Below are 115,343 nucleotides of genomic sequence, written 5' to 3' on the forward strand. Positions count from 1 at the left end.
CGGAGCGCGGCCACAAAAAGTCCCGTGCAGCCCGGGTCTGGGACTGGATTTACCGCAAGCGGATTACGGATTTCACGGAGATGTCCGATCTGAATAAGGATTGTGTGCAGCTGCTGTCCGAGCATTATGTATTTCAAACGATGGATGAGCATGTGAAGCAGGAATCGGCTGACGGTACGATCAAGTTCCTGTTCCGTCTAAAGGACGGCAATCTGATTGAAACGGTACTGATGCGGCAGAAATACGGCTTGTCCGTCTGCGTCACCACTCAGGTCGGCTGCAATATCGGCTGCAGCTTCTGTGCGAGCGGACTGCTGGCGAAGAGCCGTGATCTGTCCAGCGGCGAGATTGTGGAGCAGATTATGAAGGTGCAGCAGCATCTCGATCAGGCCGGACTGGGGCAGAGGGTTAGCCATGTAGTAGTGATGGGGATCGGCGAGCCGTTCGATAACTTCGAACATTTGCTGAATTTCCTGACAATCATCAAGGACCACAAAGGGCTGGCGATTGCCGGCAAGGGCATTACCGTCTCGACAAGCGGTCTGGCCGACAAGATCAGAGAATTTGCCGATGCCAATATGCAGGTCAACCTGGCGATTTCTTTACATGCGCCAAATAACGAGCTGCGGACACGGATTATGAAGATCAACCGTGCGATTCCTATAGAGAAATTAATGCCGGCGATTGATTATTATCTGGAGAAGACGAACCGGAGAATTACACTGGAGTACATTCTGCTGAAGGACATCAATGACCGCGAGGAGCATGCGCTGGAGCTGGCAGAACTGATCGGCGACCGGCGTCAGCTGGCCAATGTCAACCTGATCCCATACAACCCTGTGGATGAACACAGTCAGTACCAGCGGAGCGAGCGGGAGTCGGTACGGGCCTTTTTTGACACGCTGAAGAAGCAGGGAGTCAGCGTCAGCACCCGGCTGGAGCATGGCACGGATATTGATGCCGCCTGCGGCCAGCTGCGCAGCAAGCAGATTAAGAAGACCAAGGACAGCAGCGCGGATAAGAACGGGGTAGTAGCCGGGTAAGACTGGAGACCATTTTCAGCAGGTTGCGGACGGTCTGGTTAGCAGGACATAATCCCTTCCATCACCTGCTAAGGATTTTTGTGATACAATAGCTTGGCAGTGATTAGGAAAGAAGGTATGCGTTGTGCTGACATTTACAAGCTACACCGTGGAAAATTTAAGAGACCCATTCGGTATTTTAAGCGGCAAGCGATATGAGTTCATGATTAACCTGGATGTGCCGGAAGAAGATGAACTGTACGAAGAGAACGGGGTATCGGCCCGCGTGATTTTCAAAGTTGAGGAAGAGAAGAGCGCCATCGTCAGTTACGATCTGCTGGAAACGACGACAGGCCGCGTTTTGGATTTCGATATGGAAGAGGACGAGGAAGCAGCACTGGCCTTGTTCTGTACAGAACATCTGCCGGAGTAAGGAAGTATGCAAGGGAAACCCTGTGGCTATCTGAGGAAGTAAGACGGGTTCTGCATAGGAAAGGGGGGCTGCCACTATGGCAGCTCCCTTTTTGCAACATATAACGACTATAGGCAGCTGCCGACATAATAATGAATCTGTTTATTCCACCAAGGCCAGTCATGGTTCACATCGTGGCCCCAATAGTCAAACCGGGCAGGGATCTCCTTGCGCTGCAGCAGTTCCTGCAACAGGCGGGTTTCATGAAGCATTTCGTCCTCATAATCGCCCTGGCCGACGCAAATGATGATGTTGCTGTCACGGTATTGCTGCAGATAATAATCATCCTGAAGTCCCGGCAAATAGTGGAGCGGAGAGTTGAGGTAGACGTTGTCGCTCATATAGTCGCCAAAGAAATAATAGGTGGAATAGACGCCGCTTAGGGCGATCAAGGTATCGAAATATTGCGGATAACGGAAAAAGAAGCTGGCACTGTAGTATGCGCCCATGGAGCAGCCGGAGATGAGAATGCGCTGGTCACTGCCGCCATTGTTCCATTTGCTCTGGTCGAGAATGCCGGGGATCAGCTCCTGCGTGATGTATTTGTCATACTGCTCATGCCGTTGCACTTTGTCCTCGTGATTCCAGTGGGCAGAGAAGAAGGTCTCCTCATCAATGCTGTCGCAGGCCCAAATCTGCAGCTTGCCGGCCTCAATGAATTCCGAGAGCGTCTGGATCATGCCCGAATCCTCGTATTGATAGAATCTGCCGAGTGACGTAGGGAAGACCAGCATCGGTTTGCCGGCGTGGCCGTATATTTTATACTCCATTTCCCTGTGCAAGTTATGGCTGTACTCCTTATGGTAGCTTGTCCTCATCCGTTAACACATCCTATCCCTCTTCTTGTTGAATATAGTTCACGATGTCTCTGACATCCTCTAATGCGGCGGAACGGAATTGATAGGCGCTGTTCCCCATAGCTCTGCTGAATACCTCTTCGATCTCGGCATAATTCACGATCTTATCGCCATAGGTGAGGTAGATGTCTTCATGGCTGTGGGTGTAATGCTTATGTTTCTTGCGGCTGGCGTAGCCGGTATAATATTTGCCTTCATAGGGTCCGTCAACCTCGTTATGTGCGATCATGCTGGCCCATTCCTTATAGATGTCCACGTCGTACGAGAAGTTTATGGCATCGGTCATCCAGGCGCCGGGCGGACGCATATTTACTTCTAGAGCGATAATCCGGCCATCTTTATTCGACTTGAACAGCTCGATGTGGAAGAAACGCTCTTTGATGTCAAAAGCCTTCAGAATGCTTCTGCCCGCCGCCTCAACCTCCGGACTAATCTCCCGCAGACAGAAATAATACAGATGGTTATCGGTGTTGACGACCTCCATCACGCTGTTCTCGAACAGATGGCTTACGGCAAAGCGCACTTCACCATGGATATCGACCAGTCCGTCATAGGTCAGAATGACCCCGTCAATGAACTCTTCGATAATAAAGGGGACCTCAGCGGGTTTGGTGTCAAAAAATTGCTTCAGCTCATCCTCATTATTGATCTTGTAAGTCATGCTGGCCCCGGAGCCGAGATCGGGCTTTACAACAAGCGGAAAGCCGGCTTCACGGATGAACGCATCGACGCTCTCCCGGGTGGTTCCGGTGGAGAACTGCACGGTGTTGACGCCGCTTTTGCGGAAAAATTCCTTCATCTTGGACTTCTGCTTCAGATTGTAGACGAAATCGGTCTTGGTGCCGTAAATGTTGAAGTCACTGCGGATGGCGGCATCCTGCTCCAGCCAATATTCGTTCAGCGACTCGAACCGGTCAATCTTGCCGTATTTATGTGTGAAATAACCTACCGCCCGCAAGATCTCCTCGTAATTTTCCAGATCACTCACTTTGTAATACTCCGTCAGCGCGAGCTGCAGCTTGTCCTCCAAGTGTGCATATTCGGCATCACCAATCCCCAGCACCAGCACACCCTGACGCTGCAGCTGAGTACAGAAATCGGCGCTGTTCCTCGGGAAATGAGGGGAAAAGAAAATAAAGTTCACGGCGATCAACCCCTTTGGCTGGAATATAATTCCGAGTTAAATTGTATGATTAATTTAATTTAATTTATCAGGTCCATCCCTATCCGTCAATGTTTTTGGAGAGTTAAGAGGGATTCACTCCTCTTCGGCCTTGGCATCTTCGCATTTGTGCCGGGTAAAGGAGGAGGAGGTAATTTTCTTTTCTTCTTCGCATGTTTGCGCAATATGGGGTAAAATACAATAAAGCAGGCAAAAATAGGAGTTGTAGAACATGTCTAAGTCCAATGAAGAAGTATTCTTAACTAAAGAAGGATTGGCTAAGTTAGAGGAAGAGCTTAGGGATCTGAAGACGGTGAAACGCAAGGAACTGGCAGCCCGCCTTAAGCTGGCAATCAGCTACGGAGACTTGAAGGAGAACAGTGAGTACCACTCGGCCAAGGAAGATCAATCGTTCATGGAAACCCGGATTATGATCCTGGAGAAAATGCTGACGAAAGCCCAGATCGTTGATTCGAGCAAGATGGATTTGAGTGCAGTCAGTGTAGGTTGCATCGTCATCCTGAATGATGTGGAATACTCCGAAAAAATCGAATATAGAGTGGTGGGCCCGGCTGAGGCTGATGTACTGGACAACAAGATTTCTTATGAAAGTCCGCTGGGCAAAGAGCTGATCGGCAAAAAAGTGGGCGACATCATCAGCGTCAATGCCCCGATGGGCATCATAAAATATGAACTGCTTGAAATCAAAATGCTGTAACAAACGGAAATCCTCATCCCCTTGTCATTTCTCTGGGGATGAGGATTTTTGTTGTAGACAGGTGAGCGCATCTCCGGAATAACGGCATTACGGCGTAACGGCGGCCCGGGGGAATGACGGAACGCAGCTTCCAGGCCTGCGGCTCTGCCGCTTTCAGATCAGGCTATGGCCGCCGTCGATATGAAGTACCGTGCCTGTGGTGAATCCGTTATGGATCAGATAGAGAACGCCCTTAGCCACGTCCGCCGCGGTGCCTACACGCTGGGCCGGCAGCTTGGCAGCTGTGCTGCTGTAAAAGGCATTCCGGGATTCCTCCGCCATCCCTGCCCGGGAAGGCGTGTCAATAATGCCCGGAGAGACGACGTTCACCCGCAGCGGGGCCAGCTCCAGGGCCAAGGTCCGGCCAAGATTTGCGACAGCAGCATTCACTGCGCCCAGCATGGAGGAGCCGATCATGGATTTGAACGCTACAACCCCTGAGAAGAGGGTAATGGACCCATTGGGGTTCAGCATCGGAGCCGCATATTTTGCGGCATAATATTGGCCCCAGAATTTGTTCTCGAACAGCGAGCGGGCAGTGCTTGTCGGCGTTGCCAGGAAAGGCCCGCCGCTTGTTTCGGCCGCACTGACAACCAGATGATCAAAAGTCCCGGTCTGCTCGAAGAACAGCCGCACCTGCTCCTCATCTGTTACATCCAGTATGTGCGAAGTTACTTTCACCCCTTTACCGATGGCAGCCTTGGCCTGTTCCAGCTTATGCCGGGAACGGCTGGCAATTACAATCTCCGCACCTTCCGCGGCGGCCCGTCTGGCCGTTTCCAAACCGATTCCCGAGCTTCCGCCGACAATAACTACTTTTTGTCCTGTTAACATCTCATTTCCTCCTCAAAGGTTTATGGAGCATTACTTTCAGACATCCGCCGCAATTGCTTCGGAAGCATCGCTAAGCATGTTGTGCTTTGTGAGGAAAGTATATGTCTATAACTTCCTTTTGGGAAGTAGTTACCTAATTGTTATACAGTTTCCAAAAGTATAGTTTTGTGCAGTGGAAGGGTTGCCGGATTAAAGTTTTTTAGAGCGTGAGTCCGTATCGTTTTAGCTCGATAAAAATTCCTTCCAGCTGTTCCCCCTTCGCGGTCAGGGTATATTCTACACGCGGCGGTACCTCCGGATATACTGTACGCTCCAGAATGCCATGGTTCTCCAGCTCACGGAGCCGCAGCGAGAGCGTCTTCGGGCTGATTCCCTCCAGGGATTTCAGCAGATCGCTGAAGCGCATCGTGCCTTCGATCAGCAGATCGCGGATAATGAGAAAGGTCCATTTGGTTCCAATAATATCGAGTGTTTTGGCAATGGGACAGGGTTCGCCGGGAGTGCCCTTGGTTATAATAACAGGCTCTGAATGGTTCATATTCAACTAGCCTCCTGAGGAATAGCGATTTTTCTTAATCATATCACAATACTATCCTTTGGGAAGTTATGTGCAGCCATAGGCAGTTTCTATTAAGCATATTGTTTCCATATCTTAGACGGGCCTTACTTCAGCAGGTATAGTAGGGAGTAACTATAGAACAGAGGAGTCCTGGCCCGTGATTGAGACTGTGTTGTCGACGTTATTTAAGGTCATATTGCCGCTGTCCATTCCGGTCATCGCCGGAGCGCTGCTGGGCCGGTTCAAGAACCTCGATACGAAACCGTTGTTAACGCTCTATTTGTACTTTTTGAGTCCGGCGATCATTCTCGATACGCTGGCTACTGCAGAAATTTCCTTCGACGACGTCTATAAGACACTGTCGTTCTCCTTGCTGAATCTGTTTCTCTTATGGGGCCTGGCCAATGTGCTCGGGCGAGTACTGAAGCTGGCTCCGGCAGAAGCCGCCGGACTGACACTGGTCTCCACGTTTACGAACAGCGTCAATTACGGGCTTCCGCTGGTGCTGCTGGCCTTCGGCCAGCTTGGCCTCGATAAAGCCTCGGTCTATGTCATTGGCCAGATGGTAATCGTCAATACCATCGGCGTTTATTTCGCTGCAAGATCACAGTTCTCAGTGCGCAGCGCCGTTAAATCCGTGTTCTCGCTGCCGGCCATCTATGCGGCGATTCTGGCTTTGATGCTGCGGGCGCTCGGCCTGCATATGCCGGATGAACTGGCATCCGGAGTCGCGATGGTGGCCGGGGCGTATTCGCCCGTGGTGCTCGCGATTTTGGGCGCGCAGATGGTCAAGGTCAAAGCGGCCCAGACAGAGCGCAATGTGCAGCTTGCCTTCTGGACCGGGATCACGGTCCGCCTTCTGCTGGCTCCTCTGCTTGCCGCACTCGTTTTGCTCCTGCTGAATATTACCGGCACCTTATTTTCGGTGCTGCTCATTCTGGCGTCCATGCCTGTCGCCGTCAATTCTGTCGTACTGGCCGAACGGTTCAGCAGTTCTCCCTCCCTGGTATCCCGCTGCATTGTATGGACAACGCTGGCTTCTTTCCTGGTACTGCCGGTGCTCATTGTGGTGGTTGGCAGCGTGTAACGAGCTTTGCAGCGGACCTTGGGTTTATGCCGTTCCTTCACAGAACCTGCGCCCATAAATAAGGGAAGGTCTTCATCCAAGATTGACTTACCGGCAGAAGTAATGATAATTTGCACACCGCGATCTGTATCTATATAAATTGAACTTATAATTCTTCTATTTTGGGGCTGGCCGTGACTACAGAGAATATTTGGACTTCCGGCCGCTGTTAGGTTTGGATTTCCTGAATTTAACCGCGAATCGCGGTAGAAATCCAAACCTAAAGGCGGACGCTATCGCTCCTCCAATTCCAAAATTCCCCTCCGCCACTTTTCCCTAAATATAATTCTCAAGTTCAATCTATATAGTGGTTTTCTCAGAACAAGACCGCGTTTTTCCATCCGCGTCAGATGACAGGATAGCCGACTCTTATCCCAGTCCATTGGGTCAGCTAACTCCTGTTGGCAAAGCTTTGGACACGGTTGATTTCCATGGAAAATTAACCGGGGAATTTCGCGCACAAATTGCACTTGCAAGCATTTTATAGAGTAGATAAGGCAAGGAGTAGAAAAGAAGGGGGAAATGGATTGGGACTTGCATTATGTGCGCAAATTGCTAAGAAGCATCATGCAGAGTTATCTTGCTTCAAAGCCTAATAATAAATATGGATAGGCAAAGTCGTCCGTGCGGAACAGGGGCCACCAGCCTTATGTCCCGCTCTTATTCACATTTACTCATTCTCCTGTGCTCTCATATTCAACCTCAACCAGCTTGAAAAAGTCGGACGGTCTGATCTTTAGCCCTTTGCAGAGGTCGAAAATTTTTGTGACGGAAGGTTCGTTTCTGCCACGGTTTTACCGATAATTTGCTTTATGATTTTGGACGAATCGCTTAAGGAAACTCACCCCGTTTAAGTCCACTATTAATCTGATGTTTTGCGGCATGGACTTGCGCTCAATAGCTCTGGCTATCATATATCAATTCCTCACATAGATTTTCTACATTATTCAGCAGATCAGGTATCCAAGCTTCTGATCCTGGGATTATCTCTATGCCACCGTATACAAGCCAACGTAATGTTTTAATCAGCCAACATAAACCGCCAATTCGCACTTGCCAGTTCAAATGATTAATATGTAAATTAGTTCCCTCTAAGTAAGCTGAAATCATATCTTCTTTTGAGAGATTGCAGAAGGTGTGTGCTTCCGTAATTAAGCAATACAAGTCACCAAGATGAGGACTTAAATAAGCACTGGACCAATCAATCGGCATAATGCCATCTTCTTGAATCAAAAGGTTTTTTGCATGATAATCATGATGAACTAGAGAAGTGGGGACCATCTGATATAGTTTTTCTAAATGAAGAGGTAACACTTTTTCGACTTTTAGTAACACTCTGTTTTCTTCTAACGTATTCGATTTCAATAAATCATCCAACAGTTGAAGAAATCCGCTCATTGAAACTGAATATGCTTCAATGGTCTTTCTTGGTAGCATCCTTAAGTTGGCTGTTGCTCTCACTCTAAGCCTTGCTAATTCCCTCGAAGCCTCAAGAAAATACTCAGGTTCTGGTTGCTGTTCCAAATTTCTTTTTCCGGCATCTTCCATGATGAATACTCCACTGCCCTTCAGTTGAGTAAGTTCAAAGATCTGCGGAGCTTTGATTTGCAGTGGATGAACTAACTCCTGGTAAATTTCAGCTTCCCCTGCCATCTCACTTCCTCCCCATTTAATAATACGTGATTCACCTGTTCTCAATGTTGCTCTGTAAACTTCTGAAAGAGACCATTTCCTTAAAAGAGACCATTCAGAAATTTCATTTAATAAGGGGATCAATGTGTAATAAGCTGAAAAGCATGTTGGAATCATATTTTCATTCCCTCCCATACATTTGTTAACGAACATATTTTTACATATATGATCAAAAAAGTATAGACTTATAATTCACCGTTTGATATGATGTTGGATAAGGTCTTGGAAAATTTCGGGACTCTTTTTTGCAAGAATTGGTGTTTATAAGTTTGATCTGTTCAAGGTGAAAATATCTTATAAAATGTAGGCCATCCCGCAAAGGATGGCCTTTTTAAACATGCCTGCGATGTGTTTGGAGAGCAGAATAATCAATTTTGCTAGGGCGTGTCTACAAACAGAAGAACTCCGGGGAAGCAGGAATTTAGTATTGAAAGTGGGGTTCCTAAAAGCCCGCAGCGGGTTGATTTACTCGTACCGGACTCAGGAGACGCTAAGGAGGGTAAAACCCCTGTTTATTCTCTTTTGCGGACCCAGCGGACCTTATCTGCTCTGCATTCTATCTAAAAACGGCCAGCAGGGAGAAATAACTGCGCTGGAGTCCGTTTCCTTACTGTAACAGGCAAAAAGCCCCGAATAAGAGCAGCTAGGTCCGTCTATGCCCAGAGCCAGGAATGGAGTAGATAGGGGTCCCCAAAAACCTTTAGTTTAACCTATATATCTTTAATAATTCTGATTGATGGAAAATCCATTAATAAATATAATAGTAGCAAATATAGGTTAGCCAGGAAGGGGAAGCTTAAATGATTCCATTAGATGACGTAGACAAATGCTACCCATTAATAAATGAGCGGGCACAACGTTTTTTGAGTGAGCAAGAACTGAAGCAATATCTCTCCCTCCCGCAAAACGAGGTTGAACACCAGCTTAAACTGTTGCTGGAAAGTCCGATTGCCCAATTTACCATTGTAAATGAAGTCTACTTCAGAGCGCGTTGGGCGGAGGTTTTTGAAGCACTGCAGTTGGGAGATGAACTGACATTATTGGAGGTGGCTTCCGGCGATGCAGATATGGTTCCCCAGGTCATGGCACGAACCCATCCGAACAGTACATACATAACGGCGAATATGAATAAAAGCCTCACCACCAGTTTGCTGCAGAAAACGCGGGGCCTTCCCCTGCATATGAAAGTCATAGAGGACGATGCAGCTTATCTCGAAAAACATCTGCCTTCCGGGTCAGTGGATCTTATCGTTTTTCAGCATGCGGTCAATGATATCATCCAGGCGATTTTGTGCGGACAGGCTGGAATCGACACCATCCATACAGATTGGATGGAAACTTTGCCGGCCATGATCAAACTTCTTCAGCAGGAGGTTGCCTCGGGTACACTCGAAGTTCATGCCATGCAGCCTTTTATCACCTTGATCCACACTTTATTGATATTTTTGCGAACAGATGGCATTATCGCTATGAATCATTATATGTTCCAATTGGACCTTGACTGGGGCTACCCGGTAGATTTGTTTGAGAATATCATCCCCCTGACCAGACGCTGGCTGAACGGGATTGAGGGGTGCGAAGAGATTTTTATTCCCGGTTTTGACCGGCAATGGTGGATCTTTTTGCAAAAAAGATAAGGATGCTTCACAATCGCGGTGAACCTCAACTACCAGGCCAAGTCTTGTAGCCCTCGCGGTTCACTTGGTTGGTGATTCTTCTCAGCCCCCGGCCCACCGTTCCACCTTCCGTCCCTTACGCGTTGTTTCATCCCCATCTTGATTTTCTCCACGATAATGTTCCATTGGTACTCAGCCCCATCATCTGCATCATCATCCCGCCTGAAGAGGTCGCCATATCGAAATCCTTCTCGTACATACTGATCCACAGTCTTTTCATTAAATTAGGAAAACCAAAAATATTGAACATATGACAAAGAAGTTAGAATTTAAAGCGTTTTCAATCCCTTTTATAATCAAGTTATGATAAAAGAAAGGGGTTACAAAAATTGACTAACTTATTTTACAAGCCGAACGGGGCTTGGGTGGGGGACCTGATCCCCTTTTACAAAGACGGCAGCTTCCGTTTGTTCTATCTTCATGATTGGAGGGAGAACAAGAGTATTCATGGGGAGGGAACTTCCTGGTTCGAGCTCCGCACAAGCGATTTCGTGCACTACGAAGAAATGGGCGAAATGCTGAAGCATGGAAGTGTGAGCGAGCAGGATCTTAACTGTTATACCGGCTCGATCATCGAAGCCCATGGAGAATATCATCTGTTCTACACTGGCCTCAATCCGAATCCGGAATTCATAGAGAACGGAGTGCCACTCCAATGCGTCATGCACGCCGTGAGCACGGATATGGAGCAGTGGCGGAAAATTCCCGAGGATACCTTCTATTCCGACGGAATTCAATATGAAAGGCATGACTGGCGCGATCCCTTTGTATTCTGGAACGAAGAGGCGGGGGAATACTGGATGCTTCTCGCCGCAAGGAACAAAGAGGGCCCTTCCCGGCGCCGGGGAAGCATCGGGCTCTGTGCTTCGAAGGATCTCAAGCAATGGGAAATCCGCGAACCGTTCTGGAATCCGAAAATGTACGTGACGCACGAATGCCCGGACTTATTTCAAATCGGGGAATGGTGGTATCTGGTTTACTCCACGTTCTCGGAGCGATTTGTCACCCATTATCGTATGAGTAAATCTTTAAGCGGACCTTGGACGGCGCCGAGAAACGATGCGTTTGACGCTAGGGCGTTCTATGCCGCCAAAACATGGAGTGACGGAAACAAGCGATATGCTTTTGGCTGGGACCCTAGCAAGGAAAACGAGGATGATTACGGTGATTGGCAATGGGCCGGGAATTTGGTCGTGCACGAACTCGTTCAGGAACAGGATGGAACATTAACGGTTCGTATCCCGGAGACAGTCTCACATCATTTTTCAAATGAACAGGCTGCCGTGTGGGGTTCCCGGCTTGGGGATTGGAAGGAGTCAGAGGGAGGCATAGCGGCGGTGGCAGACGAGACCTTCTCTTGCATATCTGCGGGTTCCATGCCGGAAACTTGCAAAATTTCGGCCCGGTTGTCCTTCTCCGAAGGAACCAGAAGCTGCGGTATTATGCTTCGTGTTAGCGAGGACAACAATGATGCCTATTATATTCGCCTTGAACCTATTCATAACCGCCTGGTGTTCGACATGTGGCCCCGCCGGATAGAGGGTGAGATGCAGTGGCATATCAAAGGAGACCAACCGCATGCGGTAGAGCTGGAAGTACCAATAGAATTGCATGCCGATACGAATTATAATATCGAGATCGTTATGGAGAATTCTGTTTGCGTCGTATACTTGGCCGACCAGGTCGCCATGACTACACGTTTGTATAATTTAAAAACCGGCAACTGGGGCTGCTTTGTTCAGGAAGGCCGGGCGAATTTCGAACAGGCATCCATTTCGGTTCCCAACTAACAGGAGGTCTTATAAATGAAACGTTATGTCAAATGGCTGACTCTCTCGTTATCACTGGTTGTCCTGGTGGCGATGGTGAGCGCATGCGGAGGCAAAAATACTAATAACGGCGCTTCAGAAACCGGATCGGCAAATCCGCCGAAGGTGGACAAGAAAACATACAAGTGGTTCGTGGCCCGCGGTGTAGACAGCCCTCCAGCCGTTACCGTAAAGGAAATTGCGGACGAGTTTTCCCGAACACATCCGGAATTCGAGCTGGTTCTGGAAGGTACGGGTGATCGCCCGTCCTATCTGCAGAAGCTGCGCACATTGATTGCAAGCAATGAGATGCCCGCCATGTTTGATACAGATCCGGATGCCTATGCTTCCAAGCTGGTGGAGCAAGGCAAACTGGTCGATATGAAAAAACTGCTGGAGGAGCTGGGGAAATATGAAGATTTCCGTCCGGTGGCCTTGCAATATCAGCAGTTCGCAGACGGCAGCATGTATACTTTCCCGTTAGAATATGGAATCGAGGTATTCTGGTACAACATCAAGATGTTCAAGGATCTTGGCCTGGAGCCGCCGAAGACGTTCGATGAGTTCATGGAGGTTGCCGAGACGCTGAAGCAAAGCGGGGTTACGGCGATTGCCGTCGACGGCAAGGATAAATGGCCGGTTCTCCGGTACCTGGCGTACAAACCGTTCCGCATGACAGGCAATGATTTTATTGAAAATATAAAGCAAGGGAAGGCATCTTTCAAGGACCCTGCCGGCATGGAAGGTATTAAGTTCGTGCACGATCTGGGCACCAAAGGGTACTTTCAGGAAGGATTCACTGCAACGGATTACACCGCAGCGCGTGACTTGTTCCTGGGCGGCAAAGCCGGCATGTATTACATGGGTTCATGGGAAACTATGAACTTCGTAAATGATAAAGTAAGCACAGAAATGAAGGACAATATCGGGTTTTTCCGGCTTCCCATGATGGAAGGTGCCAAAACGGCTGAAAATGATTATTTCATCAACTCGGGCATCGGCGTTGCCTTCAACCAGGAGACCTTCGATGATAAGATGAAAGAATTCGTCAAATTCCTTCTGGAACAATATCCGAAGGCCTATACGGAAAAAGGCCAATTCTCGCCTTTCAATTATTCTCTTGATCAAGAGCAAGGGATGCCGGAGCTCTTCTATAAAATTCAAGACGAAATCGCGAAATCCGGCAACGTCTTTGCGGTCCCGTGGGATACGCGCCTTGACCCGGCCACGAATGAACTGCTCGGCAACGAATTGAATGCCTTGGCTCTGGGAGCCCATACTCCGGATGATTTTGCAGAATTAATGGATCAGGCGATTAAAGAAAATGCGCCGAAATATTTCAAATAGCGATGCTAAACAGCGGCCAATCGAAAGCCGGTTGGCCGCCTGTAAGTAAAATAAAACTAAAATTAGGGAATGAGCAAGCATATGGATAAAGTCCTACGCAATCGCAAAGCCGCTCTTGTCTTCCTGTTGCCTGCATTATTAGTGTATTTGCTTACCGTCCTGGCTCCCATCCTTTGGTCGATGTATTTCAGTTTCTTCTCCTGGGACGGAGTTTCAGATATGCTCTATATCGGCTTTGACAATTACGCCAAGATGTTCGGCGGCGACAAGACATTCTGGAAGGCATTCAGCAACAATCTGATCTATGTTTTCATTATTGTAGCCATGCAGGTATTTCTTGGTTTGTTGGTTGCTATCTTGCTGACCAGCATCACCAAGGGGAGAGAATTGTTCAAAACATTATATTTTGCCCCTGCTATCATCACGTCAGTAGCCATAGCACAGTTGTTCCAAAATGTGTACTCGTTTGAACCTGTCGGAATCCTGAACTTTTGTCTGCAGCAGATTGGTCTTGGAGACTGGAGCAGGCCTTGGCTTTCCGACTTGAAGTGGGCTCTGAGTGCCGTATCGGTACCCGAAGGTTGGCGTTATATCGGTCTTTATATGATTATCTTGTATAGTGCGTTAATTTCCATTCCTTCCGATATCGAGGAAGCTGCCAGAATTGACGGAGCTTCTTCCTGGAACCTGTTTCGTTCGATTAAAATGCCGCTGATTAAGCCAGTTCTGATGGTTTCTATCATTATGGCTACTACGGGAGCGCTAAAAGGGTTCGACATCCCGTATCTCATGACGAACGGGGGACCGGGCCGCGTAACGGAATTGTTGCCGACTTATATGTACAAAACTGCATTCTCCAGTCTGGACTTTGGTTATGGCAGCGCGATGGCCGTATTTATCGTCGTTGAAAGCCTCATTGCAGTCGCCTTTATCAGACGGATGATGGACAGTAAGGAGACCTGATGATGAAATTTTCTGGCTATACTAAAGCGGTTCTTGTGGTAGTTTCCTTTGCTCTGCTTGTCATTCAAGTGTATCCGCTTGTCTGGGTGTTCATCTCCAGTTTTAAGGCGCCTACCGATTTTTCCGGTGATAACCCGCTCAGCCTGCCAAGCCAATTCACTTTCGATAATTATTTCAATGTGTGGAACAAAGGGAATTTGGGGACTTATTTTTCCAATAGTCTCATCGTCGCCGTGACGACCATCGTGCTTGTGATCCTATTCAGCGCGATGGCTGCTTTCGTTATTGAGAAGATGTCTTTTAAATGGAGTCAAAGCGTGTTGTTTCTATTTCTGTGCGGCATTATGATTCCGATCCAGGTCGTGCTCATACCGCTGTTCATTCTTTATAACAAAATAGGAATTATCAATACGCTCACTTCTCTCATTTTGCCCCAAGTAGGTTTTGCACTGCCGATCTCGATCTATCTTTTCGTGAGCTTCTATAAATACATTTCGAATGAGATCATGGAGGCTGCTGTCATGGATGGCTGCGGTGTGTATCAGGTTTTCTGGCGGATGATTTTCCCTCTATCCCGGAATACGATAGTCACGGTTGTCGTTATGAATCTGATATTTGTCTGGAATGAGTTTATTTTCGCGAATACGTTTATTCATGACCTTAAATCACGGACCATTCCAGTTGGCTTGATGGATTATATCGGGCAGTACGGTTTGACGGATTGGGGAGCCACCTTTGCTGCAATTAGCATTACGACCATCCCGACTATGGTGGTTTACTTCATTTTCAACAAGAGCGTTATTTCCGGTATGACCGCAGGTGCGACTAAAGGTTAATCTCCCATATGCATATGACTGAAGGTATACTGATAGTATCAGGTTGCCACTCTTCTTGGTCAGGGGGATTTCATGAGCATAAAACGGCTGTTCCTGTCGATAAGTATCCGAAGCAAGATTATTATTTTGTCCATAGCCTGTTCCTTGCTTCCGCTGGTCCTGATTGCTTCCTTAACCTTTGTCTATTTAAGCAAAGTGATCGAGAACAAGATGTCCGACACCACCTCGAATTTGCTAGGCTCCATCAATTGGAATATCCAGACTTTCGTGAATGATGTTGAATCGATTTCGAAGCTGATGTTGTCTTCCCGAGATGTTCAGAACTTCCTTTCCTATACTAAGAATGATTTCAAGGAGATCTATGACCTTCAAAATGCGACCCGCAGTCTGATCGTCAATATTACCAACAACAAATCCTATATTCGTTACGTTTACGTTGGCAGCGGGCAAAGGGAACTGATTACCACAAACCAATGGGACAGATTGACTTATGACAATATCTATCAGGCGGTCTCACGGACAACATGGTATCAACAGGTGGGGGGGATGGGCGGCCGGGGCTTGTGGCTGAACAGCGATGAAGTCCGGCTTCTCAAGGACAGCCCGAACCTGCTGCTGTACGGCAAACGGTTAAACAATCTTGAAACGCTCGAGCCGATCGGCATGTTGATTATTTCCATCGATAGACGGGTCTTCGATGAAATGTTCAAGAACATTTCCAATGCGGAAAAAGGGGATTTGATGATCCTGGAGCAAAACAAAATCATCTATTCTAATTCCCATAACAATGATTTAAAAAAAATTCCTCAAAAGGATTTGGATCAGATCTATGATTTGCCTGAGCGAGGGAACCGCATCGAAACGATGGATGGAGAACGGTATGTCATCACCTTCGAAACGAATCCGGTAACCCAGTGGAAAGTGGTCAGCATGATCCCTTATTCAAGCATTAACTCGGAAATCATCCTGATTCGTAATGTTACGCTCTCATTGACGCTGGTAGCTTTCCTGCTTGCCGCCTACGGCGCTTATCTCATCTCGAAGCGGATCACCAAACAGTTGACTTTGCTCACTTCTGTAGCAAGAAAAGCGGCAAAACGCGATAAAATCGAAGGAATCCTTTTTATAGAAGAAGATGAAATCGGTAAAATCGGAAATCAATTCCTGCGAATCTTCCGCACCAACACGGAATTGTCGGACAAATTGATCGAAGCCAAGCTTAAGGAGAAGGAAGCTGAGCTTCATGCGCTGCAGAGTCAAATCAACCCTCATTTCCTATACAATACGTTAAATTCCATATATCTAATGGCGGAACGAATCAGTGCCAAAAACATTTCCAAAATGGTCATGTCCCTTTCGAATATTTTTAAATTAAGCTTGAACAACGGGGACTATATTACAACTGTCGGGAATGAAATCGAACAAGTGAAAAATTATTTAGAGATTCAGAACATCCGCTATAAGGGGAAGTTTGAGGTGATAATCGACCTCGAACCTGGAATCGAGCACATTCGCATGCTGAAGCTACTTATTCAGCCGTTGGTGGAAAATGCGATCTTTCATGGAATCGAGTTGAAGGAGGACAAAGGGAACATTGCCATCCGGGGACGTATAGAAGGAGAAACGCTTATATTCGAAGTCGAAGATGACGGAGTAGGTTTTGATTCTGATGCCATGAGGCCAAGGGGATATGCCCTGAGGAACATACAGGAACGGATTCAACTGCATTACGGCCAAGACCGCGGGATCCGCATAGACAGTGTTCCAGGCGCCGGAACCAAAGTAACCCTAGAGATCGGAATAATGGATTGAGGCCGGGCTGCGAAGGTGGGATAACATCATGTATAAACTTTTTATAGCGGATGACGAACAGCTTGTGGTGGAGACATTGTCGGCCATGATCGATTGGAATGCATCTGGGATACGGATTGTGGGCACTGCAAATAATGGCAAACAAGCCTTGGAACGGATTCTTCAGTCGGACCCGGACATTGTTCTGACAGATATTAGGATGCCTGGCTTGAACGGACTTGAGCTGATCCGTACCCTGAAGGAGAATGGCTGCAAAGCGGAATGCATCATCGTGAGCGGCTATTCCGAGTTTGAATACGCCAAAGAGGCCATTGAACTGGAGGCGGTGGATTATCTGATCAAGCCTGCAGAGCTAGATGAAGTGGCAAGGACCGTCTCAAGGGCAATTCAACGTCTGGGGCGCAAAGCGGATCAAACGGGGAATAACCCTGAGCATCGAATTGCAAAAGCATTAGACCGGGCGATATTTACGGATCTAATCGTCAATGGAAAACGTCCATCATTCGATCAAACGCCATACGGACAATATGACCAGTTTGCAGTGATCCTGATTGGAAGCCCGGCGACGCTTTTGCTCGAACGAATGAAGGATAAGGGCATTACCGATGCTCTCCTGAGCTTTTTGACGAACCGCGGAATCGTCGTGGATCTGCTCTATGAGCAGCAAAAAGTCATCTTATTATGCATGGCGAGTCTGGAGAAAGACGCGTCATTAACGGAAATTCTGATGGCTGCAGCCGCAACATTTTCAAATGACGGCTCATGGGACGATACTTTATTGTCGTTTGGAATCGGTCCGGTTGTAACCGAAATAATGCATATGCATGTCTCGTATTTGGCAGCCTGCAAGGCATGTCAAATGGGTTTGTTCTTCGGCGCTCCGGTAATGGACGTGAGCAGCTGGACGGAGATTTCCCGTGTTTCAGAAAGAGTGGTCTCCGATTGGTCTAATCAAATACAATCCTTTATCCGTTACGAACAAAAAGAGTTCGAAGCGATGCTAGAACGTTGGACAGAATGGGGGACAAAGCAATTAATCGCTCCCGATACCCTGAAGAAGACAGGCGCCCAGTGGGCTAACCGGTTGCACGATCTGATCGGGCAGGACTATGGAATCAAGATCGAGAGAGTGACCGGAGACCGCACGCGGCTGATTGAAGAGATACATGAAGCGCCGGATTGGGCATCTTTGAAGAAAATATGTATGGATTTGGCGCAGAGTGTGCAATTTTATTTGAACGTAACGAAGACTACCCTGAAGGAAAAGGTGGTTCATGAAATCAAAGCTTATCTTGAATCCCATTATCATGAGAATATCCAGCTCGATCAATTGGCAGAGCGGTTTGATCTCAACGCTTCCTATGTAAGCAACTTATATTCTAAATCAACCGGGCAAACGATTCTGGAATATGTCACTTTGCTGCGCATCCGGCAAGCAAAAAAGATGCTGAGGGAAAGCAGCTTCAAAATCTCTAAAATATCCACTAATGTCGGATATGATAACCAGCGGTATTTCTGTCAAGTGTTCAAGAAGCATGTAGGCGTTAGTCCCGGCCAGTATAGAGAAGAGCATATGATAAAAAGCGAAGGAGATCATCACTAGCGTTCGGCATTTTGATTGATGCGCTCGTGGTCCGAATGATGCTTGTGCTACAGAGTGATGGCTGGTATCTGTTAGAACAGTACAATTTTATCCCTGGAGAGTGGGCTTACCCCGCTCCTTTTTTTTGGAGAAGGATTATAGTAAATGAATAACTCCGTGTGACGGGAAATGAAAGCGATTACTATTCTCGATAAGGTTTATCACCAAAAAGAGGAAAAGGGAGGGGGTTGATCAGCCGTAAAAATGGGACTTGTTATATATTATTAGCGTTTACACAGAACAAGCAAGTATACAGGTTCGGCAAACGGAGCTGCGCTGCTTTTCATCGATGGCCGGTATAGGTTTGAATAAACCGGGTTACCTGGGCTACCACTCCACGGCGTTTTACGGCCAGCCATCAAACCGTTTTTTTCGTGTCATCGGCATATCCTATCGGTTTTCCCATGCTTAAGGAGCAGAATATTGATCTTGAGGAGGTATTTATGCTTACGAGAAAAGTAATGAGACTTCTATTAGCGACCCATCAGAAGCAGGTATGGGACGGAACGTCCTGGACCGATACCGCCATAACGGATACCCGGACTGTGGACATTACTGTAAGTCTGGCACCTGCAGCCAGTGCGACAATAACACGCTTACGCTGAATGCATCAAACATAACAGCAGGAGGCACTGTAACCATCATGGCAGCGGGCGGCAGAATGCGATCGGGACCATTTTGGAAGAGGAGCGGTATTATCCGGTGTAAAAGTTGAAGTGAAAGATTGTTGCCCTTATCGTATAAACGTATAATTATGAGTGATTAAATGAGCACCCGTCAGGCGGAAGCTTGATCTACAAAAGAAAGGGTCATCCTGTGAAGGGTGGCCCTTTTTAAAACTGCCTTGCATACAGGAACTGTTGTACCTTACGGATATAAATTATATACATACTATCGTTGTGGCAAACAAAGAAAACCTGGCTATCGTCAACAGGAGGGTTCAAATATGTGGTTTGGGAAGAAAGAAACGCAACTGGATCGAATAAAAAACAAATTGAATCTAGCCATGTGTAAAGACACGGCTTTCTCGGAGTTTGGATCATCCTCACATCAATACAGGGTTAATGGGAAGCTTGCAGCAAAAGAGCTGGCGGACTGGCAAGCCCACAATCAGGTCACACTTCCTGAGCCTTTCGCGCAGTTTTTAACGAAAGTCGGCAACGGAGGCGCCGGACCCTATTATGGAATTTATTCGATCGAAAAGGCAGCTTCCTATACCGAGCGCCAGGCACTCCTTGCAGAAGCTGTTCTGCATCCCGGGATGACCAAAGAGGAATGGAACCATCTGACGGAGCCCTTGACCAACGACGAGGACATCCCCGATGAGGAATACGACGACGCCCGTAATAAGGTGCTGGGCGGCATGTTGTGCATAGGCACCCAAGGCTGCGAATACGATATGTATCTTGTGCTTGAAGGGAAACACAGGGGGAGAATTGTGTACACCTCCGATTTTCATCCCGATCATCCCTTTTTCTTTGTCTATGAAGACAACTTTCTGGACTGGTATGAGCGCTGGCTGGATGAAATTATTCTGGATTATGATAACGGGTGGTTTGGCAGTCGAATGCCGGGTGATGAGAATGCGCTGATCCAGATTTATCAGAGCGCTCCAAACGAAGAAATCCAGGCAAAAGCGCTAGATGGAATGTTCAAGTTTAAGAAAATCTCTCAGCCAACCCTTGGTTTTTTGAAAAATATAGCGAAGCAAAGCCCAAAAAATCGGACGACAGCAATTTGGCTAATCTGCAAAACTTCTTTTGATGCGGGTAGAAAATATCTTCTGGAGCTGTTGCAATCGGATGGGCATGAGGGTTTTCTGCAAGCTTTAGAGATTCTGCAGGCTTCCAGTAAAACTGTGAATTTAACGGAGTTCATTCCAGTGATCTTGCAAAGGCTTGACAGGATTCACGACCCGGAAACGTTGCGTTATGCAGCGTATATCCTGGAGGATTACGGTGCGATTACTCTCCAGAACTTTGCACCTTTCTTGTGCCACGCCGACCCGAAGATGCAAACTACTGCCATCTATGCCGCGCGCAGTTGTGAGAACAAGCAGGGAAGCTGGGAGATCATTGAACAGATGTTGATGGGGGGCGGCCCGCAGGTTCTGAATAACTCGATTTTATACTGGGGCCTTATTCCACATGAGAAGTTGCTGCCTTACTATAAGGCGGTATGGCCGGAGTATAAAGGCAATCCGAATTTCAGAGAGAAATTTATCGGTTGTTTGCGGGAACTGCATTTGACCGATGACTATTTTGACAAAGATGAATCGTGAGTATAGTAATCCATATCGAAATAGAGAGGCTTGGCGCGAAGAGAACATTGGTTCAATCTCTCAAGGAAAAGGTCGTCCTGAAAGGGAGGGGCCTTTCTTGCTGTTTGGATGAGAATAAGGAATAATAAAAAAACATTTTTGAACAAGGGCGTGTGCGTCCGGAAAGTGTATTCCTGGCTCTGAGCACAAACGGACCGAGTTGCACCTATTTGGGGCTTTTAGCCTGTTACAGTAAGGAAACGGACTCCAGCGCAGTTATTTCTCCCTGAAGACCGTTTTTAGATAGAATCCAGAGCAGATAAGTGCATCTGGGTCCGCAAAAGAGAATAAACAGGGGTTTTACTCTCGATAGCGTCTCCTGAGTCCGAGTGAACGAATCCGCTGTGTGCTTTTAGGGACCCTATCTTCATTCAATACTAAACCCTGCTTCCCCAGAGCTCTTCCAGTTTGAGGACACGCTCTAATTAATAGGAAAGAGTCGAGAAAAGTGCAACCAATCCTAAGAACTTTCTACTATATAGATAAGAGGGATAAGATTTGTAAAGGAGAATACCGGATGGAAGATCAGGGAATAGTTCGCCTGTACTTACAGCGTTCGCAGCAAGCCATTATAGAGACTAAGCATAAATATGGGGCATACTGCAGAGTGATTGCAAGAAACACACTTTCCAGTTATTCGGATATTGAAGAGTGTGAGAACGATACATACTTAGGAGCATGGAATGCAATACCCCCTAATATGCCTAGGAAGTTCCCTGTATTTCTAGGGAGGATCACACGTAATATTGCGCTTGATAAACATGGTTATAATTCAGCGAAAAAGCGTAATCGTGAGTTTGAAGTTATTTTAACTGAATTAGAAGAATGTTTAGCTTCCCCTGAGACTGTAGAAACAGAGTATGAAGCAGGTGAGATAGCCAATTTAATCAATCAATTTTTATATGCCTTAGATGAGCAAGCAAGAAATTTATTTATTGGGAGGTACTGGTACTCCTATTCAATAAAGGATCTTTCTAAGAGTTTTAATATGAGTAGCAGTAAAGTGAAGTCCATATTATTTAGATTAAGAAATAAACTTAAAGTTCATCTGGAGAAAGAGGGGGTTAACCTATGAAAAGAGAAGAGTTATATAGAGAGATCGGATTCATTGATGAGAACTTAATTGAAGCGGCAGAGCACAGTGGAATCGGGAAAAGGAAAAAAAGTATTTCTAAAAAGTGGGTTGTTTTGGTTGCCTGCCTTATCCTTTATAGTTCAACCGCTTCAGCTTTATTAGCAACAGAATATTATAAAAATAATCAAAATGCAGAGCCTTATATACGTTATTTAAGAGCTGAAGACATGGAGCTAGCGCCTGTTACTCAATATGATGCGGATAAATTTCTGCACGCTTTAAAAAGTGATAATGAAGAATATGTATATATTGCTATTAATAGGCTAGTAGAATGCTTTAATGATCAAAAGCTGAGAGAAAAAGCGTTAAAAGAACTCCAGCCATTTTTAGAAAATGATAATCAAAAAATCGCCGATTCGGCTGCTTTCGCTATAGATATTCTGTCAAAAAGTTACCGGAGCCCTTATGTTTTTAAGTTGGCAGACGGAAGTATATTGTTTGCGTTATTTAATAATTATTCGGATTATGGGAGTCAAAATGTCCTCTGGAGGATAAAAGACAATGTGCTTAAAGAATATTCAAGTTTTTCTCCACCATCTATGTATATTACAGATATTATTCCTTCACCCAATAAGAAGTTAGTTGCGATAGTGACATGCTCTAATAAAAGTGAATTCGTTCAAATTATTAATATTGAAGAGGGAATGACAAGTCCAGAGTTAGTAGAATCTGCAAGAGTCAAATATGGTGCACAAAAAGAATTAGATACATGGATTCGCACAGATTATGAGAATTATAGCTATGCAGATAAAATAGTGTGGAAAGACAATGATACTTTAGAGTTTGAGGGTTCTCTTGCCTATCAGGATACTGCGGTTATAGAAAATGTTACTGTAACGTATCAGTTTAGTAAAAAGGTAATAGAAGTGAAAGGACTTAGTGAGTCTAGATGAGAAGTTAACGGTTAATTCCGGCAAACAGAAGCGGGAATAGGGTCGGATAATATCCGCTTCTGTCTGCCGTTTGGTTACCATGCTTTTGACCACATTTCCCGGTGGCAGGCGGTTTCAAAACCAATTTTGGGATAAAAGTCGGGAGCGCCTCCGAAACAATAAGTAGCTCCTAATGGTTCAGTGCGCTTCATTAGCTCGGTTACGGCTACAGTTGCCAGCCCTAAACTGCGATATCGCGGATCTGTAGCAAGGGGTTCAAGATATGCAAAATCGTTCACACCATCAACCCACATTCCGGCAAAACAGGCGTACTCTCCATTGGGGGCTTTTATTATTGCGGTAAGGTCCTTTCTGAAATGTGGACCACTCTGCATGAGCAATCTGGAATCAAGGTCATCGTCAGGCTTGTCTCCATGGTTGAATCCCCGCCACAATACATCGTTAATTTTACGCAGGTCATTTTCATTTTCTAAATTTATGAAAGTGAATCCCTCGGGTAATGTGCGCGTGGAAAAACCCGAAACGTAATTGTAAACTCGGATTGGCTCACTGTATACCTTGTGATATCCTTTTTGGATAAGCAATTTTATAAGATGTTCTTCATAATCGTATACCCTAATATCGAGGCTGTATTGGTCAGCTGATCTCTTAGACAGCTCTGTCTCTGCATATTCAACCATTTCATGTTTTAAAAAATCATATCCTTCTTTGGTTGAAAAGTAGCATTCGCCAACGTCCATTTCATAGCAAGCTACACCTACAACTTCTTCGTTCTCCTCCCAAATACCGAATCGATGTGTTAGAGAATGATTAAAATAAGGGTGTGTATGCGCATACTCCCAAAAAGGCTGCGGGACATTACCACCCAACTGATACTTCTTGAAGTTTAATCTCATGAACTGAGAGACTCTTTCGAAATCGGAAAGTAATCTATACCTTCTTAACGTAATCTTCATGTTATGACCTCCTCCGTCGTTATATGAAATAAGGTATCATGAGATTTTTTTATAATCTATGCAGAGAACATATTAAACAAAACTTGCCGCTTGAAATCGTAAAGTTTTTCAAGGAGAAGGAGATACAAATGAATAACAACGACTTTTTAGAGAAGATAGAACAGTCAGGGATAGCACGCCATAAAGAGTATCTACGCCAAGTTGTGAGACCAGCAATTGATATAGTTAAGAATAACGATGTTGAACCACGATTGGGCTGTAGCCGTTTTGGAGGAGCGCCTGATTTACCAGCCGGTAGCGAATGGCCTACATATGCGGGCAATCCATATCGATTCCTGGGCCAAATCAATTTTGCGGAAATCTCATTAACTGGAGCAGACTTGCCATCTACAGGACTCCTAAGTCTTTTTGTAGCGGATGACCCCGAGGGTGAGGGTTGCCTGGAGGCTTTTGAGGACGGATATGTTCATGCTATATATATTCCTGAATCCATAGATCTGGAGGAGATATCGCCGCCGCCCAATTCCGATAATGGCAAGACCACTGTGATTGAATTTATCCCGGCGATGGATATTCCTTATGACGAATACCAGGTGAAGGACTGGCCTTTCGGGGAAGAAGAGAACGACATATACACTGAAATACGAGATTCTTTGCATAAAAGCTCAGACTACCTTCTAGGTTATCCTTCTCATTGTACACTTGCATATGATCCATCGCCTGGAGCGGGGTGGATCTCTCTGTTAACCATTGCCTCCGATGATGATCTTGAATGGTGTTGGCATGATGGCGACAATTTGATGATATTTATTGAAACAGAACGGCTTAAGAATTTGGACTTTAGTGCGCTTAAGTCTGATGCCGGTTAATGTTCTGGAGAAGAGGGCACAAAAAGAGCCATCCACAAAGGATGGCTCACTATGGGGAATTGACCTACAGATTCGCCACAAGAACAGCCAGAATAGCCACAAAGGCCGGGAGGCCCTGAACCCATAAAATCGACTTCTTGGCAGTGACGCTGCCATAAATCGCTGCCACACCGACACAGATCAGAAAAAATAGCTGAAGCTGAAACCCCGTCGTTTCATTCGGATGGAACAATCCCCATAATAAACCAGCGGCCAGAAAGCCATTATACAGTCCTTGGTTAGCGGCTAGTGACTTTGTTTCCTGCGCAAACTGCCTGCTGATTCCAAACGCCTTCTGCGCTCTTGGAGTAGTCCACATAAACATTTCCAAAACCAAAATATATACATGCTCAAGCGCAACCAGTGCTACGAGTATCGTACTCAAAATCATCATTACAATCTCCTCCATTCCATCCTAATTAGTAGTTATCTAAATTATATTTTGCAAAATATAATATTACAAAACTAAATATATCTAATTTCCGAATTTTTGTCAATTGTTTATAAAAGGGAGCACTCCTAAAGGTATCTGAAGGAGAAATATAAAACGACGGCAGTCTAGGACGTTATTCTTGTCCATGGCTGCCGTCGTTTCTTTTATTGTATGATTCTAGCGTGGTGTCCGCTTAGAAATCAAAGTTATCGGGATCCGGACCGACCCGCTCATCGCGGTTCAGCCCGTCAATCCGGCTCATGTCTTCATCGCTGAGCTGGAAGTCGAACAAAGCAGCATTCTCGATAATCCGCTGTTCCTTCGTTGACTTCGGAATCGTGATAATGCCATGCTGCAAGTCCCAGCGCAGGATAACCTGTGCTACGGATTTGCCGTATGCGGCGGCGATTTCCTGCAGTACAGGCTGCTCCAGCAGCTGTCCCTGCATGAGTGGCGACCAGGCTTCGATCTGGATGCCCTGCTCCTTGCTGAAGCTTCTCAGGGGCTGCTGGGACAAGTAAGGATGCAGCTCCACCTGATTGACCATCGGCTTGATTACGGCATCCTGCATCACATCCTCCAGATGATGAATCTGGAAGTTGCTGACACCGATCGCTTTGACCCGGCCCGCTGTGTACAACGTTTCCAGCGCCCGCCAGGACTCTTTGTATTTGCCCTCTACCGGCCAATGAATGAGATACAAATCCAGATATTCCAGGCCCAGCTTCTCCAGACTGGCCTCATAGGCGGCAAGTGTTGCATCGTAGCCGAGATCAGCGTTCCAGACCTTGGAGGTGACGAACAGATCTTCACGGTTCAGTCCGTTATCCTTCATAGCCTCGGCTATCGCCTGGCCAACGCCCCGTTCGTTCTGATAAGCAGCAGCGGTATCAATGCTGCGGTAGCCATGGGCAATGGCCTGTTTCACGGACAGTACCAGCTCCTCCCCGTCGGCGATCTTAAAGACGCCCAATCCTAGCCAGGGCATCTTCACGCCGTTCTGCAGTGTAGTCGTATCCTGTAAATGCTGTGCCATCTATAATAACCTCCAGAATGTAATGTGATTAGTGATTTGCAGTTAGTACTTTGAGTATTTGAAACGGATTGAATGGAGCGGCAGGTGATCAGGCGGCTTCAGTCTGAAGTGTAAGCTCATCTTTTCGTTCCAGCGCACGGCTCCAGGCGGTAAGGATTACAGCGCCGAATACCATGATTGATCCTACCCATGTGGTATGAATCAGTCCCATGTGATCGGTGACAAGCCCTCCAAGGTATGCTCCGATGGCAATGCCGGCGTTAAAGGCGGCAATATTGACAGCAGAGGCGATATCTCTGGCGCTTGGCGCATACCGGTCGGCGAGCATTACGACAAAAACCTGCAGGCCCGGTACGTTCATGAATGCGAGCAGCCCCATGAAGAAGATGGTGATCAGTGCTGCGGCCTTAAAGGGTGCCGTGAAAGCCAAAACCAGCAGAACGACAGCCTGCAGGGCGAACATATAGAACAAGGCGTTCATCGGCTTGCGGTTCGCCGCCTTGCCGCCGATCACATTGCCGATGGCAATGGCGATGCCGTATACCAGCAGAATGACGGCAACCGTCTTTTCCTTGAAGCCGCTGATATCATGTAACAGAGGCGATAAATAGGTGAAGACGACAAAGGTGCCGCCGTATCCCAAAGCTGTAATTGCAAAAGCGAGCAGCAAGCGGCCATTCGTCACCAGCTTGACCTGGTCGCGCAAAGGCGTCTTCGTGCCTTTGCGCAGACCGGAGGGAACGAGAACCAGGTTCCCGATCAGTGCGGCGATACCGGTAATGACTATGGCGATAAAGGCAGCCCGCCAGCCAAGCTGCTGCCCGAGGAATGTACCCAGCGGCACTCCGGTTACGGTAGCAACCGTAAGTCCGGTGAACATCACCGAAATGGCGCTGGCCCTGCGGTCCTCGGGCACGAGATCGGCAGCAATGGTTGAGGCAATGGACATAAACAGGCCATGTGAGAGAGCCGAAATGACCCGTGCGGTTAGCAGCACGGCAATTCCGTCAGCGGCAGCGGCCAGACTGTTGCCGGCAATGAACAGAAGCATCAGCGCCAGCAGCAGGGTTTTGCGTGAGACCGCCGTGGTCAGTGACGTTAACACGGGTGCGCCGAAGGTAACGCCCAGCGCATATAGAGTGACGGTCAATCCCGCTGTAGTTACGGATATATGCAGGTCATCAGCAATGAGCGGCAGCAGGCCGACACTGACAAACTCGGTTGTTCCTATCGCAAAGGCGCTGATTGCCAAAGCCAGCAGCGCCAGGGTGCTTCTTCTTTTATCTAAGGACATGTTTTCCACTCCTACAGTATGGTAATCACCGGCCGGTAAGTGCTATTATGGATTACCAGGACGTTAAAGGATAGTACGTACTTTTTAGTGCTATAGGTACTAAAAAGTACCCGCAGGTGTATTTGAAGACAAAGCTCACCAAACTTTTCAGGAGGAATCCTCATGGCTAAAAAATATAATATTTCCGTGGAAGCAACGCTGGAGGTGATCGGCGGCAAGTGGAAATGCGTTATTCTTTGCCACCTGACCCACGGCAAGATGCGGACAAGTGATTTGAAGCGCCATATGCCGAATATTACACAGAAAATGCTTACCCAGCAGCTCCGGGAGCTGGAGCAGGACGGCATCGTCAACCGGATCAGCTACAACCAGGTGCCGCCAAAAGTGGAATATGAGCTCAGCGAATACGGCTTATCGCTGCGGTCGATTCTGGATTCCCTCTGCGCTTGGGGGGAACAGCATATCATCAGGGAATATGGCGATAAATTTGCCGTTCTGGAGGACAATGTGCTGAACCACAAAAAGGCAGACTGAACAGCCCCGGCTCTGTGCGGAAATGACGCATTGAGCCGGGGCTGTCCTACGTTCCAATAGCAGCAGATGAACTGCAACTTTTGATAATCGGCTCCGTCTGGTAGAAAGAAGGCACAATTAAGCAAGTAAACCTACCGTGAGGTGAGTAGACATGAATAATCATACATTCAAACAGCTTGTGCTGTCCGCAGCGGCAGTACTGACATTGACTTTTGCCGGGCAGAGCTTTGCCGCCGCTGCTTCTTTTCAGGATCTGGCCGGTATCCCGGCTAAAGCAAAAATTGAAGAGCTGCAGCAAAAGGGGATTATTCACGGGGTCACTGATAGTAAATTCCTGCCGAATGCTCCGGTTACCACTGCCCAAGGCATTCAACTATTCGTCAATGCCCTGGATCTGAATATCGACATGGTTCGCTTCATCAAAGCCCCGCAGGCGACGGACTATTTCCCGAATGCCAGCAATACGGCCTGGTATGCGGATGCGCTGATTATCGCTGCCAATAACAATATTGGCCTGCCGGCAGATTTGGACCCTGCGGAGAACTGGACGCGGGAAGAGTTCACCCATCAGCTGATGCTGGCGATTGAGAAGCACAGCAACCTTCCGATGATCAAGCTCATGCCGGTGGATATTGCCGACGAAGCTGATTTCACGGGCGGCTACGACGGCTCCCTTCAGCGGGCACTTGCCCTTGGAATCGCCAGTCTGGACACCGCAGGCAAATTCCATCCGGCCAAGGAGATTACCCGCGCAGAAGCAGCGGAACAGATCTACAATGCCCTGGAATATATCGCTGCCCATCCGGCTCCTGCCGGTGGATACGCTGAATAAGTAAGCGCCGGATAACGGGATCGCACTCTCTTTTACAATCATAGAGCCTGCCAGACTGACAAAAAACCGCAAGCCTCCAAGGAATGGAGTGATTGCGGTTTTTCTGTGTTCCCATAAGCGGACTAATCCGGCTGGCCTTCGGTAACCTGAATGGTGAAAATGAATACGGCGCCCTGTTCGATGCCTTGTTTGGCATAGATGGTGCCGCCCATGAGTTCAACCAGCATTTTGCAGATGGACAACCCAAGGCCGGTTCCGCCGAACTTGCGGTTGATGGTCGCGCCGATCTGTGTGAAGGGCTGAAATAAATAACCCATTTTATCCGCCGGAATGCCGATGCCCGTATCTTCAACCACAAACTCCAGCTGCAGGACCCCATCCAGCGATTGTCTGAGACGGGTATGTACCTTTACACCGCCGCTTGCCGTGAACTTGATGGCATTGCCAATCAGATTGTTCAGGACCTGTCTAAGACGGTTCGGATCGCCAACCAGCAGTGCGGGAATCGCCGGGTCGATATCCATTTCCATACTTAAGTTGCGTTCTTTGGCGAGTGCCCTGAACAGATCCATCGTTTCTTTCAGGCAGGCATGCAGGTTGAACAGCTCGTAGTCCAGCTCCATTTTGCCAGATTCAATCTTTGTGAAGTCGAGAATGTGATTAATTACGGATAGAAGTGCGTGACCGCTGGTATGAATAATTTCTGCCATTTCCAGATCGTCTGTCTCCAGCTCTGATGTTCTGAGCACATCCGACATTGCAATAATTCCATTCAAGGGGGTGCGGATTTCATGGCTCATCATGGCCAGAAACCCGCTCTTGATCCTTAGGGCAACCTCAGCAGTCTCCTTCAATTCTGTAAGGACGACATTTGCCGCTTCCAGCTCCTGTGATTTGATCTGCAGTTCCTTATGGGTCTTATATAGGCGGACAAAGCCGTCTATTTTGCTTTTCAGGACAATGGGATGGAAGGGCTTGGTCAGAAAATCAATCGCTCCCGCCGTGTACGCCATCATATAATTCTCCAGTTCGGAGGTTAGTGCGGTTAGAAATATAATGGGGATATCCCGCGATTTCTGGCGCATTTTAATCCGCTTGGCCGTTTCGAAGCCATCCATGTCCGGCATCAGCACATCCATAATAATCAGGGCGAATTCCTGCTCCAGCAGGCATTTCAAGGCATCCATACCGGAGCTGGCACCAACTAGACGATAAGGAGTGTCTGCAAGCAGCGCCTGAACGGACAGAAATTCATCCGGGCGGTCATCAACAAGTAAAATATTCACAGGATAATCCATATTTCCTCCCACAGCCAGCTAAAATTTCTAAAATGTGAAGTTTGTCTGGTAATTATTGAATTAACCACACCTTCAGTACAGTAACCAGCTGGGTGGTATTAATCGGTTTGGAGATATAATCGGAAGCGCCGGCCTGCAGACATTTAACCCTGTCTTCTTCCAGAGCCCGGGCGGTCAGGGCAATAATCACAAGCTGGTCATACTCCGGCATGGCACGGATATGCTTCATCGTCTCGTACCCGTCCATCTCCGGCATCATAATATCCATAAATACAAGCTGGGTCTCGGGATGCTGCTCCAGATGCCGTAACGCCTCTTTGCCGTTCTGGGCAAAACTGATATCCATATTATAACCTTCCAGGACACTTGATAACGCAAAGATATTGCGCATATCATCATCCACGAGCAGGATGCTCTTCCCGGCAAAAGCCGCCTCCGGATTATGCAGCTTCTCGATCAGGCGCTGCTTGTCCGGCGGCAGATCAGCATGCTTGCGGTGCAGGTACAGCGCGGTTTCATCGTACAGCCGCTCCATGGAGCGCACGTTCTTGATGACAATGCTCTCGGCATAATGCTTCAGACGTTGTTCATCGCCCTTGCTGAGGTCCTTGCCCGTATAGATGATGACCGGCAGGGTTTGCAGTTTGCGGTTGGTTTTGACCTGCTCCAGCAAATCGAAGCCGCTGATATCCGACAGGCCCAGATCAAGGACCATGCAGTCAAAATGATGGCTTACCAGCTGCTCCAATGCTTCCCGTCCTGTCCCCACTGCGACAATGCGTACATCGGGATGCCCGATGAACTCTACAAGGCTGCTGCGCAGATCCTTGTTATCCTCAACAATTAGCAGGCTTTTAACCGGCCTTCTGATATAGGTTTCAATCTGCAGGAAGGCAGCTTCCAGCTCGGCCTGATCGCTGGGTTTCTTCCAGAAGGAGAGTGCGCCCATGGCCAGGCTCTGCTGATTCTCTTCTGCGGTTGAGATCACATGCACCGGAATATGACGCAGCTCCGGCCGGCTCTTCAGGCGGCTGATGATTGACCAGCCGTCAAGGACGGGAAGATGCAGGTCGAGCAGGATGGCATCCGGCTTGTAGGCATGTGCCAGAGCGAGGCCCTGATCGCCCTGAAAGGCGACGATCGCTTTAAAGCCTCTGCTGCGGGCCAGCTGCAGCAGAATGGCCGCGAACTCGGCATCTTCTTCAATGATCAGGAGGAGCGTGTCATCGCTGAGCAGATTTCCCCGGTCATCCTCCATTTCTGCGAATTGCAGCAGCTTCGGATTGGATATGGAGATATCGGGCACGAAGGATTCCCGGAAGGCGGTATTCTCCCGGCTGCTGGTGTCCGGATTGAGAAGCTCACTGCTGGCGGCAGCTGCGAACGTCGCAGCTGCCTGGGCAAGAGCGTTACCCTCCGGCTCAACAGCGGGAATAGCCAGGGAGAAGGTGCTGCCTTTGCCTTCTGTGGATTCAACTTCAATTCTTCCACCTAGCATGGTGGAAAGCTCGCGGCAGATGGTCAGGCCAAGACCGGTTCCCCCATATTTGCGGCTGGTTGTGCCGTCCGCCTGCTGGAAGGCCTCAAAGATGCTCTCCAGCTTGGATTCGGGAATCCCGATACCGGTATCGCTGACGGAGAAGACCGCCTCATTTCCGCTCATGCGGATAGATAGAGAGACGGAGCCCTGCTCCGGAGTGAATTTAACAGCATTCGATAACAGATTGTTGATGATTTGCTGCAGCCTGTGGCCGTCGGTCATAAGATGGTCAGGCAGCCTGCTGTCACAATGGACATCAAAGCGGATATTCTTTTTCTTGGCCTGCTGCTCAAAGTGGCGGAACAGGTGGTTGCTTAGATCATGCAAGGAGACCGGTTCAAGGACAGCGGTCATCTTACCTACCTCAAGCTTGGCCAAATCGAGAATCTCGTCGATCAGCTGCAGCAGATCTTTGCCTGCGGAGAAAATGGTATGCACATATTCAAGCTGCTTAGGGCCAAGATTGCCTTCTTTGTTCTCGGCAAGAATCTGCGACAGAATCAGCAGGCTGTTCAGCGGAGTGCGCAGCTCATGCGATACATTGGCTAGAAATTCTGATTTGTACTGGGCGGCCATGAAGATTTCTTCCGCCTGGGTTTTGATCTCTTCTTTTTGCTGCTCGGTAAGTTCGATTTGCTGCTGCAGGTGAATATTTGCTGCCGAGATCTCTTCAGTCTGCGCTTGAAGTTCTTCGGTTTGCGCCAGCAGCTCGTCGGCTTGTGCCTGTATTTCTTCCTTTTGCCGTTCGGAAATCTCCATCTGCTTATGCAAATCCTGGTTGGAGGCAAAAAGTTCTTCCGTCTGCAGCTTTAATTCATCGGCCTGGGCCTCAATTTCGGCTTTTTGCTCTTCCGTCAATTCCATCTGCCGCTGCAGCTGCTCATTCGAGGTCAGCAGGCTGTCTGCCTGCATCTGCAGTTCTTCTCCCTGCGCCTGCAATTGCTCGGTCTGTGAATGCAACTCACCGGTCTGTGCCAGCAGCTCTTCGGTTTGCGCTTCGAGCTCCTGCGTCTGGGCCTGCAGTTCCTCCGTCTGGGCCTCCAGCTCTTCCTTCTGCAGCTGGGTTTCACCCAGCAGCTCCTCGATTCTGGCCACGTCTGCCAAAGTATTGATCAGCACGCCCATGTTCCGGCCGGTCCGTTTAATCAATTCGTAGTCTTTGTCAGCCAATGTGTTCAGGGTAGCCAGCTCGACCACGGCGACAACATCCTGCTCATAAATAACAGGAACCAGGATCAGCGTAGTCGGGGCAGCTTCACCCAGTCCGGAATGCACGCGGATGTAATGCTCCGGCAGATCATGCAGCACGACCATCTTCTGATCCAGTGCGCATTGTCCAACCAGTCCGCTGCCAAGCGCAAAGGGTTCGCGGCGGCTGGCGGCTTCATCGAAGGCATAACCGGCGGTGAAGTGCAGCTTGTCCCCTTGCTTCAAATAGACCGCTCCGTAGGCTCCGCTGACAGCGGCACTCAGCTTGCCGATAAAAACCCGGGCTGCGGTCTCTAAATGTACCGATCCCTGAAGCATCAGGGCCATTTCTGTAACTTGGGTATTGATCCAGGCCTGTTCTTCGGCTTGAAGGCGCAGGCTGCGTTCTTCTGTGGTCTTGTGCTCCAGATTAACGGCTAAAGCGTGAAAGGAATGCGCTAACTCCCCGAAATCATCTCCAGTTTCGGGACTGATTGCGGAGGAATCGAGGGTGCCTTGCGCAATATCTACGGATATCTTCATAATCCTATCCAGACCCCGGCGGATGTTCCGCTGGATACTCATCATGAGTCCACTTCCAAGAATAATGCCGGCTGCACCAAATGCTAAAGACAGGAGTAGAGGAACCCCTTCAAGATAAATTATAGATACAGCAATCATGCTGCTGAGAAAAAGGATAAAGGCAGATGATGCTAACCAAACCCGTTGTTTTATTGTCATGCTCGCCCGTCCTTTGTCTAGTTAGTATCACGAATCACCTTTAATTATACTTTTAATAGAGAGGAGGCGATAGGGGAAGGCGAGAGAAAACGCCGGCTAATCCGCAAAAAGAACAGGATTTACTGGCGTTATTCTCAGATTTCTCTATGAATTGCGGACAAAAGTTAACGGGACCGTCTTCTTCTCTGGCGGTGCTTGGCTGAACCCCTGTTCAGGGCATGGCCTCCAGCGCCCCCGCCGACCGCCTGCTGCTGGCGTGTATAGGGGCTGTCGATGGCAGAGTTGGTTCCGCCCGTACTGTATGTTCCGCCGCCGCTGCCTACCTGTGTGGCCGATGAACTCATGCTGCCTTTAGGGAGCTTGACCGTCTGGTTGTTGATGACAACGACGATCTCCTTGCCGCGGGGACAGATCAAAGGGAGAGGATGTTTGCCTCCGTTTCGTCCTTTGCTCCCCAGGTTAGCGGCATCTCCCCCAGCGCCGACGCTCTGCTGCTGGCGTGTATAAGGGGAAGCAATGGCCGCATTGCTTCCGGCTGCGCTGCTTCTTCCCGCACCGCTGGCAATTTGGGTGGTATTGGCTGCGTTGGTGTACTGATTATTGATGACAAATACGAGCCGGTCTACTCCCGCCAGCGGCGTCCGTGTAACAATCCGCCGTTTTCCTTTTTGAATGATAACGACAATCCGGTCCTTTTGTTTGGCCACCCGTATCGTTCCTCTCTGAGTAGTTTTCCTTATCATAAATGCATGGGGGCGGAAATCGTGAGCAATACGGGCGGAGTGTGCTTAGAAACAAACGCTTGCCTAATAGGACGATTGAAAACATGTGTATTTCATGAAAACATGTCATAAATGGATGAAATAATGCTTAAAATTTTGCTTGTAAGGTTCAGACAGAGCGTGTAAGATATACAAGGTATTTACTATGACATTTCATAAACAACTCATATAATCTTGGGAATATGGCCCATAAGTTTCTACCGGATAACCACTGTAATTATCCGACTATGAGTGAAATAGCGCGTCTAGGGTTCCGTTTCTTGTGCCGCGGCAGAAGAAGGGCTGGTCCAAGCGATGCGGACACTGCTTATGTGTTACACCACTTAGGGACAAAAACCCAGAGGGACAGATTCACTTGAGAAACACTCAAGGGGATCTGTCTTTTTTATGTCACGATTCAAAGAATTCATCAAATCATATCAAAGGAGCGATCACCCGCAGTAATGAAAATATTAGAGGAACGCATCAGAGAAGAGGGCTTGATTCTGTCGGATACGGTGCTGAAAGTGGACTCGTTTCTGAACCATCAGGTGGATACGGAGCTTGCGCTGCAGATCGGGCAGGAATTCAAGACGATCTTCGGGCATCTGCCAGTTACGAAGGTGTTGACGGTTGAGGCCAGCGGAATTCAGTTTGCGATGGCGGCAGGCATTGCCTTGAAGGTGCCATTCATCTATGCCAAGAAGAAGAAAGCCATCACACAGTCGGAGGACGTCTATTCGGCCCCGGTGCATTCCTTTACCCGTCAAGAGCACTACCGGATCAGCATCTCGCAGAAATATCTGGGCCCGGGCGACAAAGTGCTGATCATCGATGATTTCCTGGCTACGGGCGCTGCTTTGGTGGGACTGGCTGATATCGTGGAGGAATCCGGTGCAGAGCTGCTTGGCGTAGGCTGCGTGATCGAGAAGAGCTTTCAGGAAGGACGCAGTTTGCTGGAGAAAAGAGGAATCCCCGTGCATGCCTTGGCACGAATCGCTTCCATGGCGCCGGGAGAAATTCATTTTATAGACAATACTGCTGATATTAAAGAAATGATCAAGGAGAGTGCAGGATGTTAAGCAAACAAAAAGTCTTCGCATTAGGACTCCAGCATGTGCTGGCCATGTATGCCGGCGCGGTCATTGTGCCGCTTGTTGTCGGAGGGGCGCTGAACCTGAATGGAACACAGATGGCCTACCTCATCGCTGCGGATTTGTTCACTTGCGGACTGGCTACGCTGCTGCAGGTCATGGGCAGCAAATATTTCGGCAGCGGCCTGCCGGTGGTGCTGGGCTGCACCTTCACTGCGGTTAGCCCCATTATTGCTATCGCCTTGGATTCCAATCTGGCAACAGCCTATGGTGCGATTATTATATCGGGATTATTCGTTGTGTTTGCCGCCCCGATCTACGGGAAGCTGCTGAAGTTCTTTCCGACCGTGGTAACCGGCTCTGTAGTGACCATTATCGGGCTGTCGCTCATTCCGGTTGCTATGAATAATGTGGCCGGCGGGCAGGGACAACCTGATTTCGGAGAACCCCGTAATTTGCTGCTGGCCTTAATTACGCTGCTGGTGATTCTTGCTGTGAACCGGCTGACAACCGGGTTCTTGCGTTCCGTTTCTGTACTGGTAGGTCTGGTTGTCGGGACAGCTATCGGCTATTTTATGGGCATTGTACATTTTTCAACTGTCGGTTCTGCCTCTTGGATCAGCGTGGCCCAGCCGTTCTACTTTGGCTGGCCCGAGTTTAACGTTACGGCCATTTTCACGATGATTATCGTAAATATCGTATCCATGGTAGAATCAACCGGCGTATACTTTGCCGTAGGCAAGGCTACAGACCAGAAGGTTGAGCAGAAGCAGATTGTCAACGGCCTCCGCTCGGAAGGTCTCGCGATAATGCTTGGAGGGCTGTTTAATGCCTTCCCGTATACTGCATTCTCCCAGAACGTCGGACTGCTGTCATTGACCCGTGTCAAGACGCGGAATGTGATTTTTGCCGCCGGCGGTATCATGGTTGTGTTGGGGTTGCTGCCTAAATTGGCCGCTTTAACCACAATCGTGCCGAATGCGGTACTCGGCGGGGCAATGATCGTAATGTTCGGTTCGGTCGCGGCTTCCGGGATGTCGATCCTCTCCGAGGTCGATCTGCGCAAGGATGGCAACCTGTTGATTGCCGCCTGCAGCATCGCTGTCGGCCTGGGCTCGGCGGTATTGCCCTCCATGTTCGACCAACTGCCGGAGTTTGCCAGAATGCTGCTGCAGAATGGTATTGTTTCCGGGTCGCTTACTGCGATCATTCTGAATCTGTTCTTATCCAAAACACAGGATAATACAGCTCCTGCCGCCGTGCAGGATGCACAGTAATTCCAATATGCACCTCTAATAAGAATTACAGCCGGTTCCGAAATAAATGGAATCGGCTTTTTTTAGAGAGGGGGAGGAGGTATGCTAAAATGTTGGCAGCGTATTCCCGGGAGTCTGCTGCTGGTATCCCTATTTGCCGCTGCTTTCGCGGCTGCTCAAAATATACGGAACCGGTCAGACTTCCATTAACATATTTTCGATTGCCAATATTATTCCAATACCCTAGAATTTACTTGGACCCAAACAGATAAAATAGATAGGGATGGACTGCGGGCTCATGAAACGAAATTGTGCTTACAGCGTATCAGAAGCATAAACAGCTATCAGGAAAGAAGGGTAATAAGTGGATAATGGAATGAAAGTCATCCTGTTTGAAAAAATGCCGGAAGGCGACCTGCGTGTCATCGAGGAACGTACCTGGAGCATGAATATGATTACTGCCCTGGAGCATGTCAATTATATTGTAGTGGGCAGCCGGGAGTATGAGGCAGTGGAAGGACGGCTGAACGTGGACGAGGGAAAGCTGGAGCTTTTGCTGGTTCCGATGCGTGCTGAAGGATAAATTGTCAGGAAAGGAGGGGCCCATGTTGGGAAAAGATGAAAATGCTAAAGAACCCGCCGTGTCTAAACTATTCAATGCTGAAGGCAAGCCGCTGCGTGTATTGTCCACCTCGCTAGGGATTGCGCTGCTGGCCAATGCACTGTTCGTACCGGGCGGGGCGGGTGCCAGCGGCAGCTCAGGCGAAGAGCCGAAGCTTGTCTCCTGGTCCACCGAAGAGGTCAAGGCTTATTTTGATAAAAATGTAGACTGGAATATTCCGTACCCGGAAGGGAATGTGGAAGAGACCGTGCAGGAGGGCAGCGGGGTGGTAACCTCCGGCGGGACAACCGTCATTAACAATTATGGCGGTTACAGCTCGGGTTTCGGCTGGGATGATATGCTGCTGTATCACATGCTGTTCAACAGCGGCTCATTCTACTCCTCCAGAGGCTGGTACAATGACCGGCCGACCTATTACGGAGGTACCCGGACTACCTACAAGCCGCCAACCTACAACAGCGGCAGCTTCCAGAACAAGAAGGTAGCCGGATCAGTGGCAAAGCCGAAAACCTCTACTTCCTCCACCGGCTCCATTACGAGAAGAGGGACATCCTCGAAGAAAGGCGGCATTGGGGGCACATCCAGCGGTTTAGGTTCCAGCGGTTCAAGCTCCAGCAGCAAATCAAGCTCCTCGAAATCAAGCGCCGGCAGAAGCTCCAGCAGCAAGAGCGGTTTCGGCGGATGAGTTCTGCAGAGAGTGTCTTTCAATTTGTAGATCAATCCGGTCTGGAACGGGCGCCAAGAGTGGAGAAGCTGCATGAGCTTGGCTTCACCTGGGCAGACCTGGAGGATGAAGAATACTGGCTTGATGCCGTTGCGGTGATGCGCGGCGAGACTTACCGGGAACTTGAAGAAGCCTCGGTCAAGCTGTGGGCTATACTGGACAAAACAGTCCGCTATGTCCACCGTAGACATGACCTATATGATTTGCTCGGCATTCCCCCCGTCCTGTGGCAGATGCTTGATGAATGCCCGCTGCCGGAGCCGGGCCGCATCAGCCTTTATGCCCGGTTCGATTTCGCCGTGGCGGACAACGGGACGATTAAGCTGCTGGAGTTGAATGCCGATACGCCTACCGGTTATGTGGAGGCCTCCATCGCTACGCCCTGGATCTGCGAGCAGGCGGGAATCGCCAGCCCCAATGGAGCGATGAAGGGACTTCTTGCGTCAGCTTGGGGCACAGAACGGCCGGACACGGCGGCTTGTGTCGCCTACGGTTCCCATCAGGAAGACTCCGGCACGATTGAGGCGCTTGTGAAGCACAGCGGTCTGGATATCAAGTGCGTGGATTGTCTCGATCTATGGATTGATGAAGGGACTGTACGGGATGGAGAGGACCGGGTTATTCAGCGGATGTTCGCGCTCTATCCCAAGGAATGGATGGCGGTAGACGAAGGCGGCGATGCGCTCGCTTATGCCGTGGAGAGTGGACAGCTGGAGTTGTTCAATGGACCGCACAGCATCCTGCTGCAGTCCAAGGGATTGATTGCAGCGGCATGGGGGATGTATGAGCTGGGGCTGCTGTTTAGTGAGGAAGAGCGCGAGGCGGTTTCCCGCTATATTTTGCCGACCTACAATAAGCCGGTGTTCTCCGGGAGCTTTGTCTCGAAGTCTGTATTCGGCCGTGAAGGCGGTTCTGTACGTCTCTTCGATGACAACGGCACACTTGAGCTGCAGGACGAGGAAGGCTTTGACAGCAGTACAATATTCCCTACCGTCTATCAAAAAAGAGCCGAAATGGCCCGGATTCAGACAGCCGAGGGGGAGTTTCATCTGCTCACCGGCATGTTCGTCATTAACGGGAAACCTTGTGGCCTGCTCGGGCGGGCAGGCGGACCGATTACAGGCAATGCCAGTCATTTTATCGCGCTAGGAGTGAGGGAACTTGGAGATGAGTAAAAGTAGAATGGTGCGGACCGGGCGCTTCGGGGTAATTCGGCTGGGCGCGGTCCTTGGAATACTACTGTTGTCGGTGCTGCTGAGCGCATGCTCAAGCAATGAGGACAGTGTGTTTCATACAGGTACTCCTGCAGCGGAAACAACGGACAGTGTATCCCGTGTGCCGTGGGATTACCGGGTAGTGGAGAGCACAGTGGGTGATTTGATCGGCAGCGACATGACAGTTTTGCCGGATAATGAGCTGCTCCCGAACGATGGCAACTATGCCACTGGAGACAAGATCTGGACGCTGCAGTTCATGGATGCCGAGTTGATTACAGATGCTGACCAGAAGAATGAGATCCGCCTGTCCGCCTGGTCCACGCTTAAATCGTATGGAGACCAGAAGACGGCTGCAGAGGATCTGAAGAATCTTAAAGTATCTATTACCACCGATGTGGATCTTGTCGGGGTCTATAAGACCAAGTTCAAGGAGAAGACAAGAAACTTCGCCGTGCTTGAGCTGCCTTCCGGCAACCGGATCAAGCAGCCGATTGACGACAAGCGTTATACAGCGCTGGAGAAAGAGAAGACAGCTTCCGTGGTACTGGAGGAAGTGCATGATTTTGCCGACTATGATTCGGCTTATGCGAAATTTCGGGGGTGGGCCAATTGACGATTGTTATTAATTTGATAGTCAGCGTTCTGACTATTATTCTGCTTCAGGTGCTTGGCATGGTTGTATTCGGCTTGATGACTCCGTTCAAGGATATGGAGGAATTGAAGAAAGGCAATGTGGCTGTAGCTTTGGCGCTGGGAGGCAAATTTCTGGCCACAGCGATCGTACTGGGCGTAGCGGCATATACGAATACTTCTATCTGGCACATGATGTTATGGTTTGCGGTAGGTTACGTCTGCCTGATCGCCGCTTATTGGATCTTTGAACTGCTTACTCCCAATTTCAGGATTTCCGAACAGCTAGAGCAGGGGAATGTGGCCGTAGGCACCATGCTCTGCCTGGTATTCATCGGAACTGCCTTTGCCGTCAGCAGTCTGATTATTTAATTCAGCGGGCTCCCTGTAGGAGCCGGCAGACTAAGGCTGCGCGTGCCGGGTCACGGTGCGGCAGCCCTATTTAACAGCGGAAGCGGGGCGGAATGGTGCATTTTTTACTCAGAGTATCCGGAAAGCTGATGCGTCTAAAGAAGAAGTCAATTGGGCTGATAATCCTTTTTTTTATTGTTCTGAGCGCAACCATCGCGTTTATTCTGGAGCCGGGTACATTTCATAACTGGTTCAACGCCTTCTATTGGGTCATGACTACGATGGCCACTGTTGGATACGGTGACTTTTTTGCGACTTCGGTAATGGGAAAGCTGTTCACCATATTTTTGTACGTGTTCGGCATCGGCCTGCTCAGCTTGGTCATCGGAAAGATTGTTGAGGCCATGGGAGAGGTGCAGAGAAGGAGAGGAGCGGGAACCTTGAGCTTTCACGCCGCAGATCATATTGTATTGATTAATTGGAGCCGCAAAACGCAGGCAGCCGTCGAAGAGATTCTATGCTACACACCGAAATGCAAGATCGTCATTATTGACGAATCAGGGCGTCATCCGCTGGAGCATATGGAACAGGTTCATTTTATCAGCGGTGATGCCTCCAGTGATGAAATTCTGCAGAAGGCCAATATTCATGGAGCCAAGGCAGCTATTGTGTTCGGTGACAACCGGATCGACGAAGCTTCGCTGATTGACGGCAAGTCGCTGCTGATCGCTTCGAGCATTGAGCGGCTCGCCCCGCAGGTACATACTACTGTAGAGATTATGCAGGAGAAGAACATTCGGAATTTCCGGCATGTTCAGGTGAATGAGTTCGTGCTGTCGCATGATGCCATCTCCAGATTGGCTGTGCGTTCCGCACTGCAGGAGGGGAATTCGGAAGTCATCACTCAGCTGCTCAGCCGCCAGCATGGCGACGACATTTATGAGATTCCGCGGAATGCCGCTTGGCAAACCTATGGAGATGCCTTTCAGGATCTGCTTTCGCGGGGAGCAACCCTGCTGTCTGACCACGGCGACCTGAGCATCAACCGCAAGCTTAATCAGCCCATTCCGCATGATGCCAGATTATATATTGTGTCGGATGAGGAGACGTACCGGAGAATTAAAGGATAGAGCCATTATATGCATAAAAATGAAGCTGCCCGGGCCGGTAAATGACCTGTAGGGCGGCTTTTGTCTATTCGGCGCATAAAATGTAAATATTTAGATATTTTTTATTGGTTTGACACATAATGATCAACATTAATCTACATTTAGTGACTTATATTACCGTTATAATAGTATCGAAACCTTAATGCTATCTCTAAAGGAAGTGATAGATTGGGAAATAAAAGCGTTCAAGCCGCGGCTATTATGCTGTCTCTATGTGTATTGGCCTCCTGCAAAAGCAATGGGGAGCAGCCGATATCTTCCCCGGAGATCAGCACGGGTTCTCTGCCTTCATCCCCTACTCCGTTAAGGACCCAACCAGCCGTCCATATAGATAAAGAAGAACAGGAGTTGTACACATTTATTGCTAAACAGCTTACGGGTCCTTATGGCGTCTATACAAATTTGCAGGACACCGGCCAGACGGCAGAAGTTGCCACTGGCCACGAAGTGCTGAGCGAGTCGGCTTCACTCATGATGAGGATCGCCGTACTGAACGGTAATAAGGAGCTGTTCTCCTCAGAATGGGCAAAGGCGAAGCAAACGTTCAGTATAGAGGGCGGTTTCAGCTATCGCTATAGTCCGAAACTCCAAAAACAATACCCCCTTAATGCCGCCGTTGATGATTTACGCTTAATCGGTGCGCTATATGCAGCAGGAGACACCTTTGACAACAAGGAATACACGAATGAAGCAGCCGAATATTCTAAGACTTTTTACCGGAATAATGTAAAAGATGGATATATGTACGATTTCTATGACAATGATCTCCGGGTAACCAATGACTTTGTTACTTTATGTTATATTAATCTGGATGTCTTGCAAAATTTGTCGATAGATGACGAAATTCGCGGAATTTTATTACACAACATGAACACAATTCTCGAGGACGGGTATTTGTCAGATGAGTTCCCGTTCTATGAAACGAGATTTAATTATAAGACAGGAAACTATAGCTCGGAAAAAATCAATACGGTGGAATCGCTGCTGAGTATTCTGAATTTGGCTGAGGTGGACCGGCAGAAACCACAGAGTATCCGCTATATCAAGGAGCAGGTAGAGGCGGGAACGCTGTACGGGCAATACACCAGGGACGGCCAGCCGGCCAATGATATCCGCTCCACGGCAATTTATGCCCTTACGGCAATAATTGGCGCGGAGATCGGCGACGACTCTCTTTATAGCAGAAGTATAGAAAGAATGAACGAATTTAGAGTTACGGATACAGGGAGTGTCCTATACGGCGGGTTCGGAAATCCTGAGACGGGACAAGCCTATTCTTTTGACAATCTTATGGCCTTACTCGCTTATTCCTACTAATTTAATCTAATAGTAACGAAGGTGAACCCGCATGGATGACAACACAATGAAAATACCTTTGCGCAGAGGTTTAATCCCTGTTGATTTAACGGTAACCCCTGCTTTGACAGCGGCCATTGGCGTACTGATCATTACAGTTATCGCCTTGTTTACGGCTCCCTATGTGGGGATGGCCGATAACGGCGACTTTTTCCGCATCATTTACAGCAACGGCCTCTATTTCAACTTGCCGGATTATGACAGCCAGTATTTTGGCTATTTTGTTAAACAGTTCGGAATCTATCAATATTATAATGAGAACAGCTCTATGCTGGTCTCCTCCCAATCCCTCTTTATTAAGCTGGCGATCGGCGTCAATAAGCTGTTCTTCAGCAAAGAGGTCTTTGATATCCGCTTTCAGGCGGCCATTTATCTGGTTCTTTATGTCGCAGCTGTTTATCTGTTAATAGATGCTGTTACTTGCCGCATGTCCCGCAGACGGGGGATGGTTACCGCGGTCATTGCGATTGTTATCTTCGGAGATACCGGCTATACGGCGTATTTCAATTCCTTCTTTGGCGAGAGCATTGTGATGATTACTATGCTGTTCATGTTCGCCTCATGGCTGCTTCTCTACCGCGGAAGATACAATGATTATGCCATGCTGGCGGTGTTTCTGATCAGTACGCTGATCCTGACGACCTCCAAGCAGCAGAATGCTCCGGTGGGCATGGTGATTTCCCTGTTCGCGCTTTCGCTTATCTGGATTCGCAGGGAACGTCTCTTCCGCTGGCTTACTATTGCTGCTGCGGTGCTGATGATGATCACGGGTGTGGCAACCTATTTGAACATCTCCAAGGAGTTCGTGAATATTAACCAATATCATGCGATGACCCGCGGGGTGATGATGCAATCCGACAATCCGGAAACGGCGCTGAAATCCTTCGGTATCAACGAGCAATACGCGATTCTGAGGGAAAATACGTATTACGACCAATACGGCACAGTTGATGTGAAATCGGACATTCTGGAGAAGGACTTCTACAGCCAGTACGGCTTTGTCTCGGTCCTGAAATATTATCTGGCCAATCCTGCCCAGATGGGCTCTATACTGGATACTGCCGCGAAAAGTGCCTATACCATCAAGCCTGCGGCGATGGGCAACTACGAGAAATCAGCAGGTAAGGAATTCCGCGCGCAAAGTCATTTCTTCACTCTTTACAGTATGCTTAAAGAAAAGCTGGCCCCGCGAACCTTCGCCTTTATCCTCTTATGGATGGCGGTTATTATAGGGATTTTTACGCCGTCCTTTGTGACGGCAGCGAAAGCCGGGAATTTCAGAGGCCTGCAGAGATTGCTGCTGATAATAGCGACGATGCTGGTGGGGCTGTCCGGTATCTTTGTATCTATTATCGGAGCGGGCGATGCCGACATTGCCAAGCATGAATTCCTGTTCACGTTGTCGTTTGACTTAGTGACCTTCTTTACCGTATCAAGTGTCATTGGACGGGGGCTCTTCTTGAAAAAGAAAATCTCAACCGCGACTCCCGCGAGCCCTGCCCTCCCTGCAGGCGAATATCCCGTAGCCGAAAAGGGCGTGAGTGCTTGAACCGCAAGAGAATCATAGGCTTGCTGCTGGTTATATTAGCACTGCTGCTTCCGGCTCCGGTTCCCGTACATTCCGCTCCCGCACCGCAGCAGACCCTGCTGCTGTTCGACAGCTTGGCGAAAGGAACGCCCCGGGAAGGCAATATCACGGAGCTTCAGCGGCTGCTGGCCGCCTACAGCACCAAAGTTACACTAATGAGCCTAGATGAATACGAGCAAGGCACCTTGGCATCGTACTCCAGCGTGATAACAGTCATAAACAGTGAAGATCTTGCCATTACGAATAAGGCGTACCTAGAGGACGCGGACAATTATCGGGGGGAAGTTCTGCATGTTGGCTACAACATCCCAGTCAAGATGAAGCAGTCGCTGCAGCTATCCACGGCTGTATTTCGCGGACAATACGCCAGCCTTTCTATTGGAGAGTTCTCCGGAGTCAGCCTGAATGTGCCAGACATGCCCTATATTGCGGCGAGCAAGGCAACGCACGCCTACGGAAGGTTTTCATTTCAGGGCGGCAGTCTGCAGGCGCCGTATGCCGTGAGCCGGGGACAATACACTTATGTACCCTATTTGGAGAAAGGGAATTTCAGCACTGTCGCAATGGCTTATGTACTGAAGGATTGGCTTCCGTCTTCTGCGGCACCTCAAACCTATCTGGTGCTGAAGGAGATTTACCCGTTCTCGGATTTTGAGCTGCTGGAGAAGACAGCAGACCGGCTCTATCAGAACGGAATTCCGTTCATTGCCAGTGTCCGGCCGGTGTTCGGCAACACCGGCTTCCCGGCGATGAAGCGTTATTTGGAGGCGCTGAGAATTGTGCAATCCCGCAACGGGAGCATTGTGGTGAACGCCCCTGCGGTAAGGCCGCCTATCAGCTTGAGTGACCGCTCGCTAAAGGGCAAGATGAACGGGTTCATCAATGTGCTGGTGGCGGGCGGTATAGCACCGCTGGGCATTGGAGCGGAAGGATACTGGATCTACGACAAAGAGTATGCGGGGGCAGGAATGGGCTTTTTCGACTCAGCTGTGCTGTATCCGGATGAAGAAGCCCGGTATATGGAGCAGACCGACACTTCGGCGGTTTTTGCCTCCAGCCTGTACAGTGTAACGCCGGAGTTCCTCCAGGGTTTGCGGCATACCGGAAAGGCTATGCCCCAGTTACCGCTGGATACTGCGGTTGTTGTCGATCTTCCGGAGGACGAAGAAGGACTGGAATCCATGCTGCGCTGGGTGGAACAGAGCTGGATCTCTTTTGCCGATTATAAGCAGGGAGCCCATAAGGTAGTTACCGATACGAACACTATTGCCTCTGCTGACGGGGTCATCAGAATGGGCGGCAAGGCACTTAATGTCGGGTATGCCCCGGAAGTGGTGGACAGCGATTACCAGTATCAGAAGGAGCAGGTCAAAAGCTTCACCCGGCTGTTCAGTGCGCAAAATCAGTTTTTTATTGTGGTCATCATCATCTCTCTGCTAGTGTTCGGCAGCCTGTTGATTATCGGTTACAGGATGTACCGGAGAAAATATTTGAAATAAAGAAAATTTATCAATAGTAGGAGAAGAATATGACGATATCGGATGTGCTGATGGTGATCGCGGTGATCTGTATCTGGTCGCTGCTGCTTGTGAATGTGGCTTTAATCATCGCGGGATATTTATATTACATCACAACGGAAAACGAAGATGTCCCCGAGATTAAGGGCGAGTATCCCTTTGTCAGCATCATGGTTCCCGCACACAATGAGGGAGTGGTCATCAGTAAGACCGTAGAGTCGCTCCTGGCCCTCGATTACCCGCATGACCGTTATGAGATTATTGTCATTAATGATAACTCCTCGGATAATAGTGCATTGCTGCTGGGTGGCATTCAGAAAAGACATCCGCAGCGCAATCTGATGATCATTAACACGGATGCGGTCACGGGCGGCAAAGGCAAATCCAATGCGCTAAATATAGGCTTTGCCCGCAGCAAGGGCGAATTGATCGCCATTTATGATGCTGACAATACACCGGAAAGAACGGCGCTGCGCTATCTGGTAGCGGAGATTATTAACGACTCCACACTTGGCGCGGTAATCGGAAAATTCAGAACCCGCAACCGTGATGCGAGCCTGCTCACCCGGTTTATTAATATTGAGACGTTGTCCTTTCAGTGGATGGCCCAGGCGGGACGGTGGAAGCTGTTCAAGCTTTGCACCATTCCCGGCACCAACTTTATTATGCGCAGGTCTATTGTGGAGAGCATCGGCGGCTGGGATGTCAAAGCAATCGCTGAGGATACCGAGATCAGCTTCCGGATTTACATGATGGGCTACCGGATCAAGTTTCAGCCGAAATCGGTGACCTGGGAGCAGGAGCCGCAGACGGTGAAGGTCTGGTTCAAGCAGCGGACACGCTGGGCGAAAGGCAATATCTATGTAATCGTCAAGAACATTCCGCTGCTCTTCAATAAGTCGGCTGCCAAAATACGCTTTGATATCCTGTATTACTTGTCGATCTACTTCCTGCTCCTGATCTCGCTTGTGACTTCGGATATCTTGTTAATTCTTCATGCGATGGGTTATGTCCATACTACGATTGCCGGACTCAGCAGCTTCTTGTGGCTGCTTGCCATCATCCTGTTTGTGGTCGGAATCTTCGTCACGCTGACGACGGAGAAGGGCGAGATGAGCCTGTCTAATCTATGGATCATTCTGCTGATGTATGTTTCATACTGCCAGCTCTGGATGGTTGTCGCCGCTTACGGTTTATACAACTATCTTAAGGACGTCATTTTCAAACGGGAAGCCAAATGGTACAAAACCGAACGCTATTAAAGCGGCCGGAGCAAGAGAAATAAGATGCACAGGAGATACGGAATATGATAAAAAAACAGATGTTGTTATGGGTGCTCTGCTTCTCCCTGCTCCTGATCCAGCTCCCTGCGGCTTCTGCCGCGCCGGCACTTCCCGGAGATGGCAGGCTGACTTATGAGACATCCTTTACCGCAACGGATACTGCCCTTTCGGGATCAAGCTCCATGCAGCAGAACTTCACAATAATGGATTATTGGAATGTTGATGAGCTTAAAATCAATCTGCATTTTCAAGTTTCGCAAATTACAGAGGAGCAGATTTCAAGTGTCACCCTGTCGCTTAACGGGAGTCCATTCTACTCGTTCAGGCCGTCACTGCAGAATAACGGGGAGCAGAGCTTAAGTGTTAGTGCACCTAAAGGGTTTCTGAGAGAAGGTAGCAATACGCTGAGCATTCAGGGGTATCTGCGGACCACGACAGCAGATGACCAAATATGTTATGTTGACAACAAGCAGGGCAGCTGGCTGCATCTGTTCAACACCTCCAGCATTGCAGTGATGTACACCCCGAAGGCACTAACCGGAGGCATTAGTGACTTCACGGAAAGGTTCTCCGGGATTGATACGTTAAACAGCAATAAGAGTCTTATTGCCATACCGGAGAATGCCAGCGGTTCTGAGCTGGAGTCTGCCACCTATGCTTTGTCGGGATTGGTAAAGGGGAACACGCTGGAAGACCGGACGATTCCGCTGCTGCCCTACCGGGAGGATACGATCAAGGACAAGAGCTTCGTGGTCGTGGTGGCGATGTATGACCATGTTCCCGCCGGACTGAAGAAGCTCTTAAGCTCCACTGAGGATCTTAGTACCCATGCCCTGGTTCAGCTGGTCCAGACGGATACCCGGCCAACGCTGGTAGTAACCTCGAAGGACGAAAGCCTGCTGATCAAAGCCGGACGGCTGCTCGCAAGCCAGGAGCTGCTCAGCCAGATCAGCAGTGAGGTGAAGGCAGTTGATGCTGCCACCGAAGTTGCCGATCCGGCCTATTCCATCAGTTCGAATGTAACCTTTGCCGAGACGGGCGACAAGCTGACCGGACCCAATCATCAGGAACGGACTTATTTTGTTTCCTTGCCCTCTAACCGTTCCATTGCCGATTCCGGTAAAATCAGTCTGGATTTCCGCTATGCCCAGAATCTTGATTTTGAGCGGTCCCTGGTTACAGTGAGCATTAATAATACGCCAATTGGCAGCAAGAAGCTGACGAAGGAGCTGGCTAACGGCGATACCCTGAATGTATCGGTGCCGCAAAGCCTGAATATTTCCGGAAACTTCTCTGTTACGGTCGCTTTTGATCTGGAAATGGCAAGTGCCGTCTGCACGCCGAATACGGAGCAAATGCCTTGGGCCTATATCGGCAAAGAGTCAGCGATGCATTTGAATACAAAAGACCGCACGGAACTGCTGTTCAATAACTATCCGTATCCATTCCTGCGCGATGAAATTTATAACCATGTTGCTGTTGTACTGCCTGCTGAGATGGATGATTACTCCTATCAAAGTCTGGGCAATGTCTTCAATCTGCTTGGGCGGTATGCTGGCGGCAATACAGGAGATATCCACTACTATACGGATGATGTAGGTGCGGATAATCTGAAGAATAACAATATCATTGCCATAGGGTCCTACAAGAATAATAAGGTAATCCGGGACAATAACGACAAGCTCTATTTCCGCTACAATACGGACGGTTCAACGCTCCTCTCGAATGAGAAGATGAGTATTGAAGAGAAGTATGGTGCGGAAATCGGAACCTTGCAGCTTGTCAATTCCCCGTATGAGAATGGACGCGGGCTGCTGGCAGTAACAGGGGTCAACCCGGAGGATTATTACTTGGCCTCCAAGCTGATTTCTACCGAGAAGGATAAGTGGAAGGTGTATGGCGACGGGGTCATCCTTGATAAGGACGGCAACGTCGGCGCTTACCGGTTCAAGACGATTACCGGTGCGGCCAAGGATTCGGTGTTAAAGCAAATTACAGCCCGCAGCGATGTGCTGGGCTTTGTGGTTGCAGTCGTACTTGTGGTCACATTGGTGCTTGTGGCGCTGCTTCTGCTGCTTCGCAAACATTTCAGGAAACGTGGTGATCAGCGTGAGACGTAACCGCAGCGGTCTGGTATCCGATCTGGGCTTTCTGGCCTTTCTGGTGCTGGTATTCATATGTATTGTATTTATCTCCGGTTCGCCGGATCACTATATCCAGAATATCATCATTCTGAATCTTGCGTTTCTGCTGGCGCTGGTCACCTATTTCACCACGGTAACCGCCGGGCTCACGCTGAATCTCGCCTTCATCTTCGGCTATGGGTTCTTTATCGTCTACCAGACGGTATCACAGGGGGAAACGATCGGTCTGGACACCTATTTCTGGCTGATCATGACACCGCTGCTTACCGTAGTGTTATGGGTCTTCACTACAAGCAGCCGCGAGCTGCAGGCAGAGAACGAGCGGCTGATGAAGAAAAGCGCCAATTTGGCCACGGTAGACGAGAATACCGATTTGCGGAACAGCGTATCTTTCCAGAAGGATGCCAGCCTCTTTACAGGCATAGCAACCCGATACAAGATCCCGCTTACGCTGCTTGTGATTAAGGTGAAATATTGGAGTGAGATCCGCCGGCTGATTCCGGATGACCAACTGTCCGAGGCTATCTATGATGTATCCCAGCTCAGCCAGTCCAGCATTCGTACCAATGATGCGCTGTATTTACTGGATAAGGACGATGCTACCTGGGGGCTGCTGCTGTTTACCGACCGGGAAGGCGCTAAGATTGTCATTGAACGGATCAAATTTAAGCTTCAGGAATTAAACGATACGGAGTTCTCTACCAAATACAAGGTAAATCTGGGACTGAAGATTGGTGCTGTGGAATATGAGGCCGAAACCATCGAGAATCCGTTTGATTTCATTGTTCAGGCCAAGAAGCAGCTCGAATATGATGTTTAATATGAAAATTCAGGACAAGCTAATAATATAGGAAGTTATCTATATAGACATTTACCGGAAGAGAATAGGAATAAAAACGGGACAAAGGTTGACTCCGGGATTGGGATCGCGTATGATGGAGTGGCGTAATTTGATCGTAGAAATTATGCATTTCCCTTCGTCTAAGTATCTTTGCTTAAATAGACCTAGAGATGGCTTCATGTTACCATAGAGCATTATTTACCCGGGAAGGAGGTTATTGCAATGAGAGAAGGCATACACCCGAAATACAACCAGGTTATCTTTCTGGATGCCAGCGTAGGCTTTAAATTCCTGAGCGCTTCTACTAAGTCATCCGGTGAAACAATGGAATGGGAAGATGGCAACACGTATCCGGTGATTCGTGTGGACGCAAGTTCCGCATCGCACCCGTTCTATACAGGTAAACAAAGAGATGCAGAAACTGGCGGCCGCGTGGACAAGTTCAAACAGCGTCTGGCACAGAAGAAATAACATTTTTCAGACAAACAGGGAGATTACGGAAGTCATGCAGATGGCGGACCGGGATCTCTTTTTTTTTGTCATTTATTGTTTGGCCGCCGCTGGGAGCGGGTAATAATAAGCAGGTGGGAAGTGGAAGGTATCAATTAACGGATGGAACGGCATGTGAATGTGTATTCCGAAAGGTAGTTGATTAACCCATGTACTATCTGAAAGGGAAGACCAAATCGAGATTGCGTCGATTGTTTTCTGGAACAGCACCCTAGCAATTGGAAACTGGCATAATTAAAAATTCGCTTCTCACCTTTTGAAGACTCTACGGGCTGCCCGTAGGGTCTTCCTGTATATTGGCCTGCCCTCTGCATAACCGGCACATTTGCCTATTGGACATTCAGTTTCCACAATCCCGAAAAGAAAGTAATTTTTTCAAGGAGTGATTCATTTGTGCGAAATAGTAGGATATAATAAGGCAAAGCTATCTCAAAATTAGGAGAAATATGACATGCCATGGATGCAGGGTTATCCGTATTATTTACTAATGGGCAGTGTTCTAAGTCTCTACATGGGCGTCAGTTCATATAAGCACCGCAACACACCTGGAAGACGCTATTTATGGATTTTAATGTTGCTTGTCAGCGCAATCTTCGCGGCTACGGCCGGAGAAATCCTCTCCCTTTCCTTTCAGGCCAAGCTGTTTTGGAAAAATGTTCAGCAGGCTCCGCTATTTTTGAGCACGATATTTACTTACGCGGCGATTAAAGAGTATGTGTCCCGTTCTTCGGAAGGGCTAAACCGGCGGCTTGCCTTCTTTTGCGTTCCGGTTGTGCTGGATGTTGTGCTGATTTTCACGGACTCCGCTCATCATCTGATGCGCAGTGAAGTTGGCATAACCACTGTAGCGGGGATAAGCGGAATAATGGTTGAACCGACGGTTCTGAGTATGATCCTCATAGCCTACGACCAGCTCTTTGGTATATATGCCGTCTATCTGCTGGCCCTATCTCTGCTGAATGCACCCAAGTATTTTTTTAAAAGAAATCTGCTCTTGCTGGCCGGACTTATAATTCCGGTAATTTCTGTTTTCTTCCTCCCGCTCCTCAAAATTTCGGTTACAGGCTTTACAGCATTTACATATCTGCCTCCGGTTCTGGCGGCGTACCTGTCCTTGTTCCGCGATCCTCGGCTTTCCCTATATCCGCTGGCCAAGAACAAGATCTTCGAGAATATGAAGGACGGCATCGTGCTGACGGACCGTTATGACAGCATTATCGACGTCAATAAAGTCGCAGAGACCATGTTATCGGCTTTGATTGGAGAGCAGACAAGCAGCTGGGAAGGCCGGAGCATCCATCATTTGCTGGAGCATTATGGTGACATCGCCAGTTACTACAGACAACGGGTTGAAGGGCAGTTCGAAGTCGAGGCCCCCGGCACCACGGATGTCTGTTACGGGGTGTCGCTAATTGCTTCAGGGCGCAGAGAGACGGGGCCTTCCGGCATGCTTATTGTGGTCAGCGATCTCAGTGAGAAGAAACGGTACGAGCGGGAGCTGCTCTATCAGGCAACGGTTGATGATCTGACCGGGCTGTACAACCGCAGGCATTTCATGCGCCTGGTGCAGAAGTACACGATTCGTGAGGGGGCAGGGATGGCCCTGCTGCTGTTCGACATAGATGATTTCAAATTAATCAATGATACATACGGGCATATAGCGGGTGATCAGGCTCTGGTCGATCTCTCCGGTAAAATACTTGCGGTGTACGAGGATAACGGCATTGCCGGCAGAGTGGGCGGTGAGGAGTTTGCCGTATGCTTTTTTACCGGCAGTGAGAGGGCAGCGCTGGCGGAAGCTGAGAACTTCCGTTCCATAATGAGCGAGCATATTGTTCAACTGGACGGCGGACACAGTATCCAGCTCACCGTAAGCATCGGGATTGCGTTTACAGAGCAAAGTGATATCGCCTTTGAGGACTTATACCGTGAGGCTGACGAGGCGTTGTATCTATCGAAGGCTGCCGGCAAGAATAGAGTGACGCTGGGCCGCAAGCCTGTAATCAGAGAGGCAATTAAGGGATAAGGTCTCTTAAGGAATATCTCAAAAGACCACGCTTTCTGCAAAGGCAGTCAGCGTGGTCTTCTGTATAAATTATCTTTGTGTCACTTTGCCCAATTATTCATGGACTGTCTCTACAACGACCTTCAGGGCTGTGCCGATCGGCGGCAGGCTTTTGGTCATTAAGGGGCTATAGAATCCGATAACCTTGGCACCTTGAACCAGTGTGCTTGCCTCTATAGCCTCGCCGCTTTCATTAACAAGCGCGGTATCTTCAGCCAGACGAAGCACGACCTCGCTAGGCGATTGCTCGCTAAGGGCAGTGCCTTTAATCCGGATGCTGAGTGAGCCGTCTTCAGCTTTGATTACTTTTTCCACAGTACCTTGCGTCGCCAGCGTAGTGCCTTGCTTTTTCGAGTCCTGTACAGTGATCTTGTAAGCAGGGGTTTGCGGCGGCAGACTCATGGTGGCGAATATGGCATGCTCTGCTTCCACGGTCATGCCGAGCTGAAGATCGGTAAATGCAAGCTTTGTGCCGTCAGCCATTTGGATAACAGTATCCTTGCCCACATTCAGCACAATACCTGCGGTGCCCGTACCTTTGATTTGTACAGACTGGAACTTACCGTCATTGCGGAGGGCAGTAATGACGCCACTCTCATTCTGATGTTCTACGGATGGAGTAATCACGATTTGTTTTCCCTCCACGGAGATGGTTTGGTGCAATACCTGCCTTACAAAGGAAGCTGGAACATACAGCTGGTTCCCTTTCATCTGCGGTGCTGTTCCGAGTGTTGTATACATTTTATTGATGGCATAGCGGTCTTCACCATTCTTCACGGTTGTAAAGATGTTGCCTTTATTCAGATCAACGGCTTTGGTCTCTGTATTCCATGTGACGGTAAACCCAAGCGCCGCAGCAACGGTGCGCAGGGGAACCAAGGGTTCTTTGGCACTGGAAGGCTGGAAGCCGGTATCAGAAAGGGTCGAACCGTTGATTTCAATAGTGAAAGTCTTAGCCGCCGTGCTGGCGGATGCCTGTGGCGTTTTGTTGTTTTTGATGGAGGTTATGGCTGGTCCGGCCGATACGACTCCTGCAGTAAGGGCCAATGACAATGTTAAAAGGGCAACGCTTGTTTTCAGTGACTTGTTCATGTGTGTAGTCTCCTTTAGTTGAGTAGTATGTCAGGTGTGCGTCATTTTCTTAACGGTGATCATTTTGATTTTGTTGCAATTTTTAAGAATTGAAATCTGAGAATGCTGTAGCCACGACCAATCCCAAAATAGAAGAATAGAAGAATTATAGGTTCGATTTATATAGTTATAGTAAACTAAAAATACGAATTCTATCCGGCATTCTAACTGCGGTAAGCCGGACACAAACGAAATAAAGGGGGCATTTTTATGTATCAAACCTATATTTTTGATCTGTACGGTACGCTGATTGATATTGAAACTGATGAAGAACGTCCCGAGGTATGGGAACGGCTGGCGCTCCACTTTAGCTACCACGGTATGAACATCACGGGAACAGAGCTGCAGGATAGGTTCCTGGCGGAGCGGGACATCCAGCTTGCTGCTGCTGCACAGAGCTGTGAGTTTCCCGATTTCGTTATGGAGGAAGTCTTCCGGGTGGTGGCACGGGATTTGGGCGGAAGTCCGAACGAGGATTGGCTGCATGAAACGGTAAGGTGGGTACGGACGTTATCTATGATCCATATCTCCCTGTACGACGGAGTGGCAGAAATTCTCCAGAGCTTAAGAGCCGGCGGCAAAAAAGTGTTCCTGCTGTCCAACGGACAGAAAACCTTCGTCGAGGCTGAACTGACTATGCTTGGCATCCTGCATTTGTTTGACGGGGTGGCTATCTCCTCGGAGGCGGGGGTGAGTAAGCCGGACCCGTTGTTTTACCGCTATTTGACGGACACCTATGGTGCGGACTTAAGCTCGGCGATTATGATTGGCAATGATCCGCGTACGGATATCGCCGGGGCTGCAGCAGTAGGGATTGACTCCTGTTATATTCAGACGGCATCGTCTCCCCGGGATGTTCCGGTGAAGAGCACCGTGCAGATCTGGGATGGAGATTTGCGCAAAATCCCCGGTTGGAGCCTGTAGCCGAAACGAAGCGCCGGCAGATTGACTTGTGCTACAATAATGGAGCATAAATGCCTGAGGAGCTGACTAACGATTATGAGCGATAAAGTAAATGAGCAGGAATTGTTGGATGTGCTGTCCGCCCAGACGAAGGTTGATCCGAAGCTGATCAAGCTGGTGCTGCAGCATGAGCAGAACTTTATCAACAATGCCAAAGCCAACAGCAAAGGCGAAGTTGATATAGACAACGATGATCTGGTTGATTATGTTACTGCCCAGCGTGATGTGAAGCTGGACGAACTGACAGTCGAGAATATTCTCGATGCAGAAATGGACTATCTGATGGACAAAGGGCTTGCAGGGTATATTGATTAGAAACCTTGCGGCTGGGAGCGGCTCATGGTTCACTCCGGTTGAATCATGGGCAGCTGCTCCAAAAAAAGTTTGCCGTTTTCTTTGCTTTCGGTAAATTAATGTGCTACAATGAAGTCAATCATAAATTTAACCCTTAATTCACATATTGTAAAAGGTTATCATTTGTGCGTATGAATCCTTTTCCAATGTGTGAATTTTTATTTGTTCGTACAATACGTAGGAATAAAAGGACATGTGTTAAATAAAATATTGGAGGTAATATTATGCAAACAGGTACAGTGAAATGGTTTAACGCAGACAAAGGTTTCGGTTTTATCGAGGTTGAAGGTGGAAGCGACGTATTCGTACACTTCTCCGCAATCACTGGTGAAGGTTTCAAATCTTTGGATGAAGGCCAACGCGTAGAGTTCAACGTAACTCAAGGCGCTCGTGGACCACAAGCCGAAAACGTTGTAAAACTGTAATTTCTTAAATCAAGGCTGTCCTTAACACAAGTTGAGGGCAGCCTTTTTTATTACGCATACCTGTCCTAACGTTCCTGAAAAGGTAATGAATCGTATGGATACGAACTAAGGAGGGGTACTTATGTATTTTCGTAAAAAAGCGCTGGAGGATCTTCCCCAGGAAGACACAGCCATTTGGTCCTGCACCAAAGAAGGCTGCACCGGTTGGATGCGCGATAATTTCGCCTTTCAATATGTGCCTACCTGCTGGCAATGCAATTCACCAATGACCCGAAGCATGAAGATCCTGCCTATGCTTGTCAACACGAATCATGAGATGAAGGAAATAAAGAAGGGAATTACAATTACGTAGTTTTCTCTTCCCGGTTGCTTTGACCGGTTTTCTTCTAACGTCGATACCCTTAAGCTCCCTTGAATCAGGGACTTGCTTAGGGGTTTTTTGTTGTCCTGGAGTGCCCCCAATGATAATAGGTCTTGACCAAGCGGCAGCACTTCTGGAGAATAGAGCTGGAAGCGCTGTCAGTGAAGGAGGGGCCGAAGTGTACGGAAGATTCAAAGAGCTGAATACGCTGCGCAATCAAATCTTTATCGGATTTCTGCTTGTGATGCTGATCATTATTGTCGTTTCGGGAGCATTTGTGTATGACCGGGTCTCTTCGCTGCTGAAAAATAATTCCGAGCGGCATATCCAGCAGACTGCGGTTCAGGCCAACGGAAGACTGGACGCACTGATCGGCCAGATAGACAGTCTCACAGAGCAGGTGGCCAATCATCCGACGGTCCAGCAGCTGCTGCTGGAAGAGCTGAACGGGCAGAAAGTGTCTTTTAACCAGCGGCAATCTCTGCTGAAGATTGTATCCAGCTATCAGGCTTACATGCCCAGCGTAGGCTCCCTTGAGCTGTATACGGCTGATTACCGGCTGTTGTTCCCGATTAAAGACGGCAGCTTGAGCACAAGGATTAACGGCAGCTATATTAGCGAAGCCAATGTGCAAAAGGGCAGACTGGTCTGGATCGGTGTCGATCCGAATGATGACCAGAGTCTGCTGGCGATCCGCCAGGTCAGCCTGATGGACCGCTGGTTCTCACGGGGCGGCTATCTCATGGCGCGGATTCAGCGGAGCTACTTTCAGCTGAATGATCCGCTTTCCGGCAGCGACAGCGGCGAGTCGATACTGCTTGTCAGTGATGACGGCCAGCTGCTTGGCAGCAGCGAAGCACCGGTGGCTAATCTGCTGCCGCTGCTCCACAGCAAGGACCAGACCGTCAGCTTCCAGGACAAAGAATATGTGCAGGTCAAGCTGCGCTCGGACAAGACCAACTGGACACTGCTGGTGCTTACGCCTGTCAGTTATGTGACGAAGGGGATCTCTGTGCTGCGGACGGTGCTGCTGGTTTCCGGGGCGCTCGGAACGGTGCTGTTTTTGATTATGTCGTTTGTGCTGTCTACCATGATTACGCGGCCGATCATGCATCTGATCCGGGCGATGCGCAAATCGCGGCTCGGGGTGCTGACCCCCAATTTGCAGTCTGTATCTACGATGGAGCTTCGGGAGCTGAACAACACATACAATGGTATGATCACCAATATGAACGACTTAATCCGGGTAGTTTATGAAAAAGAAGTGCTGCAAAGCCGCACGGAGCTCAAAGCGCTGCAGGCGCAAATCAATCCCCATTTTCTGTTCAACACCTTGGAGGCGTTCAATTGGTCGCTGGAGGAGAAAGGGGAAGAGGAGCTGGCCGGACTGGTCGTAGTGATGTCGCGGCTGTTCCGTTATATCATCGGCAATCCGAACATGGATGAATGGGTAACACTTGGAGAAGAGGTGGAGCAGGTCCGGCGGTATTTGCAGATTATGGAGATGCGGATGGGCGAACGTCTGACCTGGAATGTCGAGCTGGCTCCGCAGGCGGCGGCTGTTCCGGTGCCGAAGCTGCTGATCCAGCCGATTGCAGAAAATGCGATTCTGCACGGAGTCGAGAGCCGTGTCGGCAGCGGGTTGGTCAGCGTTGTTGTCCAGCCGTCACTCCGGCAGGGCTGGACAACAATAACCGTAAGCGATAATGGTCCCGGAATGGATGCAGACACTTTGCAGGCGCTCTACAATTCGCTAGAGGGAGGACCTTCTATCTCTTCCAAGGGAAACGGTGTGGGCCTTGTAAATGTTCAGCGGCGGCTTAAGCTCTACTATGGCCGGGAAAATGCGGATCTTCAAGGAATGATGATTGACAGCAAACCGTCCCAAGGGACGGCCATTGGCTTTGAAATACCGAACAATGGGGGATATACCTATGAGCCTGGGCAACAAAATGATTCTGGTCGTGGACGATGAGCCGCGGACCCGGCAGGGTATTAAGCAGACGCTGGAAGTATGGGCAGCAGGGAGATATACCGTGGAAACCGCAGATAATGGGATTGAAGCCCGTGAACGGCTGCTGCGCGAGCGGGTCCATCTGCTGATAACCGATGTCCGGATGCCGGAGGTCAGCGGGCTGGATCTGATCCGCTCGCTGGAGGGGCAGGCGCGTAAGCCGGTGGTGATCGTCATTTCCGGCTATGCTGAATTTGAATATGTGCAGCAGGCACTGCAGCTGGGGGCAGTCAATTATCTGCTCAAGCCGCTGGACAAGGGTGAACTGCTGCAGGTGGTTGAAGCTGCCCTGAAGCGCGGGGAAGAGGAGCGGCGGCGTGAGAAGCTGGAGAAGCTGGTTGACCACAAGCTGCTGGAGATGGATCCGGAGCGCAGCGGCATGGGAGAGCCGGTGAAAGAAGCGCTTGTGTACGTGGAGCAGCATCTGCAAGAGCAGCTGAGTATGGCTGAGGTGGCCGGGCTGATCCACCTGAACGCGAGTTACTTCAGTGTGCTGTTCAAGGAACAGACGGGGGTTCCCTTCAGCGAATATGTGTCTCGGCTGAGGGTTCAGCGGGCCAAGGAAATGCTGCTGCAGACGCGAATGTCCATCGGCGAGATCGGCGAGCGTGTAGGCTACCGCACGGACAAATATTTTATCAAGGTATTCAAATCACTTGAAGGGATGAGCCCAAGCCGCTACCGCCAGCAGATGGGGGACAAGCAGACGGAAATCCAATAAAAGTGGAAGTTTTACCAATGAGCGTGATCTTATAAACCTCCGGTTGCAATGTTAAAATTTGTCTGAGAGCGGTTACAGAATCCGCACACAACTGAAAAAATGGAGGTTATAGCAATGCCAAGGAACAAGTTGACTAAAGGCCTGCTTTTGACTTTTACGCTGGCGCTGATTCTCTCGGGCTGCGGAGGGACGAAGAATAATAACGCCGCGGGTGGCAGTGAGGCGGGAGCAGGGAACGCAGAAGCGGCTACCGATGCTCCTGCGCAGAAAGTCACGATTAACATGATGCATTTATGGCCAGCAGGCAGCTCAGCCCAGCAGAATAAACTGGTCGGACAGATTATAGACGAATACCAGAAGGAACATCCGAACGTTACTATCAAGCAGGAGGTGCTGGAGAACGAGCAGTATAAGAATAAGCTCAAGGTGCTGTCCGCTTCCAATGAGCTTCCCGATGTCGGAATTACATGGGCGGCAGGCTTCATGGAGCCTTATGTAAAAGGCGGTTTGTTCGCTCCGCTGGATGATATCCTGGGCGGGGCACAGCTGAAGGATAAATTCGTCGCAGGGACTACGGAAGCTTATGCAGTGGACGGTAAAACCTACGCGCTGCCGATTGAGCTGAACATTTCACCGATTTACTACAACAAAGACATCTTCGCCAAACATAACCTGCAAGTACCGGCCACCTATGAGGAATTCAAGCAAGTTGTGAAAACGCTGTCCGATAATGGAGTGGCCCCGATTGCCCTCGGCAACAAAGACCGCTGGACCGGCTCGCTGTGGTATATGTATCTGGCCGACCGGATTGCCGGCAGTGACACGCTGAAGAAAGCTACGAACGGTACAGGCTCCTTCGATGATCCGGGCCTCATTCAGGCGGCGGCCGAAGTGCAGACTCTGGTTGACATGAATGCCTTCAACAAGGGCTTCAACGGCTTGTCCAACGATGAAGGCAAGTCCGAATTCATGAATGAAAAAGCGGCCATGTACCTGATGGGCACCTGGGAGCTTCCGAACTTTACGACGAACCCGGATATTCCGCAGGAATTCAAGGACAAGGTAGGCTTTTTCAAATTCCCGACCGTTGATGGCGGCAAGGGCAACATCAACAGCTGGGTGGGCGGTCCCGGTGTCGGCCTGTTCGTAGCCGAGTCCTCCAAGGTGAAGGAAGAGGCTAAAGCGTTTGTGGAGTACTTTGTCTCCAAGTGGGGTGAAGAGTCCGTAACCACTGCCGGCGTAATCCCGGCTACCAAGGTCGATACAGCGAACAGCAATTTGCCTCAGCTGTATGTAGACCTGCTGAATGAGCTGAACAATGCCAGCAGCATCACGCTGTTTGCCGATGTGCAAATGAAACCGGGCGCTGCACAAGTCCACCTGGATATGATTCAGGCGCTGTTCGGCAAGGCGGTAACCCCCGAACAATTCGCCGCCAAACATAAAGAAGCTGTAGAGAAAGGCAATTAAGAATAGAGTGTGAAGCGGAAGCCTCAGGTTGGCTGGGGGACTTCCGCCCCCTTTAATACGAGTATTTCAGGAAGGAAAGGAGGGATTGCACCATGGCGAAAGTGATGTCCAACAAGCTGGTGATCGCACTGTATGTGCTGCCTTCCCTGCTGCTCATCATGGGCATTATTTATATTCCGATTGTCCTGACCGGTTATTATGGACTGAACCAGTGGGACGGCATCGGCAAGATGGTATTCATCGGACTGGACAATTATAAGGAGCTGGTGCGGGACAACGCCTTCTGGCAAAGCGCTCTGCATTCCCTGCTGCTCGCTATGTTCTCGGGCATCAGCCTCATCGGTTATCTAGGGATTGCACTGGTCTTATCCGGCAAAATCAAGGGCGCAAATCTGCTGCGCAAGATTTACCTGATCCCCATGCTGCTGTCTTCCGTAGCCATCGCGCAGTTGTGGATGAAGATCTATCACCCCACCAATGGTGTGCTGAACAGCCTGCTGACTTCTCTCGGGGTCGACAATCCGCCGTCCTGGCTGGCTGAGCCCTCCATCGTGCTGATTGCTTTGTTTATCCCGATTATTTGGCAATATGCCGGTTTTTATATTCTGATTTATTATGCTGCCTTAAAGAACATTCCCGAATCGCTGATGGAAGCCGCGCGGATAGACGGGGCCAATCCTTGGCAGATCGCTACCCGGATCAAGCTGCCGCTGATCAGTGAGGTGATTAAGGTGACGGTGGTACTGTCGGTGGTGGGGTCGCTGAAATATTTTGATCTCATTTATGTCATGACTGACGGGGGGCCGAACGGGGCGAGTGAAGTTATGGCATCTTATATGTATCACAAGGCCTTCCGCAGCTTTGACTTCGGATATGGCAGCGCGGTCGGGTTCTTCCTGCTGCTCATCTGTCTGGTGGCCACTTATCTGATCCGTAAGGCGACTGCTTCGAAAGATACGATCCAGTATTCTTAAATATTGCCCGCCTTGAAAGGAGGAGCCTATCATGAGAACTCAAGCCGCTGCGGGCTACCCGCCGATTCGGCAGCGCAGCGGGGTGCCGCTCTTGCACAGAACCGGTTATGGTGTCATGTACCTCGCCCTAATCGCCGTTGCTGTGATCCAGGTGCTGCCGCTAGTCTGGCTGCTCATCTTCTCGCTGAAGAACAATCAGGAAGTATTCAACATGGCTCCATTCGCCATTCCGGCGCATCCGCACTGGAGCAATTATGAAAATGTATGGGTCAACGGAAATATAGGACAGTATTTTCTGAACAGTGTCTGGATTACGGCGGTTGCACTGGTGCTTACGGTGCTGCTGGCCAGCTTCGTCACCTTTGCCGTGACCCGCATGCTCTGGAAGGGCAGATCACTGGTGCTGGGCCTGTTTATGGTCGGGCTGATGATCCCTGTCCATTCCACATTGATTCCGCTGTTCAGTATGTTTCTGAAGCTGCATTTAACGGATAATCCGCTGTCGATCATTCTGTCGTATGTGGCGTTCAACCTGCCCACAACGATTATGATTCTGCTTGGCTTCTACTATGCGCTGCCGAAGGAAGTGGAGGAGGCGGCAATTATTGACGGCTGCTCGGTGAACAGAATGTTCTTCAAGATTGTGCTGCCGATGACTTCGTCCGTGCTGGCGACAACAGCCATTATCAATATGATCTACAACTGGAACGAGTTTATCTTCGTGAACACATTCATCAGCTCCGACAAATACAAGACGCTAACCGTCGGGGTCCAGAATTTTATCGGCCAGTATACTACAGACTGGGGGGCGATCGGTGCCACGCTGATGATCAGCATTCTGCCGATTCTGCTGGTGTTCCTGATTATGAGTGAACGGATTGTCGAGGGCATTGCCGCCGGTTCTGTTAAAGGCTGACGCGTGAGCAGGAGAAGCAGTATAATTCTTCATCCTCAATCGTAATCCCGTCAAAACCATGCTGGACAGCCAGTTCTATCAGTTCTTGATCTGGAGGAATCGGTTCACGCATGCTGCTGTAGCCAATCCGCGCATGATGCTCTTTAAGTCCCTGCCTGGTCCTGGAATGGGCAATCATAAATGTGCCGCCGGGATTCAGGCTCCGCTCCGCGTTGGCGAACAGCATTTCCAGATTTACAAAATGGGGAATGCTGTTATAGATCAGCACGTTATCAAAGCCGGATTCGCAAGTGAAGGGATCTTCGAAGTCAACACACTGCGTTTCTGCTTCAGGATAGCCTTCCCGCAGCGCTTCGAGCATCGCGCTTGAGATGTCGAGGGCCAGATAGCGGCTTGGGCGGATGCCAAGCTTATGCAGCGCAGCGGGTATGACACCGGTGCCGGAAGCTACGTCCAGCAGGCTCTGCCCTGCTTTTATGCCCAGAGCTTGGAGAACCTTCTGGGCCAGTGCAACGGCTTCCTCGCTGTTGTTCCATCCGGCGGCCAGGGCATTGAAATGTTCAATTTCACTTTCTTTCGGTGAATGTGTGGTCATATGCGGCCTCGTCTCCTGTTATGTATTTTTATGGAGTTCATTATAAATGAAAAAAGGCGGCTCGTCAGGTCGAAAAGACCTTGGCGAACCGCCTTCTTTAAAATATAAGCCGTTTCATCTTGCGGAATGCTTAATGTGCTGCAGCAGGGGAGGGGCTAACCGGTGTCTCTGCATCATGCTGGATCAGCCCGTGTTTCTCCCAGGCTCTGCTCTTCCAGCGGAAATACATAATCACTGCTCTTACCCATTCGTCAAAAGCGGTGGCCAGCCATACCCCGGCCAGGCCGAGGTCAAGCGTGAACACCAGAAAATAGCCAAGCGGCAGACTCATGCAGACCATGGAGATCAGCCCCATATAAACAGGGAACTTGGCATCGCCCGAGGCCCGCAGAGAGTTGATGATCACCAGGTTGCAGGTGCGTCCCGTCTCCAGGAAGAAGCTGAGCAGGATGACCTGGGCGCCCATCCGGACGATGCTCTCATTGTCGGTGAACAGTCCGAACAGCGGTACACGGAAGGCGATAACAATGACATCCATAATTACAGTGACAAGCAGAGCCCACTTCACACTGGAGAATACCCGCGTATAGGCTTCCTCGGGACGTTTTGCACCGACCAAATGTCCAACAATGATCGAGGTGCCCATGGATACTGCGACGCTGAACAAGAAAATATAACTCGAGATATTCAGCGCGTATTGGCGCGTGGCCATCGCTTCAGCGCCCAAATACGTAATATACAGCGTAAATACCAGCTGGCAGGATTGATAGGTAATGGATTCAAAAGCAGACGGAATGCCGATTTTGAGAATCTGCAGCACATATTTTTTGGAGAGGTGGATGTAGTAGGTCCATTTGACCCTTACCTCCATGATCCGGTATAGCAGCAGGAAGAACAGTACCAGCGTGATCAGCCGGCTCAGCACTGTGGAAATGGCCGCACCCTGTACTCCCATTGCAGGCAAGCCGAAATGCCCGAAGATCAGAATGTAGTTGCCGGCCACATGAATGATATTCATGAGCAGGGAGACCATCATCGTCTGCTTCGTGAAGCCGTGCGTGCGGATCGTAGTCGCCAGGGCGTTAAGCAGCGCCTGCAGAAAAATACCGCCTCCGACAATGTTCATATACATTCTGGCATAGACGAGGATATCGCCCTGCACATTCAGCGCAGCCAGCAGGCTTCCGCCGAACAGCAGCAGAACCGCGCTTAGAATGAGGCCTACGGCCAGGTTGAGCGTAATGGCATTTCCGGTTACATTAGCCGCTTCCTGCGGTTTCTTCGAACCGAGATATTGGGAGACGACGATAGCTGCGCCGTTTCCGATTACACTGAGTACTAGAATGGCTATAGCTATAATCTGATTCGCTGCACCCACACCCGATACGGCATCGTCCGATACCGAACTGATCATAAACGTATCGACGCTGCCCATAAGCATGAACAGGAACAGCTCCAGGAAGATCGGCCAGGTTAGCTTAATCAAGTTGAACTCTTGATGTTTTACTTGCTCCATAATACACCTTCTTATTATTATTGCCCGTACTAATGTAAATGCTTTAGTCCCAAACAAAATGTATGTTAGCACAGCTTTTATGAAAATGCAGTATTTTTACGGAAATAATGAAAAATTGGATGGATTTCTTTCAAGATTGGCATCATTTAAGCCTCTGCGCAGCACAATAGTATCCTCCAGGTGACTACATCACAATAAAGTGCCTACTTCCCTTTTGGACTGCATGAACTTACACTTAGTGCAACACTTACAAAAATACACTAAAGAGGAGATTTATCATATGAAGCTGCAATTAGCACTAGATCTTGTGGATATCGCCGGAGCCAAGGAAATTGTCTCGGAGGTGGCTGAATTTATTGATGTTGTGGAAATCGGCACACCGATTGTTATTAATGAAGGATTGCACGCGGTGAAGGCCATTAAAGAAGCTTTCCCGGCGCTGACCGTACTGGCTGATCTGAAAATTATGGATGCAGGCGGTTATGAAGTGATGAAGGCCGTGGAGGCGGGTGCGGATATCGTTACCGTGCTGGGCGTTTCCGATGATTCGACGATTAAAGGTGCTGTTGAGGAAGCCAAGAAGACGAATAAAGAGATTCTGGTTGACCTGATCAACGTCAAGGATATTAAGGCAAGAGCTGCTGAAGTGGACGCACTGGGTGTGGATTATGTGTGTGTACACTCCGGTTATGATCATCAGGCCGAAGGCAAAAATTCCTTCGCCGATCTCCATGCGATCAAAAGCGTAGTGAAGCGGGCCAAAACTGCGATTGCCGGGGGGATTAAGCTGAGCACACTGCCGGAAGTCATTGCAGCTGGACCTGACCTCGTCATCGTTGGCGGCGGCATCACCGGTGAAAGTGACCCGAAGGCAGCGGCGGCAGAAATGAAACGCCTTGTGAGCCAGGCCTAAGGTTCGTATGGATACCGTTAGATACGCACAGGAAATAGTGAAGGAGCTGCAGCGCTCGGCAGCGCAGCTTGATGCAGCAGAAGCTGAGGGATTTGCAGCGCTGCTGCTGCGCTCCGGCAAGGTGTTCGTCGCCGGGGCAGGCCGGTCGGGGCTGATGGGCCGGGCCTTTGCTATGCGGCTGATGCATGCCGGCAAAGAGGCCTATGTAGTCGGCGAGACTGTGACGCCGGGAATCGAAGCGGGCGATGTTCTGGTGCTTGGTTCTGGATCGGGTGAAACGAAGAGTCTGCTCGCGATGGCGGAGAAAGCCAAAGCGCTTGGCGCGGCGGTTGCCGCTGTGACCATTGCGCCGGAGTCGACGATCGGCAGATTGGCTGATTATACAGTGAAGCTGCCGGGCTCTCCGAAAGAACAGAACGGCGGAGAGCGCGCCACCATTCAGCCTATGGCCTCCTTGTTTGAACAGACCTTGCTCGTCTTCTATGATGCGGTGATTTTGCGGATGATGGAGCAGACCGGCCAGACCACTACGCAGATGTTCGGCAAGCATGCCAACTTGGAATAAAACAAACCACGCCTGTCCGGCTGCCCGGACAGGCGTGGTTTGTTTAGGTGTATTTTGCTGCTGATCCTATAGATTAGCCTAGCGCTTAAGCAGATCCTCACGGATAGGAGTGAAGACATCGAGCAGCGCTGAATCTGCCTCCAGTGCAGTCACGCCATGCTTGGCATTGGAAGGAATAGCAATGCTCTGGCCTGCTCCTATAGCATATTCCTTGCCATCAATGCGGAACACAAAGCTTCCACGCAGACAGTAGCTCATCTGCTCATGCGGATGGCTGTGCTCATAGCCCTCGGCTCCCTTCTCGAAATGAACCTCCATCATCATCAGACTGGCTGCCGCATTCAGGATGCAGCGTTTGACGCCCGGCTCCGCCGGTTCCCATACTCCAAGATTGCTCATGTTTATTTCCTCCTTAGGTTAGTTGAATCTGCAATACAGTTGCCGCCTGACAAGTCTGAACGTGAAGATGAATAGATAGGGGTCAGACTCGTTCAAATCCTTTTGGAACGGCAATCTGAATTGTCCCAGGCTCAAGGCTAAGAATGTCCGCTTCCGAGTCCTCGAGAACTGTCAGCCCAGCCTGCGAATTCCGGGCTTCCGCAGCTTGGGCCGCTGTGTATTCAGCCTCTGCCCCTCCAGCCAAAGCTGTTTCTGCTGGGCCGAGCAGCCTGAGCGGAACGCCGCCGGGAACGCGGATGCGGCGGGTCATTGTGGAGCCGTTGATGGCAGCGACACACCAAATGCCGTCTGCGCGGGCGATCTTATACAAGCGGACGCCTTCCCCGGCTTCTTCGCACTCCAACGGCTCCAGCCGGAGTGCGGGAGCCGCTGCTGCCCGGGGATGCAGCAGCACCACGTAGTCCTCACCAGCGTTGCCGTGCACACGGAAATGCTGCTGTGCGGCGAGCGGGTACGCTCCGCCTACGGCACCCTCTCCGGTCGTAATGACCGGGAGGGCAGGCTCGGCGATATGCGCGCTCAGCCGCATGCCGCCTAAGCCTACAGCGTCAATGGCCTGCTCCGTGACTTCGGCCTCCGTACTCAGCGTATGCAGATTCCAGACACTGTCTGCCCCGCCCTCAATCCGGTCCCAGACCAGATAAGCGTCAAAACCCGCTTTGATGAACAAGAAATGCCGCTCATGTTCTCCGGCCCGCGCATCGGGAATGAGGCTTTTTGCATAATCCAGCTCCTCCGAGAAGCGGACCTCCCGGCAGACGCTTTGCAGCGGACCGTCCAGAAGATTTCCCGTTTCACCGGCGAACTGGACGACGTTATGCGCGGCTCCCGACACATACCAGTGCCGGTCCCCGTTGTAATAGCCGCCGGTTCCGGCATCCAGCGTCAGAGGAACCCCATCTGCCCAGATGGAGAAGTGGCCTTCATCATGATGGGCGTGATAGGTCAGCGGTGAAGCTTCGTAAATGGCGTAATGCTGCAGGTTCTGCTCTCCGCCGCGGAAGATGACATAACCGATGCCTGGATAATGTACGGAGCGGAGAGCAGGTGTCTGCTCTGGAAGATCTGGCTGCGGATACAGCAGCGCGGCCAGCGGCAGCGGGAAGGCTCCGGTATCCTGGACAGGCGCGCCGCCGTGCTTCCAGGTCCAGACCATTTCCGCTGCCAGCTGCGGATCTTCCTCTGCATAGAATCGGGCCGCGTAGCCGAGCAGGCGGAACCATTGTTCCTGCACATTGGCATCGCCGACTGCCGGAGTAAGCAGAACGGGCGCACCGGAAGGGCCGCCTTGAATAATGTCCTCCGCTGTCACGATGCCTATCAGGAAGCGGTACATCGCCTTTACCTTGGGATGCCGGAAATAATCAATTCCCTTTAGGCGCTTCAGCAGGGCAAAGAAAAGGAAATAACGGTGCAGTACGGCGCCGTGATAGCGCACATTCTCCGGCCATGCGCCCTCCGCATCAACCACTTCCGCGAGCTGCCAGTCGATCACGGACCGGGCATGCTCCAGGTATGCTCCGCTTTCGGCTTCCTGCGGGAAGAGGAGCGCATAGACCCCGAGCCCGGTTGCACGGTCGGCATTCCAGTTGCTGCGCTTGCCGCCTTTCTCGTCCGGGAAGGTCGTAAGGTCGAACCGGTAGTAGGCGGTGTCCATCATCATAGCCGCGATATAGCGGAAATCGGCGAGCAGTGCCGCCGTTTCCCCGGCAGCGAGTACTCCGCTGCCTGCAATCTGGTCATAGATGACCGAGGCGGCGGCCAGTCCCCGGCCGATATGCACAGCGCCGTAGGTGTCGTCGTCATGCCAGCCGTCCCGGCGGAAAATATCCATGCCGAGCCGCATATCGGCAAGCATGTATTGCAGCTTGCGCTTAGCCAGCCCGGCATACCGCTCTTCACCCGAGACCATATACAAGTTGGCATCCGCACCGGCAGCCTCCAGCAGATACGCCCAGTTGGTCAGCGTGGGCCGGTTGAAGAGCGGGGACAGCCGCTCAAGTCCAAGAGGTTGTCCTGCGGTATCCAGAAAAGTAACCCCGGTGCATATGCCGCCGTTCACAAGAGGGACTTCCAGGCTGAGCTCTGTCTGGATACCGTAATAATCGCCTGCGCATACAGGCAGGAGCTCCTCATAACGTAGAACCGTCCACTCTGCCTCCGCTGTATTGCTGATTCGTACGCTCCGCACATGGTCCTCCGGCGCACTGCCAGCCGGAGTTACGCCGGAAGGCTGCAGGCCGCTTCCGCTGCCGGACAGTTGCTCCAGCACAATGGTACTGCCGCTTCCGGGCATTTGGGTCCAGCCGTTCAGTGCCTCCCCGAAGCTGCCGTTTATCAGTGCCACCGGCAGCCCAAGCTGGGAATGTGTCAGGCGCACGCCGCAGATACGGGCAACGCCCTGTCCCCGTACCTGTACAGCCAGCTTCAGGAAGGCGGCCCCGGCGGGAACTTTGAAGACGAAGGGTTCCACCCGGAATATACCGAGGCCGCTAAGCGGAACGGCTGCCTCGCGGGCGGCAAATTGTCCGGACAGCTGCTGCTGTCTTGCGTATTCCTGCGCAATTGCGGGGATCTGTTCAATTCTGCTGCGGATTTCCCCCAGTTGTTCCCGGTCATAGCAGCCGAAGGGGCGGGCTTCGGCTGCGTCTTTATATGCTGAATTCATTGGTAGAATCAAACCTCCCTGTGAAGTTGTAATCCTGTTCTGTTATTTACTTTCTTCTTTAAGTATAGCTGTCCCGGGATGAAATCAGGGATGGATAAAAACAGGAAGCAGAGGGGACAAAGCGACTGAAAACTGCCCCGCAAAGTGAGGTCTTGATCTCGGAGCTTATTCTAAATGAAAAAGTGAAATTCTCCCCCTTAGCGCAGTCGGTTTCTCCCTAACTGTATATGCTCGGAGGGACGTATGATTAGGGCAGAAGCGCAAGTCCAATGACAGGAGGAACAATCAATGAATGAAACGAAACGTCAAATAAACGCCTGGACCTTTGTAGCGCCCAGCTTGATTCTGACGCTGATTTTTGGGGTGTACCCTATCTTTTGGGCTTTAAAGTACATGTTCTATGATTATCAGGGCTTCGGCACACCGCTATTCATCGGCCTGGATAATTTCGAGCGGCTGTTCCGCGATAAGGATTTCTGGCATTCCGTGGTCAATACCTTCATCTATGCAGGCGGCAAGCTTGTGATCACCATTCCGCTGTCTTTTGTACTGGCGGTGATTCTCAACCGCGCCTTGAAGGGGCGCCAGCTGCTGCGGGCGATTTATTTCATGCCTACCGTGATCAGTGCTTCGGTGATGGCGATTGTGTTCTACGTTATTTTCAACTCTTACAACGGAATGGTGAATCAGCTGCTCATGGGTGCCGGAATTGTATCCGCTCCCATAGACTGGCTCGGCGCCAAACACGCCTTAATCACGGCGATTATTATCGCAATCTGGGGTGCGGTCGGCAACTATATGCTGCTCTTTATTGCCGGGCTGCAGAATATTCCGGAGGATCTTTATGAAGCCGCTTCCCTGGACGGCGCGGGGCCGCTGCGGAAGATGTGGAGCATTACCGTTCCGATGCTGGGACCTGTGCTGCAAATGATCATCATGCTGGCCATCACCGTCTCTCTGAAAGGTTACGAGAGCATTATGGTGCTGACTGAGGGCGGGCCGTACGGCAAGACGGAAGTCATGTATCTGTATCTCTATAAACTGTTTTTCCCTGTATCGAGCGGAGGCTCGAGCATCCAGCAGTTTGGTTACGGGAGCGCGGTCGGGTTCACCACTGCGGTTATCGTCGGTCTGATCACTCTGGTTTACTTTTATGTATCCAAAAAGCTGAATGATATCTATTAAAAGAGAGGAGAATGTACAGTGAGCACATTGCATGCGGAAACGAAAATGACTTCGGCACAAGCTGAGCGTTCGGTTAAGACCAAAGCGCTGCTGTCCAAGGCACTGCTGTGGATTTTCCTGCTTCTGGTGGCGGCTTTTGCGGTATTCCCGATTGTTCTGGCCTTTTTCGGATCGCTTAAGTCCAATCTGGAGCTGACCACAGGAACAACCCTGCTGCCGAAGGAATGGAAATTCGATAACTATTCGCAGGCCTGGACTTCAGCAAATTTCGCACGCTTCACCTGGAACAGCGTATTTATCAGCACATTTACTACTATAGGCACTCTATTGATAGGAACGATGGCTGCATATGCAGTAGCAAGGGTTGATTTCTACGGGAAACGGCTGTATGTGATCATTCAGTCCTGCACCCTGTTTATCTCCATCGGTGCTGTCGTGCTGCGTCCCCAGTTTGATCTTATGGTATCGCTTCATCTGCAAAAATCGCTCTGGGGCGTCATCATCATTCTGATTAGTGCCCATGCGACTGCATTTTTTATGCTGATCGGTTTTGTGCGGGCGATCCCGAAGGAACTTGACGAGGCGGCGTTTATTGACGGCTGCAACTTTTATAGCGTATACTTTCGTGTTATCTTGCCGCTCCTGACGCCCGCACTGGGGGTGACTGCACTCTGGACCTTCCGCGGCGCATGGAATGAATATATTCTGCCGCTGGTATTTACCATGACGCAGCCTGCCCTGCAGACGCTGACCGTAGGTTTAGCCGGGCTGAAATACGGTATCGGGGATGCGGCGCAGCCCCAGCTAATGCTTGCCGGCGCATGCTTGTCCATGCTGCCGATGATTATTGTCTACATTTTTGCCAACAAATCATTTATGCAGATGACGGCTGGCTCTGTAAAGGGCTGAGGCTAACGCAGCGATTCTCCGGGCGGCCGGTCAACAAAGGATGTGGAACCATGCTGAAGGCCTGGCTTTACCGGACCTCGCTGAAGAAAAGAATATGGCTGTCGTTTACCGCACTGACGGTCTTTTGCATCTCTATTACCGGCCTGTGGGCCTACTCGATTGCTTCGCGGGCTATGGAGCGCAACTCCATCGACCTGAACCGCAATGTGCTGAACCAGTCGGTCAACGTGCTGGACCAGAAGCTGAAGCAGATTATTGTGGCTTCCTCCACCATGATGCTGAGTGAAGCGTACAAGCAGACCATAAGGGACATACAAGCGCATAACACAGACCGGTTTTTCGCCAATTTCTCCTTGCTGCAAGGCCCCTTTACACAGGCGGAGCTAACGGAGAACTCCATTGAATCTATACTGATCAGTACGCCGGACGGGGATTTCTATTCCGCCGGCAATCTGCGCAGAACAGCGACTCCATTTATGGAGTCTTTGCTGTATAAGCGGATCAAGGACAATCCGGAATCCAACTGGGTGGAGAGCCATCAGGACGAGCTGTTCGCCGGAAAACATCAGGTCATTTCCCTGCTGCTTCAGCCGCTTACGGAGAATTATGTGCCGGATGTCTTTTTGACCGTCAATGTAAAGGAGGACATCCTGGAGGATACGGTCAGCGGGGGCGCGAGCCTCGGCAGCGCAAAGTTTCTGCTGATCAACAAGACGGGGGCAAGTGTCTTCGGAGACAAGGAACGGCCGGAATGGTCACGCTCGGCGGCATTTATGGACAAGCTGCTTGAAGCAAAAAGCGGCAATTTCGAGTATTCCGCCGGCGGCGGGCCGATGCTGGTCAGCTATGCCGAATCACGGTATGCAGACGACTGGCTGCTGGTCAGCTACCAGTCGAAGAAGGAGCTGCTCCAGCCTGTGCGCAGCATCCAGTGGCTGGTGCTGATGATCATGGCTGTCTGTATTGTGATCGCGCTGCTGCTGGCGAGATACTTGTCGGCACTGCTGCTTGGGCCGCTGCTGAAGCTGCAGAAGACGATGTCGCGGGTGGAGCAGGAGGATCTCGGCGCCCGTTTCCAGAGTCCGTTTCAGGATGAGATCGGGGAAGCAGGCCGCAAATTCAACCAGATGCTGGACCGGATCGGTGAGCTGATTCTTGAAGTCAAGGATACGGAAAAAGAAAAGCGGAAAGCGGAGATCAAGGCGTTGCAGGCGCAGATTGAGCCCCATTTTTTATATAACACACTGAATACAATCTTCTGGAAATGTGAAATGGATGAATATGAGGATGTGAAGCAGATGGTGATTTCTCTGTCCGCCCTGTTCCGGCTGGGGCTGAACAACGGGCAGGAAATTACGACTCTGGGCAGGGAGCTGGAGCATGTCCGCCAGTACCTGAACCTCCAGCAGCAATGCTACGAGGGACTGTTCGAATATACGATAACCGCAGGGCCGGAGCTGCTGGAGCTTCCCGTGCTGAAGATTATCATTCAGCCCCTCGTGGAGAATTCGATTCTTCATGGGCTGAAGGAGCTGCGGAACGGGGGGAGGATTCGGATCTCCGTGGCAGCGGAGGCGCACAATCTTGTAATCCGGGTAACCGACAACGGGGCGGGCATGGATGCGGAGAAGCTGAATGCCCGGCTGAAGGAGCCTGTCGGCAGCGGAGGGTACGCCCTGTCCAATATTTGCAGCCGGTTGCAGCTGTATTACGGCAAGGAGGCCGGATTAACCTTCTGCAGCCGTCCGCTTATCGAAACCGAAGCGGTTCTCTCATTTCCAATGGAAGGTGGAGTTTATCCTGAACCACACTGAGCCTATTAAAATATGTATTGTTGACGATATCCCGGCCGTTGTCCGGGGCTTGTCGCAGCGAATCCCCTGGGAGGAGCACGGCATTGTAGTTGCAGCAACAGCGGCTAACGGAGAAGAAGGGCTAATGCAGATCCGCAAGCACCGGCCTGATATTGTGTTGACCGACATCCGCATGCCGTTTACCGATGGACTGGAGATGATGCGGATTATTCAGGCGGAGCAGCCGGACATCAAACTGATCTTCCTGACGGGCTACTCCGATTTCACATATGCCCAGGAAGCGGTGAAGCTCGGGGCCTTTGACCTGATCGTCAAGCCTTTTACCAAGCCTCAGGTGCTTGAATCGGTTCTGAAGGCCAAAGAGATGCTGGAGCGGGAACGCTCCCAGGCCGAACAGATGCGGGGGATGGAGCAGAAGCTGCGGGAGAGCATGCCTTATTTGCGCCAGGAGTACATGCGTCTGCTAATCCGCTATGGCAGCAGGCAGCAGCACCTCAGCCAGCAGTGGGATTTCTATGCCATTACAATGAACAGCCGCGACTTTTGTGTGCTGGTGGCGGAAATAGACTTTTTTGCAGAGCGCACGGCCGCCCTGCCAGTATCTGAAGTAGAGCTGATCCGTTTTGCGGTGCAGAATATTCTGGAAGAGACGGTTGCTGCCTATACGCAAGGCCTCGTCTTCCGCGAACATGTCAATCAATTCGTCATCGTCATGAATCCCCCGGCGGAGCTGGATGCGGAGCAGCTCGCGGAGAAATGCCGGGAGAACGTATGCCGTCATACATACCAGACGGTGTCGATCGGACTCGGCGGGGAGGTCGAAGAGGCCGGCCAGCTGTCCGTATCCTACGCCCAGGCGTTGTCTGCGCTGGCAAACACGTTTCTGACCGGCGGGAACAGCGTATACCGTTATGTGGAATCACTGGAGGGGGATGCCGCCCTGCCCCGGTACTCTTACGACAAAGAGAAGGAGCTGCTCTACTGCCTGCGTTCGGCCAATCTGGCCAAAGCGGAGGAGCAGCTAGGCGACATCTGGAATGAATGGCTGAGCGCTCCCGCCCTGCCCGGTCCGGCTATCGTCAAGACGATGTGTCTTGAACTGGCCCATTCCATCCACCGGGTCTTTTCCGACAAGGCTTCGGACTCGGAGGTCAAGACGCTGGAGAAAAAGCTGGCCGACATGAACGGAGCCGCCTCCTTTGAGGAGCTGCGCAGGCAGATCCGGGAATTTTGCCGCCAGGGCTGTGCGTACGTGCAAATCCGCCAGTCCAGCGATGCGCGTGTACTGGTGGAGCGGGCCATCGCCCATATCAATGGAAATCTGCACCGCAACCTTTCCGTAGCTGATTGTGCCAGAGAGGTTCATCTCAGCCCGAGTTATTTCTCCAATCTGTTCAAAAAGGAGATAGGAATGACGCTCGCCCAATACATTATCAGCCGCAGAATGGAAAAGGCCAAGGAACTGGTGCTGGAAGGCATGCAGGTTCAGGATATCGCCGTCTCGCTGGGCTATGAGGACCGCCCCTATTTTACTGAACTCTTCAAAAAATATACCGGCATGACCCCTACCGACTTCCGCTCCAAATACGCTTCGGTCACGCAGCGCGGAAACAGTGATTTCGTCTCCCATGAATAGTTGTTTTCTCCTTCACTTAGAATCGGGCGGACATTCTATAATTTTTATATGAAATGAATGCGATTACAAAAAGAAAAGGGAGGCAATTTAGATGAAAAGAAATAAGTGGATGCTGACTGGAGTTTCGCTGCTGCTGGCCGGTTCGCTGGCCGCGTGCTCCTCGTCCAATACAAATACGGAGGCGGAGGGCAACAATACAGCCGCTGAGAAAACAAAGCTGGTCTACTGGACCATCGACCGTCATGATTCTGACTTTATAGAGCAGAAAATCAGTGAGTATGAGGGCCTCAATCCCGATGTCGATATTGAAATGAAAGTGATGGCCGAGAACTACGCCCAGTCGGTGGATATTGCCTTCTCCAGTAAACAAGCACCGGATATTCTGCGTGTGGATACGGGGAACGTGCCAACCTGGGTGAAGAAAGGCTACCTGGAGTCCTTCGACAGTTATATTACACCGGAAATGAAAAGCCGGTTCGAGAAGGTGCTCATTAATGAGAAGAATACCGTGGACGGCAAAATCTACACCCTGCCGAATATCGGCCAGTTCTGGCGCCTGATCTATAACGTAGATCTGTTCGAGAAGGCCGGCATTACCGAGCCGCCGACCACGCTGGCGGAAATGGTGGAGGATGCCAAGAAGATTACAGAGGTGGGTAAAGCCAGCGGTGCTTATGGCTTCGCCGGAAATTTCAAAAGCGCAAGCGGCTTTGAACGTATCGCTTATCCGATCACGACCCTCAGCAAAACTGCAGGTACAGAGGGCTTCAATTTCCAGACTGGCCAGTTCGACTTCAGCATGTATAAGGAAGCACTTGAAGCCCTGCGGCAGATCACGATGGACGGAAGCATGATGCCGGGTTCGGAATCGCTGGATATTGACCCGCTGCGCGCGCAATTCGCCCAGGGTAAAATCGGGATGTATTTCAACCATTCTGTCGAACCTAGCGTCTACAAAACCCAGTTCCCGACCGATATCCGCTGGGCCGCAGCGCTTCCTCCGACAGTGGACGGCAAGCAAAACGGTGCCAGTCAGGTTATCTCCGGCAGCTACCTGGCGATGAGCAAGGATTCGGAGCAGAAGGAAGCGGCATGGAAATTCATCGAGTGGATGTACAGCGATGAGGTACAGATTGCCTATCAGGAAGGCGGATACGGGGTTTCGGTTATTCCTTCCGTTGCTGCTGCAGCCAAAGCTCCGGATATTCCGGGAATCGAGAACTTCCTGCCAACGAAATTTGATGCCATCTATCCGGCAACTCCGCTGGTAACTACCGAAGGACGCCTGGAAGGAACAAAGAAAGTCGATGTCTTCAACAAATATATTTTTGACGGCGGAGATTTGGACAAGGAGCTTCAGGATCTGAATACCCGCTATAATGCAGCACTGGAAAAAGCCAAAGCAGCGGGTGACACCACGATTGAAGCGCAGCCGGACTTCAGCGCAGCCAGCCTGCAGGGAAGCCTGTCCAGCAAATAAAACGCATACGCAGCATACAGACCGCAGGCCGAGCCTGCGGTCTGTATGCGTACATAGGGAATATGGTCCCGATGCGCCTGCCGGTGATGTGCGGCCCCCGGGTGTTTTGTAGTATGATATTAAAGACGAAAGGGGGCCGCATACCTTGGCGACGGATATTAAAGACCGTATCAATCTGAAGGAAATCAACTGCGAGAAGGAGCTTACGCTTGCCGTTATCGGCGGTAAATGGAAGCTGATCATCTTATGGCACTTGGGCCTAGAAGGAACCAAACGTTTCAGTGAGCTGAAGAAGCTTATTCCTCATATTACGCAAAAAATGCTGACCAATCAGCTTCGTGAGCTGGAGGAAGACCAGCTTGTGCTGAGAAAGGTGTATGCTGAGGTCCCGCCGAGAGTAGAATACTCTTTGACGGAATACGGGCAAAGCCTGCTGCCTGTACTGCGTATGATGTACGATTGGGGCAAAAACTACGGGAATAATGTCATCTGGAAGGATATACCTGAGGAAGATAGATAACGTTCGTTAGCAATAGATCGCAGACTGCGGTCCAAGCTGCAAGTGTGGAGCCAGTAGCGCTAAGTATATAATGGAGGGAAATCAAAGATGTCTACAGATTATAGTCCACTGCTGGAATCCTACCGGTTCGAAAATGGGATTTCATTAAAAAATCGTGTCATTATGGCACCGATGACCAACTTTTCTTCTAATGAGGACGGTACGGTATCCGGACCGGAATTGCAATATTATGCCCGCCGCTCCAAAGGTGCGGGACTGGTGATTACGGCCTGTGTATATGTGACGCGGAGCGGTAAAGGGTTTGCCGGCGAATTCGGTGCAGACCGTGATGAACTGATTCCAAGCCTCCGCGAGTTGGCTGAAGCAATCAAGGGTGCAGGCGCGAAGGCAGTTCTGCAGATCTTCCACGGTGGCCGCCAGTGTCCTCCTGAGCTGCTTCCGGATGGCCAGGCGGTCAGCGCGAGCAATGTTCCGGCTGAGCTGCCTCGGGGCGGTCATGGTCCTGTTCCTCGTGCGCTGAGCGAAGAAGAAATTACCGGTATTATTGCCGACTTCGGCGCGGCTACACGCCGGGCCGTTGAGGCCGGCTTCGACGGCGTGGAAATTCATGGCGCGAACGGCTATTTGCTGCAGCAATTTTTCTCCCCGCATTCCAACACACGCGAAGACCGCTGGGGCGGCAGCCTGGAGAACCGGCTGGCTTTCCCGCTCGCCGTGCTGCGTGAGGTTAAACATGCGGTGAAGGAGCATGCTTCATCGCCGTTTCTGGTCGGCTACCGCTTCTCACCCGAGGAGCCGGAAACACCGGGGATTACGATGGCCGAGACCTTTGCGCTGATTGATGCGCTGAAGGAGGAGGGTCTGGACTATCTGCATGTTTCGCAGCAGGATCTGTGGTCCAAACCTCACCGCGGCACGGACGACAGCCGTCCACGGATTGAGCAGATTGTGGACCGTGCAGGAGAGGATGTTCCGGTTATTGGTGTCGGCTCCCTGTATAAGGCCGATGATGCGCTGAAGAGCCTGGAGACCGGAATCAGCCTGGTAGCCCTGGGCCGCCCGCTGCTGATTGATCCGGACTGGGTGCAGAAGGTTGCCGGAGGACGCGCTGCTGACATTAAGACGGAGCTTGATCCTTCAGCCCAGGCTGAGCTTGTAATACCGGACCCGCTATGGGGCGCATTAATTCATACGCCAGGCTGGATGCCGATCAAAGCCTAAATCTGATCCAGCGGAGCGTTGGCGCGGTAAAACTTCCGCCTGCGGATTAATTGGGGCAGCCGCCGCTCCGTTTGGTTTGGTTCGTCTCAGACGGAGCCGTTACAGCTAAGTTAGAGGTGTTGCCACGGCCGCGGACCGGGGAGACCTTATTTTCTCTATAGAGTGCATTTTGCGGGACTAACGGACCGTAGCGCACTTATTACCGTTTCGGCAGCCGGATTTCAGGCCAATACCCGTGCATAAGTGCATTGGAGTCCGATAGCTTGCCGGAATGATGCTCCAGTCGAAAATAAGAGCTGCTGGGTCCGTTGCGTGCCCGGGGTCTTTTCTGACAGCGGGGGAACGATTTCCAGAAAATCCGCGTCCCATACTGATTGCTGTCCGGCTGCCGCCGGAAGCTCTCACCAAGCAAAAACCCTCTGACTCCCGTATTGCGGCGGTCAGAGGGTTTTTATTTCTGCACAGTTTGCGCAGATAATAAAATCGGACAAGCCGCAGGAGCTTCACTACCTGCGCAAAGAGGCCTGCCCGGTCAGAGCAATTGCTCTTGACCAGGCAGGCCGAATTGTTGCAGCGGGTTGTGCAGCCGCAAGGGGAAACCCTCGGCTATGCCTTTTGCTCAAACAGCTTGGCAATCTCAACGATAACCTGGACGGACTTCAGCATAACATCTACAGAAGCGTACTCGAATTTGCCGTGGAAATTTTCGCCCCCGGTAAAAATGTTCGGTGTCGGGAGTCCCATGTAGGAGAGCTGTGAACCGTCTGTCCCGCCGCGGATCGGGCGAATGACCGGTGTTATGCCGAGGTTCTCCATCGCTTCGTGGGCAATATCGACGATATGGCGGACCGGCTCGATTTTTTCACGCATATTATAATATTGGTCATTCAATTCCAGCACAATGTTCTCATCGCCATAAGTGGATTTGAATTCATCTACAATCGCAGAAATATTCGCTTTGCGGTTCTCGAACTGGGTGCGGTCAAAGTCGCGGATAATGTAATGCAGCTTGCTGTGCTCCGCCGATCCCTGCATGGAGATTAAATGGTAGAACCCTTCATAGCCGTCCGTAAATTCAGGAGCCTCGCCGGATGGCAGCCGGAGGTGGAAGGCCATGGCGATTTTGGACGAATGGATCATTTTGCCTTTTGCAGTGCCGGGATGCACGTTGACGCCTTTGAAGCTGATTTTGGCGGCAGCAGCATTAAAGCTCTCATATTCCAGTTCTCCCAGAGGCCCTCCATCAACGGTGTAAGCATAGGAAGCGCCGAAGGCGGCGACATCGAATTTATGCGGCCCGCGTCCGATTTCCTCATCGGGGGTGAAGGCGACTCGAATCTTGCCATGCTTAATTTCCGGATGCTCCAGAAGATACGCCATCGCGGTCATAATCTCGGCGATTCCGGCCTTGTTGTCTGCTCCCAGCAGCGTTGTGCCGTCTGTCGTAATCAGGGTATGTCCCTTATACCCGGGCAGCTCAGGGAAACTCTCCGTGGAGAGGACCACATTCAGCGCCTTGTTCAGCACAATGTCGTTCCCGTCATAATTCTCGACAATTTGCGGTTTCACACCGGAGCCGGTGAAATCTGTCGCGGTATCCAAATGCGCGAGGAAGCCGATCGTCGGAACCTCCTTGTCGCTGTTGGCGGGAAGGGTAGCCATGACATAACCATGCTCGTCCACCGTAACCTCGGCAAGTCCTAGTTCGCCGAGCTCATCAACGAGCTTGCGGGCCAGCACCATTTGCCCCGGAGTGGAAGGACAGGTGTCACTGTCTTCATCCGATTGGGTATCCATCTCAGCATAAGACACAAAACGTTTGATCAGCTCTTCTTTCAAAATGGTTCAGCTCCTCTTTTTCTTCCAGTCGTATGTCTATATTATCACTTTCTATAGAAGGTCTCATCCTTTGCGTTGTGGCGTGCATATGTTATTCCGCTTCATGGGACAGCGGCTCCTGCCGGAGCAATGACGCTGAGAGCAGGTAACGGTCAGGCGCCGGACCGACGTAAGAGAAAGGATAGCAGGTGATCAAGGTAAGCACCGGTGTATCACTCTGCTTAATCGCCCCCCGTTCATCACCGTCTACAATGAGACTGCCGGTAACTTCATAAATGAATTTTCCTTCGGCGGTCTCCAGCTCGATCAGATCATGGACTTCCAGATTGCCAAGGCCGCGAAACACTGTATCGCGATGGCCGGCCAGTACGCTGTTGCCGATGGCGCCAATCGCTGCGCTCCCTTCATAATGCCCTGCGCCTTTTTTCAATTGGGGGCGCCCGGTTCCTTCCAGAATCGCTACCCGTTTATCGAGCCTCGGAAAATAAATCTCTCCAATAACCTCGCCCCCGGTATAATCGGTTCTGGCAATGTTTTTCTCTCCAGAGAGGTTGACCATTCCTGCGGGCAGCGGAGTTTCTTCTTCCGGCACCTGGAGACTGACGGCTTCCTCCCTCTTTTTGTCCCAATCGTTTAGGGCATGGCGGGCTTCAGCGGGTGCTTTTAAGATCTGCACTACGGAATAGATCAGCACACACAAAGAGAGTATGAAGAATAGCTTCACGGCAATGGATAGCCCGGAACGCTTCTTCATACTCTCACCTCCAACCTTTGGCTTAATCAGCTTATTTTTTCGAATTCAGTCTGCGAAGTACGATAATACTGAGTATGGCAACGGCCAAACTGATCAGAATCAGGTTATACCAAGGTTCTGCTGTATCCGGCAATTTGTCGCCCTCTTCCGGTCCGGAGAGCGGAATCTCATCATCATCTATAATGACGTCGTCGCTTGGTGCCGGAGAAGGTGTCGGCGTTGCCGAGCCTTGCGGTGTTCCATTGTCGGCGCCGCCCATTGGCACAGGTTCATCCGTTACAGTCACTACAGCGGTTCCCGGTGAAGCTGTCACGGCTGGTGATCCGGTTGGAGCCGCCGATGGTCCCGGTGTAGCAGTAATGCCTGGGGACGTTGTCGGCCCGCTGCTAGGTGTGCTTGTTGGATTACCCGACGGCTCCGTTGAAGCGGAGGCGGCCGGTGTCGCGCCAGGATCAGTGGTTGGACCCGGTGTCACGGTAGCACTTGCTGTCGGACTAGGATCACTGGTTGGACCCGGTGTCGCGGTAGCGGCCGGTGTTGCGCTAGGTTCAGCTGTTGGATCTGGTGAGGCTGAAGCGGAGAAGATGAAGTCGACACTTGTTGTCTTCCCCTGATATTCATTTCCCGCTTCCAGCGGAAAGGACACATCCATCTGGAGCACTTCCTGTGAGCCTCCGGTAAGTGTACCTATGGCTACCCTGCCTTCTGCCTCGCTCATCACTCCTGAATAGAGGATTACTCCCTCTTTTTGCAGGGTCATTTGCAGTATATTGTACAATTCCTCGTCTCCGGAGGTGAATTTAAAATCAACAAAATAATTAAACCGTTCATGACCCTCATTGATCACCGTATAATCTGAGGTCGTTGCGTCGCCCGGCTGCATATTGCTCATAATCTCGGTGCTCGTCGTATGGGAATTGACCCGGAGCTTAATCGTCTCTTCTGCGCTTACACCCCCGGCATGCCAGATGACACCTGCCAGAATGATCAGAATGTAGGCGCCTATAAAGCCTGCCTGAACTCTCTTCTTCACTTTCCACGCTCCTTTCTACCGGAAAGTAATCCTGCCCTCAGCGTCCTCTCGACAAATCCTTACTTTAACCCTGATGTTTCTTCAACTTTTGTCATAAAGAGTGGTTTTATGGAGAACTACTACATAATAAGGCGACAGTGTCCTGAAAACAGTGATCAGAGTTTTATAGCCATATGTATGTTCGTTATAACGAATATTTACAGTATAATCAAAATTGTAAATAAAGAAAAACGAAATAAAACATATTTATTGGCTAAAATCATTCAATTCAAGGATAAAATAACCGGTTATCGTTTAATTACTTCGATTTACTCATTATTTATCCATATTATTGTTAATGATAGCGTTTTATAAAGAACGATTCGTGATGAGTATACAAAAAAACAAGGCGGTTACAAGGAAGGGAAGCCGATGCTTTCCAACCTAATAATCGCCTTGCTTAGTTATGTGCCGGATTGCGGGATTTAGTTCTCCTTAAAAAGCTGGGCTATTAGCTCATAGGAATGCAACTGGGCCGAATGGTCGAAAATTTGCGATGCGATGATGAACTCATCGGCATCGGTCTCTTCAACAATCTGCAGAAGCCGTTCTTGCAGAGCAGAGGGATCACCCGCTATAGAGTAATTCTGCTTGTTCTGCAGAATGGCTTTTTCCTGCATGGACCAGAGGCCATCCATGCTGTCTACCGGAGGCTGGAGCATGCCGGTGCGTCCACGGATGATGTTCAGGAATTGCTGCTGCTGAGAGGTGGCAAGTCTTCGGGCTTCCACTAGGGTGTCAGCGGCGGTAGCTCCAAGCCCGACCATAACATGAGGCTTGGATAGGGCAGCCGATGGCTTGAAGCTGCTGCGGTACAGTTGCAGGGCAGGCAGCAGATAATCCGGTGCAAAGTGGCTGGCAAAAGCGAAGGGCAAGCCTAGCTGCCCCGCCAGTTGGGCGCTGAAGCCGCTCGAACCCAGCAGCCAGATCGGAATGTTCAGGCCTTCGCCGGGAACAGCGCGCACTCCGAGCGGCCGCGAGCCTGCGCCGTTTGGATCAAAGTAAGCCCGGAGCTCGCTCAGCTGCTCTGGGAATTCGCTGCCGTCGCTGCCCAGGCCGCGCCGCAGCGCTCTGGAGGCTGCCTGGTCAGAGCCCGGAGCTCTTCCCAGCCCCAGATCTATGCGCCCAGGATACAGGGACTCCAGTGTGCCGAATTGCTCCGCAATCATGAGCGGCGCATGGTTGGAGAGCATGATGCCTCCAGAGCCCACGCGGATACTGCGTGTACCAGCGGCCACATGACTGATAACAAGCGAAGTGGCGGAGCTGGCGATGCCAGTCATATTATGATGTTCCGCCAGCCAGTAGCGTTTATAGCCCCACTCTTCGGCATGACGGGCCAAATCCAGTGTGTTATGAAATGAATCCGCTGCTGTACTGCCCTCTTTGATCGGAGCGAGATCCAGCACGGAGATGGGAATGTCCCGCAGTTGCTTCACTTTAATCCCTCCAGTAATGATGCTTTAAGCATCTTATAGCAGTATTTACAGCTATGAAATGAACTACCCGATAATTATAACATGAAATAATATTATTTACACACTTTAAGTAAGCGTTGAAGCAAGCAAACTAAAGTGAGAATGGATGGTCTGGGCTCTGATGGAACTGCAAAAACGGCTGTAGCCTATGGGCACAGCCGTTTCTGCAGTGTTGTACTGATTCGGGGATGAGCTTAATGAGCCTGCGCCGCTGCTGCGGCCAATTTATCAATGTCTGCAGCAGGGACTTCCATGAATGAAGAGACAATGGTCCGCTGATCCTCAAGCGCCGGTACGCCGGTGAATCCCACTTTGTAGATTATGCCTTCATCCTGCCAGAAATAACTGAGGAAATCCGGCTCGGTAGGCTTGCTGAGCTCTCCGTCGATTTTGTAAGGTTCCGTAACCAGCACCTCTTGTCCATTTACATGAGCGGCGGTAAGGGGAACGGCAAACTTTTCTCCGTCAATCCGGTAAAAAAAGACTTGTCCTTCCTGTTTGAAGGTTTCATATAAGCCTTGATTCTGCATTTGCAAAAAGGTGACATCAGGATTGGAGTATGCTGTCCAAAACACTGTTCGGGACATTCCCAGTCCGTCTAGAGGATAACTGAATTCAATGCTTGAGGTGAGCGTGGCCGTATGCATGGCAAAGCCGGACTCTTCCATAGGGAACTTGGGCACAAAGCCCATAATATCGGCAGCCATCCGTAAATCCTTCACATCAATGACATCTACATTAAAAAACTTTTTATTCACGAAGCTGCGTTTCATTTGTTCATCCGGATATTTGATGGAGGCCAGGAGTGATGCGATTTCTTGCTGTGATAGGGTACCGCTGCCTATATATAGTTTATAAACAATCCCATCCCGCTCCCAAATATAGAATAATTTCTGTACATGCTGATTGACATGCACATTGACATAGATTGTGTCTATTCCGCCAATGGTAGTGGGTTTCCGGTCAACCGGAAGAGGTGTCCCGCCGTCGCCGCGCGAGGATTCACTAAGTTCAACAGCCGTATAAATCTGCTCAACGCTGCTATCCTTGTAAGCTTCCAGCGAAAATTGCCCGGTGTGGGTATCCCCGTCGTACCGTACATAAGTGAGAGTAACTTGTTCAATCTCGTTATCCTCTGAGTTCGCAGTAGCAGCTTGAGGCGGAGTGACCGCAAGGTAAGCCCTCTCCAGAATGAAATCCGGGGGCAGCACGGACGGAGCCTGGAAGGCAAAACCCGCTTCCTCCACGGCTCTGTCCAAGCGATTATAATTTCTATTCTTGTACAGATTGATTAAATCATCGTTAACGGCTGTGTCGTTATTTTTTGAATCGCTGGAGGCATTCGTTAGTGTCACCACGCTCAGCAGAACCAGGAGCAGCACGGCTGCCGCTGATATCCGGTACGAGCCTTTTTTAAATGAGCGGATCATAGAAACCCTCCTTGTAATCTGCTGACGGTGCTGCGATCCGAAGAAATAAAGCACTTCGCGGTCGGTCCGTCCTTTAGAAAACTGCTTGAGAAATTCAACGAGCGTTAATCCGTATGCCGCAGCTTCTTCTTCTCCCAGCACATCCAATACGTGTGCGTCACAGGCCAGCTCCCGGTCGGTTTTCATTTTGTACAGTCCTAGCCAAGCTAAAGGATTGGGCCAATGAATAGCCGCGGCCGCACTGCCCAGCAGATTCCACAGGGTATCGCGGCGTTTATAGTGAGCAAGCTCATGGGCCAGAATGTGCAGCAGCTGCGGTGACGTTAACTCCTGAAGCGCCAGTTCCGGGACGTATATCCAAGGACGGAACACGCCGCTCAGGAAAGGGCTTTTGGCCGAGGAGCCGGTGTAGAGCGGGATCTTTCTTTTCACTCTGAACCGGTTCAGAGCGTCCTCAAGCACCGCAATTGGCCGGGGATCAGTAACCCGTCTCAGCCGCTTCCGCCCGCGGAGCTGCCTGCTCATGATGCCAAGTCCGTTCAGGAAAAGAAAGACTGCACCGCCGAACCAGATTATTGCAGCGGCCTTCAGCCAGGGAGAGTAGATACCTGCCGCACTGGAATGTCGGACTCCCGGCGCCTGCCCGTCTGCTTGTTGTAGGTGTCCTGCATTAATGGTGTCTCCGGTTCCGGTAGTGCCTGATTGCGGATCAGAATCAGAGTCCAGCCCCTGATTGCTTGGAGCAGCAGCTTGCAGATTCGGCAATGGATCAGCGGCCTGTCCCGTGAGCGCGCTCTTTATTCCTTCTCCATACTGAAGCACATGGAACATGCTGAGCGGACTGTCCGGGATCACCGGAAGCAGCATTCGGATAATGACCAGCAGCCACAGCAGGTAACGGACCCTGGCGCTGATGACCTTTTGCAGGATGGCATGAATTGCGATTACAACCAGAATCACCAGGCTCGCGGCTAATGTATCATCCAGGAAATCGACAAACAGGCTGTAGATCACATTCATTCCTGTGTACCTGAATCTTTGTGTGCTCCTTGTGCTTTCTTCTCCTGGAGCAACCGTTCCAACTGCTCAATTTCCTGGGCGGATAACGTAACCTCTTCCAAGAAGTTGGTGACCATCAGGTTGGCGGCTCCCCCGAAGACCCGCTTCAGAAAAGACTGGCTTTCTGCTTGTACACATTCCCGCTCGGAGAGCAGCGGATAATAAAGATAACTACGCCCGGATTTCTCGAAGCCAATGGCTTTCTTCTTAAGCAGCCGTGTGATAAAGGTGCGTACCGTCTGATCGCTCCATTCAATAGACCCCGGCAGGTGCTGGACAATTTGTTCAGCTGTAACCGGATGGTTGCCCCAGATGACTTTCATGATCTCCCATTCAGCCTCTGAAATTTTGGGGATGCTCTTCATATAATCGACTCCTCGCAGTTTCATGAATATTCAATCTACAAATGTAGTTTTAATCTCCTGGTTGATATTACACTTGTAGATCTAAATTGTCAAACGCAGAAAACCCCCGTTCTGCTTGCTTACAGCAGAGCGGGGGTTAGCGTTTGGCAGGTGCCGTAAATTACATTGCATCCTGATCGCGGAAGATTATCCGCGGGGTAGTTGCAATTTGTACAACTAAAAATTCATTGCTTTGGATTTTACGCATACTCAAGTTGTAGCGCCTTCCTCCAGCTCAACCGGCAATATGTATTCTGCGCGGACGGCACCGCCGTGGACCTGCTGAATGATCAAATCAACGGCAAGTTTGCCCATATCTTCAATGGGCTGGCGGATGGTGCTGAGCGGCAGAGCCAGCAGGCTTCGCAGGGCAATGCCGTCATATCCTACAATCCGCACATCCTCAGGCACCCGCAATCCCCGCTCCCGGCAAGCCTTAAGCGCATAAGCTGCAATCAAATCGCTGCCTGCAAAGATGCCGTCCACATCGGGCTGTTCGTTGAACAGCTGCACAAGCAGCCGCTCATAAGCTCCGACATCAAAGCTGTTGTTATCCGTATGCAGCAAGGTGTGCGGGAGGTTATGCTGCCGGGCGGTATCCGCAAAGGCCTCGGATCTTAGCACAGACAGGATATTTAGCTCAGGATGCCCACCGATATGGGCGAGCCTGCGGCAGCCTTTATTAATCAATAAGGTAGTAGCCAGCACCCCGCCCCGATAGTTATCGGAGCAGACATAAGGGATTTCCGGCGATATTCTGCGGTCAAAGGTGACGAGCGGCAGATTCATTTGCCGGTAGGCTTCAACTTCCAGGGTGTGGCTGCCCATAATAATGCCGTCGACCCGGCTTGCGCGAAGCATATCAATATATTCGAGTTCTTTATGTTTGTCCTGCTGCGAGTTGCAGAGCAGCAGCTTATAGCCGTTCCGGTAGGCATGCTCCTCGATATGGCTGGTCAATTCCCCGAAGAACGGATGAGAGACATGAGGGATGATCAGCCCGATAATATTTGATTTGGAGCGGCTGAGCGAGCGGGCGAGTTCGTTTGGCCGGTAATTGAGGTCATTCATCGCGCTGTAGACCTTTTTCTTCAGATCCTCGCTTAAGTACCCCCTGTTGTTCAGCACCCGGGAGACGGTTGTCACCGAAACGCCTGCCCTCAGCGCAACGTCTTTAATTGTAGGCATGTGGAACCTCCTGTCTTGGCGGGTCTTTGCACACTCATTCTAACTTGGATGCAAGGGACTGTCCATGAAGGGATGAACCTTCTATTTATGTTTCAAAAATTAGACTTTCCCCATATAATAAGAAGAAAAACGTCATAAATTGTAATTAATTTTATTTACTATATAGATTGAACTTGAGAATGTACATTTAGGGAAAAGTGGCGGAGGGGAATTTTGGAACTGGAGGAGCGATAGCGTCCGCCTTTAGGTTTGGATTTCTACCGCAGTTTGCGGTTGAATTCAGGAAATCCAAACCTAACAGCGGCCGGAAGTCCAAACATTCTCTGTAGTCACGGCCAATCCCAAAATAGAAGAATTATAAGTTCAGTCTATATATTTACTCTATTAAGCTTATAAGTAAATAGCAAAGCCCAATCATGATGGTTCCATACGCTTTTAATAGAAATTGTCGAATTTACCCGTTTCTGATTTTGGGAACTTTGGGATAGATGAATGGGAGTGTGCTAATGGGCAAGGGGAAAATTCAGCGCAGGTTACGGTATGGCTTGTTTTTGCTTTTATTTATGATGCTCAGCACGGCACTGTATCAGCCGGTGTCCGCCAGCAGCGAAGAACGGCGCCCTCAGAATGTGCTTGTCCTGCATTCCTATCAGAAGGGCTTTGCCTGGACGGATGACCAGGGTGCAGGCATTGAAGAGCAGCTCAAAGGAGCAGCCGATCCGCCGGTTATCTACACCGAGTATTTGGACTGGAAACGATTCCCCAGCAATGACAACCTCGAGCACTTCTACCAGATGATCAAGTTCAAATACCAAGCTCTTCATATCGATGCGATTATCGTTACGGATGATGCCGCTTTGAACTTCGCCATTCAGTACCGCAAGGAAATCCTGAGCGATGCACCCATCATATTCAGCGGCATTAATCAGTTAGGTATGGACAGTATAGCGGACAAGCGCAACATCACCGGAGTCATCGAAGAGATCGATTCTACAGAAACGATACGAATGGCGCTGGAGATCAATCCATCGATCCGTAAGGTGTACATTGTATTCGACAATTCTGAAAGCGGGCTCTCCACTGGTAAAATGGTCAGTGACCAGATTCTGTCTCTGGAGCGGGGACTCCAGATCATCCCGATGAACAGTCTCTCCAATGAACAAATCATAGATCAAGTATCCACCCTTTCATCAGACAGCATGGTTCTCATGACTACATACTACAGTGATACAACGGGAAGAATTACTGAATTTGACCGGTTCTCAAGCGAGCTTAGCGAGAGCAGCAGTGTGCCGGTATATCATATTTATGATTTTAGCCTGAATCACGGGGCCTTTGGCGGAAATCTGATTAGCGGCAAAATCCAGGGACAAACTGCAGCCAGCCTGGCTCTGCGGATTCTGGAAGGAGAAAATGCGGGAGAGATCCCTATTGTCTCGGACAGCGCCGTGCGAAAGGTTGTTGACTATAAGGAATTGCAGCGTTTCAACGTTTCCCTGAAGCAGCTGCCGGAAGGCAGCGAAGTCATCAACAAGCCCTTTTCCTTCTATCAATCCTATAAAAAGCTTGTACTGAGCATTGTCGCGGCATTCGCTGTTCTGCTGGCCTTTATTCTTATCCTCCTATTCTACGTGCAATTGGTCAAGCGAATCCGAAGCAACCTGGAAAAAAGCAATGAACGCTTCAGTTTGGCTGCCTATGGTTCGGATGCGGTAATCTGGGATGTGGACATGACCACGATGATCTACTACTTCTCGGACAGCTGGTATGAGCTGCTCGGCTATGAACTGGAAGAAGTGGACGAGAGCCATGGAGGGTGGAGAACTCTTATCCATCCAGAGGACGCAGAACATGAGAACCGCCTGCGCACTGAGCATCTGCAAGGCAAAAGTTCCTACTATTACTGCGAATACCGGATGCGGAGCAAATCAGGCGAATATAAATGGTTTCAGGCCCGGGGCAAGATGCTGCGCAACGCAGACGGAGGTTTTGTCCGTTTTGCCGGCTCCATGGTTGATGTTACGGACCTCAAAGGCTATGAGAGCAAGCTCCAAATGAGCTACCAGGAACTGGAGTCGACCTATGAGGAGCTTACGGCACTGCAGGATGAGCTGCTGGAGCAATATAACAAATTGGTCGAGAATCAGGCACTGCTGCAGACCAGCGAAGAGAAATACCGGCTGCTGGCCTATAACGATGTCTTAAGCGGTCTGCCGAACCGGCTGTCCCTTTCTGAGGAACTGCAGAAGTTTATCAAAGAACACGCTGGAGGGCATGCAGCCTTGTTCTTTCTGGATATTGATAATTTCAAATATATTAATGATACGATGGGCCACACCTTTGGGGACGAGCTGCTGGTCAAGGTCGGTGAACGGCTGCTGGGCTTGTCGGACGGACGCAGCAAGCATTTCCGTTTCGGGGGCGACGAGTTTGTGATTCTGTTCGAGAATATCAAGGGATCGGATGAGGTCATCTCCTATGCACAAGCGCTTGTGCAGGGTTTCAAGGAGCCCTTCCAGCTGAATGCCAGCGTTGTTCACATCTCAACTAGTATCGGTATTGCCCAGTATCCGGAGAATGGGATCAATGCAGAAGAGCTTTTGAAAAATGCCGATATTGCCATGTATAAAGCGAAGGAAGCCGGTAAAGGAACATATGTATTATACGGACAGGCGATGCAGCAGCATTTTGACGAACGGATGATCATTGAGAAGCATTTGAGAAATGCTATCTCCAATAATGAGCTTTCACTTCATTATCAGCCACTGTTGGACACCGCCTCAGGCGGAATCTGGGGCTTCGAGGCTCTGATCCGCTGGAACAGTCCGGTGCTTGGTTTTGTATCGCCGCTTTCGTTCATCAAAATCGCTGAAGACTGCCGGTTGATTGTCCCGATCGGTGAATGGGTGCTGCGGGCGGCCTGCCGGTTCATTAAAGAGCTCCATGCAGAAGGTTATGAGGGCTATCATATCTCGGTGAATATTTCGGTGATCCAGCTGATGCTGGATGATTTCACCGATATGGTGCTGGGCATTCTCAAGGAGACCGGATTGCCGCCGGAATATTTGGAGCTGGAGATTACCGAGTCGATCTTCATGGAATCCTTCGAAGCGATCAGTTCCAAGCTGGAATCGCTGAAAACACGGGGAATCGGCATTGCCCTGGATGACTTCGGAACAGGATATTCCTCGCTTAGCTATTTGAAGCAGCTGCCGATCACTACGCTGAAGATTGATAAGTCGTTTATTGACAGCATTGATACACCGAACAATATGTCACTGGCCCGGTCCATCGTAACCATCGGTCATGATATGGGGCTGAAGGTGACCGCAGAAGGGGTGGAAACCCGGGAGCAGCTGGCCTTTCTGGAGCGTACAAGCTGTGACAAGATCCAGGGCTACTTCATCAGCAGACCCATACCGGAAAAAGAGGTGGCCAGTTGGGTGGAGGGCAGGAGGGCGGGATAATGGAGCGAAGGATACCGGTCCCCGAACAGGGCGGTATCCTTTTCTGCTGTCTTTTGCTAATCGCTGCACTCTATTTCAGCAATCTCCGTGCCAGCTTAACCTTATTGCCGTATGGCGGATAGACAACCCCGAGGTCAAGCTTGGTCCCTCTTTTCACAATGCTCTTGCTGTGGGAAAAGAGATCAAAGCTATGCCTGCCGTGATATCCGCCGATGCCGGAGCCTCCCACTCCTCCAAATGGCAGATGTGCGCTGGCTACATGGGTAATCGTATCATTGATGCAGCCTCCGCCGAATGAAACTCTGGCCAGCACCTCCTGTTCCGCCTGTTTGTCTTCGGTGAACAGATAGAGGGCGAGCGGTTTGGGGCGCTCATTGATGCTGCGGATGGCTTCGTCCAGCCGGGTATATTCCATAATGGGAAGTACAGGCCCAAAAATCTCGTCCTCCATGGCCGCATCCTTCCAATCCGCAGGATAGAGCAGTGTAGGTTCTATGTATAGATCCTCCGGCACAACGGTGCCGCCCATAATGACCTTCGATTGGTCCCGCTGAATCATTCCGGCAATTCTGCGCAGCTGGCGTTCATTCACAATCCGCCCGTAATCCGGATTCTGCTGCGCATCCTGGCCGTAGAACTCTTGAATATAACGTTTCATTAAGGAGATCAGCTGGGATGCCACATCGCTGTGGACAAGCAGATAATCCGGGGCAATACAGGTCTGGCCCACATTGATGAGCTTACCCCAGACAATCCGTTTCGCTGCTATCTCCAGATTGGCGCTTTTATCGACAATGACCGGACTTTTACCGCCCAGCTCCAGTGTTACCGGCACCAGATTTTTGGCCGCGGCTTCCATGACTATTTTGCCGACAGGGACACTTCCGGTGAAGAAAATATAATCGAATTTGGCATGAATCAGCAGATTGGTGGCTTCTTTCTCACCCTGAATTACACGGATATAGGACGATTCGAAGGTTTCCCTGATCATATCCTCAATCACGGCGGTAATGGCCGGGGTACTCTCCGAGGGCTTCAGTACGGCGCAGTTGCCGGCGGCAATTGCCCCGATGAGCGGCTCGATCAGCAGCTGAAACGGATAATTAAAGGGGCCGATAATGAGCACGGTTCCGTATGGCTCGCTGAGGATCCGGCTTTTGGCCGGAAATATATGCAGCGGGGATTTGACCTTCACCGGCTTCATCCAACGCTTCAGATGCTTCATCATATATCCAATGCTGTCCAGTGTGAAGCCGATTTCCGTCGCATAGGCTTCAAATTCGCTCTTGCGCAGATCCTGATGCAAGGCCGCGATAATTTTCGACTCATTGCGGCGGATGGCATCTTTCAGCTTCTGCAGCTGGCGAAGCCGGAAGGCGGGCTCCTTCGTAGCCCCGCTGTGAAACCACTCACTGTGCTCGGCCAGCATCTGTTCAACGCTTTGGGCTGTCAACTCCGACATAAGTGAACCCTCCAATATATGATGTGTAGATATAGATGTGTTCGTGTATCCCCGAGAACAGCTTCCGGCAGGAATTACTTGTCCTGGCCGGGAGCCGAAGGGACGGTGCGGATGTAGTCGTTCATAGCCATCATATTCAGCAGCGTAATGCTGCTGCCTTTGAACTGAATCCAGCCGATATCGCGCAGATAACCCATTTCACGGGATAGTGACGGGCGGGCCGTATTCAAATGCTCCGCCCATTCTTTTCTGCTGAAGGGCAGCCGGATGACCTCGGAGGCTTGCTGAGCCGCTTGTTCCAGTAAAAAGCTGATCACCCGCCGCCGGAGAGGGCCGGCTGACAATATTTCGATCTTCCGGTTGACCAGCACCAGGCGCTCCGACAGATTCTCAATAAAACGTGTGAGCATGTCCGTGTCTGTGGTGAACAACCGGAGCAGCTCCTGCTTGCCGATAAACATGACGGAGCAGGGGCCTGTGGCTGTAACTGTAGCCGGAACTATATTTTCTCTGCGGAACAACACCGCTTCGCCAATGGTCTGTCCCTGATTTAGATGGGCAATGGTTACACTGCTGCCGGTAGGATGGGTTTTCTGAACCTCAATCCGTCCTTCCAGCACAATGCCGAGTTTGTCTGCAGTATCACCTTCCGCCAAGATCAGTGAATTCTTATGAAAGCTGCTTACGGTATATGTTATTTTTTGCAGCACCGCTTCGATTTCCTTTACGGTTTTCCCGCGGAACAGCAGGCAGGATTGCAGTACAGCGGGCTCCGGTTTCATAGCATTTCCTCCAAATTTATAGCATCTGGTAACATCCGTTACCGATTGTATGGCGAAAGTCTACTACAATTAGCCTTAACTGTAAAGGCGGGGCGAACGGAGTCCTGTATTGGTAGCCTATACCTATTAAAGGAGTGAACGTGCAATGAGTAATATGTTTTGTTTTCAATGTCAGGAAGCGGCTAAAGGATCGGGCTGTACGATTCAGGGAGTCTGCGGGAAAACTAGCGATGTGGCAAATCTTCAGGATCTGCTGATCTATACGCTGAAGGGTATTTCCATCTTTGCACGCCGGGGCCGGGAGCTTGGAATGACCGACTCTACCACGGAGAAATTTATTATAGAGGGTATGTTCGCTACAATAACCAATGCTAATTTCATGCCTGAAGCTTTCATTGCCAGAATCAAAGAGGGGTTGATCCTACGCGGCCAGTGGAGCAGTAAATTGCAGGCAGCCGGAGTAGAGGTTCCTTACGCCGGGCATGATGCGGCTCTTTGGACGGCAGACACCGATGAGGCACTGCAGGCGAAGGCGGAGACGGTAGGAGTTCTGTCCACGGAGAACGAGGATATCCGTTCCCTGCGTGAACTGCTGACCTACGGGCTGAAGGGAATGGCAGCGTATATGGAGCATGCCGCAGTGCTGGGCTATTACGAAGAAGGCGCACATGCTTTTATGGAAAAAGGTCTGGTGGCGACTCTGGATGATACACTCACGGCGGATGAACTGACTGCACTTGTGATGGAATGCGGCAAGCTGGGTGTAGATGTGATGGCTTTGCTCGACCGGGCCAATACAACAACTTACGGCAACCCGGAAATCACCAAGGTGAATATCGGTGTAGGGCAGAATCCGGGGATTCTGATCAGCGGGCATGACCTGAAGGATATGGAAGCGCTGCTGAAGCAGACCGAGGGCACCGGAGTGGATGTGTATACACACAGCGAGATGCTGCCGGCGCATTATTATCCTGCTTTTAAGAAATACAGCCATTTCGTGGGCAACTACGGCAATGCCTGGTGGAAGCAGGCGGAGGAATTTGAAAGCTTTAACGGACCGATTCTCATGACGACGAACTGCATTGTGCCGCCGAAGGAGAGTTATATCGGCCGTTTGTATACTACGGGCAATACCGGTTTCCCGGGAGTGCAGCATATTTCGGCGGATGCCAATGGAGCGAAGGACTTCTCGGCTATCATTGAACAGGCCAAAGGCTGTGCGGTTCCGGAAGAGATCGAAACCGGCGAGATTGTCGGCGGATTTGCCCACGCGGCCGTAATGAACGTAGCCGATCAGGTGGTTGAGGCCGTTCAGACCGGAGCTATCAAGCAGTTCTTCGTAATGGCCGGCTGTGACGGCCGGATGAAGAGCCGCAATTATTATACCGATTTCGCTGCCGAACTGCCGGGAGACACAGTGATTCTTACGGCAGGCTGTGCGAAGTACAAATATAATAAGCTTGCGCTTGGCGACATCGGCGGGATTCCGCGTGTGCTGGATGCCGGCCAATGCAATGATTCCTATTCGCTTGTCGTGATTGCCCTGAAGCTCAAGGAAGTATTCGGACTTGAGGATATTAACGATCTGCCTATCTCCTACAATATTGCCTGGTATGAGCAGAAGGCAGTAATTGTACTCTTGGCACTGCTGTATCTGGGTGTGAAGGATATTCACCTAGGACCTACGCTTCCGGCCTTCCTGTCGCCGAATGTTGCCAAGGTGCTGGTCGATACCTTCGGTATCAGCGGTATTACAACCGTACAAGAAGATATGGAGAAATTTATCGCAGCTGTATAACTGAATGGCCATTGTGCCATATAAAATAGGGGTACTTCTCATTGCTATGAGAAGTACCCCTATTCAGTTTATTATTCGAATACCTCCTATGGCAGGCGGTACACCGCGAACGGCTCGCCGCTGCGGAAGGTGCCGCTGGCCTGATCCAGCTTGTCCATGAGCTCAGCATCCGGCTGCAGGGCAACGCTTTGCAGATTCTGCTGCACCTGCTCCACGCGGGTGGCTCCGACAATCACCGTGGATACAGCCGGTTTGTTCATCAGCCAGGCCAGGGACAGCGCAGCCATAGAGGCGCCGGTTTCTTCGGCAATCCGCCCGACCCGGTTCCCCAGCTCAATCCGGCCGGGGGTAAGGAAGCGGCCGAAGTTTGGATCGGTTTCGGCTCTGGAGCCTTCCGGCGGTGCGCCGTCACCAGCATATTTGCCGGTAAGAATACCTCCGGCAAGCGGGAAGTAGGGGATAATCCCGAGCCCTTGATCCAGGCAGAGTGGAACCAGCTCGGCCTCCGGCGTCCGGTCAGCCAGAGAGTAGCTGCACTGAATCGAGGTATACTTGACCAGATTCCGCGCCTCGCTGATGCCCAGCGCCTTCATTAACTCCCAGGCCGCATAATTGGAGGCCCCGATATAGCGGACTTTACCCGCCGATACCATATCATCCAGGGTCCGCAGCGTCTCCTCCAGCGGTGTATAGGGATCAAAGGTATGGATCTGATATAAGTCTACATAATCGGTCTTCAGGCGGCGCAGGCTGCCTTCCAGCTCCAGCATCAGGTGATGGCGGGAAGAGCCGCTGCCGTTAGGGCCTTCGTGTCTCGGAAGACCTGCTTTCGTAGCAAGAACTGCACTTTGGCGTCTGCCCTCCAGCGCCAGTCCGATGATCCGCTCCGATTCGGTGCCGGCATAAATATTAGCGGTATCGATAAAATTAATGCCCTGATCGAGCGCGGCATGGACGATATCAATGGAGGTCTCCTGATCGGCTCTTTTGCCAAAGGAATTGGTCCCCAGACCCAGTGCGGAGACCTGCAGCCCGCTGTTACCCAAACGGTGATATTTCAAGTGGTTCACTCCTCTTGTTCAGCATAGTGGTGTATTTCGTCAAAGCACAGACAGATCTGCCCCGGAGAACAGCTGCAGTGCAGTGTCCATAAATAAGCGGACGGCAATCGAGGTCTCCTCCAGTGTATGGACGGCGAGATGGATATCCCGGTAAGCATCGGGGGCCAGCTCCTTTATGATCACATTCGGCGGTGGAGACAGCAGGGACAGCTGCGACATGACACCAATAGCCAGCCCCTCCTTAACCATATTGAGTGCGGTCATGTAGCTGTTCACTTCGTATTTCACATTTAGCTTGCTGCCTCCCCGATGGAACAAATCAACGACCGGAGGCTCATAACCTGCCCGGCAGATCAGCATCGGCTCGTCTTCCAGATCCTTGACACAGATGACATGCTTCTCACGGAGCGGATGGCCGCCAGGAAGCACTGCGTACAGTTTCTCCCGGTAGAGCGGAATCGTGGCAAATTCTTCTTGCGGCGGAATAATGAAGCCGACATCAATAAGCCGGGTCTCCAGCCATTCTTTAACCTCAGCAACCGAACCTTCATAGAGAACAATCTCAATCTCGGGATATTTCTCGGTAATGGAACGGATGATTTTGGGGACAAAATAAGCAGACGCCACCGGAAAGGCCCCAATGCGGATGAGTCCCTTCTCCAGGCCCTTCTCAGCGGAGATTTCCTGCTCAACCTTGTCAAACCCGTTTAGAATTTCCCGAAAAATAATCAGAACACGCTTACCGATATCAGTGAGCATCAGCCCGCTGCGCCGGTCGCGCAGCAGCAGCTTCACTGCAAGCTCAGACTCTAGCGCGGAGATGGCCCGGCTGACTGCAGGCTGGGTCATGTTCAGCGCCAGACCGGCTTTAGTGAAGCTGCCGCTCTCGGCAATTTTGACGAATAGGCGAATTTGATTGTTGTTCATATCGAATCTGGTATGCCCCTCATGAATATAATTCATTTCAATTATGACTGTGCTTATTGTATCATTTGGAATGAAAATAGAACAAGGGGTGATGAGATGCAGCAGCGGAAGAAAAACATTGCTTTGCTTATATTTCTGGTTATAGTCTGGGGGATCAATTGGCCGCTGTCCAAGATTGCTCTAGCCTACGCTCCGCCCTTGTTGTTTGCCGGAATCCGTACGGTTATTGCCGGAGTGATCCTCATTGTTGCTGCGCTTCCTAAAAGGAAGGCCCTTCAGTTCAGCAAGCTATGGCCGGTCTATCTGACCTCGGCCTTTCTCAGCATCGTTTTCTATTACGGGTTCCAGACGATCGGCCTGCAGTATATGCCCTCAGGGCTGTTCTCGGCCATTGTCTTTCTGCAGCCTGTGCTGCTCGGTATCTTTGCCTGGATCTGGCTGGGAGAGCGTATGTACGGAATGAAGATGTTCGGCTTGCTGCTTGGTTTTCTCGGGGTAGCTGCGCTCAGCATTGGCGGATTTACCGGAAGTATCTCCGCCTTGGGTGTAGGGCTTGCCCTGGCCAGCGCACTCAGCTGGGCCTTGGCGACCGTGTACACGAAACGAAATGCGGTGCGGGTAGATATGCTGTGGATGACGGCAATGCAGATCATGATCGGGGGCGTCATCTTGCTGGCTGCCGGTTCGGCTGTGGAGAGCTGGTCTGATATTACGTGGAACAGCGCCTTTATCGTGAACACGTTGTTCATTGCGGTGTTCGTCATTGCGCTGGGGTGGATGGTTTATTTCAAGCTGATCAATGAGGGAGAGGCCAGCAAGGTCGGTTCATTCACCTTCCTGATTCCGCTGATCTCGATCGGGTCAAGTGTAGTATTATTAAATGAGCGGATTACGCTGAATCTGGTAGTGGGTATGCTGCTGATCGTATGCAGCATTATTCTGGTGAATGTTAAGATAGGCCGGGCCGCACGGCGGCTGACAGGTTAAGACAGGGGGATAAGCATGTATATTCAGACGGATGGGCAAACGGCGCATGATAATTATAAGCTGCTGATCGGCAGCATTGTGCCCAGGCCGATTGCCTTTGTAACCTCGGTGGATGAAGCGGGAATCGTGAATGCCGCTCCGTTCAGCTTTTTTAATATTGTAAATGATGATCCGCCTATGGTCATGTTCTCCTGTGTCCGCAAAGCAGGCGGAGAAATGAAGCATACGCCGCGCAATATAGCGGCGAATAAGGAATTTGTGGTCCATATCGTCGATGAGGATAATATCGCTGCAGTCAACCATACCTCAATCAATGCACCCGGCGGAATCAGCGAACTTGAGCTGGCCGGGCTGACGGCGGTACCCGGACAAGCCGTCAAGGTCCCGCGCGTACAGGAATGTAAGATTGCGATGGAATGCCGGCTGGTGCAGCTTGTGGAGCTCGGACATTGCGATATGGTTATCGGCGAAGTGCTTGGCTTTCATGTAGAGGATGAGCTGGTTCATAACGGCCGAATTGATGTCGGCAAGCTGAAGCCGGTCAGCCGTCTGGCCGGCGCGTCTTATGCAGCAATTGGCCGGACGTTCGAGCTGGACAGACCTCAGTATGAATCTGTCACGGCCAATCCCAAAATAGAAGAATTATAAGTTCAATCTATATAGATCAGATATTTTAGGCAGAGGAAGGCTACTGCGCCTGATTTCTTAACCGCAGGCTTTGGGCAGTGAAGACAAGTTCTTCATCTGTCCCGCTGATCTTGGCGGTGTATTCTCCAATCGTAACTTCGCTGTTGCAGATTTTGCGGACTGTAATATTTTTGCCGGCGGTAAGCACTGATTTCTCGGAGGACTGCTTCCCTACAGTCTGTGCGCTGATGGAGCCTGCCGCCTCGACTGTGGAGTCCGTGCATTCCGCTTCGTTCATTACGAAACGGACATTGCCGGAAGAGAACAGCTGGCTGTGCAGAATACCCTCCTTATGAACATGGAGATCTCCGCCGGATTTAATAATGCTATGCTGTGACGAGGCGATGTCGATCCGTGTATTCTCCTCCTGCATCCCGGATATGGCGTCATGCAAATCCTGCAACAGCTTCAGAAAGGTGCTTAGTACAGCATCCGTGAAAAAATCGGTGAACTGCCCCGGGTGCAGGAATACCTCCAGCATATGTCTCAATTGCTTGGTGTCGATAGGATAATCGGGATTCATCCCGGCAATAACCTCCTGGAGATCACTGATCAGGCCGGGGAGATGGTCATATTTGCTTTCCAGCAGCAGCATAACGACCAGACCGTATTTTACGGTTTGCTGGCGTGATTGGACGGTATTCGCCAACTGCTGCGACGCTTTTCTCAGACTGGTCATTTCCTCCATCAAGAGAGCGGAGTACATGCAGAGGCGGTTATGTCTCGCTCCATAATGACCGGAGTACAATTGGCTGCTGACAACCTTGCCCTGGACAAAAATGCTTCCGGTAGCAGTGATTGTCGCATGTGTAACGTCGCCGTATATGTATACATTTCCCAAAGCCTCAAGGATGGTCTGGTTTCCGATATCATTGGTGGCGACCACATCACCCGGGAACATCATTTTGGCGGCTTCGGGGTCCATGTCCCCGGGAACAAGATATGTCTGGGGAAAATCAAAAACCTTGCGGTTCAGACCAGATCCCGTTAAGCGGGGCCTTCCCTGGCGGAGGGAGGCGATCCCGCCGTCCGCCAGCAGGGTTGTACATTCTTTAGTGACCAGCTGAATATCTTGCGGCGGCGGGGAGGGAATAATTCCGCCATACACGTCGATGCCGGGCACTCCCTCTTCTGCAGGCAGCTTACGGGCAATGACCTCTCCCTCCTGGACAAAGGGAACCCTTGGATGGTTCAGGAAATCTGCAGGATCGGCAGTCCGAATGAATTCATATTCCCTGTCCTCGGCAAATAACAGCTCCAGCCGGGCATTTTTGCCGGGAATAGGGGCTTTACCCTCTGCGATGCAGACCGGGAGATAGGTAGGGTTGTTCAGCTCTGCATAAAGAGCCGGAATATTGAGCTCGCGCATAATGGAGCTTTTCTTGAAGCCGGCGATAATCTGGTCCACCGTAAGGGTGGACAGCAGCAGGCCGCAATTTGGTTCCGCCCGGACCGTGACATCTGCTGCAGCCGGGGAGCTGGCGAGCTTCCAGGCGTACTTTTCTGCACGGTAGAGCGTGAAGTAGGCCTTCAGTCTATCTTCGGATACAGTGATCTGATACTGCGGCTTCTCGCAAATCTCCCAGGTGATACGGTCCGTGGGGGTTACCTCCGTAGGATCTGTCACCGTCTTCCGGTTAATATTCAACACCACAGGGTGAACGGAGGAAATGACAGCGGGTTTGCCGCCGGGCAGAGGAGGAGTAATAAATATTTGGTTGTTCTGTACGATAATACGTCCGTTCTTATCCTCATCTCCCTCACGGAGCGGCTTAACCTGCACTGAGGGCAGAGCCGGAAGATCGGGGTTACCGATTGGCGTTGTGGTATGAAATACATGCCCGAATTTTTTCTCGATGATATGCTGTGGCATTACTCTAACCTCGCTTCTTCGTATAATCAATGGTATCTGTACAGAAAAGAGCATCATGGACTATGATAGATTGTCTTCACCTACCGGTACCCAAGTCACATCTCAATTGGCAGCCTGGCGACCATGAATGGATAGTCTCACATTCTTAGGCCCATCGCTTTGCGTCCTGCCCTTTCGGGAAGTTTGCCTTTAAAAAAATAGATCAATGATATACATTCAGCATGAGGTCATTTAATCGACTCAAATCGACAGGGAATGTTCAATACTGGGTTGGTTGCCAATATAATTCTACAAACAAGCTTAATTCTAGTACTTTAGTATTAATTTTTCAACTTAATAATAATAAATCTCTCTGGTATCCCTTTAAAAGGGACGGCTTTGAGTCCAAGCGATATTACAAGCAAAAACGACCCTGCCTTCATCTCAAAGGACAGGGTCGTTTCTGCAAAAAAAGGACGCTCCCAAGCTTATAGCTTGTGGGAGAGCCCTCTTTTGACAAGATGTACGGCGCGCGCGCTTCCGGACCGGACGGAGGCTGGTGCCGGTATAACTGTAGCTGCATAATCGGCCCGTTCAATTTCCTCCAGCACCCGGTTCAGATGGGAGAAGACGGCTCCGAGATCGCGGACTGCTGTCAGCGAGCATTGACCCTGCAGCTCGGAGAACCAGGCAAACTGCAGATCCCGGGCGCGGCGCAGCGCTTCGGGGAGCGAACGGGTGCATTCGGCATCGGATAAAGTTTTGGTTCCATACAGGGCGATGCAGTCTGCGGTTGCCGTTACGACCTCTGTCATCCAGTCAGCTGCGGCATAATGTGCAGGCAGGAGGGAAATCTCCTCGGCGATCTCCTTGACGTAGCGGTGAACCTTCTGCAGATGCGAGGTTGCCTGTGTCAATGACCGCAGTCCGCTGCGGCATTGATAATGGGATAACGTATAGTGCAGCTCTTTCTGCTGCTTGTCGCTCTTCGCCAGCAGTTGTCCGGAACGGACCAGCCTCTCTGGAGCCTGCTTGGAGCTGCTGCTCTCTGCGGCGAGTCCAGTTAAGGCATCGGCCAGCTGCTGGGTCCCTTCCAGTGCCAGGCGTTTCACCTTGACGAACCCCCCGGGGGGAACGATAATCATATTTATTATTAAGGCAATCAGCACGCCGATTAAGGTCTCCGCGACTCTCCACACGATATAAGGGTCCTGATAAAAGGTCAATGCCAGCACGGAGGTCACACCGACCTGGGAAACGGCTTGAATGTTAATCCGGCAGGCGGTGGCCACACCGATGCCGATCAGCAGCATCAGCAGAATAGACAGTGCCCCCACGTCGAAGAAATGGCCCACGAGCAGGCTGACAATTCCACCGAGCACAACGCCCATCAGACGGTAAATCCCTTTTTCCAGTGAAGCCTTGACGCTTCCTTGGGTGATAAGAATTGCGGCAAGCGGTGCAAAGTATAAATAACTGTCGCCGTGCAGGCTATGAACCGCAAGCCAGGAGAGTGAAGCAGCAATCGTAACGCGTATCATATATAGAGATAATCCGAATTTTTCAAGGCGGTCCTGCAACCCCTCGTTCATGTTAGTCATCTTCTTTCAACATAAATAAGAGAACATTTTTAGGTTTTCAGCAATTTTCATTATAGCACTCAAAAACAACAATAACGGGTACAGTTTTTACGAACTTGTTAAGTTTCTGCGCTGCATTTAACATTGTAAGCTATCGCATATATTGCATTAATCCTATATGCTATATATATTGAAGTGTGTCGAAGGAAGGGAGGAATTGTCGCTTATCAGCGCTGAGCATGCCACTTTAGATTGTTCCCTGCGGGAAGCGGGTAAAATAGGTTGTAATACATAAGGTAAGGGAGGTCGTTAGCCATAACTACCCTGGAAGACACTATTATTTCTTTTGACCAGGTTACCAAACAATACGACGATGAAGAAGCCGTGTTAAAAGGAGTCAGCTTCGAGATCGAACGCGGCAAATTCTATACACTGCTGGGACCCTCGGGCTGCGGAAAGACGACAATCCTGCGTCTGATCGCCGGGTTCGCTGAACCAACGGAAGGTTCCATTTATTTGAACGGCAAAATCATCAACCACATTCCGGCCAACGAACGGCAGGTCAATACGGTATTTCAGGACTATGCCTTGTTTCCGCACCTGAACGTATTTGAGAATGTGGCCTTTGGACTGCGGATCAAGAAGCTTAAGAAAGAGGTCATCACGCAAAAGGTGCAGGAGGCGCTGCGCTTCGTCAACCTTGTAGGCTACGATCAGCGGGCCATTAATGAAATGTCCGGAGGACAAAGGCAGCGTGTAGCGATTGCCCGGGCCATCGTCAATGAACCGCAGGTGCTGCTGCTCGATGAGCCTCTTTCGGCACTTGATCTGAAGCTGCGCACGGAGATGCAGTACATTCTGCGGGAAATGCAGCAGCGGCTGGGCATCACCTTTATCTTCGTTACCCATGACCAGGAGGAAGCGCTGGCCATGTCCGACTGGATTTTTGTCATGAACGGCGGACGTATTGAGCAGAGCGGAACGCCTAACGATATTTATGATGAGCCGATCAACCGCTTCGTGGCTGATTTCATCGGCGAGTCGAACATTGTGCCCGGTGTGATGATTGAGGATTATATTGTTGAATTTAACGGCCACCGCTTTGAATGTGTGGATGCGGGGCTGAAGCCGAATGAAGCGGTGGAGATCGTGATCCGTCCGGAGGATCTGGAGATTGCTGCCGTTGAACAAGGCAAACTGCGCGTCCGCGTGGATTCCCAGCTGTTCCGCGGCGTGCATTACGAGATCAGCTGCTACGACGGGTCCGGCCACGAATGGCTGGTCCATTCCACGCGCAAGGCGGAGGTCGGCAGCGAGATCGGGCTGTATTTCGATCCGGAAGCGATTCATGTTATGCGTTTCGGGGAAACGGAGGAAGAATTCGACAGACGTCTGGAAGCTTACGGCGAGGTGGAGAGCCATGAAGAGTAAGGGCCGGTCGTATTTCCTCATCCCTTATTACTTATGGATCGCCCTGTTCGTCATAGCGCCGGTGCTGCTGGTTGTCTACTACTCCCTGTTTGATCTGGACGGGCATCTTACACTGGACAACTACGTGAACTTCTTTACACCGGTATATATGAAAATGATGCTCAACTCCTTCTGGTACGCGATCCTGATTACGCTGTTCTCGCTGCTGGTGGCTTATCCGGCGGCGTATCTGCTGACCCGGACGAAACATAAGCAGCTGTGGCTGCTGCTGATCATCCTGCCGACATGGATTAATCTGCTGCTGAAGACGTATGCCTTTATTGGTATCTTTGGGACCTTCGGGCCGGTCAACAATGTCTTCGACCTGCTGGGCATCGGAGAGCAGCAAATCCTCTTTACAGGTTTCAGCTTTGTCTTTGTTTCGGTATATATCTTTATCCCGTTCATGATCCTGCCGATCTTCAGCGCTCTGGACGAGTTGAACCTGTCCCTTGTAGATGCGGCCCGTGATCTGGGTGCCTCCGGGTGGACGACGTTCCGGCGGGTCATTTTCCCGCTGACCATCTCCGGGGTGCGCTCCGGCTGCATGGCGGTATTCATTCCGGCGTTATCGCTGTTTATGATTACCCGCCTTATCGCCGGCAACCGGGTCATTACGCTGGGCACCGCCATTGAGCAGCATTTTCTGGTCACTCAGGACTGGGGCATGGGCTCTACAGTTGCTGTCTTCCTGATTGTTATCATGGCGCTGTTCATGATTCTGTCGGGCAGCTCACGGAAAGGGGTGCGGCATGAGAAGTAATAAGAATGGGATTTCAAATCTGTACCTGGTGCTGGTCTTTGCCGTGCTGTACGCACCGATCTTCTACCTGATGTACTATTCCTTCAACAGCGGCGGGACGATGCATGGCTTCGAGGGCTTCACGCTGGATTATTACCGTGAGGTTGTGCAGGATACGCGGCTGATGATTATTATGATTAACACTTTGGTGATTGCCCTGCTGTCTTCGGCGATTGCTACGCTGATTGCGATCATCGGGGCGCTGGCCATTCAGCGCATCCGCAGCCGGAGGGCCAAGAATACACTTCTCTCACTGAACAATGTGCTGATTGTCAGTCCCGATGTCATTATCGGCGCGTCTTTCCTGATCCTGTTCACGATTGCCGGAATCAAGCTCGGCTTCGTGTCGGTCCTGCTCTCGCATGTTGCATTCAGCGTGCCGATTGCCGTGCTGATGATCCTGCCGCATCTGCAGGACATGAGCCCGACGCTGACCGATGCTGCGCGTGATCTCGGGGCCAGCCGCCGCGATGTGCTGACCAAGGTGATTCTGCCGATCATTAAACCCGGGATCTTCAGCGGCTTCTTTATGGCCCTTACCTATTCACTGGATGATTTCGCGGTGACATTCTTCGTAACAGGCAACGGATATTCGACGCTTTCAGTGGAAATCTATTCACGGGCGCGGCAAGGTGTATCGCTGTCGATTAACGCGTTGTCCACACTGATCTTCCTCTTCACTATCTTGCTTGTCGTCGGTTATTATTTCCTGAACCGCCGGAAGCAACGCCCGGCGGTTCATATCGCAGAGCCGGCCGCTGAAGTGGGGGTGCCTAGATGAAACAGCTGGTGAATGCTTTTCTGGCGATTCTTATCGTCGCATTTGGGCTGATGTTCCTGGCTTCTAGGCTGAATTCGGCTGAAGGCTATACGGGCGGCAATACGCTGACCATCTATAACTGGGGCGATTATATCGAACCTGAACTGTTGAAGCAGTTCGAGCAAGAGACCGGGATTACGGTCATTTACCAGACCTTTGATTCCAATGAGGCGATGCTGACCAAGGTCGAGCAGGGCGGGACAACCTTCGATGTTGTTGTGCCTTCAGACTATGCTATCGCCAAGATGCGGGAAGAGAAGCTGCTGCTTCCGCTGAATCACAGCAAGATTCCGAATCTGGCCAATATTGATCCGCAGTTCATGGATCTTTCCTTCGATCCGGGAAATCTGTATTCGGTGCCGTATTTCTGGGGAACAGTAGGCATTATCTACAACCCGGAAATGACGGAGGGGATTGATTTCAGCAGCTGGGATTCCCTGTGGGACAGCAGGCTGAACAATAGTATCTTCCTGGTTGACGGTGCCCGTGAGGTCATGGGGATGGCGCTGAACAGCCTGCATTATTCCGTCAATGACCGGAATGAGGATCACCTGCAGGAAGCGCTGGCCAAGCTGAACAAGCTGTCTCCCAATGTGAAGGCTATTGTCGGTGATGAGGTCAAAATGCTGCTGGCGAACGAAGAAGCAGCCGTCGGGATCGTATGGTCCGGCGACGCCTCGGAAATTATGGATGAGAACGACAAGCTCGATTATGTGGTGCCGGAGGAAGGTTCGAACAAATGGTTCGATAACATGGTCATTCCGCGCACGGCGGCCAATGTGGAGGGGGCGCATAAGTTCATTGACTTTATGCTCCGTCCCGATGTGGCGGCGAAGAATGCAGAGTATGTAGGTTATTCCACACCTAACGTTCCGGGACTTGCGCTGCTGCCGGAGGATATTTCCGGAGACACCCGCTTCTATCCGCCGGTTGAAATTACCGACCGGCTGGAGGTTTACGACAACCTCGGCAAGCGGATGCTCGCCCATTACAACGAGCTGTTCCTGAAGTTCAAGATGAACAAGAAATAAGCTGGTGCATAATATGCCAGTTAGTCAGTCATAGCCAGTAGAAAGCGCCCAAATGCGGAGTTTCCGTATTTGGGCGCTTTTTTTGTTGGGGTGGTGAAAAGATGGGAGACTTAAATTGAAGAGAAAATGCACTCTCATAAAACCAGAAATCAGTTTTTGGGTTCTATATATAACAGATAGCCGTTCCAAGCATTATTTGATCCCGACTCTCATCCGGTAGCTGATGTGTACCGGCAGGGTGCGGCCCTGAAAATACTGCTCCACCGCTACAGAGAAATCGGAAATAAGCTGCTCCAGTGCGGAAGAGCCGAGCTTCAGAACGGTTTGAATGCCGCCTTGACTGAGTGCCAGCCCGACATAACGTTCGGCATCACATTCTTCTGTATTATGAAAAACAATTTCCCGCGCAAAGGAGAAGCAGCCGCTGGCCTCTATCCGCCCCAGATGTCCTTCTTTATCCCATTTATGCGCCTGTTCGGCAGATGGCTGGAGTACATCAAGCAGTTTATCGGCGGCGGATATCAGCTGTTTGTAGCGGGTTTCAATATCCGCCTGTAGTACGAGTGGCCAATCGCAGTCATAAGCGGCGAACACCCCGCCTTGGCGCAGGCAGCGGGAGATTTCCTGCAGCGTGCTTATCGGCTCCATCCAGTGGAATGACTGGGAGCAGGTAATGATATCAACACTGCCAGAGTCAAAGGGCAGCTGGTTGGAGTATCCTTGGACAAAGGACAGGGATTGTTGCTGTCCTTGCCGGGCCAGCTTGTCAAGCGCTTTGGCCAGCATGTCGGGGTTAGGTTCTATGCCGACTACAGAGTCGGCACTCTCTCTCCATAGAAAGGTGGACAGTCCTGTTCCGCAGCCTATGTCGGCCACGAGGGCAGGGCGGCTGCCCAAGTAATTCGTCAACAATTCAGTAACCAATTGCGGGGCTTCCGGACGGTAACGGTCGTATTCGTCCTGAAATCCCAAGAAGCGGTCGATGTTTTGCTTGCTGTTGCCTGCAGGAATCATTGAATCCTCTCCCATCACTGATCTTTAGCTTTATTGTAAAGTTAAAAGCTTCCATAGTCATCTGTTTCAAGCTCTAACGAAGCAGCTCAGGAGCAACGGCAGGCACGAGACCCTCGGCCGCAGCGCGGTTCAGCAGCGCAGAGATTGCTGCGTAGCCGTCTTCCCCGAGATTCATCGAGAATTCATTCACGTAAAGATCAATATGTGATTTGGCGACCTCCGGAGACAGCTCCTGGGCGTGGTCCAGGACATAATCTCTGCTTGCAGTAGGATGATCCCAAGCGTACTGCAGCGAACTGCGTATCCAGCCGGAGATGGCTTCGCTGTCCAGATCGCGGCGGGCGATAATTGCCCCAAGCGGTATAGGCAGTCCGGTATCGCTTTCCCACCAGCTGCCAAGATCGGTTAGCATATGGAGGCCATAGGAAGGATAAGTGAACCGGGCTTCGTGAATCACCAATCCGGCATCAATCTGCCCGTCACGTACAGCAGGCATGATCTCATCGAAAGGCATAACGACGATTTCGGCTGGACCGCCCGGCACCTGCTGCGCAGCCCAAAGGCGAAAGAGCAGGTAGGCGGTGGAGCGCTCGCTGGGTACGGCGATTCTGCGGCCCGACAGCTCCTTGGGATGCTTGATGGCGCCCGGCCCTTTGCGGGTCAGCACCAGCGGGCCGCAGCCCCGGCCAAGTGCGCCGCCGCAAGACAGCAGCTTGTACCGCTCCAGCACCCAGGGAAGGGCAGCATAGGAAATTTTGAGCACCTCAGGCCCGGCGCCATCAGCAGCCAGACCGTTCGTAATATCAATATCTGCATAGGTAACATTCAGCTTGGGTACATCCTCTACTAGCCCGTGCGCCCAGGCATGGAACACAAAGGTGTCATTGGGGCAAGGGGAAAAGGCGATATTCAGCTCGGTTGTCATTACAGCACCTCCAGTAGTATAACAGCCGCGGCCTCCAGGGCCTCCAGGGCTTCATTGATCTTCCACGCCGCCCGGTCGCGCGGGCCGACCGGGTTCGAGATCGCGCGCAGCTCCAGCGCCGCGATCCCGAAGTGCCGGGCGGCCACGGCAACCCCGTGGCCTTCCATCGCCTCCGCGACGGCACCGGGATGCCGCGCGGCCAGAGCGGCGGCCGTCTCTGCGGTGCCGGTCGCCGTTGACACGGTAAGCACAGGACCTGTGCTTACCGTAAGCCCGGCCGCTGCGAGCGCGGCCGCAACGGCCTGCACCGTGCCGGAGCGGGCCGGCACGGACACGCGGCCGAAGCCGAGCTTGGCCGCGCTGCGGAAGCCCTCCGGCGTCTCCGCCCCGAGGTCGGCGGCAATCATCTCGCTGGCGAGCGCGAGCGAGCCTACGGGCGCCCGCCCGGGGAAGCCGCCGCCGATCCCGGCGCTGATAACGCAGCCGTAGCTTCCGGCTGCCAGTGCTGCTGCGGTGCCCGCCGCTGCTGCTGCGGTACCGGCACCTGCAGCGATGACGTGGAACCTGCTGCTGCCCCTCAGGCCGCGCAGGACCGCCTCCCGCTCGGCTTCGACAGCGGTTACGATCAGCACGCGCGGCAGAGCTTCCTCTGCGGCTTTGCCGGTAGAAGTTGGAGTAGAATCTGATTTCATTTTTCAGCCTCCTCCTATTAATATAGCTCGTAATGCAGCTCGGTAATAAAGGCCAATATTCGCTAGGAAAAGGATACGCCGTTTTGCAGTCAAGGTCAAACTGGGGAACTTCTGTAGAGGTTAACAATGCAGATTGACGAACTCTATCAATGGGAGTATTCTAAAATAAGGAATAAAATTACAGTATATTCCTGTATTAAGAAGCTTGCGGTAGGGTTACATTTCATCTAGAGTTTAGCTTCTACATCTATTCATTGTAAAAATGCCCTGAAGGGAGGCGTTCATAAGTAGGCTTATATACCGTGAGCAACGAACCATTTTAGTCACGTCAAACAAAATCGGGAGAGGATGTTTTTGATGATTAGAAAATGGATAGTTTCTCTTATGGTCTTGGCTTTATTTATGATTCCGGCTGCTGCTTCAGCTGCACCTGCGCCTGCTTTAACCAATCTCCAATATACAGGAATTACATCTGACGGCAACAACTTCATTTGGGAGAACATTAGTCCTAACCAGACAGTTGCCAATGTAACACTGACAGGTACGAAGGGATATATTTCCGTATATGCTCAAGGGACTATGCAAGCACCTAATTATCCGGTTCTCCGCCAAAACGGTTCAATGATACCTACAACCCAGTCGGCACCCAATCAGTTTATTACAGGTCCTGGCAATATTGTTGTGGGTACCGTCTATTATCGTTCTTTTGATTTAAACGATGTGCATACAGGTAACATTTCAGTTACAGCTAATAATTATTTACCTCCATACCGGACGTTCACAGATACTTTATATATCACTGTTCAGTGAGAATGAAACTCCTAACATTTACCAATCCCTAAGCCGATAAATAAATTATTAATGCGTAAAGGGGAGAGGTATCTTGACGATTCAAGCAGTGGCAGCCGATGGGAAATTCACAGCTGAGTTTGCCGCCTATACAAATTTGGTAGTGGTGAATCGCTTGAAACAAACGCTTAGGGGTAACGAGGCAGAGAAGAATAATTCCATGACATTCCAGCAATTTATGGATGCAGTTCGCAAGGAAGAGGTTGTGCACCAAAGCAATTCGCGGGCAGTATCCAAAGAAGAGCTTGCTGACAACCAGGTTTATGAGACCCAGAATGGTTTTAGTGCCTTTGTGTCTCAGCGGTTTGCTACCATCCAGAAAGCCTACGAACTGGGTTTGGTTGATCAGTACGGTGTTCTGCTCTCTAACTAAGAAGCAAAAGCATAAAAGGTAAAGCTCCTGCAAAATTGCCGGAGCTTTACCTTTTATAGACAGTCATAATTAAATCTATCGAGAAACAAGCAGAGATGATTCATCCTGGGATCTGATGTTGCCGTATAAAGGCGGTGAGCAGACTTTGCTTGAATTGTGCAAAAACTGTTGACAAATTTCCCGCACAGGATTATATTTATCTTAACTTAAAGATAATTAACTTAAAGATAAATGCCGAAAGCATTGGAGGTGTACAATATGAGCGACTACAATGAGCTGATCAGCAAGACGGCTGGCGTATCGGATCAGGAGCAGGCTGCTTCATCACTGAAATTGTTCGTGGTCTTATCCAAGGCCTATAAGAGCCTGATGGATCTGGCGGTAAAGGACATGAAGAGCCATGGTTTAGCTTCTGCCGAGTTTATGATCCTTGAGGTACTCTATCATAGAACGCGGATTCCGCTGCAGCAGATCGGAGAGAAGATACTCGTTACCAGCGGGAGCATCACTTACAACATCGACAAGCTGGAGAAGAGAGGACTGCTGAAGCGTGTTCCCTGCAGCGATGACCGGCGTGTAACTTATGCGGAGATTACCGAAGCAGGCCGCGGGCTGTTTGACGATATTTTCCCCCGCCATGTTTCTTCTATTCACGGGATGATGGGCGGTCTGAATCAGGAAGAGAAGGAACAGGCAATAGAATTGCTAAAGAAGCTTGGTAAAGGCATTTAGGCCAGCAACATTCTCCTAAGAACGGGGCGGGAAGCTTGCTTATCAGCGTTTACCAGGCTAGCAAAGTACAAGGTTCGACTAATTTTTTTTAGCTAATATCTTAAGGTTAAGATAATTAAATTAAAGAGAATGGAGAGGGTATAAAATGGTTAGTGTAGGGTTGTTATTGGTAAGATTGGTGATCGGGATTGCTTTTATCGGGCATGGGGCACAGAAGCTGTTTGGCTGGTTCGGAGGATATGGTCCAAAGGGTACGGGCGGCTGGATGGAATCCATCGGTATTAAGCCGGGTGTCGCGATGGCGGTGCTGGCAGGAATGCTGGAGCTTGCCGGAGGCTTGCTGTTCGCAGCCGGACTCCTGACTCCTGTGGCTGCAGTATTAATTGCCGCAACGATGCTCGGAGCGATTATCAAGGTTCATGCTCCGAACGGCTTCTGGTCGACGGCCAACGGAATCGAGTTTCCATTAACGGTGCTTGTAGTCGCAGTAGGTGTGGCTTTGACCGGAGCAGGTTCGATTTCGCTGGATGCCCTGTTTTTTAACTAAATCGGATTATACGCCAGATGTTCATCTATTCAAACTTATCATCTAAAAAAAATCTTAGGGAGATGACTTATAATGACACTTCAAACTGCAGGGATTCACCATATTACAGCTTTTGTCGGAGATGCTCAGCGCAATGCCGATTTCTATGCCGGGATTCTCGGCCTGCGGCTTGTAAAAAAGACAATCAACTTTGACGCCCCCGAGGTTTACCACCTCTATTTCGGGAATGAGCAGGGTGCACCGGGCACCATTATTACCTTCTTTCCTTGGTCGACAGGGCGCAAAGGCCGGATTGGCGGCGGGCAGGTTGGCGTAACCACTTATGCGATTCCGGTTGGTTCGATGGCTTTCTGGGAGCAGCGGCTTGCCGCATATCAGATTCCGGTTACCCATGTAACCCGGATCTCTGAGTCTTACCTGTCTTTCAGCGATTACGATGGACTGCGGATTGAGCTGGTGGAACGCGAAGCGGGTCCGCAGAGTACCTGGTCCTTTGCCGGAGTGACTGCGGAGCATGCTATTAAAGGTTTTGGCGGGGCTGTGCTCTACAGTACGAATCCCGAAAAAACGGCCGATACGCTTACCCGTACACTCGGAATGGAGCTGATCGCCAAGGGAGACGGTTATATCCGTTACGGCTCTACTGCCGATCTCGGCAATATTATAGATCTTAAAGACTCGCCGGTGCCGCAAGGAGCCGGAGGCTCGGGAACCGTTCATCATATCGCCTGGCGCGCTAAAGATGATGCCGAGCAGCTGGAATGGGGACGTCATGTGCAAGGTCACGGCTACCAGCCCACTCCGGTACAGGACCGCCAATATTTCAACGCCATCTACTTCCGTGAAGAAGGCGGAATCCTGTTCGAGATTGCTACCGATCCTCCAGGCTTCGCCAATGACGAGGCTCCGGATGCGCTGGGCCAGAAGTTGATGCTTCCGGCATGGTTTGAACCGCATCGTGCTGTGATCGAAGAGAATTTGAGCCCATTTGAAATCCGTGAAATTGAGGTGAAGCAGGGATGATTCATGTCTATCACAAAGGAACAGACGCCAATCAACCAACACTAGTATTATTTCATGGCACAGGCGGAAACGAGCAGGATCTGCTGCCGCTGGCGGAGCTGCTGGCTCCCGGCGCTTCTGTACTGGGTATCCGGGGAAATGTGCTGGAGAACGGCATGCCGCGTTACTTCCGCCGTCTGGCTGAAGGTGTCTTTGATGAAGAGGACCTGATCTTCCGCACCCATGAGCTGAAGCAGTTCATGGATGTAGCGGCGGTGCAGTACGGCTTCGATCCAAACAATCTCGTAGCTGTCGGCTACTCCAATGGAGCGAATATCGCCGGCAGCCTGTTATTTCATTACGGAAACCTGTTCCGTTCGGCAGTGCTGCTGCATCCGATGGTGCCGCTCCGGGGGCTTGCGATCCCTTCGCTTAACGGCGTTTCGGTCTTTATCGGTGCAGGCAGCAATGACCCGCTGATCCGGGCAGAAGAAACGCGGGAGCTGGAGCAGCTGCTGCAGGGGGCGGGGGCTGAAGTTACCGCCCACTGGGGTAATCAGGGACACCGCCTGAGCGCGGCCGAGGCTGAAGCAGCCCGTGATTGGCTGAACCGGAACAGCAAGTGATTTCAGGAAAGCTACAACTACAACCGCCTGCGGGGCCGCTGATAAGTGACGTAATGTTGCTTAGAAGCTCCTGCGGGCGGTTTTTGCTGTCATGATAATGCGCAGCCAGCCTTTTTTTGCAGATAACCATGGGGTATAGCAAATTCCTCCGGTTTTTGGTACCATAGACTTTAATCGTAATTGTTACTATTTAATATTATGAATGTAAGGAGTCTACCCCACGTGAACAGCAGCAAAAAGAACAGCAACCCCGCCCGGCTACCCCGGGCCAAGGGCTTGGACATGGCAACCGTATATACACCAAAGGAATGTGGACGCAAGGTGCGGCGCATCATTCTGAATGGGGTCAACCGGACCATTGTGGATGAATTTATTACGATCCAGGGCATGAAAGAAAGATTTGAGGCGGAGGATGTGCCTATGCCGAGCAAAATGGTGATGTTCGGTCCTCCCGGCACCGGCAAAACGCTGACCGCATTTTATATCGCGCACCGTCTGGAGCTGCCGCTTGTTCTGGTCCGCCTGGATACCATTATTCACAGCCATCTTGGTGAGACCGGGAGCAATGTGCGGAAGGTATTTGACTATGCCAATGCTGCACCTTGTGTGCTGTTTCTGGACGAATTCGATGTGCTGGGCCGAATGCGTGATTCCGGCGATGAGGTGAAGGAGATGGCACGGGTGGTCAACACGCTGCTGCAATGCCTGGATGAGTTTCATGGCGAAAGTATTTTTGTTGCCGCAACCAACCTGGAGGAAGAGCTCGACCCTGCGGTGTGGCGGCGGTTTGATACGAAAATGACGTATTCGCTGCCGACGGAGGAAGACCGGCTTCAGTATATTGGGCTGTTTGTCGGTTCTGAACCGGAGGCGCAGGAGCTGTCCCGCCGGATGGCTGAACTGCTGGCGGGCTGCAGCCTTGCTGATATCGAGCAAATTATACTGAAAGCCAAACGCAAAGCGATCATCGAGGATGCCCCGCTGGATTACAGACACATCGCCGGAGCCTATGCCGAATACAACCCGCACCGGAAAGCCGTTGCTTCTGAGGTACATAAATAGGAAAAAACATTGAACATCATGTCCCGCATCAGGTAGTATGAAGGATACAAAAAACTGGCCTGAGGCCTGCTGCGGAAAGGTTGACGAAAATTTACCATGATCAAAATACAAAACGATAAGAATTCGCTGGCCGCAGAAGGCCCAACGCGGAAACAGCGGCTTCAGCTTGCTGTGATTCTGGGGGCTATTGCCACCATTGGTCCGCTGTCCATCGATATGTATTTGCCTGCGCTTCCCGCGCTTGGCGAACATTTCGGCACCAGCGCAGCGCTGGTTCAGCTTAGCCTGACCTTCTTTTTGCTGGGGCTGGCCTTGGGGCAGCTTGTGGCAGGGCCTCTGAGTGATGTCCACGGGCGCCGCCGTCCGCTGCTCATCGGCATGCTGATTTATGCGGTATCCTCGCTGCTCTGCGCCTTCAGCCCCTCGATCGGGCTGTTGGTCGGGCTGCGCTTTATCCAGGGCCTGGCCGGCTCGGTAGGGGTGGTCATCTCCCGGGCGGCGGTCCGCGATCTGTACAGCGGCTCCGAACTCACGAAGTTTTTTTCGCTGCTGATGATCGTCAATGGTCTGGGGCCTATATTCGCTCCCGTTATCGGCGGGCAGCTGCTGAGAATAACGACCTGGCAGGGCGTATTCATTGTATTATTTGCAGCCGGGCTGCTCTTTTGCGCCACCATTCTGCTGCGGCTGCCGGAGACGCTGCCGAAGGAGCGGCGCGTAAAAAGCGGGCTGCTAGGCACGCTGCGCACCTTCCGTGATCTGCTCCGCAACAGGAAGTTTATAGGTTATGCGCTCTCTCAAGGGTTTGTTACAGCGGCGATGTTCGCTTATATTTCCGGCTCTTCGTTTGTGCTGCAAAATATTTTTGGAGTGTCTCCGCAAATGTACAGTCTGATCTTTGCCGTTAACGGGCTGGGGATTATTATGTCCGGCCAGCTTGCCGGAAGATTGTCCGGACGGCTGGGCGAAGCGAAGCTGCTGGCCAGCGGCCTCCTGCTCTGCACACTGGGAGGTGCTGTGCTGCTGATCACTATTCTGGCCGGAGGCGGTCTCCTTCCCATCCTGATCTGCCTGTTCGCTGTGGTTTCCAGTGTGGGAATGGTGGGCACAACCAGCTTCTCGCTGGCGATGCAGGATCAGGGAGAAACCGCAGGCAGCGCTTCAGCGCTGCTGGGTCTGCTGCCGCTGCTGCTTGGCGGCTGTGTCGCTCCGCTGGTCGGCCTTGGGGGTGACGATACGGCGCTGCCGATGGCGATCGTGATCGCGGGTGCCGGGGTTTGTTCTATCCTGTCCTATCTGCTGCTCTGCAAGAGAGGGGAGAGGAAATGAGCCGTAAGGATTATTCCATTCTATTACTGTTGGCCTTTTCCTGGGGCGCTTCCTTTCTGTTTATGAGAATTGCCTCTCCCGAATTGGGGCCTGTTGTTACAACAGAGCTGCGCGTTACGCTGGCAGCTGCAACCTTGCTGCTCTTTGCAGCGGTCACCAAGCGGAAGCTGGGGATCTGGCAGCATTGGAAGCAGTTCCTTGTGCTGGGCTCCATTAATGCCGCGCTGCCCTTCACGCTGATCTGCATGGCCGAGCTGCATCTTAGCGCTTCGCTGGCAGCCATCCTCAATGCCACCACACCGATGTTCGCGGCACTAGCAGCTTGGGGAACACAACAGGAGAAGCCGGGACTGTCCAAGTCTATAGGACTCGTGATCGGCTTGCTCGGCGTAGCTGTGCTGGTCGGATGGAGTCCGGTGCCGCTCTCCGGCAAGGTTCTGTTGTCCGTGTTTTTCTCACTAGGAGCTGCACTTGCCTACGGCTTCGGGGGATTATACGCTGCGCGCGTGGGCCGTGGCCTTGCGCCATTGGCGCTTGCTGCAGGCCAGCAGCTCGGGGCGGCTGTAGTGCTGCTGCCGCTGGCGGTAATTTTTGCCCCCCGGGAGCTGCCGTCTTCGGCAGCGGTTTTTTC

Annotated in this window: 105 protein-coding genes and 2 riboswitches (2 of these 107 only partly in view); of the genes, 70 read left to right on the forward strand and 35 right to left on the reverse strand. The window is 50.7% G+C overall.

The window, feature by feature from the left end:
* Together rlmN and AC3WT9_RS22550 are read left to right on the forward strand one after the other, a co-directional pair.
* Positions 1-1,043 carry the 3' portion of a dual-specificity RNA methyltransferase RlmN gene (gene rlmN, locus AC3WT9_RS22545; RefSeq protein WP_341097154.1) on the forward strand. 55 nt of this gene lie to the left of the window's left edge, so 1,043 of the gene's 1,098 nt are visible here — the last part of the coding sequence; its start codon lies beyond the left edge, outside the window; its stop codon occupies positions 1,041-1,043.
* A 124-nt stretch (positions 1,044-1,167) separates the two neighbouring features.
* Positions 1,168-1,455, forward strand: coding sequence for a DUF6509 family protein (locus AC3WT9_RS22550; RefSeq protein ID WP_038597869.1), 288 nt, complete (start codon positions 1,168-1,170; stop codon positions 1,453-1,455).
* A gap of 107 nt (positions 1,456-1,562) precedes the next feature.
* On the opposite strand, the gene AC3WT9_RS22555 is transcribed toward AC3WT9_RS22550, so the two are convergent.
* Together AC3WT9_RS22555 and AC3WT9_RS22560 are read right to left on the reverse strand one after the other, a co-directional pair.
* Positions 1,563-2,312 (reverse strand): esterase family protein, encoded by a 750-nt coding sequence (locus AC3WT9_RS22555; RefSeq protein ID WP_341380123.1) that lies wholly within the window; start codon positions 2,310-2,312, stop codon positions 1,563-1,565.
* Positions 2,313-2,325: 13 nt separating this feature from the next.
* A complete protein-coding gene (locus AC3WT9_RS22560; protein ID WP_341380121.1) occupies positions 2,326-3,495 on the reverse strand; it encodes an ATP-grasp domain-containing protein in 1,170 nt (389 codons plus the stop codon).
* A 250-nt stretch (positions 3,496-3,745) separates the two neighbouring features.
* On the opposite strand from AC3WT9_RS22560, the gene greA reads away from it, so the two are divergent.
* Positions 3,746-4,231, forward strand: a complete 486-nt coding sequence (gene greA / locus AC3WT9_RS22565) for a transcription elongation factor GreA (RefSeq protein WP_038597863.1) — start codon at positions 3,746-3,748, stop codon at positions 4,229-4,231.
* A 153-nt stretch (positions 4,232-4,384) separates the two neighbouring features.
* Here greA and AC3WT9_RS22570 read toward each other — a convergent pair whose 3' ends face one another.
* Positions 4,385-5,104, reverse strand: coding sequence for an SDR family oxidoreductase (locus AC3WT9_RS22570; protein WP_341380119.1), 720 nt, complete (start codon positions 5,102-5,104; stop codon positions 4,385-4,387).
* Positions 5,105-5,303: 199 nt separating this feature from the next.
* Entirely contained in the window at positions 5,304-5,642 is a 339-nt protein-coding gene (locus tag AC3WT9_RS22575) for a winged helix-turn-helix transcriptional regulator (RefSeq protein WP_341097149.1), read from the reverse strand.
* A gap of 178 nt (positions 5,643-5,820) precedes the next feature.
* On the opposite strand from AC3WT9_RS22575, the gene AC3WT9_RS22580 reads away from it, so the two are divergent.
* Both AC3WT9_RS22580 and AC3WT9_RS22585 read left to right on the forward strand, forming a co-directional pair.
* A complete protein-coding gene (locus AC3WT9_RS22580; protein WP_341097147.1) occupies positions 5,821-6,750 on the forward strand; it encodes an AEC family transporter in 930 nt (309 codons plus the stop codon).
* Positions 6,751-7,259: 509 nt separating this feature from the next.
* Entirely contained in the window at positions 7,260-7,385 is a 126-nt protein-coding gene (locus AC3WT9_RS22585; protein WP_492407968.1) for a hypothetical protein, read from the forward strand.
* Positions 7,386-7,683: 298 nt separating this feature from the next.
* Here AC3WT9_RS22585 and AC3WT9_RS22590 read toward each other — a convergent pair whose 3' ends face one another.
* On the reverse strand, positions 7,684-8,598 hold the full coding sequence (locus AC3WT9_RS22590) for a phosphotransferase family protein (protein WP_341380116.1): 915 nt from the start codon (positions 8,596-8,598) through the stop codon (positions 7,684-7,686).
* A gap of 683 nt (positions 8,599-9,281) precedes the next feature.
* Between AC3WT9_RS22590 and AC3WT9_RS22595 the strand changes: the two genes are divergently transcribed.
* Positions 9,282-10,118, forward strand: a complete 837-nt coding sequence (locus AC3WT9_RS22595; RefSeq protein WP_341380114.1) for a hypothetical protein — start codon at positions 9,282-9,284, stop codon at positions 10,116-10,118.
* Between the two features lie 127 nt (positions 10,119-10,245).
* Here the strand turns inward: AC3WT9_RS22595 and AC3WT9_RS22600 are convergent, their stop codons facing one another.
* Complete coding sequence (locus AC3WT9_RS22600) at positions 10,246-10,377, reverse strand: hypothetical protein (protein WP_341097141.1); 132 nt, start codon at positions 10,375-10,377, stop codon at positions 10,246-10,248.
* Positions 10,378-10,486: 109 nt separating this feature from the next.
* On the opposite strand from AC3WT9_RS22600, the gene AC3WT9_RS22605 reads away from it, so the two are divergent.
* From AC3WT9_RS22605 to AC3WT9_RS22650, 10 genes are all read left to right on the forward strand, one after another.
* Complete coding sequence (locus tag AC3WT9_RS22605) at positions 10,487-11,947, forward strand: glycoside hydrolase domain-containing protein (RefSeq protein WP_492407955.1); 1,461 nt, start codon at positions 10,487-10,489, stop codon at positions 11,945-11,947.
* Between the two features lie 15 nt (positions 11,948-11,962).
* Positions 11,963-13,312, forward strand: coding sequence for an ABC transporter substrate-binding protein (locus tag AC3WT9_RS22610; protein ID WP_341380113.1), 1,350 nt, complete (start codon positions 11,963-11,965; stop codon positions 13,310-13,312).
* Between the two features lie 81 nt (positions 13,313-13,393).
* Positions 13,394-14,275, forward strand: a complete 882-nt coding sequence (locus tag AC3WT9_RS22615) for a carbohydrate ABC transporter permease (RefSeq protein WP_492407956.1) — start codon at positions 13,394-13,396, stop codon at positions 14,273-14,275.
* On the forward strand, positions 14,275-15,111 hold the full coding sequence (locus tag AC3WT9_RS22620) for a carbohydrate ABC transporter permease (RefSeq protein ID WP_341380111.1): 837 nt from the start codon (positions 14,275-14,277) through the stop codon (positions 15,109-15,111). Before AC3WT9_RS22615 ends, AC3WT9_RS22620 begins: the two co-directional genes overlap by 1 nt.
* Positions 15,112-15,183: 72 nt before the next feature.
* Positions 15,184-16,923, forward strand: coding sequence for a cache domain-containing sensor histidine kinase (locus AC3WT9_RS22625; protein WP_341097132.1), 1,740 nt, complete (start codon positions 15,184-15,186; stop codon positions 16,921-16,923).
* Between the two features lie 28 nt (positions 16,924-16,951).
* Positions 16,952-18,526 carry a response regulator gene (locus AC3WT9_RS22630; RefSeq protein ID WP_341097130.1) on the forward strand — a complete coding sequence of 525 codons (1,575 nt, stop codon included), beginning with the start codon at positions 16,952-16,954 and terminating at the stop codon, positions 18,524-18,526.
* A 482-nt stretch (positions 18,527-19,008) separates the two neighbouring features.
* Positions 19,009-19,170 (forward strand): hypothetical protein, encoded by a 162-nt coding sequence (locus tag AC3WT9_RS22635; RefSeq protein ID WP_341097128.1) that lies wholly within the window; start codon positions 19,009-19,011, stop codon positions 19,168-19,170.
* 341 nt (positions 19,171-19,511) lie between these two features.
* Positions 19,512-20,846, forward strand: a complete 1,335-nt coding sequence (locus AC3WT9_RS22640) for an SMI1/KNR4 family protein (RefSeq protein ID WP_341097126.1) — start codon at positions 19,512-19,514, stop codon at positions 20,844-20,846.
* Between the two features lie 556 nt (positions 20,847-21,402).
* On the forward strand, positions 21,403-21,960 hold the full coding sequence (locus AC3WT9_RS22645) for an RNA polymerase sigma factor (RefSeq protein WP_341380110.1): 558 nt from the start codon (positions 21,403-21,405) through the stop codon (positions 21,958-21,960).
* Positions 21,957-22,913 (forward strand): hypothetical protein, encoded by a 957-nt coding sequence (locus AC3WT9_RS22650; RefSeq protein WP_341097122.1) that lies wholly within the window; start codon positions 21,957-21,959, stop codon positions 22,911-22,913. The genes AC3WT9_RS22645 and AC3WT9_RS22650 overlap by 4 nt, the downstream gene beginning before the upstream one ends.
* Positions 22,914-22,987: 74 nt before the next feature.
* On the opposite strand, the gene AC3WT9_RS22655 is transcribed toward AC3WT9_RS22650, so the two are convergent.
* On the reverse strand, positions 22,988-23,869 hold the full coding sequence (locus tag AC3WT9_RS22655) for a GNAT family N-acetyltransferase (protein ID WP_341380109.1): 882 nt from the start codon (positions 23,867-23,869) through the stop codon (positions 22,988-22,990).
* A 128-nt stretch (positions 23,870-23,997) separates the two neighbouring features.
* On the opposite strand from AC3WT9_RS22655, the gene AC3WT9_RS22660 reads away from it, so the two are divergent.
* Positions 23,998-24,738, forward strand: coding sequence for a YwqG family protein (locus AC3WT9_RS22660; protein WP_341380108.1), 741 nt, complete (start codon positions 23,998-24,000; stop codon positions 24,736-24,738).
* Positions 24,739-24,802: 64 nt separating this feature from the next.
* On the opposite strand, the gene AC3WT9_RS22665 is transcribed toward AC3WT9_RS22660, so the two are convergent.
* The 3 genes from AC3WT9_RS22665 to AC3WT9_RS22675 all read right to left on the reverse strand — a co-directional run bounded on the left by AC3WT9_RS22665 (position 24,803) and on the right by AC3WT9_RS22675 (position 27,540).
* On the reverse strand, positions 24,803-25,171 hold the full coding sequence (locus AC3WT9_RS22665) for a DUF1304 domain-containing protein (protein ID WP_341097118.1): 369 nt from the start codon (positions 25,169-25,171) through the stop codon (positions 24,803-24,805).
* 232 nt (positions 25,172-25,403) lie between these two features.
* A complete protein-coding gene (locus AC3WT9_RS22670; protein ID WP_341380107.1) occupies positions 25,404-26,246 on the reverse strand; it encodes an aldo/keto reductase in 843 nt (280 codons plus the stop codon).
* Between the two features lie 88 nt (positions 26,247-26,334).
* A complete protein-coding gene (locus tag AC3WT9_RS22675) occupies positions 26,335-27,540 on the reverse strand; it encodes an MFS transporter (RefSeq protein WP_341097115.1) in 1,206 nt (401 codons plus the stop codon).
* 162 nt (positions 27,541-27,702) lie between these two features.
* On the opposite strand from AC3WT9_RS22675, the gene AC3WT9_RS22680 reads away from it, so the two are divergent.
* Positions 27,703-28,074 (forward strand): winged helix-turn-helix transcriptional regulator, encoded by a 372-nt coding sequence (locus tag AC3WT9_RS22680; protein WP_341097114.1) that lies wholly within the window; start codon positions 27,703-27,705, stop codon positions 28,072-28,074.
* 151 nt (positions 28,075-28,225) lie between these two features.
* Positions 28,226-28,906 carry an S-layer homology domain-containing protein gene (locus tag AC3WT9_RS22685; RefSeq protein ID WP_341380105.1) on the forward strand — a complete coding sequence of 227 codons (681 nt, stop codon included), beginning with the start codon at positions 28,226-28,228 and terminating at the stop codon, positions 28,904-28,906.
* Between the two features lie 122 nt (positions 28,907-29,028).
* Here the strand turns inward: AC3WT9_RS22685 and AC3WT9_RS22690 are convergent, their stop codons facing one another.
* The 3 genes from AC3WT9_RS22690 to AC3WT9_RS22700 form a co-directional block, all read right to left on the reverse strand.
* Positions 29,029-30,204, reverse strand: coding sequence for an ATP-binding response regulator (locus AC3WT9_RS22690; RefSeq protein ID WP_341380104.1), 1,176 nt, complete (start codon positions 30,202-30,204; stop codon positions 29,029-29,031).
* A gap of 52 nt (positions 30,205-30,256) precedes the next feature.
* On the reverse strand, positions 30,257-33,673 hold the full coding sequence (locus AC3WT9_RS22695) for a response regulator (RefSeq protein WP_341097110.1): 3,417 nt from the start codon (positions 33,671-33,673) through the stop codon (positions 30,257-30,259).
* 164 nt (positions 33,674-33,837) lie between these two features.
* A complete protein-coding gene (locus AC3WT9_RS22700; RefSeq protein ID WP_231578353.1) occupies positions 33,838-34,380 on the reverse strand; it encodes a hypothetical protein in 543 nt (180 codons plus the stop codon).
* 219 nt (positions 34,381-34,599) lie between these two features.
* Positions 34,600-34,703, forward strand: a riboswitch (purine riboswitch).
* A 195-nt stretch (positions 34,704-34,898) separates the two neighbouring features.
* On the opposite strand from AC3WT9_RS22700, the gene AC3WT9_RS22705 reads away from it, so the two are divergent.
* The 16 genes from AC3WT9_RS22705 (at position 34,899) to AC3WT9_RS22780 (ending at position 52,762) form a co-directional block, all read left to right on the forward strand.
* Positions 34,899-35,516 (forward strand): xanthine phosphoribosyltransferase, encoded by a 618-nt coding sequence (locus AC3WT9_RS22705; protein WP_341097108.1) that lies wholly within the window; start codon positions 34,899-34,901, stop codon positions 35,514-35,516.
* The gene (locus AC3WT9_RS22710; RefSeq protein WP_341097107.1) at positions 35,510-36,805 is read left to right on the forward strand and encodes a nucleobase:cation symporter-2 family protein; all 1,296 of its coding nucleotides are present in this window, start codon (positions 35,510-35,512) and stop codon (positions 36,803-36,805) included. The genes AC3WT9_RS22705 and AC3WT9_RS22710 overlap by 7 nt, the downstream gene beginning before the upstream one ends.
* Positions 36,806-37,160: 355 nt before the next feature.
* Positions 37,161-37,367 (forward strand): hypothetical protein, encoded by a 207-nt coding sequence (locus AC3WT9_RS22715; protein WP_038601107.1) that lies wholly within the window; start codon positions 37,161-37,163, stop codon positions 37,365-37,367.
* A gap of 25 nt (positions 37,368-37,392) precedes the next feature.
* The gene (locus AC3WT9_RS22720) at positions 37,393-38,091 is read left to right on the forward strand and encodes a hypothetical protein (RefSeq protein ID WP_445935401.1); all 699 of its coding nucleotides are present in this window, start codon (positions 37,393-37,395) and stop codon (positions 38,089-38,091) included.
* Complete coding sequence (locus AC3WT9_RS22725; RefSeq protein WP_341097105.1) at positions 38,088-39,305, forward strand: glutathionylspermidine synthase family protein; 1,218 nt, start codon at positions 38,088-38,090, stop codon at positions 39,303-39,305. The genes AC3WT9_RS22720 and AC3WT9_RS22725 overlap by 4 nt, the downstream gene beginning before the upstream one ends.
* Positions 39,298-39,960, forward strand: coding sequence for a signal peptide protein (locus tag AC3WT9_RS22730; protein WP_341380101.1), 663 nt, complete (start codon positions 39,298-39,300; stop codon positions 39,958-39,960). The genes AC3WT9_RS22725 and AC3WT9_RS22730 overlap by 8 nt, the downstream gene beginning before the upstream one ends.
* The gene (locus AC3WT9_RS22735) at positions 39,957-40,349 is read left to right on the forward strand and encodes a DUF350 domain-containing protein (RefSeq protein WP_341097099.1); all 393 of its coding nucleotides are present in this window, start codon (positions 39,957-39,959) and stop codon (positions 40,347-40,349) included. The genes AC3WT9_RS22730 and AC3WT9_RS22735 overlap by 4 nt, the downstream gene beginning before the upstream one ends.
* A 92-nt stretch (positions 40,350-40,441) precedes the next feature.
* Positions 40,442-41,458, forward strand: coding sequence for a potassium channel family protein (locus AC3WT9_RS22740; protein ID WP_341380100.1), 1,017 nt, complete (start codon positions 40,442-40,444; stop codon positions 41,456-41,458).
* A 207-nt stretch (positions 41,459-41,665) separates the two neighbouring features.
* Positions 41,666-42,814 carry a hypothetical protein gene (locus AC3WT9_RS22745; protein ID WP_341097095.1) on the forward strand — a complete coding sequence of 383 codons (1,149 nt, stop codon included), beginning with the start codon at positions 41,666-41,668 and terminating at the stop codon, positions 42,812-42,814.
* Positions 42,815-42,860: 46 nt separating this feature from the next.
* Positions 42,861-44,402: a glycan biosynthesis hexose transferase WsfD gene (wsfD, locus tag AC3WT9_RS22750; RefSeq protein WP_341380099.1), complete on the forward strand. Its 1,542-nt coding sequence runs from the start codon at positions 42,861-42,863 to the stop codon at positions 44,400-44,402.
* On the forward strand, positions 44,399-45,940 hold the full coding sequence (locus tag AC3WT9_RS22755; protein WP_341380098.1) for a hypothetical protein: 1,542 nt from the start codon (positions 44,399-44,401) through the stop codon (positions 45,938-45,940). Before wsfD ends, AC3WT9_RS22755 begins: the two co-directional genes overlap by 4 nt.
* A 29-nt stretch (positions 45,941-45,969) precedes the next feature.
* Entirely contained in the window at positions 45,970-47,220 is a 1,251-nt protein-coding gene (locus AC3WT9_RS22760) for a glycosyltransferase family 2 protein (RefSeq protein WP_341097089.1), read from the forward strand.
* A 44-nt stretch (positions 47,221-47,264) separates the two neighbouring features.
* Positions 47,265-49,361, forward strand: coding sequence for a cellulose biosynthesis cyclic di-GMP-binding regulatory protein BcsB (locus AC3WT9_RS22765; protein ID WP_341097087.1), 2,097 nt, complete (start codon positions 47,265-47,267; stop codon positions 49,359-49,361).
* Complete coding sequence (locus AC3WT9_RS22770) at positions 49,351-50,205, forward strand: diguanylate cyclase domain-containing protein (RefSeq protein WP_342480786.1); 855 nt, start codon at positions 49,351-49,353, stop codon at positions 50,203-50,205. Before AC3WT9_RS22765 ends, AC3WT9_RS22770 begins: the two co-directional genes overlap by 11 nt.
* Positions 50,206-50,448: 243 nt before the next feature.
* Entirely contained in the window at positions 50,449-50,697 is a 249-nt protein-coding gene (locus AC3WT9_RS22775; RefSeq protein WP_038597814.1) for a type B 50S ribosomal protein L31, read from the forward strand.
* Positions 50,698-51,187: 490 nt separating this feature from the next.
* Positions 51,188-52,762 carry a sensor domain-containing diguanylate cyclase gene (locus tag AC3WT9_RS22780; RefSeq protein WP_341380095.1) on the forward strand — a complete coding sequence of 525 codons (1,575 nt, stop codon included), beginning with the start codon at positions 51,188-51,190 and terminating at the stop codon, positions 52,760-52,762.
* Between the two features lie 93 nt (positions 52,763-52,855).
* Here the strand turns inward: AC3WT9_RS22780 and AC3WT9_RS22785 are convergent, their stop codons facing one another.
* Positions 52,856-53,893, reverse strand: a complete 1,038-nt coding sequence (locus tag AC3WT9_RS22785) for a copper amine oxidase N-terminal domain-containing protein (RefSeq protein ID WP_341097081.1) — start codon at positions 53,891-53,893, stop codon at positions 52,856-52,858.
* Positions 53,894-54,142: 249 nt separating this feature from the next.
* Between AC3WT9_RS22785 and AC3WT9_RS22790 the strand changes: the two genes are divergently transcribed.
* From AC3WT9_RS22790 to AC3WT9_RS22830, 9 genes are all read left to right on the forward strand, one after another.
* A complete protein-coding gene (locus tag AC3WT9_RS22790) occupies positions 54,143-54,856 on the forward strand; it encodes an HAD family hydrolase (RefSeq protein WP_341097080.1) in 714 nt (237 codons plus the stop codon).
* A 75-nt stretch (positions 54,857-54,931) separates the two neighbouring features.
* A complete protein-coding gene (locus AC3WT9_RS22795; protein WP_341097078.1) occupies positions 54,932-55,210 on the forward strand; it encodes a hypothetical protein in 279 nt (92 codons plus the stop codon).
* A gap of 263 nt (positions 55,211-55,473) precedes the next feature.
* Positions 55,474-55,674 (forward strand): cold-shock protein, encoded by a 201-nt coding sequence (locus AC3WT9_RS22800; protein WP_036722718.1) that lies wholly within the window; start codon positions 55,474-55,476, stop codon positions 55,672-55,674.
* Positions 55,675-55,795: 121 nt separating this feature from the next.
* On the forward strand, positions 55,796-56,026 hold the full coding sequence (locus AC3WT9_RS22805) for a cold-shock protein (RefSeq protein WP_038597805.1): 231 nt from the start codon (positions 55,796-55,798) through the stop codon (positions 56,024-56,026).
* A 253-nt stretch (positions 56,027-56,279) separates the two neighbouring features.
* Positions 56,280-58,010, forward strand: a complete 1,731-nt coding sequence (locus tag AC3WT9_RS22810; RefSeq protein WP_492407969.1) for a sensor histidine kinase — start codon at positions 56,280-56,282, stop codon at positions 58,008-58,010.
* A complete protein-coding gene (locus tag AC3WT9_RS22815; protein ID WP_341097076.1) occupies positions 57,970-58,770 on the forward strand; it encodes a response regulator transcription factor in 801 nt (266 codons plus the stop codon). The genes AC3WT9_RS22810 and AC3WT9_RS22815 overlap by 41 nt, the downstream gene beginning before the upstream one ends.
* 114 nt (positions 58,771-58,884) lie before the next feature.
* Positions 58,885-60,240 (forward strand): extracellular solute-binding protein, encoded by a 1,356-nt coding sequence (locus AC3WT9_RS22820; protein ID WP_341380091.1) that lies wholly within the window; start codon positions 58,885-58,887, stop codon positions 60,238-60,240.
* Between the two features lie 92 nt (positions 60,241-60,332).
* Complete coding sequence (locus AC3WT9_RS22825; RefSeq protein WP_341097072.1) at positions 60,333-61,214, forward strand: carbohydrate ABC transporter permease; 882 nt, start codon at positions 60,333-60,335, stop codon at positions 61,212-61,214.
* A 31-nt stretch (positions 61,215-61,245) separates the two neighbouring features.
* On the forward strand, positions 61,246-62,130 hold the full coding sequence (locus AC3WT9_RS22830) for a carbohydrate ABC transporter permease (RefSeq protein WP_341097070.1): 885 nt from the start codon (positions 61,246-61,248) through the stop codon (positions 62,128-62,130).
* On the opposite strand, the gene AC3WT9_RS22835 is transcribed toward AC3WT9_RS22830, so the two are convergent.
* Positions 62,120-62,725, reverse strand: a complete 606-nt coding sequence (locus tag AC3WT9_RS22835; protein WP_341097069.1) for a class I SAM-dependent methyltransferase — start codon at positions 62,723-62,725, stop codon at positions 62,120-62,122. The two genes, AC3WT9_RS22830 and AC3WT9_RS22835, sit on opposite strands and share 11 nt — an antisense overlap.
* Positions 62,726-62,855: 130 nt before the next feature.
* Entirely contained in the window at positions 62,856-64,241 is a 1,386-nt protein-coding gene (locus AC3WT9_RS22840; RefSeq protein WP_341097068.1) for an MATE family efflux transporter, read from the reverse strand.
* Positions 64,242-64,521: 280 nt separating this feature from the next.
* Here AC3WT9_RS22840 and hxlA point away from each other — a divergent pair, with 280 nt between their 5' ends.
* Together hxlA and hxlB are read left to right on the forward strand one after the other, a co-directional pair.
* Positions 64,522-65,154: a 3-hexulose-6-phosphate synthase gene (gene hxlA, locus AC3WT9_RS22845; protein WP_341097067.1), complete on the forward strand. Its 633-nt coding sequence runs from the start codon at positions 64,522-64,524 to the stop codon at positions 65,152-65,154.
* Positions 65,155-65,161: 7 nt separating this feature from the next.
* Positions 65,162-65,719 carry a 6-phospho-3-hexuloisomerase gene (hxlB, locus tag AC3WT9_RS22850; protein ID WP_341380089.1) on the forward strand — a complete coding sequence of 186 codons (558 nt, stop codon included), beginning with the start codon at positions 65,162-65,164 and terminating at the stop codon, positions 65,717-65,719.
* A 78-nt stretch (positions 65,720-65,797) separates the two neighbouring features.
* Here hxlB and AC3WT9_RS22855 read toward each other — a convergent pair whose 3' ends face one another.
* On the reverse strand, positions 65,798-66,118 hold the full coding sequence (locus AC3WT9_RS22855; RefSeq protein WP_341097064.1) for a cupin domain-containing protein: 321 nt from the start codon (positions 66,116-66,118) through the stop codon (positions 65,798-65,800).
* Positions 66,119-66,200: 82 nt separating this feature from the next.
* Complete coding sequence (locus tag AC3WT9_RS22860; RefSeq protein WP_492407957.1) at positions 66,201-68,846, reverse strand: heparinase II/III domain-containing protein; 2,646 nt, start codon at positions 68,844-68,846, stop codon at positions 66,201-66,203.
* 288 nt (positions 68,847-69,134) lie between these two features.
* Between AC3WT9_RS22860 and AC3WT9_RS22865 the strand changes: the two genes are divergently transcribed.
* The 7 genes from AC3WT9_RS22865 (at position 69,135) to AC3WT9_RS22895 (ending at position 77,611) form a co-directional block, all read left to right on the forward strand.
* The gene (locus tag AC3WT9_RS22865) at positions 69,135-70,031 is read left to right on the forward strand and encodes a carbohydrate ABC transporter permease (protein ID WP_341097061.1); all 897 of its coding nucleotides are present in this window, start codon (positions 69,135-69,137) and stop codon (positions 70,029-70,031) included.
* Positions 70,032-70,076: 45 nt separating this feature from the next.
* Positions 70,077-70,940: a carbohydrate ABC transporter permease gene (locus AC3WT9_RS22870; RefSeq protein ID WP_341097815.1), complete on the forward strand. Its 864-nt coding sequence runs from the start codon at positions 70,077-70,079 to the stop codon at positions 70,938-70,940.
* Positions 70,941-70,990: 50 nt separating this feature from the next.
* Positions 70,991-72,754, forward strand: coding sequence for a cache domain-containing sensor histidine kinase (locus AC3WT9_RS22875; RefSeq protein ID WP_341097059.1), 1,764 nt, complete (start codon positions 70,991-70,993; stop codon positions 72,752-72,754).
* Entirely contained in the window at positions 72,729-74,390 is a 1,662-nt protein-coding gene (locus AC3WT9_RS22880; RefSeq protein WP_341097057.1) for a response regulator, read from the forward strand. The genes AC3WT9_RS22875 and AC3WT9_RS22880 overlap by 26 nt, the downstream gene beginning before the upstream one ends.
* A gap of 91 nt (positions 74,391-74,481) precedes the next feature.
* A complete protein-coding gene (locus AC3WT9_RS22885) occupies positions 74,482-75,870 on the forward strand; it encodes an ABC transporter substrate-binding protein (protein ID WP_341097055.1) in 1,389 nt (462 codons plus the stop codon).
* Between the two features lie 145 nt (positions 75,871-76,015).
* Positions 76,016-76,390 carry a winged helix-turn-helix transcriptional regulator gene (locus AC3WT9_RS22890; RefSeq protein WP_341097054.1) on the forward strand — a complete coding sequence of 125 codons (375 nt, stop codon included), beginning with the start codon at positions 76,016-76,018 and terminating at the stop codon, positions 76,388-76,390.
* 87 nt (positions 76,391-76,477) lie between these two features.
* Positions 76,478-77,611 carry an NADH-dependent flavin oxidoreductase gene (locus AC3WT9_RS22895; RefSeq protein WP_492407958.1) on the forward strand — a complete coding sequence of 378 codons (1,134 nt, stop codon included), beginning with the start codon at positions 76,478-76,480 and terminating at the stop codon, positions 77,609-77,611.
* Positions 77,612-77,810: 199 nt separating this feature from the next.
* Here AC3WT9_RS22895 and AC3WT9_RS22900 read toward each other — a convergent pair whose 3' ends face one another.
* The 8 genes from AC3WT9_RS22900 to AC3WT9_RS22935 form a co-directional block, all read right to left on the reverse strand.
* Positions 77,811-78,023, reverse strand: coding sequence for a hypothetical protein (locus AC3WT9_RS22900; RefSeq protein WP_341097051.1), 213 nt, complete (start codon positions 78,021-78,023; stop codon positions 77,811-77,813).
* Positions 78,024-78,217: 194 nt separating this feature from the next.
* Positions 78,218-79,450: a peptidase T gene (pepT, locus tag AC3WT9_RS22905; RefSeq protein ID WP_341097049.1), complete on the reverse strand. Its 1,233-nt coding sequence runs from the start codon at positions 79,448-79,450 to the stop codon at positions 78,218-78,220.
* 91 nt (positions 79,451-79,541) lie between these two features.
* Positions 79,542-80,204: a class D sortase, LPxTATN-specific gene (gene srtD / locus AC3WT9_RS22910; protein ID WP_492407959.1), complete on the reverse strand. Its 663-nt coding sequence runs from the start codon at positions 80,202-80,204 to the stop codon at positions 79,542-79,544.
* A 31-nt stretch (positions 80,205-80,235) separates the two neighbouring features.
* The gene (locus AC3WT9_RS22915) at positions 80,236-81,237 is read right to left on the reverse strand and encodes a hypothetical protein (protein ID WP_492407960.1); all 1,002 of its coding nucleotides are present in this window, start codon (positions 81,235-81,237) and stop codon (positions 80,236-80,238) included.
* 464 nt (positions 81,238-81,701) lie between these two features.
* Positions 81,702-82,715 carry an LLM class flavin-dependent oxidoreductase gene (locus AC3WT9_RS22920; RefSeq protein ID WP_081966042.1) on the reverse strand — a complete coding sequence of 338 codons (1,014 nt, stop codon included), beginning with the start codon at positions 82,713-82,715 and terminating at the stop codon, positions 81,702-81,704.
* Between the two features lie 233 nt (positions 82,716-82,948).
* Positions 82,949-85,204, reverse strand: a complete 2,256-nt coding sequence (locus AC3WT9_RS22925) for a M56 family metallopeptidase (RefSeq protein ID WP_341097045.1) — start codon at positions 85,202-85,204, stop codon at positions 82,949-82,951.
* Positions 85,201-85,608, reverse strand: a complete 408-nt coding sequence (locus tag AC3WT9_RS22930) for a BlaI/MecI/CopY family transcriptional regulator (RefSeq protein WP_341097814.1) — start codon at positions 85,606-85,608, stop codon at positions 85,201-85,203. Before AC3WT9_RS22930 ends, AC3WT9_RS22925 begins: the two co-directional genes overlap by 4 nt.
* Positions 85,609-85,857: 249 nt before the next feature.
* Positions 85,858-86,835: a LacI family DNA-binding transcriptional regulator gene (locus AC3WT9_RS22935; protein ID WP_341097042.1), complete on the reverse strand. Its 978-nt coding sequence runs from the start codon at positions 86,833-86,835 to the stop codon at positions 85,858-85,860.
* Between the two features lie 506 nt (positions 86,836-87,341).
* On the opposite strand from AC3WT9_RS22935, the gene AC3WT9_RS22940 reads away from it, so the two are divergent.
* Positions 87,342-90,302: an ABC transporter substrate binding protein gene (locus AC3WT9_RS22940; protein ID WP_492407961.1), complete on the forward strand. Its 2,961-nt coding sequence runs from the start codon at positions 87,342-87,344 to the stop codon at positions 90,300-90,302.
* A 70-nt stretch (positions 90,303-90,372) separates the two neighbouring features.
* Here AC3WT9_RS22940 and AC3WT9_RS22945 read toward each other — a convergent pair whose 3' ends face one another.
* Positions 90,373-91,764 (reverse strand): aldehyde dehydrogenase, encoded by a 1,392-nt coding sequence (locus tag AC3WT9_RS22945; protein ID WP_341097039.1) that lies wholly within the window; start codon positions 91,762-91,764, stop codon positions 90,373-90,375.
* A 74-nt stretch (positions 91,765-91,838) separates the two neighbouring features.
* Positions 91,839-92,546 carry a Crp/Fnr family transcriptional regulator gene (locus AC3WT9_RS22950; RefSeq protein ID WP_341097036.1) on the reverse strand — a complete coding sequence of 236 codons (708 nt, stop codon included), beginning with the start codon at positions 92,544-92,546 and terminating at the stop codon, positions 91,839-91,841.
* 145 nt (positions 92,547-92,691) lie between these two features.
* On the opposite strand from AC3WT9_RS22950, the gene hcp reads away from it, so the two are divergent.
* Positions 92,692-94,344 carry a hydroxylamine reductase gene (hcp, locus tag AC3WT9_RS22955; protein ID WP_341097033.1) on the forward strand — a complete coding sequence of 551 codons (1,653 nt, stop codon included), beginning with the start codon at positions 92,692-92,694 and terminating at the stop codon, positions 94,342-94,344.
* 86 nt (positions 94,345-94,430) lie between these two features.
* Here hcp and AC3WT9_RS22960 read toward each other — a convergent pair whose 3' ends face one another.
* Positions 94,431-95,405 carry an aldo/keto reductase gene (locus AC3WT9_RS22960; RefSeq protein ID WP_341097031.1) on the reverse strand — a complete coding sequence of 325 codons (975 nt, stop codon included), beginning with the start codon at positions 95,403-95,405 and terminating at the stop codon, positions 94,431-94,433.
* Between the two features lie 39 nt (positions 95,406-95,444).
* Entirely contained in the window at positions 95,445-96,332 is an 888-nt protein-coding gene (locus tag AC3WT9_RS22965) for a LysR family transcriptional regulator (RefSeq protein WP_492407962.1), read from the reverse strand.
* 96 nt (positions 96,333-96,428) lie between these two features.
* Here AC3WT9_RS22965 and AC3WT9_RS22970 point away from each other — a divergent pair, with 96 nt between their 5' ends.
* Both AC3WT9_RS22970 and AC3WT9_RS22975 read left to right on the forward strand, forming a co-directional pair.
* Positions 96,429-97,319 carry a DMT family transporter gene (locus AC3WT9_RS22970; RefSeq protein ID WP_341097027.1) on the forward strand — a complete coding sequence of 297 codons (891 nt, stop codon included), beginning with the start codon at positions 96,429-96,431 and terminating at the stop codon, positions 97,317-97,319.
* 15 nt (positions 97,320-97,334) lie between these two features.
* On the forward strand, positions 97,335-97,967 hold the full coding sequence (locus tag AC3WT9_RS22975; RefSeq protein WP_341097025.1) for a flavin reductase family protein: 633 nt from the start codon (positions 97,335-97,337) through the stop codon (positions 97,965-97,967).
* 40 nt (positions 97,968-98,007) lie between these two features.
* On the opposite strand, the gene AC3WT9_RS22980 is transcribed toward AC3WT9_RS22975, so the two are convergent.
* Positions 98,008-99,879 (reverse strand): flagellar assembly protein A, encoded by a 1,872-nt coding sequence (locus AC3WT9_RS22980; RefSeq protein WP_492407963.1) that lies wholly within the window; start codon positions 99,877-99,879, stop codon positions 98,008-98,010.
* 105 nt (positions 99,880-99,984) lie between these two features.
* Positions 99,985-100,077: riboswitch (cyclic di-GMP riboswitch) on the reverse strand.
* A 269-nt stretch (positions 100,078-100,346) separates the two neighbouring features.
* Positions 100,347-101,450, reverse strand: coding sequence for an FUSC family protein (locus AC3WT9_RS22985; RefSeq protein ID WP_341380076.1), 1,104 nt, complete (start codon positions 101,448-101,450; stop codon positions 100,347-100,349).
* Positions 101,451-101,762: 312 nt separating this feature from the next.
* Here AC3WT9_RS22985 and AC3WT9_RS22990 point away from each other — a divergent pair, with 312 nt between their 5' ends.
* The 4 genes from AC3WT9_RS22990 to AC3WT9_RS23005 are packed head-to-tail and all read left to right on the forward strand — an operon-like array spanning position 101,763 to position 105,561.
* A complete protein-coding gene (locus tag AC3WT9_RS22990) occupies positions 101,763-102,869 on the forward strand; it encodes an ABC transporter ATP-binding protein (RefSeq protein WP_341380432.1) in 1,107 nt (368 codons plus the stop codon).
* Positions 102,859-103,671, forward strand: a complete 813-nt coding sequence (locus AC3WT9_RS22995; RefSeq protein WP_038597729.1) for an ABC transporter permease — start codon at positions 102,859-102,861, stop codon at positions 103,669-103,671. Before AC3WT9_RS22990 ends, AC3WT9_RS22995 begins: the two co-directional genes overlap by 11 nt.
* On the forward strand, positions 103,661-104,491 hold the full coding sequence (locus AC3WT9_RS23000; protein WP_038597726.1) for an ABC transporter permease: 831 nt from the start codon (positions 103,661-103,663) through the stop codon (positions 104,489-104,491). The genes AC3WT9_RS22995 and AC3WT9_RS23000 overlap by 11 nt, the downstream gene beginning before the upstream one ends.
* Complete coding sequence (locus tag AC3WT9_RS23005; protein ID WP_341380075.1) at positions 104,488-105,561, forward strand: ABC transporter substrate-binding protein; 1,074 nt, start codon at positions 104,488-104,490, stop codon at positions 105,559-105,561. Before AC3WT9_RS23000 ends, AC3WT9_RS23005 begins: the two co-directional genes overlap by 4 nt.
* 192 nt (positions 105,562-105,753) lie before the next feature.
* On the opposite strand, the gene AC3WT9_RS23010 is transcribed toward AC3WT9_RS23005, so the two are convergent.
* From AC3WT9_RS23010 to AC3WT9_RS23020, 3 genes are all read right to left on the reverse strand, one after another.
* Positions 105,754-106,575 (reverse strand): class I SAM-dependent methyltransferase, encoded by an 822-nt coding sequence (locus AC3WT9_RS23010; RefSeq protein ID WP_341380072.1) that lies wholly within the window; start codon positions 106,573-106,575, stop codon positions 105,754-105,756.
* A 73-nt stretch (positions 106,576-106,648) separates the two neighbouring features.
* Complete coding sequence (locus tag AC3WT9_RS23015) at positions 106,649-107,488, reverse strand: 1,4-dihydroxy-6-naphtoate synthase (RefSeq protein WP_341380431.1); 840 nt, start codon at positions 107,486-107,488, stop codon at positions 106,649-106,651.
* 11 nt (positions 107,489-107,499) lie between these two features.
* On the reverse strand, positions 107,500-108,192 hold the full coding sequence (locus tag AC3WT9_RS23020; protein WP_341380070.1) for a futalosine hydrolase: 693 nt from the start codon (positions 108,190-108,192) through the stop codon (positions 107,500-107,502).
* 357 nt (positions 108,193-108,549) lie between these two features.
* Between AC3WT9_RS23020 and AC3WT9_RS23025 the strand changes: the two genes are divergently transcribed.
* From AC3WT9_RS23025 to AC3WT9_RS23065, 9 genes are all read left to right on the forward strand, one after another.
* Positions 108,550-109,002: a DUF4879 domain-containing protein gene (locus AC3WT9_RS23025; RefSeq protein ID WP_341097013.1), complete on the forward strand. Its 453-nt coding sequence runs from the start codon at positions 108,550-108,552 to the stop codon at positions 109,000-109,002.
* Positions 109,003-109,075: 73 nt separating this feature from the next.
* A complete protein-coding gene (locus tag AC3WT9_RS23030; protein ID WP_341380069.1) occupies positions 109,076-109,414 on the forward strand; it encodes a hypothetical protein in 339 nt (112 codons plus the stop codon).
* Between the two features lie 258 nt (positions 109,415-109,672).
* On the forward strand, positions 109,673-110,146 hold the full coding sequence (locus tag AC3WT9_RS23035) for a MarR family winged helix-turn-helix transcriptional regulator (protein WP_341380068.1): 474 nt from the start codon (positions 109,673-109,675) through the stop codon (positions 110,144-110,146).
* A gap of 145 nt (positions 110,147-110,291) precedes the next feature.
* The gene (locus AC3WT9_RS23040; RefSeq protein WP_341097009.1) at positions 110,292-110,693 is read left to right on the forward strand and encodes a DoxX family protein; all 402 of its coding nucleotides are present in this window, start codon (positions 110,292-110,294) and stop codon (positions 110,691-110,693) included.
* Between the two features lie 72 nt (positions 110,694-110,765).
* Positions 110,766-111,716 (forward strand): ring-cleaving dioxygenase, encoded by a 951-nt coding sequence (locus AC3WT9_RS23045; RefSeq protein WP_341097007.1) that lies wholly within the window; start codon positions 110,766-110,768, stop codon positions 111,714-111,716.
* Positions 111,713-112,321 (forward strand): alpha/beta hydrolase, encoded by a 609-nt coding sequence (locus AC3WT9_RS23050; protein WP_341097005.1) that lies wholly within the window; start codon positions 111,713-111,715, stop codon positions 112,319-112,321. Before AC3WT9_RS23045 ends, AC3WT9_RS23050 begins: the two co-directional genes overlap by 4 nt.
* A 282-nt stretch (positions 112,322-112,603) precedes the next feature.
* Positions 112,604-113,383, forward strand: a complete 780-nt coding sequence (locus AC3WT9_RS23055; RefSeq protein ID WP_445745057.1) for an AAA family ATPase — start codon at positions 112,604-112,606, stop codon at positions 113,381-113,383.
* A gap of 96 nt (positions 113,384-113,479) precedes the next feature.
* Positions 113,480-114,712, forward strand: coding sequence for a multidrug effflux MFS transporter (locus tag AC3WT9_RS23060; RefSeq protein WP_341097001.1), 1,233 nt, complete (start codon positions 113,480-113,482; stop codon positions 114,710-114,712).
* Positions 114,709-115,343: the 5' portion of a DMT family transporter gene (locus AC3WT9_RS23065; protein ID WP_341380067.1), read on the forward strand. The gene runs 271 nt beyond the window's last position; only the first 635 of its 906 coding nucleotides appear in the window; the start codon lies at positions 114,709-114,711; its stop codon lies off the right edge, out of view. The genes AC3WT9_RS23060 and AC3WT9_RS23065 overlap by 4 nt, the downstream gene beginning before the upstream one ends.

It is taken from the genome of Paenibacillus sp. EB106-06-01-XG199 (genome assembly GCF_058791575.1).

Bases quoted from the DNA above. Each gene is read 5' to 3' on its own strand.
- AC3WT9_RS22555 (WP_341380123.1), bottom strand. From the start codon at position 2,312: ATGAGGACAAGCTACCATAAGGAGTACAGCCATAACTTGCACAGGGAA.
- greA (WP_038597863.1), top strand. From the start codon at position 3,746: ATGTCTAAGTCCAATGAAGAAGTATTCTTAACTAAAGAAGGATTGGCT.
- AC3WT9_RS22570 (WP_341380119.1), bottom strand. From the start codon at position 5,104: ATGTTAACAGGACAAAAAGTAGTTATTGTCGGCGGAAGCTCGGGAATC.
- AC3WT9_RS22575 (WP_341097149.1), bottom strand. From the start codon at position 5,642: ATGAACCATTCAGAGCCTGTTATTATAACCAAGGGCACTCCCGGCGAA.
- AC3WT9_RS22590 (WP_341380116.1), bottom strand. From the start codon at position 8,598: ATGATTCCAACATGCTTTTCAGCTTATTACACATTGATCCCCTTATTA.
- AC3WT9_RS22595 (WP_341380114.1), top strand. From the start codon at position 9,282: ATGATTCCATTAGATGACGTAGACAAATGCTACCCATTAATAAATGAG.
- AC3WT9_RS22600 (WP_341097141.1), bottom strand. From the start codon at position 10,377: ATGAAAAGACTGTGGATCAGTATGTACGAGAAGGATTTCGATATGGCG.
- AC3WT9_RS22610 (WP_341380113.1), top strand. From the start codon at position 11,963: ATGAAACGTTATGTCAAATGGCTGACTCTCTCGTTATCACTGGTTGTC.
- AC3WT9_RS22615 (WP_492407956.1), top strand. From the start codon at position 13,394: ATGGATAAAGTCCTACGCAATCGCAAAGCCGCTCTTGTCTTCCTGTTG.
- AC3WT9_RS22620 (WP_341380111.1), top strand. From the start codon at position 14,275: ATGATGAAATTTTCTGGCTATACTAAAGCGGTTCTTGTGGTAGTTTCC.
- AC3WT9_RS22625 (WP_341097132.1), top strand. From the start codon at position 15,184: ATGAGCATAAAACGGCTGTTCCTGTCGATAAGTATCCGAAGCAAGATT.
- AC3WT9_RS22630 (WP_341097130.1), top strand. From the start codon at position 16,952: ATGTATAAACTTTTTATAGCGGATGACGAACAGCTTGTGGTGGAGACA.
- AC3WT9_RS22635 (WP_341097128.1), top strand. From the start codon at position 19,009: ATGCTTACGAGAAAAGTAATGAGACTTCTATTAGCGACCCATCAGAAG.
- AC3WT9_RS22640 (WP_341097126.1), top strand. From the start codon at position 19,512: ATGTGGTTTGGGAAGAAAGAAACGCAACTGGATCGAATAAAAAACAAA.
- AC3WT9_RS22645 (WP_341380110.1), top strand. From the start codon at position 21,403: ATGGAAGATCAGGGAATAGTTCGCCTGTACTTACAGCGTTCGCAGCAA.
- AC3WT9_RS22650 (WP_341097122.1), top strand. From the start codon at position 21,957: ATGAAAAGAGAAGAGTTATATAGAGAGATCGGATTCATTGATGAGAAC.
- AC3WT9_RS22655 (WP_341380109.1), bottom strand. From the start codon at position 23,869: ATGAAGATTACGTTAAGAAGGTATAGATTACTTTCCGATTTCGAAAGA.
- AC3WT9_RS22660 (WP_341380108.1), top strand. From the start codon at position 23,998: ATGAATAACAACGACTTTTTAGAGAAGATAGAACAGTCAGGGATAGCA.
- AC3WT9_RS22665 (WP_341097118.1), bottom strand. From the start codon at position 25,171: ATGATGATTTTGAGTACGATACTCGTAGCACTGGTTGCGCTTGAGCAT.
- AC3WT9_RS22670 (WP_341380107.1), bottom strand. From the start codon at position 26,246: ATGGCACAGCATTTACAGGATACGACTACACTGCAGAACGGCGTGAAG.
- AC3WT9_RS22675 (WP_341097115.1), bottom strand. From the start codon at position 27,540: ATGTCCTTAGATAAAAGAAGAAGCACCCTGGCGCTGCTGGCTTTGGCA.
- AC3WT9_RS22680 (WP_341097114.1), top strand. From the start codon at position 27,703: ATGGCTAAAAAATATAATATTTCCGTGGAAGCAACGCTGGAGGTGATC.
- AC3WT9_RS22685 (WP_341380105.1), top strand. From the start codon at position 28,226: ATGAATAATCATACATTCAAACAGCTTGTGCTGTCCGCAGCGGCAGTA.
- AC3WT9_RS22690 (WP_341380104.1), bottom strand. From the start codon at position 30,204: ATGGATTATCCTGTGAATATTTTACTTGTTGATGACCGCCCGGATGAA.
- AC3WT9_RS22695 (WP_341097110.1), bottom strand. From the start codon at position 33,673: ATGACAATAAAACAACGGGTTTGGTTAGCATCATCTGCCTTTATCCTT.
- AC3WT9_RS22705 (WP_341097108.1), top strand. From the start codon at position 34,899: ATGAAAATATTAGAGGAACGCATCAGAGAAGAGGGCTTGATTCTGTCG.
- AC3WT9_RS22710 (WP_341097107.1), top strand. From the start codon at position 35,510: ATGTTAAGCAAACAAAAAGTCTTCGCATTAGGACTCCAGCATGTGCTG.
- AC3WT9_RS22715 (WP_038601107.1), top strand. From the start codon at position 37,161: ATGAAAGTCATCCTGTTTGAAAAAATGCCGGAAGGCGACCTGCGTGTC.
- AC3WT9_RS22725 (WP_341097105.1), top strand. From the start codon at position 38,088: ATGAGTTCTGCAGAGAGTGTCTTTCAATTTGTAGATCAATCCGGTCTG.
- AC3WT9_RS22730 (WP_341380101.1), top strand. From the start codon at position 39,298: ATGAGTAAAAGTAGAATGGTGCGGACCGGGCGCTTCGGGGTAATTCGG.
- AC3WT9_RS22740 (WP_341380100.1), top strand. From the start codon at position 40,442: ATGGTGCATTTTTTACTCAGAGTATCCGGAAAGCTGATGCGTCTAAAG.
- wsfD (WP_341380099.1), top strand. From the start codon at position 42,861: ATGAAAATACCTTTGCGCAGAGGTTTAATCCCTGTTGATTTAACGGTA.
- AC3WT9_RS22760 (WP_341097089.1), top strand. From the start codon at position 45,970: ATGACGATATCGGATGTGCTGATGGTGATCGCGGTGATCTGTATCTGG.
- AC3WT9_RS22765 (WP_341097087.1), top strand. From the start codon at position 47,265: ATGATAAAAAAACAGATGTTGTTATGGGTGCTCTGCTTCTCCCTGCTC.
- AC3WT9_RS22775 (WP_038597814.1), top strand. From the start codon at position 50,449: ATGAGAGAAGGCATACACCCGAAATACAACCAGGTTATCTTTCTGGAT.
- AC3WT9_RS22780 (WP_341380095.1), top strand. From the start codon at position 51,188: ATGCCATGGATGCAGGGTTATCCGTATTATTTACTAATGGGCAGTGTT.
- AC3WT9_RS22785 (WP_341097081.1), bottom strand. From the start codon at position 53,893: ATGAACAAGTCACTGAAAACAAGCGTTGCCCTTTTAACATTGTCATTG.
- AC3WT9_RS22790 (WP_341097080.1), top strand. From the start codon at position 54,143: ATGTATCAAACCTATATTTTTGATCTGTACGGTACGCTGATTGATATT.
- AC3WT9_RS22795 (WP_341097078.1), top strand. From the start codon at position 54,932: ATGAGCGATAAAGTAAATGAGCAGGAATTGTTGGATGTGCTGTCCGCC.
- AC3WT9_RS22800 (WP_036722718.1), top strand. From the start codon at position 55,474: ATGCAAACAGGTACAGTGAAATGGTTTAACGCAGACAAAGGTTTCGGT.
- AC3WT9_RS22805 (WP_038597805.1), top strand. From the start codon at position 55,796: ATGTATTTTCGTAAAAAAGCGCTGGAGGATCTTCCCCAGGAAGACACA.
- AC3WT9_RS22810 (WP_492407969.1), top strand. From the start codon at position 56,280: ATGCTGATCATTATTGTCGTTTCGGGAGCATTTGTGTATGACCGGGTC.
- AC3WT9_RS22815 (WP_341097076.1), top strand. From the start codon at position 57,970: ATGAGCCTGGGCAACAAAATGATTCTGGTCGTGGACGATGAGCCGCGG.
- AC3WT9_RS22820 (WP_341380091.1), top strand. From the start codon at position 58,885: ATGCCAAGGAACAAGTTGACTAAAGGCCTGCTTTTGACTTTTACGCTG.
- AC3WT9_RS22825 (WP_341097072.1), top strand. From the start codon at position 60,333: ATGGCGAAAGTGATGTCCAACAAGCTGGTGATCGCACTGTATGTGCTG.
- AC3WT9_RS22830 (WP_341097070.1), top strand. From the start codon at position 61,246: ATGAGAACTCAAGCCGCTGCGGGCTACCCGCCGATTCGGCAGCGCAGC.
- AC3WT9_RS22835 (WP_341097069.1), bottom strand. From the start codon at position 62,725: ATGACCACACATTCACCGAAAGAAAGTGAAATTGAACATTTCAATGCC.
- AC3WT9_RS22840 (WP_341097068.1), bottom strand. From the start codon at position 64,241: ATGGAGCAAGTAAAACATCAAGAGTTCAACTTGATTAAGCTAACCTGG.
- hxlA (WP_341097067.1), top strand. From the start codon at position 64,522: ATGAAGCTGCAATTAGCACTAGATCTTGTGGATATCGCCGGAGCCAAG.
- hxlB (WP_341380089.1), top strand. From the start codon at position 65,162: ATGGATACCGTTAGATACGCACAGGAAATAGTGAAGGAGCTGCAGCGC.
- AC3WT9_RS22855 (WP_341097064.1), bottom strand. From the start codon at position 66,118: ATGAGCAATCTTGGAGTATGGGAACCGGCGGAGCCGGGCGTCAAACGC.
- AC3WT9_RS22860 (WP_492407957.1), bottom strand. From the start codon at position 68,846: ATGAATTCAGCATATAAAGACGCAGCCGAAGCCCGCCCCTTCGGCTGC.
- AC3WT9_RS22865 (WP_341097061.1), top strand. From the start codon at position 69,135: ATGAATGAAACGAAACGTCAAATAAACGCCTGGACCTTTGTAGCGCCC.
- AC3WT9_RS22870 (WP_341097815.1), top strand. From the start codon at position 70,077: ATGACTTCGGCACAAGCTGAGCGTTCGGTTAAGACCAAAGCGCTGCTG.
- AC3WT9_RS22875 (WP_341097059.1), top strand. From the start codon at position 70,991: ATGCTGAAGGCCTGGCTTTACCGGACCTCGCTGAAGAAAAGAATATGG.
- AC3WT9_RS22885 (WP_341097055.1), top strand. From the start codon at position 74,482: ATGAAAAGAAATAAGTGGATGCTGACTGGAGTTTCGCTGCTGCTGGCC.
- AC3WT9_RS22895 (WP_492407958.1), top strand. From the start codon at position 76,478: ATGTCTACAGATTATAGTCCACTGCTGGAATCCTACCGGTTCGAAAAT.
- srtD (WP_492407959.1), bottom strand. From the start codon at position 80,204: ATGAAGAAGCGTTCCGGGCTATCCATTGCCGTGAAGCTATTCTTCATA.
- AC3WT9_RS22925 (WP_341097045.1), bottom strand. From the start codon at position 85,204: ATGAATGTGATCTACAGCCTGTTTGTCGATTTCCTGGATGATACATTA.
- AC3WT9_RS22930 (WP_341097814.1), bottom strand. From the start codon at position 85,608: ATGAAGAGCATCCCCAAAATTTCAGAGGCTGAATGGGAGATCATGAAA.
- AC3WT9_RS22935 (WP_341097042.1), bottom strand. From the start codon at position 86,835: ATGCCTACAATTAAAGACGTTGCGCTGAGGGCAGGCGTTTCGGTGACA.
- AC3WT9_RS22940 (WP_492407961.1), top strand. From the start codon at position 87,342: ATGGGCAAGGGGAAAATTCAGCGCAGGTTACGGTATGGCTTGTTTTTG.
- AC3WT9_RS22945 (WP_341097039.1), bottom strand. From the start codon at position 91,764: ATGTCGGAGTTGACAGCCCAAAGCGTTGAACAGATGCTGGCCGAGCAC.
- AC3WT9_RS22950 (WP_341097036.1), bottom strand. From the start codon at position 92,546: ATGAAACCGGAGCCCGCTGTACTGCAATCCTGCCTGCTGTTCCGCGGG.
- hcp (WP_341097033.1), top strand. From the start codon at position 92,692: ATGAGTAATATGTTTTGTTTTCAATGTCAGGAAGCGGCTAAAGGATCG.
- AC3WT9_RS22965 (WP_492407962.1), bottom strand. From the start codon at position 96,332: ATGAACAACAATCAAATTCGCCTATTCGTCAAAATTGCCGAGAGCGGC.
- AC3WT9_RS22970 (WP_341097027.1), top strand. From the start codon at position 96,429: ATGCAGCAGCGGAAGAAAAACATTGCTTTGCTTATATTTCTGGTTATA.
- AC3WT9_RS22975 (WP_341097025.1), top strand. From the start codon at position 97,335: ATGTATATTCAGACGGATGGGCAAACGGCGCATGATAATTATAAGCTG.
- AC3WT9_RS22980 (WP_492407963.1), bottom strand. From the start codon at position 99,879: ATGCCACAGCATATCATCGAGAAAAAATTCGGGCATGTATTTCATACC.
- AC3WT9_RS22985 (WP_341380076.1), bottom strand. From the start codon at position 101,450: ATGAACGAGGGGTTGCAGGACCGCCTTGAAAAATTCGGATTATCTCTA.
- AC3WT9_RS22995 (WP_038597729.1), top strand. From the start codon at position 102,859: ATGAAGAGTAAGGGCCGGTCGTATTTCCTCATCCCTTATTACTTATGG.
- AC3WT9_RS23000 (WP_038597726.1), top strand. From the start codon at position 103,661: ATGAGAAGTAATAAGAATGGGATTTCAAATCTGTACCTGGTGCTGGTC.
- AC3WT9_RS23005 (WP_341380075.1), top strand. From the start codon at position 104,488: ATGAAACAGCTGGTGAATGCTTTTCTGGCGATTCTTATCGTCGCATTT.
- AC3WT9_RS23010 (WP_341380072.1), bottom strand. From the start codon at position 106,575: ATGATTCCTGCAGGCAACAGCAAGCAAAACATCGACCGCTTCTTGGGA.
- AC3WT9_RS23020 (WP_341380070.1), bottom strand. From the start codon at position 108,192: ATGAAATCAGATTCTACTCCAACTTCTACCGGCAAAGCCGCAGAGGAA.
- AC3WT9_RS23025 (WP_341097013.1), top strand. From the start codon at position 108,550: ATGATTAGAAAATGGATAGTTTCTCTTATGGTCTTGGCTTTATTTATG.
- AC3WT9_RS23035 (WP_341380068.1), top strand. From the start codon at position 109,673: ATGAGCGACTACAATGAGCTGATCAGCAAGACGGCTGGCGTATCGGAT.
- AC3WT9_RS23040 (WP_341097009.1), top strand. From the start codon at position 110,292: ATGGTTAGTGTAGGGTTGTTATTGGTAAGATTGGTGATCGGGATTGCT.
- AC3WT9_RS23045 (WP_341097007.1), top strand. From the start codon at position 110,766: ATGACACTTCAAACTGCAGGGATTCACCATATTACAGCTTTTGTCGGA.
- AC3WT9_RS23050 (WP_341097005.1), top strand. From the start codon at position 111,713: ATGATTCATGTCTATCACAAAGGAACAGACGCCAATCAACCAACACTA.
- AC3WT9_RS23055 (WP_445745057.1), top strand. From the start codon at position 112,604: ATGGCAACCGTATATACACCAAAGGAATGTGGACGCAAGGTGCGGCGC.
- AC3WT9_RS23060 (WP_341097001.1), top strand. From the start codon at position 113,480: ATGATCAAAATACAAAACGATAAGAATTCGCTGGCCGCAGAAGGCCCA.